Annotated in this window: 110 protein-coding genes and 1 other annotated feature (1 of these 111 cut by a window edge); of the genes, 32 read left to right on the top strand and 78 right to left on the bottom strand. The window is 42.8% G+C overall.

All coding sequences use genetic code 11. The features are described 5' to 3' along the window. Positions 1-588: 588 nt before the first annotated feature. The 19 genes from ACOMA8_RS08045 to ACOMA8_RS07955 all read right to left on the bottom strand — a co-directional run bounded on the left by ACOMA8_RS08045 (position 589) and on the right by ACOMA8_RS07955 (position 13,941). The gene (locus tag ACOMA8_RS08045) at positions 589-927 is read right to left on the bottom strand and encodes a hypothetical protein (protein ID WP_421369901.1); all 339 of its coding nucleotides are present in this window, start codon (positions 925-927) and stop codon (positions 589-591) included. 37 nt (positions 928-964) lie between these two features. Next, entirely contained in the window at positions 965-1,291 is a 327-nt protein-coding gene (locus ACOMA8_RS08040) for a hypothetical protein (protein WP_421369899.1), read from the bottom strand. 44 nt (positions 1,292-1,335) lie between these two features. After that, positions 1,336-1,764 (bottom strand): hypothetical protein, encoded by a 429-nt coding sequence (locus ACOMA8_RS08035; RefSeq protein ID WP_421369898.1) that lies wholly within the window; start codon positions 1,762-1,764, stop codon positions 1,336-1,338. Positions 1,765-1,800: 36 nt separating this feature from the next. Beyond that, a complete protein-coding gene (locus ACOMA8_RS08030) occupies positions 1,801-2,109 on the bottom strand; it encodes a hypothetical protein (protein ID WP_421369896.1) in 309 nt (102 codons plus the stop codon). Positions 2,110-2,213: 104 nt separating this feature from the next. Continuing rightward, a complete protein-coding gene (locus ACOMA8_RS08025; RefSeq protein ID WP_421369894.1) occupies positions 2,214-2,414 on the bottom strand; it encodes a hypothetical protein in 201 nt (66 codons plus the stop codon). Continuing rightward, on the bottom strand, positions 2,407-2,859 hold the full coding sequence (locus tag ACOMA8_RS08020) for a hypothetical protein (RefSeq protein WP_421369893.1): 453 nt from the start codon (positions 2,857-2,859) through the stop codon (positions 2,407-2,409). Before ACOMA8_RS08020 ends, ACOMA8_RS08025 begins: the two co-directional genes overlap by 8 nt. A 288-nt stretch (positions 2,860-3,147) precedes the next feature. Then, on the bottom strand, positions 3,148-3,549 hold the full coding sequence (locus tag ACOMA8_RS08015; protein WP_421369891.1) for a hypothetical protein: 402 nt from the start codon (positions 3,547-3,549) through the stop codon (positions 3,148-3,150). A 13-nt stretch (positions 3,550-3,562) separates the two neighbouring features. Next, positions 3,563-4,522 carry an amidase domain-containing protein gene (locus tag ACOMA8_RS08010; protein WP_421369889.1) on the bottom strand — a complete coding sequence of 320 codons (960 nt, stop codon included), beginning with the start codon at positions 4,520-4,522 and terminating at the stop codon, positions 3,563-3,565. 580 nt (positions 4,523-5,102) lie between these two features. Then, complete coding sequence (locus ACOMA8_RS08005; RefSeq protein ID WP_421369887.1) at positions 5,103-5,372, bottom strand: DUF7006 family protein; 270 nt, start codon at positions 5,370-5,372, stop codon at positions 5,103-5,105. Between the two features lie 267 nt (positions 5,373-5,639). Then, positions 5,640-5,810 carry a hypothetical protein gene (locus tag ACOMA8_RS08000; protein ID WP_421369885.1) on the bottom strand — a complete coding sequence of 57 codons (171 nt, stop codon included), beginning with the start codon at positions 5,808-5,810 and terminating at the stop codon, positions 5,640-5,642. Positions 5,811-6,422: 612 nt separating this feature from the next. Continuing rightward, the gene (trpA, locus tag ACOMA8_RS07995; RefSeq protein WP_421369883.1) at positions 6,423-7,196 is read right to left on the bottom strand and encodes a tryptophan synthase subunit alpha; all 774 of its coding nucleotides are present in this window, start codon (positions 7,194-7,196) and stop codon (positions 6,423-6,425) included. After that, positions 7,193-8,383 (bottom strand): tryptophan synthase subunit beta, encoded by a 1,191-nt coding sequence (gene trpB / locus ACOMA8_RS07990; protein WP_421369881.1) that lies wholly within the window; start codon positions 8,381-8,383, stop codon positions 7,193-7,195. Before trpB ends, trpA begins: the two co-directional genes overlap by 4 nt. Before the next feature lie 2 nt (positions 8,384-8,385). Then, positions 8,386-8,976, bottom strand: a complete 591-nt coding sequence (locus tag ACOMA8_RS07985; RefSeq protein WP_421369879.1) for a phosphoribosylanthranilate isomerase — start codon at positions 8,974-8,976, stop codon at positions 8,386-8,388. After that, entirely contained in the window at positions 8,969-9,730 is a 762-nt protein-coding gene (gene trpC / locus ACOMA8_RS07980) for an indole-3-glycerol phosphate synthase TrpC (RefSeq protein ID WP_421369877.1), read from the bottom strand. The genes ACOMA8_RS07985 and trpC overlap by 8 nt, the downstream gene beginning before the upstream one ends. Further along, on the bottom strand, positions 9,731-10,738 hold the full coding sequence (gene trpD / locus ACOMA8_RS07975) for an anthranilate phosphoribosyltransferase (protein ID WP_421369875.1): 1,008 nt from the start codon (positions 10,736-10,738) through the stop codon (positions 9,731-9,733). Then, the gene (locus ACOMA8_RS07970) at positions 10,735-11,301 is read right to left on the bottom strand and encodes an anthranilate synthase component II (protein ID WP_421369873.1); all 567 of its coding nucleotides are present in this window, start codon (positions 11,299-11,301) and stop codon (positions 10,735-10,737) included. The genes trpD and ACOMA8_RS07970 overlap by 4 nt, the downstream gene beginning before the upstream one ends. Beyond that, on the bottom strand, positions 11,298-12,659 hold the full coding sequence (trpE, locus tag ACOMA8_RS07965; RefSeq protein ID WP_421369871.1) for an anthranilate synthase component I: 1,362 nt from the start codon (positions 12,657-12,659) through the stop codon (positions 11,298-11,300). Before trpE ends, ACOMA8_RS07970 begins: the two co-directional genes overlap by 4 nt. 91 nt (positions 12,660-12,750) lie before the next feature. Beyond that, positions 12,751-13,002 (bottom strand) — a binding site (T-box leader). A gap of 392 nt (positions 13,003-13,394) precedes the next feature. Then, on the bottom strand, positions 13,395-13,604 hold the full coding sequence (locus ACOMA8_RS07960) for a hypothetical protein (RefSeq protein WP_421369869.1): 210 nt from the start codon (positions 13,602-13,604) through the stop codon (positions 13,395-13,397). After that, positions 13,582-13,941, bottom strand: coding sequence for a DUF5301 domain-containing protein (locus ACOMA8_RS07955; RefSeq protein ID WP_421369867.1), 360 nt, complete (start codon positions 13,939-13,941; stop codon positions 13,582-13,584). The genes ACOMA8_RS07960 and ACOMA8_RS07955 overlap by 23 nt, the downstream gene beginning before the upstream one ends. Before the next feature lie 183 nt (positions 13,942-14,124). On the opposite strand from ACOMA8_RS07955, the gene ACOMA8_RS07950 reads away from it, so the two are divergent. Further along, a complete protein-coding gene (locus tag ACOMA8_RS07950; protein WP_161898956.1) occupies positions 14,125-14,337 on the top strand; it encodes a helix-turn-helix transcriptional regulator in 213 nt (70 codons plus the stop codon). Further along, on the top strand, positions 14,330-14,734 hold the full coding sequence (locus tag ACOMA8_RS07945; RefSeq protein ID WP_421369865.1) for a hypothetical protein: 405 nt from the start codon (positions 14,330-14,332) through the stop codon (positions 14,732-14,734). Before ACOMA8_RS07950 ends, ACOMA8_RS07945 begins: the two co-directional genes overlap by 8 nt. 408 nt (positions 14,735-15,142) lie before the next feature. Here ACOMA8_RS07945 and ACOMA8_RS07940 read toward each other — a convergent pair whose 3' ends face one another. The 7 genes from ACOMA8_RS07940 to ACOMA8_RS07910 all read right to left on the bottom strand — a co-directional run bounded on the left by ACOMA8_RS07940 (position 15,143) and on the right by ACOMA8_RS07910 (position 22,105). Continuing rightward, positions 15,143-15,616 (bottom strand): hypothetical protein, encoded by a 474-nt coding sequence (locus ACOMA8_RS07940; protein ID WP_421369863.1) that lies wholly within the window; start codon positions 15,614-15,616, stop codon positions 15,143-15,145. Positions 15,617-15,712: 96 nt separating this feature from the next. After that, on the bottom strand, positions 15,713-16,384 hold the full coding sequence (locus tag ACOMA8_RS07935) for a Type 1 glutamine amidotransferase-like domain-containing protein (protein WP_421369861.1): 672 nt from the start codon (positions 16,382-16,384) through the stop codon (positions 15,713-15,715). Between the two features lie 266 nt (positions 16,385-16,650). Beyond that, the gene (locus ACOMA8_RS07930; protein WP_421369859.1) at positions 16,651-17,097 is read right to left on the bottom strand and encodes a DUF3139 domain-containing protein; all 447 of its coding nucleotides are present in this window, start codon (positions 17,095-17,097) and stop codon (positions 16,651-16,653) included. Between the two features lie 667 nt (positions 17,098-17,764). Further along, a complete protein-coding gene (locus tag ACOMA8_RS07925) occupies positions 17,765-18,400 on the bottom strand; it encodes a YesL family protein (RefSeq protein ID WP_421369857.1) in 636 nt (211 codons plus the stop codon). Positions 18,401-18,598: 198 nt separating this feature from the next. Beyond that, positions 18,599-20,185 carry a type 2 periplasmic-binding domain-containing protein gene (locus ACOMA8_RS07920; RefSeq protein WP_161898832.1) on the bottom strand — a complete coding sequence of 529 codons (1,587 nt, stop codon included), beginning with the start codon at positions 20,183-20,185 and terminating at the stop codon, positions 18,599-18,601. Between the two features lie 36 nt (positions 20,186-20,221). Next, positions 20,222-21,088 carry a carbohydrate ABC transporter permease gene (locus ACOMA8_RS07915; protein WP_421369919.1) on the bottom strand — a complete coding sequence of 289 codons (867 nt, stop codon included), beginning with the start codon at positions 21,086-21,088 and terminating at the stop codon, positions 20,222-20,224. Between the two features lie 69 nt (positions 21,089-21,157). Continuing rightward, a complete protein-coding gene (locus ACOMA8_RS07910) occupies positions 21,158-22,105 on the bottom strand; it encodes an ABC transporter permease (RefSeq protein ID WP_421369855.1) in 948 nt (315 codons plus the stop codon). Between the two features lie 270 nt (positions 22,106-22,375). On the opposite strand from ACOMA8_RS07910, the gene ACOMA8_RS07905 reads away from it, so the two are divergent. After that, positions 22,376-24,061 carry a sensor histidine kinase gene (locus ACOMA8_RS07905; RefSeq protein ID WP_421369853.1) on the top strand — a complete coding sequence of 562 codons (1,686 nt, stop codon included), beginning with the start codon at positions 22,376-22,378 and terminating at the stop codon, positions 24,059-24,061. Between the two features lie 49 nt (positions 24,062-24,110). Beyond that, on the top strand, positions 24,111-25,697 hold the full coding sequence (locus ACOMA8_RS07900) for a response regulator transcription factor (protein WP_161898829.1): 1,587 nt from the start codon (positions 24,111-24,113) through the stop codon (positions 25,695-25,697). 198 nt (positions 25,698-25,895) lie between these two features. Here ACOMA8_RS07900 and ACOMA8_RS07895 read toward each other — a convergent pair whose 3' ends face one another. The 5 genes from ACOMA8_RS07895 to ACOMA8_RS07875 form a co-directional block, all read right to left on the bottom strand. Then, a complete protein-coding gene (locus ACOMA8_RS07895) occupies positions 25,896-28,079 on the bottom strand; it encodes a glycosyl hydrolase family 65 domain-containing protein (protein ID WP_421369850.1) in 2,184 nt (727 codons plus the stop codon). 128 nt (positions 28,080-28,207) lie between these two features. Then, on the bottom strand, positions 28,208-30,496 hold the full coding sequence (locus tag ACOMA8_RS07890; protein ID WP_421369848.1) for a glycoside hydrolase family 65 protein: 2,289 nt from the start codon (positions 30,494-30,496) through the stop codon (positions 28,208-28,210). 323 nt (positions 30,497-30,819) lie between these two features. Continuing rightward, positions 30,820-31,770 (bottom strand): sigma factor regulator N-terminal domain-containing protein, encoded by a 951-nt coding sequence (locus tag ACOMA8_RS07885; RefSeq protein ID WP_421369846.1) that lies wholly within the window; start codon positions 31,768-31,770, stop codon positions 30,820-30,822. Positions 31,771-31,776: 6 nt separating this feature from the next. Next, the gene (locus ACOMA8_RS07880) at positions 31,777-32,247 is read right to left on the bottom strand and encodes an RNA polymerase sigma factor (protein ID WP_421369844.1); all 471 of its coding nucleotides are present in this window, start codon (positions 32,245-32,247) and stop codon (positions 31,777-31,779) included. A gap of 219 nt (positions 32,248-32,466) precedes the next feature. Beyond that, positions 32,467-33,084, bottom strand: a complete 618-nt coding sequence (locus tag ACOMA8_RS07875; RefSeq protein ID WP_161898824.1) for a lysophospholipid acyltransferase family protein — start codon at positions 33,082-33,084, stop codon at positions 32,467-32,469. Positions 33,085-33,476: 392 nt separating this feature from the next. Between ACOMA8_RS07875 and ACOMA8_RS07870 the strand changes: the two genes are divergently transcribed. Beyond that, a complete protein-coding gene (locus tag ACOMA8_RS07870) occupies positions 33,477-34,223 on the top strand; it encodes a tRNA1(Val) (adenine(37)-N6)-methyltransferase (RefSeq protein ID WP_421369842.1) in 747 nt (248 codons plus the stop codon). Beyond that, positions 34,210-34,527: a GIY-YIG nuclease family protein gene (locus tag ACOMA8_RS07865; protein WP_421369918.1), complete on the top strand. Its 318-nt coding sequence runs from the start codon at positions 34,210-34,212 to the stop codon at positions 34,525-34,527. Before ACOMA8_RS07870 ends, ACOMA8_RS07865 begins: the two co-directional genes overlap by 14 nt. A gap of 79 nt (positions 34,528-34,606) precedes the next feature. Here ACOMA8_RS07865 and ACOMA8_RS07860 read toward each other — a convergent pair whose 3' ends face one another. The 8 genes from ACOMA8_RS07860 to ACOMA8_RS07825 all read right to left on the bottom strand — a co-directional run bounded on the left by ACOMA8_RS07860 (position 34,607) and on the right by ACOMA8_RS07825 (position 43,252). Further along, entirely contained in the window at positions 34,607-35,359 is a 753-nt protein-coding gene (locus ACOMA8_RS07860) for a hypothetical protein (protein ID WP_421369840.1), read from the bottom strand. Next, the gene (locus tag ACOMA8_RS07855) at positions 35,356-37,473 is read right to left on the bottom strand and encodes a hydantoinase/oxoprolinase family protein (RefSeq protein WP_161898821.1); all 2,118 of its coding nucleotides are present in this window, start codon (positions 37,471-37,473) and stop codon (positions 35,356-35,358) included. Before ACOMA8_RS07855 ends, ACOMA8_RS07860 begins: the two co-directional genes overlap by 4 nt. 14 nt (positions 37,474-37,487) lie before the next feature. After that, entirely contained in the window at positions 37,488-38,771 is a 1,284-nt protein-coding gene (locus ACOMA8_RS07850; protein ID WP_161898820.1) for a citrate transporter, read from the bottom strand. Positions 38,772-39,270: 499 nt separating this feature from the next. After that, positions 39,271-39,819, bottom strand: coding sequence for a 6-phospho-3-hexuloisomerase (gene hxlB / locus ACOMA8_RS07845; RefSeq protein WP_421369837.1), 549 nt, complete (start codon positions 39,817-39,819; stop codon positions 39,271-39,273). Next, on the bottom strand, positions 39,816-40,436 hold the full coding sequence (locus tag ACOMA8_RS07840; protein WP_421369835.1) for an orotidine 5'-phosphate decarboxylase / HUMPS family protein: 621 nt from the start codon (positions 40,434-40,436) through the stop codon (positions 39,816-39,818). Before ACOMA8_RS07840 ends, hxlB begins: the two co-directional genes overlap by 4 nt. Further along, on the bottom strand, positions 40,437-41,402 hold the full coding sequence (locus ACOMA8_RS07835; protein ID WP_421369833.1) for a sugar kinase: 966 nt from the start codon (positions 41,400-41,402) through the stop codon (positions 40,437-40,439). It abuts the gene before it with no gap. Between the two features lie 47 nt (positions 41,403-41,449). Next, on the bottom strand, positions 41,450-42,193 hold the full coding sequence (locus ACOMA8_RS07830) for a sugar phosphate isomerase/epimerase family protein (protein ID WP_421369831.1): 744 nt from the start codon (positions 42,191-42,193) through the stop codon (positions 41,450-41,452). Positions 42,194-42,271: 78 nt separating this feature from the next. After that, positions 42,272-43,252: a LacI family DNA-binding transcriptional regulator gene (locus ACOMA8_RS07825; protein ID WP_161898816.1), complete on the bottom strand. Its 981-nt coding sequence runs from the start codon at positions 43,250-43,252 to the stop codon at positions 42,272-42,274. A 273-nt stretch (positions 43,253-43,525) separates the two neighbouring features. Between ACOMA8_RS07825 and ACOMA8_RS07820 the strand changes: the two genes are divergently transcribed. Beyond that, the gene (locus ACOMA8_RS07820) at positions 43,526-46,000 is read left to right on the top strand and encodes a serine hydrolase (protein ID WP_421369828.1); all 2,475 of its coding nucleotides are present in this window, start codon (positions 43,526-43,528) and stop codon (positions 45,998-46,000) included. Between the two features lie 172 nt (positions 46,001-46,172). On the opposite strand, the gene crcB is transcribed toward ACOMA8_RS07820, so the two are convergent. The 4 genes from crcB to ACOMA8_RS07800 all read right to left on the bottom strand — a co-directional run bounded on the left by crcB (position 46,173) and on the right by ACOMA8_RS07800 (position 49,786). Continuing rightward, positions 46,173-46,526 carry a fluoride efflux transporter CrcB gene (gene crcB, locus ACOMA8_RS07815; protein ID WP_161898814.1) on the bottom strand — a complete coding sequence of 118 codons (354 nt, stop codon included), beginning with the start codon at positions 46,524-46,526 and terminating at the stop codon, positions 46,173-46,175. Beyond that, positions 46,526-46,909: a fluoride efflux transporter FluC gene (locus ACOMA8_RS07810; RefSeq protein ID WP_421369826.1), complete on the bottom strand. Its 384-nt coding sequence runs from the start codon at positions 46,907-46,909 to the stop codon at positions 46,526-46,528. Before ACOMA8_RS07810 ends, crcB begins: the two co-directional genes overlap by 1 nt. A 69-nt stretch (positions 46,910-46,978) precedes the next feature. Next, entirely contained in the window at positions 46,979-49,069 is a 2,091-nt protein-coding gene (locus ACOMA8_RS07805) for a DNA topoisomerase 3 (RefSeq protein ID WP_421369824.1), read from the bottom strand. A 336-nt stretch (positions 49,070-49,405) separates the two neighbouring features. After that, positions 49,406-49,786 carry a DUF1033 family protein gene (locus ACOMA8_RS07800; protein ID WP_161898811.1) on the bottom strand — a complete coding sequence of 127 codons (381 nt, stop codon included), beginning with the start codon at positions 49,784-49,786 and terminating at the stop codon, positions 49,406-49,408. 422 nt (positions 49,787-50,208) lie between these two features. On the opposite strand from ACOMA8_RS07800, the gene ACOMA8_RS07795 reads away from it, so the two are divergent. Further along, positions 50,209-51,465 (top strand): multidrug efflux MFS transporter, encoded by a 1,257-nt coding sequence (locus tag ACOMA8_RS07795; RefSeq protein ID WP_421369916.1) that lies wholly within the window; start codon positions 50,209-50,211, stop codon positions 51,463-51,465. Between the two features lie 475 nt (positions 51,466-51,940). On the opposite strand, the gene ACOMA8_RS07790 is transcribed toward ACOMA8_RS07795, so the two are convergent. From ACOMA8_RS07790 to mnmA, 3 genes are all read right to left on the bottom strand, one after another. Next, on the bottom strand, positions 51,941-52,294 hold the full coding sequence (locus tag ACOMA8_RS07790) for a DUF2500 domain-containing protein (RefSeq protein ID WP_421369821.1): 354 nt from the start codon (positions 52,292-52,294) through the stop codon (positions 51,941-51,943). Between the two features lie 241 nt (positions 52,295-52,535). Next, a complete protein-coding gene (locus ACOMA8_RS07785) occupies positions 52,536-52,829 on the bottom strand; it encodes a hypothetical protein (protein ID WP_161898808.1) in 294 nt (97 codons plus the stop codon). A 219-nt stretch (positions 52,830-53,048) separates the two neighbouring features. Next, positions 53,049-54,170, bottom strand: a complete 1,122-nt coding sequence (gene mnmA / locus ACOMA8_RS07780; RefSeq protein WP_161898807.1) for a tRNA 2-thiouridine(34) synthase MnmA — start codon at positions 54,168-54,170, stop codon at positions 53,049-53,051. A gap of 445 nt (positions 54,171-54,615) precedes the next feature. Between mnmA and serC the strand changes: the two genes are divergently transcribed. The 4 genes from serC to ACOMA8_RS07760 all read left to right on the top strand — a co-directional run bounded on the left by serC (position 54,616) and on the right by ACOMA8_RS07760 (position 59,075). Beyond that, positions 54,616-55,701 carry a 3-phosphoserine/phosphohydroxythreonine transaminase gene (gene serC / locus ACOMA8_RS07775; protein ID WP_421369819.1) on the top strand — a complete coding sequence of 362 codons (1,086 nt, stop codon included), beginning with the start codon at positions 54,616-54,618 and terminating at the stop codon, positions 55,699-55,701. A 1-nt stretch (position 55,702) separates the two neighbouring features. Continuing rightward, positions 55,703-56,887 (top strand): 3-phosphoglycerate dehydrogenase family protein, encoded by a 1,185-nt coding sequence (locus tag ACOMA8_RS07770; RefSeq protein ID WP_161898805.1) that lies wholly within the window; start codon positions 55,703-55,705, stop codon positions 56,885-56,887. Continuing rightward, positions 56,887-58,113, top strand: a complete 1,227-nt coding sequence (locus tag ACOMA8_RS07765; protein ID WP_421369817.1) for a DUF1015 domain-containing protein — start codon at positions 56,887-56,889, stop codon at positions 58,111-58,113. Before ACOMA8_RS07770 ends, ACOMA8_RS07765 begins: the two co-directional genes overlap by 1 nt. Positions 58,114-58,373: 260 nt before the next feature. Beyond that, a complete protein-coding gene (locus ACOMA8_RS07760; RefSeq protein WP_421369815.1) occupies positions 58,374-59,075 on the top strand; it encodes a hypothetical protein in 702 nt (233 codons plus the stop codon). A 251-nt stretch (positions 59,076-59,326) separates the two neighbouring features. On the opposite strand, the gene ACOMA8_RS07755 is transcribed toward ACOMA8_RS07760, so the two are convergent. After that, a complete protein-coding gene (locus tag ACOMA8_RS07755) occupies positions 59,327-60,091 on the bottom strand; it encodes a helix-turn-helix transcriptional regulator (RefSeq protein ID WP_421369813.1) in 765 nt (254 codons plus the stop codon). 215 nt (positions 60,092-60,306) lie between these two features. On the opposite strand from ACOMA8_RS07755, the gene arfA reads away from it, so the two are divergent. Beyond that, positions 60,307-61,806 (top strand): arabinosylfuranosidase ArfA, encoded by a 1,500-nt coding sequence (gene arfA / locus ACOMA8_RS07750; protein ID WP_421369811.1) that lies wholly within the window; start codon positions 60,307-60,309, stop codon positions 61,804-61,806. Between the two features lie 286 nt (positions 61,807-62,092). Here the strand turns inward: arfA and ACOMA8_RS07745 are convergent, their stop codons facing one another. The 9 genes from ACOMA8_RS07745 to yjbM form a co-directional block, all read right to left on the bottom strand. Further along, a complete protein-coding gene (locus tag ACOMA8_RS07745) occupies positions 62,093-62,311 on the bottom strand; it encodes a tyrosine-type recombinase/integrase (protein ID WP_421369809.1) in 219 nt (72 codons plus the stop codon). A gap of 74 nt (positions 62,312-62,385) precedes the next feature. Further along, positions 62,386-64,614, bottom strand: a complete 2,229-nt coding sequence (locus ACOMA8_RS07740) for a MucBP domain-containing protein (protein ID WP_421369807.1) — start codon at positions 64,612-64,614, stop codon at positions 62,386-62,388. Beyond that, entirely contained in the window at positions 64,595-66,346 is a 1,752-nt protein-coding gene (locus tag ACOMA8_RS07735; protein WP_421369805.1) for a MucBP domain-containing protein, read from the bottom strand. Before ACOMA8_RS07735 ends, ACOMA8_RS07740 begins: the two co-directional genes overlap by 20 nt. A gap of 300 nt (positions 66,347-66,646) precedes the next feature. Beyond that, positions 66,647-67,261 (bottom strand): recombinase family protein, encoded by a 615-nt coding sequence (locus tag ACOMA8_RS07730; protein WP_421369803.1) that lies wholly within the window; start codon positions 67,259-67,261, stop codon positions 66,647-66,649. Between the two features lie 62 nt (positions 67,262-67,323). After that, positions 67,324-67,707 carry a hypothetical protein gene (locus ACOMA8_RS07725; RefSeq protein ID WP_421369801.1) on the bottom strand — a complete coding sequence of 128 codons (384 nt, stop codon included), beginning with the start codon at positions 67,705-67,707 and terminating at the stop codon, positions 67,324-67,326. 558 nt (positions 67,708-68,265) lie between these two features. Continuing rightward, on the bottom strand, positions 68,266-69,636 hold the full coding sequence (mgtE, locus tag ACOMA8_RS07720; RefSeq protein ID WP_161898971.1) for a magnesium transporter: 1,371 nt from the start codon (positions 69,634-69,636) through the stop codon (positions 68,266-68,268). A 92-nt stretch (positions 69,637-69,728) separates the two neighbouring features. Continuing rightward, a complete protein-coding gene (locus ACOMA8_RS07715) occupies positions 69,729-70,634 on the bottom strand; it encodes an RluA family pseudouridine synthase (RefSeq protein ID WP_421369798.1) in 906 nt (301 codons plus the stop codon). Further along, positions 70,624-71,430 carry an NAD kinase gene (locus ACOMA8_RS07710; RefSeq protein ID WP_337248034.1) on the bottom strand — a complete coding sequence of 269 codons (807 nt, stop codon included), beginning with the start codon at positions 71,428-71,430 and terminating at the stop codon, positions 70,624-70,626. Before ACOMA8_RS07710 ends, ACOMA8_RS07715 begins: the two co-directional genes overlap by 11 nt. Before the next feature lie 39 nt (positions 71,431-71,469). Then, entirely contained in the window at positions 71,470-72,156 is a 687-nt protein-coding gene (gene yjbM / locus ACOMA8_RS07705) for a GTP diphosphokinase (RefSeq protein ID WP_421369796.1), read from the bottom strand. A gap of 368 nt (positions 72,157-72,524) precedes the next feature. Between yjbM and ACOMA8_RS07700 the strand changes: the two genes are divergently transcribed. Both ACOMA8_RS07700 and ACOMA8_RS07695 read left to right on the top strand, forming a co-directional pair. Further along, positions 72,525-73,100, top strand: a complete 576-nt coding sequence (locus ACOMA8_RS07700) for a CYTH domain-containing protein (RefSeq protein ID WP_421369794.1) — start codon at positions 72,525-72,527, stop codon at positions 73,098-73,100. Between the two features lie 98 nt (positions 73,101-73,198). Beyond that, complete coding sequence (locus tag ACOMA8_RS07695; protein WP_161898976.1) at positions 73,199-73,858, top strand: DsbA family protein; 660 nt, start codon at positions 73,199-73,201, stop codon at positions 73,856-73,858. 216 nt (positions 73,859-74,074) lie between these two features. On the opposite strand, the gene ACOMA8_RS07690 is transcribed toward ACOMA8_RS07695, so the two are convergent. From ACOMA8_RS07690 to ACOMA8_RS07675, 4 genes are all read right to left on the bottom strand, one after another. Next, positions 74,075-75,385, bottom strand: a complete 1,311-nt coding sequence (locus ACOMA8_RS07690; RefSeq protein WP_421369792.1) for a glycosyltransferase family 2 protein — start codon at positions 75,383-75,385, stop codon at positions 74,075-74,077. Continuing rightward, entirely contained in the window at positions 75,382-75,915 is a 534-nt protein-coding gene (locus ACOMA8_RS07685; RefSeq protein ID WP_421369790.1) for a hypothetical protein, read from the bottom strand. The genes ACOMA8_RS07690 and ACOMA8_RS07685 overlap by 4 nt, the downstream gene beginning before the upstream one ends. Positions 75,916-76,124: 209 nt before the next feature. Next, positions 76,125-77,060, bottom strand: coding sequence for a helix-turn-helix domain-containing protein (locus ACOMA8_RS07680; RefSeq protein WP_421369788.1), 936 nt, complete (start codon positions 77,058-77,060; stop codon positions 76,125-76,127). A 121-nt stretch (positions 77,061-77,181) separates the two neighbouring features. Continuing rightward, positions 77,182-79,131 (bottom strand): right-handed parallel beta-helix repeat-containing protein, encoded by a 1,950-nt coding sequence (locus ACOMA8_RS07675; RefSeq protein WP_421369786.1) that lies wholly within the window; start codon positions 79,129-79,131, stop codon positions 77,182-77,184. A 119-nt stretch (positions 79,132-79,250) separates the two neighbouring features. On the opposite strand from ACOMA8_RS07675, the gene ACOMA8_RS07670 reads away from it, so the two are divergent. From ACOMA8_RS07670 to ACOMA8_RS07660, 3 genes are all read left to right on the top strand, one after another. Next, entirely contained in the window at positions 79,251-80,009 is a 759-nt protein-coding gene (locus ACOMA8_RS07670) for an AraC family transcriptional regulator (RefSeq protein ID WP_161898981.1), read from the top strand. A gap of 227 nt (positions 80,010-80,236) precedes the next feature. Then, entirely contained in the window at positions 80,237-80,785 is a 549-nt protein-coding gene (locus ACOMA8_RS07665; RefSeq protein WP_161898982.1) for a sigma-70 family RNA polymerase sigma factor, read from the top strand. After that, positions 80,775-81,521 (top strand): hypothetical protein, encoded by a 747-nt coding sequence (locus ACOMA8_RS07660; protein ID WP_421369783.1) that lies wholly within the window; start codon positions 80,775-80,777, stop codon positions 81,519-81,521. The genes ACOMA8_RS07665 and ACOMA8_RS07660 overlap by 11 nt, the downstream gene beginning before the upstream one ends. A gap of 78 nt (positions 81,522-81,599) precedes the next feature. Here the strand turns inward: ACOMA8_RS07660 and ACOMA8_RS07655 are convergent, their stop codons facing one another. The 5 genes from ACOMA8_RS07655 to ACOMA8_RS07635 form a co-directional block, all read right to left on the bottom strand. Next, positions 81,600-82,211: a metallophosphoesterase gene (locus tag ACOMA8_RS07655; protein WP_161898984.1), complete on the bottom strand. Its 612-nt coding sequence runs from the start codon at positions 82,209-82,211 to the stop codon at positions 81,600-81,602. Positions 82,212-82,394: 183 nt separating this feature from the next. Continuing rightward, the gene (locus ACOMA8_RS07650) at positions 82,395-82,739 is read right to left on the bottom strand and encodes a DUF1831 domain-containing protein (protein WP_421369781.1); all 345 of its coding nucleotides are present in this window, start codon (positions 82,737-82,739) and stop codon (positions 82,395-82,397) included. A 126-nt stretch (positions 82,740-82,865) separates the two neighbouring features. Then, entirely contained in the window at positions 82,866-84,005 is a 1,140-nt protein-coding gene (locus ACOMA8_RS07645) for a cysteine desulfurase family protein (RefSeq protein ID WP_421369779.1), read from the bottom strand. Between the two features lie 279 nt (positions 84,006-84,284). Further along, the gene (locus ACOMA8_RS07640) at positions 84,285-85,256 is read right to left on the bottom strand and encodes a ribose-phosphate diphosphokinase (protein WP_161898987.1); all 972 of its coding nucleotides are present in this window, start codon (positions 85,254-85,256) and stop codon (positions 84,285-84,287) included. 83 nt (positions 85,257-85,339) lie between these two features. Continuing rightward, positions 85,340-85,891: a C39 family peptidase gene (locus tag ACOMA8_RS07635; RefSeq protein WP_421369777.1), complete on the bottom strand. Its 552-nt coding sequence runs from the start codon at positions 85,889-85,891 to the stop codon at positions 85,340-85,342. Between the two features lie 291 nt (positions 85,892-86,182). On the opposite strand from ACOMA8_RS07635, the gene ACOMA8_RS07630 reads away from it, so the two are divergent. From ACOMA8_RS07630 to ACOMA8_RS07600, 7 genes are all read left to right on the top strand, one after another. Continuing rightward, positions 86,183-86,890, top strand: coding sequence for a LytR/AlgR family response regulator transcription factor (locus ACOMA8_RS07630; RefSeq protein ID WP_421369775.1), 708 nt, complete (start codon positions 86,183-86,185; stop codon positions 86,888-86,890). Further along, positions 86,883-88,052 (top strand): GHKL domain-containing protein, encoded by a 1,170-nt coding sequence (locus ACOMA8_RS07625; protein ID WP_421369773.1) that lies wholly within the window; start codon positions 86,883-86,885, stop codon positions 88,050-88,052. The genes ACOMA8_RS07630 and ACOMA8_RS07625 overlap by 8 nt, the downstream gene beginning before the upstream one ends. Positions 88,053-88,127: 75 nt before the next feature. Next, entirely contained in the window at positions 88,128-88,985 is an 858-nt protein-coding gene (locus tag ACOMA8_RS07620; protein ID WP_421369771.1) for a hypothetical protein, read from the top strand. Positions 88,986-89,296: 311 nt separating this feature from the next. Then, the gene (locus tag ACOMA8_RS07615; protein WP_421369769.1) at positions 89,297-91,156 is read left to right on the top strand and encodes an ABC transporter ATP-binding protein; all 1,860 of its coding nucleotides are present in this window, start codon (positions 89,297-89,299) and stop codon (positions 91,154-91,156) included. Further along, positions 91,137-93,011, top strand: coding sequence for an ABC transporter ATP-binding protein (locus tag ACOMA8_RS07610; RefSeq protein ID WP_421369767.1), 1,875 nt, complete (start codon positions 91,137-91,139; stop codon positions 93,009-93,011). The genes ACOMA8_RS07615 and ACOMA8_RS07610 overlap by 20 nt, the downstream gene beginning before the upstream one ends. A 330-nt stretch (positions 93,012-93,341) precedes the next feature. Then, entirely contained in the window at positions 93,342-95,246 is a 1,905-nt protein-coding gene (locus ACOMA8_RS07605) for a M13 family metallopeptidase (protein WP_421369765.1), read from the top strand. Positions 95,247-95,286: 40 nt separating this feature from the next. Then, positions 95,287-95,652, top strand: coding sequence for a VOC family protein (locus ACOMA8_RS07600; protein WP_421369763.1), 366 nt, complete (start codon positions 95,287-95,289; stop codon positions 95,650-95,652). A 218-nt stretch (positions 95,653-95,870) separates the two neighbouring features. On the opposite strand, the gene ACOMA8_RS07595 is transcribed toward ACOMA8_RS07600, so the two are convergent. From ACOMA8_RS07595 to ACOMA8_RS07580, 4 genes are all read right to left on the bottom strand, one after another. Next, positions 95,871-96,416 (bottom strand): cysteine hydrolase family protein, encoded by a 546-nt coding sequence (locus ACOMA8_RS07595; protein ID WP_421369761.1) that lies wholly within the window; start codon positions 96,414-96,416, stop codon positions 95,871-95,873. Between the two features lie 533 nt (positions 96,417-96,949). Next, on the bottom strand, positions 96,950-97,645 hold the full coding sequence (locus ACOMA8_RS07590) for a 5'-methylthioadenosine/adenosylhomocysteine nucleosidase (RefSeq protein WP_421369759.1): 696 nt from the start codon (positions 97,643-97,645) through the stop codon (positions 96,950-96,952). 98 nt (positions 97,646-97,743) lie between these two features. Next, the gene (macP, locus tag ACOMA8_RS07585) at positions 97,744-98,124 is read right to left on the bottom strand and encodes a cell wall synthase accessory phosphoprotein MacP (RefSeq protein WP_161898997.1); all 381 of its coding nucleotides are present in this window, start codon (positions 98,122-98,124) and stop codon (positions 97,744-97,746) included. After that, on the bottom strand, positions 98,117-98,698 hold the full coding sequence (locus ACOMA8_RS07580; RefSeq protein WP_421369757.1) for an NUDIX hydrolase: 582 nt from the start codon (positions 98,696-98,698) through the stop codon (positions 98,117-98,119). The genes macP and ACOMA8_RS07580 overlap by 8 nt, the downstream gene beginning before the upstream one ends. A gap of 339 nt (positions 98,699-99,037) precedes the next feature. On the opposite strand from ACOMA8_RS07580, the gene ACOMA8_RS07575 reads away from it, so the two are divergent. After that, complete coding sequence (locus ACOMA8_RS07575) at positions 99,038-99,715, top strand: 5-bromo-4-chloroindolyl phosphate hydrolysis family protein (RefSeq protein ID WP_161898999.1); 678 nt, start codon at positions 99,038-99,040, stop codon at positions 99,713-99,715. A gap of 133 nt (positions 99,716-99,848) precedes the next feature. Beyond that, entirely contained in the window at positions 99,849-101,060 is a 1,212-nt protein-coding gene (locus ACOMA8_RS07570) for a toxic anion resistance protein (RefSeq protein ID WP_161899000.1), read from the top strand. Between the two features lie 163 nt (positions 101,061-101,223). On the opposite strand, the gene ACOMA8_RS07565 is transcribed toward ACOMA8_RS07570, so the two are convergent. After that, entirely contained in the window at positions 101,224-101,706 is a 483-nt protein-coding gene (locus ACOMA8_RS07565; RefSeq protein ID WP_421369754.1) for a DUF2798 domain-containing protein, read from the bottom strand. Between the two features lie 365 nt (positions 101,707-102,071). Here ACOMA8_RS07565 and ACOMA8_RS07560 point away from each other — a divergent pair, with 365 nt between their 5' ends. Beyond that, complete coding sequence (locus ACOMA8_RS07560; protein ID WP_421369752.1) at positions 102,072-102,857, top strand: ABC transporter ATP-binding protein; 786 nt, start codon at positions 102,072-102,074, stop codon at positions 102,855-102,857. 249 nt (positions 102,858-103,106) lie between these two features. Continuing rightward, a complete protein-coding gene (locus tag ACOMA8_RS07555) occupies positions 103,107-103,703 on the top strand; it encodes a helix-turn-helix transcriptional regulator (protein ID WP_421369750.1) in 597 nt (198 codons plus the stop codon). A gap of 59 nt (positions 103,704-103,762) precedes the next feature. Here ACOMA8_RS07555 and ACOMA8_RS07550 read toward each other — a convergent pair whose 3' ends face one another. Continuing rightward, the gene (locus ACOMA8_RS07550; RefSeq protein ID WP_161899003.1) at positions 103,763-105,139 is read right to left on the bottom strand and encodes an amino acid permease; all 1,377 of its coding nucleotides are present in this window, start codon (positions 105,137-105,139) and stop codon (positions 103,763-103,765) included. A 50-nt stretch (positions 105,140-105,189) separates the two neighbouring features. Continuing rightward, positions 105,190-106,062, bottom strand: coding sequence for a GRP family sugar transporter (locus ACOMA8_RS07545; protein ID WP_421369748.1), 873 nt, complete (start codon positions 106,060-106,062; stop codon positions 105,190-105,192). Between the two features lie 611 nt (positions 106,063-106,673). Between ACOMA8_RS07545 and ACOMA8_RS07540 the strand changes: the two genes are divergently transcribed. Further along, positions 106,674-107,231: a histidine phosphatase family protein gene (locus tag ACOMA8_RS07540; protein ID WP_161899005.1), complete on the top strand. Its 558-nt coding sequence runs from the start codon at positions 106,674-106,676 to the stop codon at positions 107,229-107,231. Positions 107,232-107,561: 330 nt separating this feature from the next. On the opposite strand, the gene sapS is transcribed toward ACOMA8_RS07540, so the two are convergent. Next, positions 107,562-108,587, bottom strand: a complete 1,026-nt coding sequence (sapS, locus tag ACOMA8_RS07535; RefSeq protein ID WP_161899006.1) for a two-component system sensor histidine kinase SapS — start codon at positions 108,585-108,587, stop codon at positions 107,562-107,564. Positions 108,588-108,612: 25 nt separating this feature from the next. Next, positions 108,613-109,287: a two-component system response regulator SapR gene (gene sapR, locus ACOMA8_RS07530; RefSeq protein WP_161899007.1), complete on the bottom strand. Its 675-nt coding sequence runs from the start codon at positions 109,285-109,287 to the stop codon at positions 108,613-108,615. Between the two features lie 466 nt (positions 109,288-109,753). Here sapR and ACOMA8_RS07525 point away from each other — a divergent pair, with 466 nt between their 5' ends. Next, the gene (locus tag ACOMA8_RS07525; RefSeq protein ID WP_161899008.1) at positions 109,754-110,275 is read left to right on the top strand and encodes a MarR family winged helix-turn-helix transcriptional regulator; all 522 of its coding nucleotides are present in this window, start codon (positions 109,754-109,756) and stop codon (positions 110,273-110,275) included. Between the two features lie 3 nt (positions 110,276-110,278). Further along, positions 110,279-110,641 (top strand): rhodanese-like domain-containing protein, encoded by a 363-nt coding sequence (locus ACOMA8_RS07520; RefSeq protein WP_421369744.1) that lies wholly within the window; start codon positions 110,279-110,281, stop codon positions 110,639-110,641. Positions 110,642-111,017: 376 nt separating this feature from the next. On the opposite strand, the gene ACOMA8_RS07515 is transcribed toward ACOMA8_RS07520, so the two are convergent. The 4 genes from ACOMA8_RS07515 to ACOMA8_RS07500 form a co-directional block, all read right to left on the bottom strand. After that, the gene (locus ACOMA8_RS07515) at positions 111,018-111,239 is read right to left on the bottom strand and encodes a hypothetical protein (protein WP_161899013.1); all 222 of its coding nucleotides are present in this window, start codon (positions 111,237-111,239) and stop codon (positions 111,018-111,020) included. Positions 111,240-111,389: 150 nt separating this feature from the next. Beyond that, positions 111,390-113,039: a phosphoenolpyruvate carboxykinase (ATP) gene (locus tag ACOMA8_RS07510; protein ID WP_421369743.1), complete on the bottom strand. Its 1,650-nt coding sequence runs from the start codon at positions 113,037-113,039 to the stop codon at positions 111,390-111,392. 108 nt (positions 113,040-113,147) lie between these two features. Then, the gene (locus ACOMA8_RS07505) at positions 113,148-113,678 is read right to left on the bottom strand and encodes a methylated-DNA--[protein]-cysteine S-methyltransferase (protein WP_421369741.1); all 531 of its coding nucleotides are present in this window, start codon (positions 113,676-113,678) and stop codon (positions 113,148-113,150) included. Positions 113,679-113,908: 230 nt separating this feature from the next. After that, on the bottom strand, positions 113,909-115,343 hold the 3' portion of the coding sequence (locus tag ACOMA8_RS07500) for a PH domain-containing protein (RefSeq protein WP_421369739.1). It continues 125 nt past the right edge of the window; 1,435 of the gene's 1,560 nt are visible here — the last part of the coding sequence; its start codon lies off the right edge, out of view; the stop codon is at positions 113,909-113,911.

The following is a 115,343-nucleotide window of genomic DNA, read 5'->3' as shown; positions in this document are numbered from 1 at the left end:
CTTTGACTTAAATTTCCGAGGCAGAAAATCAAAAAATACATATAGCATGACGTAGATGGTAAGAATTGATAACACTAATCCCCCTAAATCAATATCGAATGAATTAAATAGACTATCTCCTTTCATTGTTTTTCTGACAGTTAAGAATTTGAATGGAAACCCTAGAGTTGTACTTGCTGAAAGAACATTGAAACTAAATTTTTGAAAATACGGAATTAAAACATTTAATATTACAGATATTATTAATATGTTAGAATTAAAATATTTTCGCATAATAATTTCCTTCCCACTTATAATATGTCTCCTCTCACGTTATTTAAGTACATACAACTAAAATCCCCTTATTTCTGTAAACGTTTACATATTTATTATATTGGGGCTTCCGTGATGAGTCAACTCTATTACAACTATTATGTTTATACACATAACAGTTATTTATTTACTCATTTTAGCATTCTATTTTCCATGTTAATGAACAATCTATGACACAGACTTCAATTCTAGAAATTTTCTCATGATTGCCTGTTGAAATTGCCTCTTATTAAAGATAGGCGATTTTCTTTGTTCAATTATTTCTAGTTAATTATATTATCTGCCGTCAGCGTCTATAAAAGTGACTCCTTTTGCAGAACCCTTTAGTACCGGCTCACCAGTTGCAAGGGAGCGAGCAACTGTTGTTTTGGAGCAACCAAAGTGACTTGCGGCTTCTTTCACACTTTCCACCTGTTGAACCGACCCATCAGGATAAGTAATCAAGATAGACCGAGAGCGATCCCACGCTGAGAATTTCCCGCAGATTGCTTCCAATTCAGACACGCACACCTGTACCTGACAGACTTTATACTCCTGTTCTAACCAAGATGTATCATCACCCATGATTGCAAGCATCGTCCTTCGGATTTGTCGCTTTTCCTCTCTCTTATCCAATTGATCACCACCCAATTTTTACGAAGGGTACTAGGCACTAGATAGCTCTAAATATCACATCTTTCGCTAATCCTCTCGTCACCGGTTCCCCTGTTATCAAGCTACGTTCAATAGTATTTTTTGAACAGCCAAATTGCAAAGCAACTTCCGTGATATTCCTTGCTTTTCCAACAAGTCCATCAGGATAGTATATTTTAATCGGTTGCTCTTTCCCATTAATCGGACAGCTAGTGATACGCTCCATTTCTGTGATACACGCACGAATTTGACAAACCTTCTCTTCACTATTTTTCCAGGAATCATCATCACCCATGATTGCTAGCATTTTCTTCCGTATGTGTCTTTTTTGTTGCTTTTCATCCAATAAAAATCACCTCAACTCACAGAGCAATCCTCTTTATATTGTAATCAGCCACGTTGTGCAATTAAAACTGGCTGATCTCCAATCATCTGCCATCGACGCAACATGAACGTCCCACGTTTCCGCTCAAACAGCTGCAACTCATAGCCTTCTCGATTTTTTGGGGCTACATTTCCTTCTAAAAGCGCCATAAATTCCGAAGCAAAGATATGTTCACTTGATTGATATTTTGTCGCCTCTAACAAAGCAACTGGCGTTGAAGTCCGACTATGGTCTTTACCCGTAGAAATCAAGGTTTCTCGATGGATACCATACACCGCTTGATATTCTGGTACATAAACCGACACCCACATCATCGGTTGGGCACGCTCCAGGTGCCCAAGCAAATCTCCCACGCTCCGCATTGGAAAATCTTCTTCAATCACGTTCTCCGGAAGCTGTTCTAGTAGATCAGCTTCACAATAGCATTTCACCATAAATTCTACCTCCAGCTGCTATCCTAACACTCTCGCTTAACCCCACTCTACCGCAGAAAATACGATTTGAAGTTCGTCTGAATCCAGTTCAGATACTTCACCAGAATCCTTATTGATCACCGGAATAAAGTCGCTCGCCCAAGCACGAATGTCAGCTGAAAATTCATCCGCAATAATTTTCGGGACAGTTTTAAGCAGGTTGATATCATTTGTAAAAACAAAATGATTGTCGGTCGATTCTATGCTCAAAAAACCGTGAAGGCTGTTTGCTGGATCTAAAATTAGCACAGTATGGTCTTTTACTAAATAGTCTGGCAAAAAGGTGCTTTCATTCGATTTATTCACTCTTGTACACCTCTTAAATTCCAATTAAAATCCCCGGGCATGAGAAACCTTCCGGTACAATTCGACCGCAGGCAAATTCAGCTCCGCTTCAATCGGATTCACAATCATAGCTCCGCTTCAATCGGATTCACAATCATAGCTCCGTGGTCCTCTTCCAACTCATTCATCAGCTGCAAGTATCGTAAATTCTTCTCGCCCTGTCCCATGTCACCGCTGGCCTGAATATCCTCAAATACACTCGCAATCGTTTCTAGCGTCCGGATACCTGTATACCCCTGCTTCGGTTGATCCTCAAATTTAACCATGCTTTTTTTCCACCTTTCGAATTTGTTTTTTATTTTTCAAAACTTCTTTATCTATAACAGACTCAAACACGCTGGCGGGATAATAGCCATGTTTTTCAATCATAATATTTTCAATGACAAGCTTTGCCGAAGTGACTGCCTTCAGGTTCTCGCAATCCAGGTCATCTGCTTGGCTAATGTGGCCATAAACTTTTTTCCTCAACTCACGATAGACGCCTCGCGCCAGCTTCAGCCGAGACAGCAATTCTACATAGGTCATCTGCAATAATTCTTTTGTCGTCGTGTATTGGAAAAAGAACGGATCTGTTTCGACGGTCGGTTCTCGATACAATCCAGACCTGGACTCAATCAGTTGGTTCTCAAAAAAATCCAGCTCACAATTGGCACAGTGATACTGGCCCCCTTCTAGCTTCAAAACCTTTTTATTACAATATCGACAAATCATCACAAATCCCCCCGTTTTCACAAATAGTATGTCATGCTAAATAAACAATGCTGCTCTTCTTTTTCTGCTACAACTTATAAAGTTTGCATATATTAATCTCTCCTTTTTAAGAAAATTGACGAAACTCCTTGTCTCGGTACCTACCCAGATTTTCTTTGTTTCTCTGAACGGCCGTATTTTGCACTACAAAGATGTTTTTAAACCAAAATTGGAGGATACCTATTGATATCCTCCAACATGATTTGAATTTTAGGCTTTGAAATTTCTACTAACTGCATATGAAAATCATTAGTTCTTGAAACCTGCATAAATAATTTTCCATGTTTTTGGGCCCTCTAACACCCAATAATAATTATCATATTTTGTGTAAGAATCTAAAGCTCCTTGAACTTTCCCAGTCTTTATTGTTGAGTTCAAGAAAATTATGTTCTCTTTATTTTGATAAGAAATATCTAACATGGGTAAATAATTTACAACTAACTGGTTCGACTCTTTTTCATCGTACTCAATTGATAGTAGTCCCCCACTATCCAAATATTGGCTATATGAATTGACCACTTCATTGATAGCAGAACCAATCTCCTCTTTTGAGTATTTTTCAGAATTACCTATTTTCTCCGTTAGTTGTGAAGAGCACCCAGTGATTCCAAAGGTGACCAAAAATGTAAATGCCAATCGCGACAATTTCATACTATCACTCCAATCAGCCAGGTTTAATTACATATACATCATTCTCTTTAAAACTTATTCCGATTTTATCCCAGTTATCGTTCTTTCTATCAGAAGAGTGTTGACTTACATAAAGTACATTTCCCGTTTTACCTGTAACAATCGCACTATGCCAAGATCGCCCCGTCTTTTTCAAAACATAACTCAAAATATCACCCTTAACAGCTTTCTTGGACGCCCCACCATTGGTTGTGTGCTTTGTAACACTTTTCGCATTCATCTGCCAATATAGTCGAAATGTGTTGGCATTAATCCAAGCAACAGATGCCTTTGCCCCTGTACTTGTTTGAGAATAAGACCAGTCATAATTTGTTGGATATCCGGTTTTCCCATCTTTTGCACCGCCCGCTCTCAAAACTTGCGATGCAAAGTTGGTACAATCCCCGCCAGACCCTGAAAAGCTTACATAACTTTTATTATAGTTCTTTGCATATTTTAGTGCATAATTTACTGCCTTTACTCTATCATAGGTAAATGATCTCGAAGCAGCTCTAGCCATAGGTTGACTTGTTGCTTCTTCCTCCATAGTCCTGACTTCATCTCGAATATCATTTAAAGTCCAACTAGACACGGTTGTAATATCCTGTTGTTTACCATTTATACTTGGAAGTGATTCTCTATAAATATATTCAGCGGCATACGCTAGTATATTATCATATTGATCTACAGTCTTTAAGTTTTCATCATTTTCAGACAACAGTTGATTCAACAAGTATGATGACAATTCCTCTGACCCTACAAAATAATCTCTACCCGTGCTGTGCAAGTAACCTAACAATCGATTCTCAATTTCTCCAATGGTCATGTTCATCGTATTGTCATTTTCTCCAGTAGAGGGCGCCTTTTCAGATGCATTACTGTCAGTAACTGTTATAGAAAATAGAGCAAGAAATAGAACAACGATAGATACACAATATTTAAATATTTTTTTCATAAAATTACTTCTCTCAACTAATCCATCTACAAAGCGATTCTTGGATGTCATCAGATAACTGATACAACTCAATATATCCCAATTTTTTCAAGCTATTTCCCCCTCTCTATGCCGAGCAAACACCTAACAGAAAACACATTTATCTATCTTTGTGAAATGTTTTTCTATGATTTAGCATACCCTCGCCACACTTTTAAAACCGCTTACATTTATGTAATATCAGTCATAGCGATTTTTTGAATCTTATGTCAATTTGTAACGTGATTTGCTTTCCAAACAGCAAGTTTCCATAAAAATTATTCAAACACTGTACTTTTACTCCTAAAACTAAAAATCCATCGTGTATAGTTAGACTACTAACATCTAAACCCTCGGGGAGTCCAAAGTATCTTTCGTGTTCGGGTGATGGTGCTAGTCGAGAAATTTTGGTCGCACCAAAAACTGTTTCATAATAATGCAACGTTTCCTTGGTATTTTTAAATGTGAGACATGGGTACAGTTTTGATTGCATAGTCGGCCTCTCTCAGATAATTGCATTAGCAATTTTTATATGAAGTTCAAACTGTTTTCCTGAAATTTATCATTCTATCTGACATCGTAGAGAATACTTCCCATCTAAAAGAAAAATATAACGAAATGATTCTTCATGAAATATAAAAGCATCATGATTAATTGTAGTTATCATTTCTTTTGAATTACGAAAAGTATAATCTCCGTAAGTATAATCAGAATGGGAAAGCAATTCTCGAAACTTTGAATCAATCATCAAAATCTTTGAATAGATTTCGTTAAAATTCTCTATATTTAGTCTTTGAATCATTTGTATAGATTCGATTTTCATTTGTTTCACAAAAAAATCTATTCCTGTTGATTTTTCAACCCCGAATGACTTAATAGAACACCTTGCTTTGGAAAATTATTCCAAATAAAATCTGTCACTGGTTTATCTAGTGTATAAATCAGAGAGCAGTTTTTAAATAAGCTTGTCGATTCTCTATCTAGAACTTCATAAAAAATATGCTTGATAATCTTTGGAAATGCAGCCTCGAACATGTTCTAAAGAAAAATGTTCAATTTCCTCTAATTCTAATGAGATATAGAAAAATAATATTTCGAGTTATATATCAATTTTGTTTAACTCTGAAACGACTTGTCTAAAATCCATAGGGTTAATTACCTGCAATTCATCAAACGTATAAATTTTCAAAAACATACAAGTTTTAGTATATTTAGGTAACAAAATTTTTGATGCTTTTTCCACCGTGAAATCCCAATAATATTCTGTCAAATATTCTCCCTCCTTTATATATCATCTTATTTTTATAACTTTCAATCCAACGAGTGTTAACGCATGACTACAGTCACAAGAGTAGCCCCACTATCATTCAATAGTCTACTGTCCTCTCTTAAATTTATGTATAATATCGATTCCAATCTTTATTATAAATATGACTACTATCCAAAGAAATGTTGCTGTGAAGCAATAACACTAAGCAAAGTTGAAGTAAAACAAAAATTCCCTGAATTCCGTACAAGATAGACATCACTTTCTCCATTCGATTTTTTTGAAGCCGATTTGTTCACAAGAAAAGCTTTGTAACGACGATTCCAATTTCAAGAGATTAAAAAACGTAACTCAGCAGTTATTGTGAAGTCTGATGATATGATCCACAAACTTTTAATTTCAAACGTATTCTACACCTTAAAAAGCGAGTAAAGACTTCAGACTTCAAAAAATCTTCTATCCAGAGAATTACTGACGTCATTACTCGCTTATATTCGGTTATTTCTTTGCAGGACTAACCGATTTATCTTTAGTTTTAGAGTGCAATAAAGTATATCGAATATTTAATATTATGGGATTTAAACATCATTTTTTTGGTTTCGATATTTGGATTTATTATTCTATTTTAGAAAACAATTCCATTAACATCCGACCAGTTTTCTCAACTCCGGATTGATTTAGGGAGTCAACAATATGACTGCCGATCACTACGCCGTCGCACAGTTGATTGAATTGCTGAACATGTTCTGCACTAGAAATTCCAAATCCGGCTAAAACGGCTATATCGGCTTTTTGACAGATTTTTTTCAGATGATGTTCCAGCTTATCCTGATAGTTAGCATCTGTACCGGTAATACCATTAATCGTCACTGCATAGACAAAACCTTCTGCTTCAGTTAATAATTCGGTTACTCGCTCCTCTGAACTGGTTAACGTGACCAGTTGAATCAAGGCAATATCAGCCTGGTCCAGTGTTGGCTTGATTAATTGTCGATGTTCAAAGGGTAAATCAGGAATGATTACGCCTTTTACCTGGGTATTTGCCAAATCCTTTGATAGCTGAGACAAGCCATAAGTAAAGAAGGAATTAGTATACCCCATTAGTATCAATGGTACAGGAGATTGGAATTCTTGCAATTTCTGTATAATTTTTTTGAAAGTTGTGCCTAACTTTCGAGATTTGATTCCTGCCGCTTGAATTATCGGACCGTCTGCCACTGGATCAGAAAAGGGAATTCCGACTTCAATCGCATCCGCGCCATTAGCGGCCAACATTTGGATTTCACTTTCTAGTTTATCTAGCCCGTTTGCACCAGCCATGATATAAGGAACAAACAAGCTGTGAGCTACTTTCTTATTTTGGAGATAAACGGTTAATGTTTTTTTCATTCTTCCCCCTCCATTCTTTCTTTAACCTGCATTACATCTTTGTCTCCTCGACCAGATAGACAAACAAGGATTCCAGATTCTGGTGGCATATCACCAGCGATCTTAATAACTTCTGCAATCGCATGAGCACTTTCTAAAGCAGGTATGATTCCCTCTAGTTGTGTCAATAGATGAAACGCAGCTAGCGCTTCCTCGTCATCTACTACTGCGTAATTTGCTCGTCCAGTACTATATAGATAGGAGTGCTCCGGCCCTACCCCAGGATAATCTAGTCCCGCAGAGATCGAGTAAGCTTCAGTTACCTGCCCATCCTCATCTTGCATTAAATGCATGCGTGCTCCATGTAACACACCCATATTTCCTTCATTGATAGGTGCTGCGTGTTCTCCCGTATCTAGTCCCTTTCCAGCAGCCTCTACTCCTAAAAGTGGCACGGAATCATCCAGAAATGGGAAGAAAAGCCCCATTGAATTACTACCTCCGCCCACGCAAGCAACCGCTAAATCAGGTAACTTTCCTTCCGCAGCCAAGTATTGTTGCCGTGCTTCTTTGCCAATCACACTCTGAAAGTCTCGAACAATTTCCGGAAAAGGGTGAGGGCCCAAAACTGAGCCCATGACGTAATGAGTATCCTCCACATGTGCTACCCAGTATCGTAGAGCTTCATTTACAGCATCTTTTAAGGTACCCGATCCACTGGTAACACTGACTACTTTGGTACCTAATAGCTCCATCCGAAAAACATTTAATTCTTGGCGTTTAACATCAACGGCCCCCATAAAAACGATACATTCCATTCCAAGCAAAGCCGCTGCTGTTGCCGCAGCTACCCCATGCTGTCCTGCTCCCGTTTCAGCAACTACTTTATTTTTACCCATTTTTTTTGCTAACAAAACTTGTCCTAAAGCGTTGTTAATTTTGTGGGCCCCTGTATGGTTCAAATCCTCCCGCTTAAGATAGATCTTTGCTCCTCCTAAGTGTTTCGTCAGTCGCTCAGCGTAATATAAAGGTGTTTCTCGTCCTACATATTGCTTCAAGTAGTAAGTCAATTCCTTTTGAAAATCCTCATCGTCTTTTGCTACTTGATAGGTTTCATTCAATTCCCTTACAGCATACATCAATGTTTCTGGAACAAACTGTCCCCCGAATTCTCCAAAAAAACCTGCTGCATTCGGTTGATTATACATAGTTATCTCCCCTTTACTCTTTCAATAAATGCTTTTATTTTTTCCAAATCCTTGATACCATTTGTTTCGACACCGCTAGAAACATCTACAGCAATCGGTTGAAAATGGTCTATTACGGAGGCTACATTGTTCACCTGTAACCCTCCTGCAACCATTAGCTGCTTTTGAGGAAGTGTCGACACATCCAAAGCTTGCCAGTCAAAAGTCTTTCCATTGCCCCCTGCGAAATCCTGGGATGGCGCATCTAATAATAAGTAATCCGCACCAAATGGTAGAGTCCCATCTGATGTTTCGCCATTTTGTGCAGCAATTAATGGTACGGGTAACCTACCTGCAGGAATGACTTGATGAATTTGGACCAAATCTAATTTGGCAATGTCTATCGTTTCTTTCACTTCTTCAATTTTAGGAGAGACGAATACTCCAACCTTTTTCACACGTTTTGGTACATTGATAGTCATGGCTGCTACTGCTTCAGGTGTCACTTGACGTTTACTTTTAGCAAATACAAAACCTAGAAAATCCGCGCCCATGTCACAAGCAGCCTCAACGGTAAATTGGTCCATCAAACCACAAATTTTTACTTTAACCACAGCGAGACACCTGTAATTCTTTCATTTTTTCTGCCACATCTTCACTACGCATCAAAGTCTCTCCTACTAATATTCCTTGATATCTCGCAGTTACCTGGTGAACATCTGTTTTTGATTTAAAACCAGATTCACTAATGTAAATACGATCTGACAATTGTGGTGATAGCAAAGCACTAGTTTCAATCGAGACATCGAAAGTCATCAAATTTCGATTATTTACACCAATCAAATAAGCACCTAACTTTTCTGCTCGTCGCAGTTCTTCTAGATTATGAACCTCTACTAATACTTCTAATTCAAGCACTACAGCTTTTTCAAATAAATGATAGAGTTGTTTTTCAGTTAGAGCAGCTACAATCAATAGCACAATACTGGCTCCTGCGTTTTTCGCGCGAAGCAGCTGTTTTTCCGAAATAATAAAATCCTTGCACAATATGGGCAGACTTACAGTCTTTGCAATCAACCTTAAATCTTGAATATTCCCTTTAAAAAAAACTGGATCTGTCAGTACTGAAATAGCAGCTGCACCAGCTTTTTCATAAGTCTTTGCTTGTTTTATGATGTCCACTTCTTGATTGATAATTCCTTTTGATGGTGAGGCACGTTTGATTTCTGCAATTACTTGCATCTGTTGAGTAGACTTTTGCATTTTCGAGTAGAGATTCGGTCGCCTTGTAACTGGCAGCCTTTCTTCCAAGGGCATTACAGCTACTTCTTTTTGTTTTTCCTGCAAAATACGAGCTAAGAAATCCATTTACGCTACCTCCTGTTGCCGCAATAGCTGATTTAATTTGTCCATTGCTGAACCGTAGGCAATTACCTGTCGTGCTTTATCAATGCCCTCATTGATGCAAGAGACTGCTCCTTTGGTATAGAAACCTAACCCAGCATTTAACAAAACTGTATCTAGATATGGTGATGGTTCATTGTTTAAAACTGACAGTAAAATCTGTGCATTTTTCTGGGCGTCTCCTCCAACAATCGCTTCTAAAGGATAATAAGGCAGCCCGATCTCTTCTGGACCGAAGCTATGTTCTGTCACGCCATTATCAAACAATGCATAGTGAGTTTCACCAGAAAGATTGGCTTCATCCATTCCATGAGCTCCGTGAACGACAATTGCTCGCTTACGACCGATCCGTCCTAGCGTTTCAGCTGTTTCTCTTAATAAATGGCCTGCAAAAGTTCCCATTAATTGATTTTCTAACACTATCGGATTGGTTAAAGGTCCTATCAAATTTAAAATGGTCGGTGTTGCCAGCTCCTTACGAACTTTAGAAACATAACGCATACTTGGGTGCATCGCTGGAGCAAACAAGAAAGCAATTCCAACCTCATTTAGGAAATAGCTGATTCTATCAACTGACGAATTCAACTGAACACCCAGCACTTCAAGAACATCTGCACTGCCTGAGCGGGAAGAAATACTGCGATTGCCATGTTTCGCCATGAAAATTCCCCCACCAGCCAAAACAAATGCCGTTGTGGTAGAAATATTGAAGCTGTTACAATAATCACCGCCCGTGCCACAATTATCCATTGTCCCATGAGGAATATTTTGAATTTGAAGTGCAGCCTTTTGTAACACTTGAGCAAATGCAGCCATCTCAACGGCTGTTACTCCTTTTTGTTTTAAGCAGCCGAGAAAAGCCCCAATTTGGCTATCCGATAAATTTCCTGTAAACATCGACTCTGCTACTTGGGTCATTTCCTTTTCTGTGAGATCTTGTCCTGAATATAAGCGTTCCATGATTTCTTTCATTTTCTTTCCTCCAATTCTGCTAAAAAATTATCAATAATCTGTTTCCCACTCTCAGTACCAATCGATTCAGGGTGAAATTGCAAGCCATATAGTGGATAATCTCGATGCTTAACTCCCATAATCACATCACCACACCTACTGGTAACTACTAGATAAGGAGGCAAGCTTTCCGACTGCAACATTAAAGAGTGATAACGCATTACTTTCAATGGATTGGCCAGTCCTACAAAAAGATCTTTTTGATTGTGCCTCATCTCTGAAATCTTTCCGTGAAAGATTTCAGGAGCAGCAACGACTCGTGCACCAAAAACTTCTCCTATTGCTTGATGGCCTAAACAAATACCAAGTAAAGGTTTCGTCTTGTAAAAACAACGAATCAAATCTTCCATTTTACCAGCATCTTGAGGTTTACCCGGTCCCGGTGAAAAAATGATTGCACTGGCTTTTTCTGCCACTGAATGGAGAGTAGGATCATCATTTCGAAGAATGATCACTTGATTGTTTCCTAAATAGTCTCGTAGGTTATAAGTAAAAGAATCATAATTATCAACTAGTAAAATCATTTTCCTACCTCCAACAAGGCTTTGGCTTTTTGAAGTGTTTCATGATATTCATTAGTTGGATTGGAATCGGAAACAATCCCTGCTCCGGCTTGAACATACGCTTTTTGATTTTTTATCAGAACTGTACGGATGCCAATTGCAAAATCTCCTTCGCCGTTACAGGAGACATATCCTACCCCACCGGCATAAACGGAGCGCTTCACTTTTTCAAATTCATAAATACGTTGCATCGCGCGTATTTTAGGTGCACCGCTCACAGTTCCAGCTGGTAGCGTGGCTCGCAAGGCATCCATAATCGTTAAGCTTGATTTCAAACGACCAGTAACTAAACTGACTATGTGCATCACATAGCGATATTTTTCTACCACCATTTTCAGCGGAACCTGAATAGTCCCAACTTGACTAACCTTGCCTATATCATTGCGTCCCAAGTCTATCAACATCATATGTTCCGCCCGTTCTTTAGGATCAGCCAAAAGCTCTTGTGCTAAACGGTCATCTTCTACAGGGTCATCACAACGAGGACGTGTACCAGCAATCGGATTAGTCGTGACCATTCCATCTTTAACGCTTACTAGACTTTCCGGTGAACTACCAATTACTTGATATTCACCAAAGTCCATATAATACATATAAGCAGCGGGGTTCGAACTTCTTAAATGTCGATAATATTCAAAGGGATCAAACAGAAATTCCGCCCTTAAGCGTTGACTTGGCACTACTTGAAATAAATCACCTTCAGTTATTAATTCTTTTGCGCGTTTAACAGTCGTTTCAAATTCCTTTTGTGAAGTATTACTGGCATATTGTAAAGAGAAGCTCTTACTGACAATTGATTCTTTAGGATTTACTCTTTGAAGATCAGCAATCAAAGTATCAATTCGCTGTTTCATATTCACTTCCGAAATCTCCTGATAAATATCCGTATGAACAAAATGTACCAGTTCTGTTTGATGATCATAAATTACAAATAGATCATACAGATAAAAATGCATATCCGGAATCTGTAACTCATCTTCTGGAATAATCCCTATATCTTCATAGCATGCGGCAACATCATAGGCCACATACCCTATAGCCCCTCCTTGAAATGGTAACTTTTCTGCCAATTCTGTTTCTTTAATCACAACTTTTTCTAGTTCAGCTAAAGGATCATCTATGAACTTTTGATAGCTGTGACATGAAAACTGTCCATCTTGATAAATCAATTCATCTACCGGATCAATTCCAACAATGCTGTAACGAGCTTTCTTACCTCGCGAATCACTTTCTAACATGACCTTTTTTGGTCCTTGCAGTCGCAGAAAAATCGCGACAGGTGTTAAGTGATCCCCTTTAATTGTCTTTATGACTCTCATTTCTCTCATCCTTCCTTTTTTATCAGTACAGATGTTGGAAAAGTGAATGAATCCGATAAATAAAAAAAGCCCTCAAGTCAGCTTAGGCTGACTTGAGGGCGAAAGTTATTCACGGTACCACCTCAATTATTTACTTTGTACAAGAAAAGAGTGCACAAAATAAATATCTTTATCAGTCGTCCAACAACAACCTTCCTCTATAACGGGAGTTCCCGAGATTACCTACTATTGTTCAATAATCCAGCCAAAAGTCCATTCACAATTTCTAGCTTATTGACTCGCACCTACCGTCAACTCCCTGAAAAGCGTCGAAAAAGCTACTCCTCTTTTGTATGCTATCTATTCAATTAATTTATTAAGCATGATTCTACATCTGTCACAGATACAAGTCAAGAATTTTCTGAATTTTATTTCTACACTAGATTTTAAGTATTTTAGTCATTTATTTAGTACTACTGTCATAACAACCGATTTTCATAATTGTTCTTGTATCTTTCGGTATTTTTTTCCATAAAATAAAGGTTTCCATCGTTAGACCCTCTATTTATCGCTTTGAGCAATAAAAGATTCAATTGATTCTACTCTTTTTTTGATTAGTAGAAATTTTTACTTCTCCTCGAGAATAGTTATTTCGCAATAGTCATAAAAGTACTCAGAATCAATGGACAAGTTTATCTACTTACTTCCTTGTCTATTTCAATTGGCCAAGTAATCTTATCAAATACACTATGGATTTTATTTTGAACAGTCAAATTGAAAGGACTCTTCTTTGACATTTCTCGCTCTACCAATAAATCCATCTGGATAAACAATCTTAATAGGTCGCTCTTTCCCATTAATCGGACGGCTAGTGATACGCTCCATTTCTGTGATACACGCACGAATTTGACAAACCTTCTCTTCACTATTTTTCCAAGAATCATCATTCCCCATAATTGCTAACATTTTCGTATGGTCGCTCGATATAGACTTTGCCATTTTCTTCGAAGACATATAGCGTGTCCTCACTATCCTTAGTATCGAGAATTTTAAGTGTATAGTATTTATTTACATTTGGCTGATCTGTATTACTTGATGAAAAAGTCTTCTTAGCTTCCCTAATCTTTTTTAAAATGCTTTCAGCGTCTTGCTGTGATAATTTCTTACTTCCCGGTTCAACAACTACCTTTTGAACCTCTTGACTTTTGGCTATCTCTAATTGAGGTCTGCTAAAATAAAAATACGAAGCACCTGCAATTACGACAACAATCACTGAAACAAAGATCCATACTCTTTTTTTCATACTTCAGCCTCTTTAATTTAGATGATTGCCTATCAATAAAAGTATAGGTCATTTACTCTTTACACTTTTCTCGATTGAATCTCTTTTTCTCAAGCTTCCATATTTTCCTCTGATGTCACTAAGAAGATTACCCGAAAAAAGCAAAGATATCTTTACTAATAAATCACTCAAGGAGGTCTTACCATACTAGTAAAAAATAAAATCAGAGAATTCCGAAATTCTGCTGGAATTTCACAAGAAGATCTGGCAATCGCCTTGTCTGTCTCCCGTCAGACAATCTATGCTATTGAGTCTGGAAAGTATAATCCCAGTTTGGAATTATCGCTATTACTGGCTAAGTTTTTTGGTGTGACTATCGAACAGATATTTCAACTGGAGGAGGATGAAAATGAATAAAAGAGATCATTTATCCAAAATCAAACAGCTCATCATTACCATTGCTTCGGTAATTTTTGGTACTACTTTGGGAGGTCTTACTATCGGACGCGGTGGGACGTCACTGTCCGTTTTTCAACCTGGCTGGTGGATTGGGACGATTATTGGGTTGTCACTAGTAGTATGGTTAAAAAAAGATATCACCAAATCCAGATACAAAGATGAACGTTTTCATCAAAAACGCAATACCTTAATTAATATCTGGTGTTGGTGCTCCACAGTTACGGTGACCCTATTACTGGCCTATTTAACCTTTCAGGGAATAGTTACGGTGGAAATTACTCAGGTAGCCCTAGGTCTATGTCTTTTCATTTTCGGCATTGCAGGTATCGAAGTCTACGTTCGCTTTTTCCCTTGATTACTTAGCTACATTTGACAGTACAGATTGCCTACCTTTAAAGAGGCGGCAATCTATGCCTAAGACAGTTAAGAACCCTTAACCATCACTACGATTTTTTTCCATTCTTTGAATCTTTGGAATCCCCATTCACAGATACAATAAACGAAATTAAGATTGAAAGTATTCCAACAATAATAAGCAGTATCGACGGGACAAGAGTGATCCCCAGCATTTTGGAAAATAGATAGAACTGCGCTCCCGTGATTATTGAAATTATTCCTAGCAGTACATATAGAAACATATTGCTTCCTCCCTTCTCCTTAGTTAGATGGTGTGCAATTATTATTTAATAGGTCTGATGTTGTCGGAATAGGTCTTAAATGAAAAATTCCATGATAATCTATGTGGATTCCTACTGAGTATTATCTATTCCAAGTTTAGTTCATTTAGACGCTCTCGATACTCTTTTAAAAATCCCACATGACTTTGATACTCCAAATATCTTATAGACCGTTCTTGAATCTCTTTGTCATCGACGCCTCTCATAACATTTAGTTCTACAAATAATAATGAACTGGTTACTGAGAAATAGGGAAAGTTTTTCGCCAGAAATATGACGATGTATTCCGGCTGTGTTTCTGCACCTTCACCTTTAGGAGCCATGATATTGATATACCCAAATTCTTCGTAAAAATACTTTTCAGTCGCCTTTGTCCTTTCTAAGGCCAAGATCACAAAAGAAATTTCACTCGCTTTTAAACCCGCTGTATTCATGTATGAATTTGCGGCATTGTCCTTTTCATATTCCTCTTGGTGAGTAAAAAGGTCTTCACCTTGTATTTCATGAACCAAAAAATTGGTATAAAGATACTCTTTTAATACTTCATTTTGCTCATTCATATTTTACCCCCACTAATTGTTGCGAGACTTGAAAGATTGGCTCGCGAGCTCCAAGAATCATTATGCATAGAATATACATATAGTGATATATTTTTATTAGTGGTATTGTCTCTTGTATTTTTTTACATTGCCAAGAGTTACAATACTCTTTCCTTCAACGATCACTGCACCATCATTTCCTATGGCATAGACAACATTTTTCTTTTCTTCCAAGCAGCGTTGGATACTTTCCTGCATGATGGTGTCTTCTGTCTCAAAATGGACTTCAACATCAAATTCTGTAATCAAATCTAATCCGTCATGATAACTGTATACTTTGTAGTGTTCATCTTCAGTAATATGGAACTCTTGAATTTGAACCATGGCACCTGCACTAAACCCGATAATCGTTCCCGTGAACTGCTGAATAGTAGTTATGAGTTTTTTTTCTTTTAGGCGGTTGAAAAACTCATCTGGTGCTCCACCGGGTAAAAAGAGAACATCCGCCTCATGAATCTTTGCTTGCAATTGTCTGGAAGTGTCTTCAAAATAATTGCCCCAACTGATATCTTTTTCTGCAACACCATAACTAGTCAATGCTTCCAACATGCCAGCATAATAATAACCATCCGGCCGGCTGTAAGCGCGGTCCCACTCTTCTGAAGAATGAATGTATTCTGCCGCAAAGGAAAAGGCCAAGATGAATACTTTTTTGCCAGCAAGATACGTTTCTAGTCCTTGACTCCACTCTTCTTTTTTAGAAAATAGACTCATTAAAATATTGGTCATTCTACCGCTTCCTTATCTATTCATTTTATGCCAGTTCATTGGTTAGGACTGATTCGTGCACTATCAATTTTTACTGCCATTGGTAAAGCAATATTACTTCTCTGCAATTTTTCAAAACAATTGGCTTTTGAAACACCACCTAAAGTATCCACTTATGATTCATTTCGTTTTCCCGCTTTGTTTATAGGTGCGCTTCCCACTACAATACATGTCACAAGCGATTTGGAGATGCCTCTTTAATAGCAATTGACCCTTTTTGCAGCTCTTCATTTACCTAGAAGTGGGTAGGCAAATTGTGCGTTTATTTTCTGCGAATCGGTCGTTCCGTCTCCTGAAATTACGTACTGAACTGTTACCCGATTGTTTTTCAAATCTAATACGCAGTAATACGCCAACTCGCAATTTTCAGTGGTTAGGCTCTCTTTATTTTGCAGTTTTTCTCCTGACAGAAATACGCCTGCTTTTATAACTTCTTGACGCCACTTTTCGGTATCTTTTTTGGTGGTAATTCTTTTGGAATATTGCTTATATACCCCCGGCTTCTCATCATAGCGAATTTCACTTATTGTTATGATTTGCTCTTCGGGGAGCCCCTGCTCAACTAAATAGTGAGTGATTTTCTCATCTGCCTGATTCTTTTGATAGATTGAATACCCCAAATATCCTAAGGTTAAAACGACAATTAAACCAACAGAGATGCCAAACTTTTTCATATCTTTTCCTCCTATTTCTTGTTTAATAGGCAAGCACTTTTTGGCTATAGAGGATTCTCTATGTAGATTTGGCAATGCAACTGGACTGAAACTACTAAATTTTACTGTCTCTAGCATCGAAATTTGTCATCCAGCTATTGGCAGACTAAAGAATTTTTTCGACATACTCAAGCGGGCATTTTTTAAATTTCTTACACCAGACCTTTTCTCGAATTCCAACTTTACACTAACAGTTTAGCATATAGTTTTCTGACTTTTGCTCCACTTAATCACAAATATCAAGCGCGTTCTTTTATTTGACCCTTGTCAGTCTGTATTTAACGCTGCTTTATCGCGGTATTACAATTTTGAAAGCCTTCAAATCAGGTTTAGACAATTCTCCTATAGGCACTAAAAAAGCGTAAGAGTTCCCTCCTAGGCTTTTAAATCAGAATCTATTTATTGTTCCTGAAATTATCATCTTTTTTTTGACATTTCACTAATCATTCATATATTTTTATCAGCTTAATTCCTTTTGAATTATTCGTATGATAGACTAGCAAGTTTATATACATGATCTTTCTTATTTTAATATCTTGAATTGTCATATCAAGTGCAGCATATAAAAAAGCAGCCTGTTACAATAACAGTACTGCTTTTGTGAGAACCTAATTTCGTTTCATCAAATTTATTTTTTGGTAGCTTTTTCAATGCGGTCAAAGACTGTCTTCATGATCACACTGTTTAAAAGGGCAGCTAGTGAAAACCCGAAAAACGTGGCGATATAAATAGCAGTTAGCAACCGCTCCGGCGAACTGACTGCGCCGTAAATAAGCAGCCCATTGAACGCGCTCACGAGTAAAATCTGCGGAAAAAAATTCACCAAAATTGCCAGTGCATTTTTAGCGATTTGTTTGAGGGGGTCCTGGTAACGGCCGATATAGGCAAAGCAGATTGATGACAATGCCAGCAACAAGAAAACAAAAGGCATCAAAACAAACAAGCCTAACAGTCGTAGTCCACCAGTAACTTGTTGTAGCAGCAGGTAATCCAAAAAGAATGTACCACTGAGCACTAAGATGATTCCCCACAAAATGGTGCCTTGCTTCAAGTTCTCCCGAAATAACCGAAAATAATTGACTGTCACGCTATTTTCTTGTCCTCGTAGGATTCGCTGCCAACTTGCTAAAAGACTACTCCAAGCTGCTCCAATCGTCACCAATGGTAGTGCGGTCGCGATAAAGAGCAGATTCAGTAACACCAAATCCGTGATTCGAGCCAGCAGTCGCATCAAAGGTCTCTCCACATTAAAAAGTTTAGTCATAGTGATTTCTTCCTTTCATAGCTATCCTTACCATTTGCTGCATTGCCGGTCATTTCGTAATCGCATCTATTCTGCATTTTTTTCATAGCTCATTTTTTACACACTTTTTAAACTCTGCTTTCTCGAGATATTCCCCGAAATTTTTGCTATGTAAGAAATAGGGTACCCGCAGTTCCCCTATTTCTATCGATACTAACACTAACCTTTGATTGCTTCTTGGTAGCGATCGTAGGCATCGTTTTGAATCTTCATGAAATCATCCAAGCCCATTGCTTTCAATTGTTTGAGATAGTCATCCCAGTCTTTATCAATTCCGCCTTCAACAACCCATTTAGAAGCCATTTGGGTCACATAAGAACTGATATCTACGTAAATAGCAGACAACCGATTCAACTCGTCAGGTGAGTAGTTGACATTTGGAAAAGCAGGCAATGCATACTGATTGATTTCAGCATCCAGCTTCAATTTCAAGCCATCACCTTGTGTATCATCGATTTCAACTTTGTCATTGAATCCATCTTCAACATATTTTGGTCCAAAATCTCGCAACGAATTGATCCACGCCCAAGAGTCAGCAGATTCTTCCCCCTGTGGAGGCAAAACTTTGTATTTGTCACCGTCTTTTTCAGTGCCTACACCGAAAGATCCATAGTAAGTTTGGATACTTGCATCGTCTGTGTACAGAGAATCTGCCCATTTCAGTAATGCTTCTGGATCTTTACAAGCTGTAGTAACCATCAACTCATTGCGACCATAGTTGTAATGGTCTGGATCTGAAAAGACATACCGTTCCCCATCAGGACCTTTTAATGGTTTTAAAGCCACGTATTCATCTGCATGCAGACCAAATGTTGCATCAGCTGTCCATCCAACAGAAACACCTACAAGAGACACATTTTTATCCATCCGTTTCGCATCAGACATGGACTGGTCTTGTGTATAGAGTTCTGGATCAATCAGTCCCTTAGCATATGCGTCATGCATCCAGGCAATCCCTTCTTTGTAACTTTCTTCTGTGCGTAGGTAGACCGGCTTGCCATCTTTCAGAGACATTTCATAGGTTTGGTCTTGTCCACGACGATTGTCAAAGGGCAGAATGAAACTAAATGTTGGGTCAGCATTTCCTGCCCCGTAAGGAATCTCATCGTTTGCATCACCGTTTCCATTGGCATCTTGTTCTTTGAAGGCCGTCAATACTTTGATAAAGTCTTCATAGGTGTCTGGCATTTCCAACCCGAGATTATCCAGCCACTTTTGATTGATAAACAATTGATTATCAATCAGCGGACGCATTGGCAATTTTTTAGGTAGACTGTAAATGTGTCCATCTGGTGAGGTAATCAACGCTTTTAGTTTAGGTTCTTTTTCCATCGCTGCTTTCAGATTTGGCATGCTTGATTCGATGTAATCCTCTAAGGGAATAAACATCGCCTGGTTTTGAGCGATTTCGGCATCATTCAGCGTAATGGAGCCTAAAAAGGCATCAGGCAGATCTCCACCGGCCAGTAAGACAGATTTTTTGTCAGCCCAATCGGCATTTAAGTAGACATCCCAATTAATTTTAACCCCAGCATCTTTGGCGCTGTCTGCCAAAAAGCCTTTCTGAAAGTCATCTCCCCAATCGGCCCAACGAACAGTAGCCACTTTAAAGCTCGCTTCCCCGCCGGAACCGCTGCTCTTTGTATCACTATCTTTGGCTGCATCGTCTCCTGAACCACTGCTACACCCAGCCAACAGTGCCAAGACCGCTGCAGCTGTCAAAAAAGCGCCCATTTTTCTCTTCATTCTTTCTTCCTCCTAGATAATTAATTATATAATGGATTATTCTTTGATCGCACCGATCATGACCCCTTGATTGAAGTATTTCTGCAAGAAAGGATAGAGCATCATGATAGGAGCGGTTGAAACCACAATGGCGGCGTATTTCATCATATCGGCAGTCGCTCTGAGTTCCGAAGCCAGACTACCGGTAGCCTGACTTTGCAGCGTTTGATTGGTAATCAGCAAACGCCGTAAAATCAATTGCAATGGCTGCAAATTTTCATCTGTCAAATAGATCAATGCATTAAACCAAGAATTCCAAATTCCTACCGCCGTCCACAAACCAATAACTGCTAAGATAGCTTTTGATAAAGGAATTACAATACTGAGAAAGTAGCGGAAAGTGCTACAACCATCGATTTGTGCAGCCTCCCATAAGCCTTCAGGAATGCTGTTACCAAAAAAGGTCCTGGCAACGATGATATTGTAGCTGGAGACTGCAAAAGGAATCACCATCACCCAAAAATTATTCAGCAGTCCAACTTGTTTGACCGTCAAATAAATTGGGATTAAGCCCCCGCTGACAAACATTGGGATCACATAAAAGATAGAAAGGTATTTTTTCCCATAGAGGTCGCTTCGTGATAAGGCGTAGCCAGCAGGAATGTTAACAATCAGTGCGAAAACTGTACCTACCATCGTATAAAGGATTGTGTTCAAGTAGCTCCGCCAGATCAATGATTGCTGAAACAGCGCCTTGTACCCATCCAGCTTCCATTCATTCGGCCAAAACCAGACATTTCCGTTAGCCACATCTGCTGGGTCACTGAAAGAAGCGATGATGACAAACCATAAAGGATAGACAATCAATAAAATTAATAAGATGGAACTGCCATAAATGATGACGTCAAAGATTCGTTCCTTCATTGGCTTTTTCCGCCACTTGCTGACAGAAGCTTTCTTGGTTGGTTTCGTCATTTCCATATTCTGCACCCCCTAGAACAAACCGGTTTTGGTCGTCTTGCGGGAGAGCCAGTTGACGAAAACCAAAACGATGACATTGACAACAGTGTTAAACAGACCGATTGCAGTAGAAAGACTGTATTGGAAATTTTGCATTCCGACTTTATACACATAGGTTGAAATAATTTCGCTACCTTGCAGATTTAGAGGGTTTTGTAACAGCAGGACTTTTTCAAATCCGACATTCAAGATACCGCCCGCCCGCAAAATCAACAGAATCATTGCAGTAGGAATAATCAGCGGAATATCGATGTGGCGGATCTTTTGCAGCCGAGTAGCTCCGTCCATCGTTGCCGCCTCATAATACGTAGGATCAATCGCCGACAAAGCCGCCAAATAGATAATGCTGTCCCAGCCGACATGCTGCCAGACATCACTCCAAACATAGACTGATGCAAAACGACTCGGATTAGAGATCAGATTCGGCATATCAATGTTTAGCAATTTCAAAACATTTGCGATTAAACCGTTATTGGGGGATAAAAACAATAAGAGCATCCCACACATCACCATCGTAGAAATAAAATGCGGCAAGTAGGTCGTTACCTGGAAGAATTTCTTGAATTTTTCCAAACGAATCTGATTACAGATCAAGGCTAAGATGATCGGCAGTGGAAATCCCACAGCAATACTGTAAATAGAAATTTTCAAGGTGTTTTTTAAAGTGACTCCGAACTGAAACGAATTGAAATACTGAATAAAGTGCTTTATCCCTACAAAAGGACTCTTCAAAATTCCTAGTGCCGGTGAGTAGTCTTTAAAAGCGATGATCAGCCCTCCCATCGGTACATAGGCAAACACGATGAGCAAAATCAGGGATGGCAGCAATAAGGCATATAATGGTATGCTGCCTTTGATCTTACGCTTATACAAATCTTTGAAGCCCTTTTTTTCAACAGCCGGACGAATCGACTTTTCCATAAACTTTGTCTCCTCCTTATTCCTCTTTTTCAATCAGCAGGCCGTTATTACACTAGCCAGTCCGCCGACTCCCTTTTACACTTTTGATTATAGCGGGGCAGCATTTTAGGATATAGAACAATCAATAGCCTTCTCAGGCAGAATTCCGTCATGATGTGAATCCGCTTACTATTCATTGTGTACAATTCCGACAACTGACAAAAAGCTGTCGTAAAAGTGCAACCGGCACCAAAGTGAAATACAGTATAATAAGAAGAGAGGTGAAAACGCATGCAGAATATCAAAATCACCAATTCCAGTCATTCCATCGATTATTACGCTAAGATGCTGATTATCTTGCTAATTCCGATTTTGATTATTAACTTTATCTTGAGTTTTTTAAGTATCAGTACAATTCATAAACAAAACATCAACCAACTCTCAAGCTCCGTCCAAATCTATGCTGGGTCTTTGCAAAAAGAGTTGAATGCCGTGGATCACTTCCTATTTTGGAGTGCACTTCATGAGCCTTCCATTGATGAAATTTCAAAAAGTACTAACCACAACGAGTTCGACACTGGCTTGCGCAAGCTTCGCACTCGGGTTACTGATTTTATGTACTCAACCAATGTCGATTGGACCTTTCTGGTATCTACTGCCGATAATCAGCGATTTACCAATGCTTCGGCTATCCATATCGATTACAGTGCCTATCAGCAGCTGGAGAAGTTTTTTTTAGAACCCAAGCGTCAAATCACTACCAGTGGCGCTAGCAATAATTGGGACAAAGTGACTTTTTACAATGAAGAGTATCTCTATCGCAGCGTCAATTACGAAGGAAAAACCATTTATGCAGTGGTAGCAACTGAAAAAATATTAGCTCCCTTAAAGACTATTGAGGTCGGGGATAGAGGAATGGTAACTACTACAAGGCCTGAAAATCCTGGTGTCGGTGCTGCTAATCTTCTTTTCGGCAACCCCATATTGACCTTTCACAAAACCGACACGCAGCTGCCTTTTGACGTTTTTGTAGCGATTGACTATCCATCTGCCTTCAAGAATATGATTCTGTTACAGCTTTTGATGCTACTGCTACCGATTTTGATCGGCGGATTGTCGTTGTTTATGCTCTTTTATATTCAGACACGAGTAATCCGACCAGTGAGACGATTTACCGACCGGCTGATTCGGATCTCCAATGAAGAACCCGTCCTTTTAATCGACGAAGGAATCGCTGAACTGGACAATGCCAATGATCAAATTACCGGCATGGTACGAGAGATGCAAAATCTTAGAATCAATGTTTACGAATCTGAGCTGGAACAAAAACGGATGGAACTGAATTATTTACGAACACAGATTCAGCCGCATTTTTATTTAAATATCCTCTCGACCATTCACAGCATGGTCCAAACAGAGAACTACCATGAAATCGAGGAGCTCACTCTCTCCACCTCTAAATATCTGCGGTACCTCTTTCAATCCAATCAAGATTTTGTTCCCTTAGCCGATGAACTGAGCCATATCGAAGACTATTTGACAGTACAAAAACTACGCTATGGTGACAGCTTGAAAACCTATCTACGCTTAGATAAAAATCTGTTGCAAGCTGCTATTCCACCACTAATTTTGCAAACCTTTATCGAAAATGCCGTCAAACATTCCTATACCGTCGATGAAAACTTAGTCATCGACATTGACGTTGGATTTGCCAATCAGGCAAAGTCCCATTACGCTGTCACCATCAAGGACAATGGCTACGGTTTTCCGCCAGAAGTTCTAGAAAAGCTTACTCAGCGTAAATCGCTAGTCACCCCAGAGGGAAAACACGTTGGCTTGACAAATGCCGGGGAACGTTTGGATTTATTGTATGGTTCCAAATACAAGCTGTCTTTCAAAAATCAAAAAGGACATGGCACTTGGATACAGCTAGTCATTCCTTTTAAGGATCTTTCCGAACCTTCAGCTGACGCTTAACCAGCCGCTCGTTCCAGCATTTTACATCACTCAGGAGGAGAAATAGGAAATGAATATTTTGTTAGTGGACGATGACCGGTATATCATCAAAGCCTTACAAGAAAAAATCCATTGGGCAGACCTCGGAATTCAGCAGGTCTTCAGCGCCTTTAACATGCAACAAGCACAAGCTGTACTTAAAGATCAGCGAATTGACTTGCTGATTAGTGATATTGAAATGCCCCGTGGCAGCGGTTTGGAGCTGCTTTCCTGGATTCGGCAAGAAAAGTATGATGTTCAGGCGATTTTTTTGACCAATTATGCCGATTTCAATTATGCACAAAAAGCCATCGAGTTGGAGAGTTTTGAGTATTATCTGAAACCTATTGAATACGACAAACTGGAATTGATCATTAAAAAGGCTGTCCGTAAAATTCTAGATAAAAAGCAGACCACGATCTTGAATCCGAATGACCGCTATCTGTTGGAACGGACTTTCTGGTATGATCACCTGCGAAAGCCGCAGCGGACAGCAGAACAACAAGCCTCCTTTATTGATGATATCCAAAAGATGAGTATTCGGTTGGAACCTGATCAACGCTTATTACCACTAATTATCAGTTTGAAAGTAGCATTTTCTGAACTCTCTGCCAGCGAAATCACTTGGAGCGAACTACTAAAAACAGCAGTAGATGATTTATTGCAGATGGAGTTCCCTTACCGCTTAGCCGCACTCTTCAAGTTAGACAACTGCGCTGAAAAATATTTTCTGCTGTTGAAAATTCCTCAGAGTCAAAGTGCAGATTTACCGGGAAAGCTCAAGTTCTTTCGGGAGCGATTGGCTGAAATTACCCAACATGATATCCAGATTGTAGCCGGAGAAACAGCTATCTTGGAGACTATCTTGCCTCAGACCAAACTTCTGTATAGCTTTCTGGAAAAAACGGTTGGTCACGCGCAAAGTCTATATCTACTTCGAGGCAGTTTGCCGGAGCTGCCAAGCTATCACGAGATACCGATAGAAACTGCCAATCTCTTACTGAGCGCAGATTCTTGCCAAATTCGCAGTGAGCTGGCAGATCAAATCAAAACCTTTGAGTTCCAAGGATTGGTAGCCGCAGGTGTCCTAAAAAGTCTGCGCTTGGATATCACTCAGAAAACTGGAATCTTCTTAGATTCAAAAGGAATTTTAGCCCATAAGCTTTTCCAAAATCCCCAGCACGACTATCGTTTACAGCGTTGTTACAATTCGTTAGAGGCTTTTCTAGAGTACTTGACTTATTATTTTGATACCGCTCGCGACTACATTCGTTTAACCGAATCCAAACAATCGATTGCCAATATTTTAATCACTTATATTGACAAGCATTTTACCGAGGATTTGAACCGTAAAGCATTGGCAGAGATTGTCTATTTAAGCGAAGACCACTTGGCACGCGTCTTCAAAAAAGAGACGGGTCAGACCCTGGTAAGCTATATCACCGAAAAACGATTAGGCTTAGCCAAGAGTCTGTTACTACACTCCGACGAACCTATCTATCAGATTGCTAGTGCAGTAGGCTATGACAACTATTCCTATTTCACTAAAATTTTCAAAAAAGAAGTTGGCATTACACCGGTAGAATACCGCAACAGCCCCCAAGAAACAGTCGGCTAGTGTCGTGTCTGGCGTAGTTCATAAGCTGAGGATAGCAAGCGCATGAAGTTTTTCCAGCCTGATGCCGAGCTGCAGGTTTTTGGGGCAATGAACTAAAAAAAGACGAACAACGGCCAATTTGATGTGCTGTTGTTCGTCTTTTTTGGTTTTGTAGTACATTTTCAAAAGAGCTAAACCTGACTTATCTTTGCTTTTTGATTAGATAATTGTCATCTGACTGCCCTCGTGGCTACAGTTAATCTGGTAAGTTTGCCCTTGATAGCAAATCTTAAAACTTACTTGTCGCCATTTTTGCGGCAGTCGTGGTTGTGATTGAATCCCGTTTTTGGTGATCTTCAGCCCACAAAAACCTAGAACTGCTACCATCCAAGCCCCACCGTTGGCTGCTGGATGCGTCCCACCAATATATAAGTCACCAGCGAAGCTTTTGCTTTCACCGGTTAGATCTACCTCTGCTGTCTTCATGAAATAGTCGTAAGCCCACTCCTCTTTTCCAATCAAGCAAGCTGTTAACCCATAGATACACGCACTCAAGGATGACCCGTGCTCAGTTCGAGGCTCGTAATATTGCCAATTTTTGGTCAGCTCCTCTTGTGTGTACTCATTGCTGAATAAGTACTGGAGCATAATTACATCTGCTTGTTTAATGACTTGCGTATCGCTGGCCACTCCATAAGCCCCGCCCCAGTATTCTTTAGGGTCTAGCAAGCGCTGTTTCAGAATTTTTGGAAGAGTATCCTCCAGTTTGAAATAGCCATCGAACTGCTCAATCAGTCCAGTAGAAGCAGCCGGTTTGGGTACAAATATCTTCGGTGCCATGATTTTTAATGCGGCTAGATCCTCTGAAAAAGTTAGTTTCTCCAAAAGCTCTGTCACTACTTCTGGGTGACGACTCCTCAGCTCTTCGGTCAACTGAAGTGCGGTTGTCATCGTAAACTGTGCGATCTTAGAGGTGTAAGCATTGTTGTACACCCGCTCATGATACTCATCTGGACCGAGAACATCGATCAATTCATAATGGTCCTTTTCCGGCTTGTAATATAAGTAAGACAAATAGAAACGGGCAGCCTCCAATGCTAATTCCAAACCACCTGCAAGTAGTAGTTGATCATCACCTGTATATTGAAAATACTGTTTTAGGGCATAGACAATATCGCCAGAAATATGGATCTGCTTGTCTTTAAAATAAGTCCTCTGTGGGCGTTTAGTAAAAACATCTACCACATTGTAATCACTAGTAGCATCAAAGCCGCCTTCTTGAGATTCCCAAGCAAAAAATGCACCGCGATAGCCGTATGAAGCGGCTTTTTTTCGTGCTTCAGTCAGACTGTCAATCCGATATTGTAACAGATTTCGGACCAGTTCTGAATCATGATGCAAAAAGAACGGCATCATGAACATCTCTGTATCCCAGAAGACAGCACCTTTATAGGTCTGTCCGGAAAGACCGCGGGCAGGAATGGATAGTCCGCTGCAATGATGAGGAGCGATAATTTGTAGCTGGTACAGGCTATACCTCAAGGCAAAATCTGCCGCCTCATCACCGGCAATTTCTACATCTGTCAGTGCCCAACGTGCTTGCCAAACTTTTTTGTGGGCTTCCCAAGCTTGTTGAATATCTTTTGCTGTCGCTGTTACCAAACTTTCTCGGCATGCTCTTTGTGGATTCTGTTGCTCACCGCAATGGTAGATCTTAATCAATTTACTGATTTTGACCGTCTCACCTGCGTCCAGTTTGAATGACAAATGTCGTAATAAGTGTTTTTGATCGACAGTGAAATATTCTTCATGCGGCGTCTCGCTAAAAACTTTTTCCCCAACAGAAACCTGTTGGCCGCTTTCTTGAGTCGCAGCTGTCAGCTGTAAAATCTGACCAGATTCCATCTGATAGTCCTGCAAGTGGGGACCATTGATATCCCAAATGTCTCCGTCAATTCCGGTAACAATCTCCAAGGTCGTCTTTTCTGTAACGGTTACTTGGTAATCCAGCAATAAAGTGTGGACTTCTGCCGCTGAAGCTGTTCGTTTGGCTTCAATCGTAATGTGGTTGTTTTTAACAGCAAACTCTGAACGTCGCTGGTGGATAGCTGTATATAGATCCAGACTTTGGCTGTGGGCTACTGGCACCTGCGTTTTGACGCTCACCAGTTGTTGAGCTACACGAATGAACGTAAAGAAAGGATTCGGCGCATTGACTGGTTCACGCCACTTATCTGGAACCTGATCGTATAAACCAGCAAGATTGATTGCAGCTAATTCCTCTTTGGTGTATTCTTCCAAAGTTCCTCGGACACCCAAATATCCGTTTGCTACCAAAAATTTGTTACCAAAATGCACCGCAGCTTCCGGCTGAAAGCCATCTTCCGTCAAAATATGTTGCATCTTCTGCTCCTTTCTATCAAGTCCATTATTGCTCTTTGATAATGGACTTGCTTTTTGAGACTAGGATTTTCTCTTCTTAACTGTGAATTGTTGATTTTGGCCATCAAATTCAAGCCTCACGCCTTTTCTTATCCCCAGTTGAAGGTATTGCTCCCCTCTTTTAAAAGAACCTCTTTGCCCTGCAGAAGGATTGATAGCTCAGCTTTGTCCATCATATCGATACGATAGTCAGCCTTTGTGACGGCTATGAAAAGATGGGCCCCTTTATAATGAAGATGGAAAGAATAACTGTCCCAATCTTGTGGGATCGTCGGCGCGATTACTAACTTGTCAGCGTCACTACGGACACCACCAAACCCATAAATGATATTCATCCAAGCACCGGCAATCGACGTTGTATGCAACCCTTCTCTTGTATTGCGATTGTAATTATCAAGATCCATCCGAGTAGCGAATTCAAAAAATGAATTGGCCTCTGACTCTTTTCCAAGCTCAGCTGCTAAAATCGAATGAATTGCCGGAGACAATGAGGACTCATGAATCGTTTTTGGCTCATAAAAATCATAATTGACTCGTTTAACTTCAGTCGTGAAATGCTGATTAAGCAGGAACAAAAACATTAGAACATCTGGCTGCTTGATCATATCGTTTCGATAGATTCGATCATATGACCAGTGATGATACAAAGGAAAATCGGTAATTGGAATCTTGTGGATATCCACATGCGGCAATTGGAAAAAGCCTTCGTGTTGTTCAAAGAGTCCCGTTTCAGTTTGAATGATCTTCATGTGATCGGAACAACGACGCCATTGTGCTAATTCTTCTTCAGTCACTGCCGTCTTAGCTAGGATGGCTTCATAGTCTCTTGGGCTATTTTGCTGCACTTCTTTCAGCAAAGCCAGTGCGTAGTCAATACTGAACTTGGCCATCAGATTGGTGTAAGTATTATGATTGACCATCATCTGAAATTCGTCTGGACCCATGACAGACCACAACCCAAAGTACTCGCCGTTTTGATCCCAATCCCCTCGACTCACCATAAATCTGCTGATTTCTAAAAGCATTTCTAAGCCGTGACGATAGAGAAATGCACGATCATCGGCAAATTTACTATAGTGCCAAATAGCAAAAGCCACCCCAGAACTTGGCTGGAATTGCAAAGAAGCATGTTGCCACAAATCGCTGGATTCATTTCCATTTAATGTGGCAATAGGATAACAGGCCCCTTGGCAGTCAAGTTCTTTGGCACGGTTACGGGCCTGATCCAGTGTGTGATAACGAAACTCCAAAAGATTTTTAGCGGCTTCCAGGTTTGAAAACAGGTAATAAGGCAGGCAGCAGGTCTCCGTATCCCAAAAAGCATGTCCACTGTAGGCTTCACCGGTCAATCCTTTAGCACCGATATTGTTACGAGGATCTTGTCCATGATAGGTTTGATTCAATTGAAAAATACAAAAGCGAATGCCCTGCTGCTGTGCCTCGTCTCCCACGATTTCAATATCTTCATTTTGCCAAACCCGCTTCCAATAGGCTCGTTGGGAAGTTTGAGCTGTTTCCCAAGTCAACTTGAAATTTTCTTCTACCGTATCAAGTCCACTAACCCAATCCTTCTGACCCTTGCCACTTTTTTCAGCAATATTCACTGCGTGTCTTCGTACAAGAAATTCTTGCTGCGGTTCCAAAGAAACCGTGAGCTGTTTTCCGACAAAATATTCTTCATCGATATCAGCTACTTGATCCGGTACTTGCGAGTAATCCAGCGTGAAGGCTGACAACAGCGTCTGTTTGGTAGTGTTGGTCTCCCCCAAAATTGCGCCACCTTGAGGCAGGACTTTCTTTTCTAAAATCTGCCAATACCGATAATCTTCTCCGAAATGTTTGGTTTTAAAGTCTGCTCCCAATTTCATTTCCAGTGTGACTGGCTCGTTAAGAGGGGTAACAGTGATTTCTTGGAACATATTTTCTACTTTTTCCATATGCAAAAAACGACGAAAAGATAATTTTACCGCTTTGCCACTAGACAACGTCACCACATAATTCTTAGTCAGAATGCCACTGCGCAAATCCAATTCACGACTAAAGTCTGTGATGTGACTTTGACCGATTGTTACTGCTTCGCCATCTAGTCGGATTCTGGTGTACAACCAATCGACAGTATTTACCATAAAATGAATTCGCTGCACAATCCCCTTGTATTGAACTCGATTTAAATGTCGACCATTTTCGTAAATTCCATTAAAATAGCTGCCCAACAAGCTAGCATCTGTCGTTCCTTCCTCATGATAGCCACGAACACCGGCATATTCATTGCCTAAAGAAAAAATTGATTCCGCAACCTCATTATAGGCCGAATCCAAGCCCCTCTCTTTTATTACCCAAGGGTTGACTTCAAAATATCGATCAGCGATTTTCCCCATCCTTGCCACACTCCTTTGTTTTTCTTCAGTTTACGAATAGTAACACCGCCAGACAATTCTTTAAAAAGCAGATGTCGGGAATGGCAATTCAAAAGTCGGGATTGTCGATGCACCCTGTACTTTTCCGTGATTTCAAACAAAGGTATTTAACTGAAGCAAAACTCAACACTTTAGCTGCAGCTCTTTCGAAAAATTTATTCTAGAGATAAAATCCCTTGCAAGTAAAGTACATTCAACAGTATAAAAAAACGACTCAAACAGTCCTCGTTTGAGCCGATATTTGTAATCTATCGTTTTTTTTACTCCAGAAAAGCGGCAGCGATTCATTGTTTGGCTGACTGAATATATGGGAGTCTCTGAACCGTAGCACCGATGGAAGACGCGTGTATCCATGGGGCGTTGCTGATTTGCGCAAAATTTTCGGTATTGCCAGTCAAGATAACCCCCGCAAACTTTGTAGCAGCAAGTGTCTTGTACTCCTTTGTCACAGTTGGTAGCATACGCAATAATGGTGAGCGCTTTGTTCCTTCATTTTCCTTTAGGTTGCCATACTTATTGGCGACACGAAGAAATTCATCGTATTGTTCGTTGGTCAGGGTTCCCTCAGTGTCTTCTGCTTGGATACCAAAGTAGCCCTGTTCATCGCTTAGATTCGGATCATCTTTACCAGCGACCCCTAACCAGTACCAATTAATCATCAAATTATCAGGGATCAATGACAATATTTCTTGGTACGTATAGTCTCTATCGAAGGTAACCGCTAGCTCACCGACATACCCCGTCATCGTTGATAATTCTTTAATTTGCTGCTCTGGCTCTTTATTGTTCCCTGTTAATTTTCTATTGTAAAAATGAGCAATTTTTTGATAACTTTCCTCATCCATATCGAATTTACTAGTTTGATTGTAAATCATATCTGATCTATCGCCACCAAAGTCCGCTCCCAACCATGAATATTTAGAAGAAATATTGCTCCACTTCACATAATAGCCATTGATATTCTTATAGCTGTCATGTATCACTGTCCCTCCAAAAAGTGAGTCTTTTGAAAATGACCACCCCTTGGTTTGGACATTAGGTGAATTGATTTGAATTTCCATACCGACTTTCTCAATCAATTGTTGCCGATGTTGCCCACTCAAATACTCGATTCCAAAGATTCCGCCACAAAAAATAATTACTGCACAAATTATTGAAATCAGTATTGTAGTTATCGTTCTTTTTCGTTTTGTCTTACGGGCCAATTTTTCAAATTCTACATCCAACTTTTCCATCTATCCTTACTCCTCTTCAATAAATTGTTTTAACTTGCCTCGAATTCGAAATAACCGAGTTTTCACCGCACTCTCGCTAATTTCCAGTATTACAGAAATCTGACGGACACTAAGCTCCTGCTCATAGCGCATCAAAATGAGTAGACTTTCTTCTAATTCCAGCTTTCCTAGAGCAGTGATGAGACCGCTATCAGGAAGTATTATGTCACTCCATTGTGACTTAGAAATAATTTCTGGAATTAATTCAAGGTAGCGCTTCTTCCGCTTATAAAGATTGTAGTATCTGGTTATCGCAACTCGATACATCCACGCACGTAATTTATCTGGCGACAAAACAAGTTCTGTTTCCAATAATTTAACAAAGGCTTCCTGAGAGGTATCTTGAGCATCCTCTTTGCTGGCACCAGCTTTAATCAGATATGCGATGAGCTCTTTTGCAATTGTAATCAACTGCTGTTCATATTGCCCAATATCCATCTTTCTCCCCCTTCCACCTATATAACAATTAACTTTCCCATTGGTTACATCTCTTTCAAATTTTTCCAAACCCCCGTTTATTAGAAACAAAAAAAGAAAATGGAAAACGCAGGAAAACTAGCAACTTAAAAAAGATCGCTTTGAAAAAAAGTAAAAATGGCCTAGAAAAAATCCCCTAGCAACACTGAGCCAGAGGATTTTCCATTGTTCTAATTATCCTTACTTCACTTCATACTTAAAACTTGGGTCGACTTCTTTATCCAGCTGGTCGAAGCTTGCCTGGATACGACGTTCGACTTCGGCCATGCCTTCTTTGTCCATCTTCTTGATGTCTGAGATGTCGATAGGCTCGCCGAAACGCATTTTTACTTTGCGGCGTTTCAAAAGATCCTTGAAAGTCAGCGGCCCTTGATACACGCTGGGGACGATTCGGACTTTAGCCATTTTAGCGATTAGTGCCATACCGCCTTTCAGATCAGTGGAATGACGCGTGCCACTAGGAAACATGATTAAACTAAGATCGGAATTTTTCAATAACTTAATTGGCGTCTTCACTGCGCTAGGTCCCGGATTATTACGATCGACGGGAAATGCATTGGCATGGACTAAGATAAATCGCAAAATGGGATTTTTGAAAAGTTCTTCTTTAGCCATGAAAGCAAATTTTTTCGGCCGTGCACCGACTGCCATATACAAGGGGTCCCACCAGGTGCGGTGTGGCGCTACCAGAATATAGTTCTCCTCTTGGGGCAGTGCTTCCCGATTTTGAAAATCAGCCCGTCCGTTGACCACAAATAAAACGACTCGTGCCACAACGCGAATAAACGAATAAAACATACTATCAACCTTTCCTGAGGCTTTTCTTACAATTGATTTATTGGTAGAGAATTGCTAGAAACACCGTGAAAATTAAACCATTATCGTGACTTTCATAAAAGACCACCTGTCAGATGCGAGTTCATAAAGGCCTTCTCATCTTGATTGAATGAAAAGACGCGTCAATTGTCACTGGTGTTTTCAGACACACTCTAGTATGCAAAACTTTTGCGAGAGTGACAAGTCTCTTTTTGCAGTTTGCCAAAACCGCCGGACATAGTATAATACAATTTATTGCAAAGCAGGTGACGAACGCTTGATGCCCTGCTTTTTAGCATTTTAAATTTTGTTAAAGAGCGTGGCCGCAAACTGGCTGCTGCTTTCTACTTAAACTACAGAAACGAGGCCTTTTGATGGACTTACATACTGGTGAACGCATTGATCAGCTGTATGCCGAAGATATTCGCATCATTCAAAGCAGCGAAGTCTTTTCCTTTTCGTTGGATGCAGTGCTCCTGGCCAATTTCCCCAAAATTCCCAAACGAGGCAAAATCGTCGACTTGTGTGCGGGTAACGGTGCGGTGGGTCTGTTCGTTGCAAAAAAAACACTCGCGCAAATCGAAATGGTGGAACTGCAGCCGCGGCTCGCCGACATGGCTCAGCGGAGTGTCGCACTGAACGGATTGGAAGAACAGATTACAGTCCATCAGTTGGATTTAAAAGACAGTTTGTCGGTGATTTCCGCTGATTCAGTAGATCTGTTGCTGTGTAATCCTCCCTATTTCAAAAATCTGCCAACAAACGATAAAAATCCCAATCCCCACCTGGCGATTGCCCGCCACGAGATCCACGCTGATCTCCACGATGTCCTGCGGGTCTCCGCCAAAATGCTCAAGATGAACGGCCGCTTTGCGATGGTTCACCGACCAGAGCGTTTTTTAGAAATCATGCAACTGATGCCAGACTATCGGATTGCTCCTAAGCGTGTGCGTTTTGTCTATCCAAAAGCCGACAAGGACGCCAATATTTTGTTGGTCGAAGGAATCAAGGATGGTAAGACAGACGGCTTTAAAGTCGCACCGCCGCTGATTACTTATGGCACAGATGGCGAATACACCCAAGAAATCAAGGAGATGCTATTTGGAAATGGCCGCAACTGAGCATTATTTTTACGTTCTTCATTGTCGGGATGGCAGCTATTATGGCGGCTACACCACGGATCTCACCAGACGGCTGGCAGAACACAACGCCGGCATCGGGGCCAAGTATACCCATCCTCAAAGTCGCCGGCCCCTGACTATGATCCATGCGGAAGTTTTCAAAACTCGCAGCGAAGCCACCAAAGCCGAAGCCGCCTTCAAAAAACTGCCTCGCCCGGTAAAAGACCGCTACCTGAGAGAAAATCACGCTCTGAATGTTGTGGATTCAGCGACTAATAAGCGAGTAAATGCAAGCAAGAAATGAACATTAGCAAAAAAGGATCCCTGCCGTGTGATATGCAGGGATCCTTTTTAGGCTGAATATTTTTTAAGCTGGCTCTTTGCTAATTTTGCGGCGAAGCGCTATCAAGCTGGGTCAGTTTCAAAAGCATTTCACTGAGGCGACCAGGATAAAAGGGCCAGCCAGTCAGTCTTTGGGCAAAAGCCATCGCAGAAATTTCCCGCAAGATAGGAAGTTCTGTCTGATGAGTATACGGTCCCAGCTTCCACAGCTTCAGTCGATATTCCTGCAGTGGAACTGCCTTTTGCGTTTCATCCAGATAATGAAATAGTTCATGGGCGATTACAACTGAGCGCCATGAATCGTAGCGCAAAAGAGGCATTTTGGCAGCTGCGAGCTGTGCATCATAGCGGGCAAAATAGCGATTGATGAAAATTTCATTGGGTGTCTCAAAATATCCGATGGTGGTAAATTCCGGGGCAATCGGATATTCAGCTTCAGTCACCAAGGCTCCTAAGCGGATAGCTAAAGCGGCCGTGTCCAGTAATGGCTGCCACTTTTGATTGTTGCCACTTGTTGATGCTTGTGGTTCACGACTAATTTCAAGGTCGGCAGCTGACAGCTCTTCAGTATCTGTTTGTGGTGCCAAATCCTGGGTGGTTTCAATTTCAAGTGAGTGGTCCTGCAAAAGTTTTTCTGCCAGCTTCACGCCGATTTTCAAAGCTGCGGTTGTCAGTTCGGCTCTTTTAGCTGCCGCAATCTTCTTTCCGAAGCGGTCACCAGCTAGTTGTGCCAAGGCATCTTGATATGGATCAGCGGCCAGCGCCTCATGCAGAGCTGCTTTCACGTTTATCATAGGTTATTCCGAGCGCCTACGACGATCACTTCTTCTTTGCCTCCGTGTTGCATCAGTTCCGTATCCATCACCATATGCAGCTGAGACAGTTCCAGCATCCCCGTGTAGTCGATAACTTTAGCACCAATACATAGATAGATATCCGGAGCCAGTTTGATATCGCTCTTGTAGACAGCCAGATCTTCCCAGTAATTGTCAACGATGTTGCGAATTCCGCCGACAGTCGCTTTTTTCGCCTCGGCATCCCCTCGTTGAACTTTGATAAAGCCTTTTTTGTCGATGATTCGCATCTCTTGCTTGTCATTTTTCATTGTGCCAAAGCAGAAGAAGTAGTCATTTTCCTCAATGAGATATACTTTTTCTTCAGCCACCTGCATGGATTTTGCCACTAGTTTCAAAGCTTCGGCTTCATCTACTTTGGCAGCCAGATCCGTTGTTCTCACTTCAGTAGAACCAGTAGCGATTGCCCGTACTTTATTGGTTTGAGCATCAATCTCCATTTGGACTTCGATGGTTTCTGGAGACGCGCCAGATTTAGTTGCCGATTGAATGGCTTCGTTGCGAATATCTTCTAAATCTTGTGGTGCCGGGTTCGGGATGACCCGTTCCACGACATCACGAACCATGGCTAAGGCAACGCCGATGGAAGAGATGACTTCTGCGTGTTTGGCGATATCATAGCCTAGACCCATGCGTTTGGCTGTGTATGGCAACAGTGCTGTCGCTCCACCACCGCCGCCGACTAGTGAAATCTGGCTGCGCTCCACCTTGTGCTTGTCTGCCAAAAAGTTGATGACTTTGATGACGACATCTGAGGCCTTGTCCATGATCTGCGTGGCCGCAGCTTCGATACTAACTCCCAGTTCTGCTGCCAAAGCTCCGATAGCTTTTCTACAACTTTCCGGATAACCATAGGAGTAGTCGCCTTCTTTCACCAGCCCCAGTGCATTGGCTGCGCAGGTTACTGTGATGGCGTAACGTTTGCCATTGGCGCTTTCGATAGCAATGTAATCATTTGGATCATTTTCTAACGGTTGAATGCGCACGACTTTTGGATCAACGATGTCTTCCGGTTTTGCAAAAGCCACATAAGGCAGTTTTGCGATATGGGCTGAACGTGGGCCCACCGCCACAACGGCACTCTTGTCAGCTCGAACCATACTACCACCAGCTACCCCGGAAACGTGAACATCCAATGAGCTGATCAACGTCTTGTGCCCGCCGACAACGGAATAATCAATCATCGGGCGGCCATTTTTGATGACACCAATATCGGTACTGGTACCACCAACTTCAAAGAACACCGCATTAGATGCTTTCAAATACATCAATGCTCCGACTGTGGAGGCTGCTGGGCCGGAAAGCATGGTCAAAACCGGCCGTTTGCGCATTTCATTAATGTCCATTACCCCGCCGTCGCCTCGCATGATCATCAGCGGTACTTTGATCCCCGCTTGGCGAACAGAATCTTCGGTACTGTCAGCTGTTTCAAACATTTTCGGCAAAATTGATGCGTTAATCACCGCTGTTCGAGTACGTTTGGACAAGCCATACATTTTACTAATATCAGAAGCTTGAGAAACTTCCAAGCCCATTTCTTTACCCACGGCTGCCAGTTCCTGTTCTTCCAGATTGTCATCCACGCCGAAAGCCTCAGAAGCTACGATTACTTCTGCGCCAGCTCCCACTAACTCTTCAATGGTACGTTTGGCCGTGTCTCGGTCAAATTTTTTCAGTGGAATGTAGCGGTTATGGGTTTTGATACGACGTTTACCGGTCTCATCCAAAACAATGTCGTCGATTTTCGCTTGGCGCTTTGCCATAAAACTGTTGCCCATTCCCACGACACCAGTCACCGCCACATCTCCTTCTAAGAGTGCGTTGGTCGCTTGTGTCGTACTGTGAGCGATAAAAGTCACCTCTTCAGGGGCGATGCCGTTATCTTTCAAACATTTTTCAAATGCTTGGACAACCCCGGCAGAAACCCCCAGTTCATCGTCATGAGTGGTCTTCACAGAACCAATCCCCACGATTTCAAATGTATCATTGTCAATTGCCACAGCCTTCGTATGGGTACCCCCAACGTCAATGCCGACACGGATTGCTCGTTTCATATATTATCCACTCCTTAACCAAACATGAAGTAACAGATCATCACATTAACTGCACCAGCTACCCAGCCCCACGGTACACCGGTCAACATAAACTCTTTGGCGCTCACCTTGGTGTAATTTAGCGCCCACAAGTTCCAAGATTGCGTCGGACAGGTAGACAGGTTCATCGCGATGGTTGGGATGTAAATCAGCGGGAACAACAGACTGACAGGAAAGACCCCCATTGCCTGCAAGATTCCGATGGTAGCACTGCCGGCCCCAAAGACTGTCAGTGGCCCACGGAACAAGCCCAGTGGAATCAAGATTGCAAAGGCCAGACAAAGAACCAATGAATTGGTTGGCACAATATCGCCAAGAACAGCTTGGAAGAAAGGTGCTGCCACGCCAGATGCTTTATTAAACATCGGCAAAATAAACAGGAAGCCTAACAAGGACGCAACGTCCACGACTCCTTCATAAAATGTGCGAGTAATTAAGCGTGTGCCTTCTTTGTAGTTAGGCAATTTACCGGTAACAGCCAGCGCATACAATGATGCCACGATAAAGGCTGGAATTGGCTGCCAGTTAAAGCCAATCGCCAAGAGAACGGGAATCACCGGTGTCAACAAAGCGTAGATAGGAATGTCCTTTTTACGTTCGATCGTTGCAGCCGTCGCCGCCCAGTTGAAAGATTTTTTCTTACGCAATCCGAAAACCAACATCAAAATAATCATCAACGTTTGCACACCAAGCGCAGCAAAGCCGAATTTCAAATAGTTCATGTCGTATTGGTATTCCGGAAAGATCCCCTGCATTTGTTTAAACAATACGATATTGACGTACATCCCTGAGCCGACACTCATAAGATAGCTAGTCACTGCCAGCTTTTTCGGTACCCCAAGGGACATGAGGATTGGCAATACAATGATCCCGATGGCAACGACGGCACCGGCACCGAATGTCGAGGTGAAGATCAGTGTAGTAACTAACGATAGCAAAATTGTCGTAAATAGCGGATTTTCACCACTGAGCTCCACTGTTTTTTTAATGAGACTGGAAGCAATCTCCGTTTCAATCAAGATCCGGCCGAACCAAGAACCAAAAATAACAATTACTGCAGTGGCTCCCCAACTTTCAGGTCCCCCTTGGAAAATATTCACCATAGCCTCGTCCCAGGTAAGGCGGCCTCCTAAGATACTAAAGCCGGCCCAGACGATAGCCATAACAAAGAAGCCCACCATCAGGTTGCCCCCCTTGGCAGCAAAGCGGATTAACAGGAAATACGTGATCAATAAAATGATACCAATTGCAAAATCCATAAATGTTTCCTCCTTCTTTTTCTATTTTCTCGGTGATGTTGCCGGTGATTCGGATTGTCTGGTTTCAAAGAAGTATACTTTGAAAACTTGAAGTCTTGTTTTGACGTTTAGGTTGATTAGACGCCTAGCCTCGAAAATTCTATTTTCTCGGTGATGTTGCCGGTGATTCGGATTGTCTGTTTCAAAGAGGTGCGCTTTGAAAACTCGGTGTCTTGTTTTGGCGTTTAGGTTGATTAGACGCTTGGCCTCGAAAATTCTATTTTCTCGGTGATGTTGCCGGTGATTCGGATTGTCTGGTTTCAAAGAAGTATACTTTGAAAACTTGAAGTCTTGTTTTGGCGTTTAGGTTGATTAGACGCCTAGCCTCGAAAATTCTATTTTCTCGGTGATGTTACTGGTAATTCGGATTGTCTGGTTTCAAAGAAGTATACTTTGAAAACTTGAAGTCTTATTTTGACGTTTAGGTTGATTAGATGCTGGGTTTTAAAGAGTGATAAGGTTATTCCATATTGCTGTGTTGAGCTTTGGCACTTTCATTGGAAATATTCAGCTTTTGGCTGAGGTCCAAAGTGACGTAATCCAATACGAAGTGCAAGCTCTGATCAAACAGCGAGCTCAATAGTTGGATTGATGCCACGCCACTTCCAGTTTTCGTGGCCCCGGGAATGATCACTTTATGGGGTGTCAGCTGTGCCAGTGGTGAATCTGTCGAACTCGTGACAGCTACGACAGTCACACCCTGGTCCACGGCTTTTTGTGCCAGCTGCAGGACTTGTCCCGTCTTGCCGGAGCCGGAAATAGCCACCAGAATATCTTCCGACGCAATCGCAGGGGTAATGGTTTCCCCAATCACATAGACTTTTCGACCAATATGCATCAGGCGCATCGCAAAACCTTTTCCCTGCAAACCACTGCGGCCTTCACCTAAAAGAAAAACTCGTTTGTCTTGCTGTAACAACTGGACAAAAGCCGCCAGTTGTGGCTCTTCTACTTGATCGATTACTTGGTGAACCTCGGCTAAAATGGTATCCATCATTTGATTTTTCATTTTGCTGCCTCCATAAATGTCTTCAGTGCCAGTGCTGGCTCTTTCGCACCGGTAATTGCCGAACCGATGATGGCAACTTCCAAGCCGGCTGCTTTTAAAGCTGGGATATCAGCCAACTTCAGTCCTCCTGCCAATGCAACTCGTCGAATTTCCGGAAACTTTTCTTTAAAGGCAGCAATCTGACCAGCAACGTCAGTCACCCGACCAGCATCTTTGGCAAAATGCATTCCGTAAATGGCATTGGGATAGCTGTCAGCGATAGCAGCGATTCGCTTATCAGAGCATTCCAGCAGATCAATCAGCATTTCCCGTTGGAATTCTTGCGTCACTTGATAGCAAATGTCTAGCGTTGCTTTGGCAGAAGCGCCCATCACAGTCAAAATATCAGCTCCAGCCTCAAAATAGCGGCGGAATTCATATTCCCCTTCATCGATGGTTTTGATGTCTGCCAATAGTTTGCCCGCTCGCTGCAAATCTCTGGTCTCTGTGACAGATGCCAGTCCAAAATCTTTGGATAAGGAAGTGCCCAGCTCGATAATGTCAGCTGCTTGCAGTTGCTCTACCAGTTCAATGGCCGCTTCTAGTGGCACTCGGTCGATAGCTGCTTGGATCTTCATTTACTCTTTGCCCCCTTCATGGTCGGCGATAAATGACGCCAGTTGTGCCGGTGTCGGTAAGTTTTCATTGTCGGAAATATGGCTGACTTGGATTGCACCAATGGCATTGGCACGAGTCAGGATCTCTGGCCAACTCAAATTTTCCAAGAGCCCGGTGATGACGCCGACTGCAAATCCGTCACCGGCGCCGACTGTATCGACGACTTCTGCTAATTTGAAGCCGGCGACAGTTTCTTCCAACTCCCCGGTAGCCGTTTTGACTTTGACATAAGCCCCTGCTGGTCCCAATTTGATGATTACACCGCGAGAACCTTGTGCCAGATAGAAATCAGCAACTTCTTCTTTTGTTTCATGGCCAGTCAGTAGTTGTCCTTCGCTGATTCCCGGCAGCACATAATCCGCAAGCGCTACCATTTGATTGATGCGCTGAATCATGGTTTCTTCATTCGGCCAAAGGGTTGGTCGTAGATTTGGATCAAAGGTGATCAGGGTACCCGCATTGCGAGCAGCTGTCATCAACTGTTTCACATAAGTATAAGTATTTTCGTTCAATGCCATGAAGATGCCGGTGACGTGCAACAAGTCCACGTCAGTGAAGTCAATTTCTTCGATTTCCGTATCACCTAAATGTGAAGCGGCTGAACCTTTACGGAAATAGACGACTTCTGGATCGTTTTGGCTATCTTTATTCTTCAATTGGAAACCTGTCCCGTAACTTTCATGTGTGAAAACTTTGTCTGTAGCGATTCCTTCATTGGCGATAAATTCTTTGATATATGCTCCAAATGGGTCGTTGCCTACTTGAGTAATGTAAGTCATGTCATGATTTAGTCGTTTGACGCCAATGGAAACATTGATTTCAGCTCCAGCGATGAACCGGTCAAAACTTGCAACGTCTTTTAACGCACCTTCTGTCTGTGCAATGAACATGATCATCGGTTCACCGATTGTGACTACTTTTGCCATTTGTTTTCCCCACTTTCTTTATTTTCAAAAATTGTCAGTCGCTTGTATCACTTGTTTTCTGACAATGCATTTCGAGTTTTGGCTACTTCTCCGGCGATTTCTGTAAATGCCATCGGGTACTCCAGGATCACTGGCACTTTTGCCAACAGGTAATCTCGCCAGGCAACGCTGCCATCATCCAAGAGTGTCGTCTGGCGGTTACTAGCGACATTCTTCAAATGTAAGACAGTTGTTTGCTGCTGCAATTTGGTAAATGCCTGCTGCAAATCTTCGCCCATCACCAGCCAGTTCCCCACATCAAACGTGTAACCAACAGGCAACGAGGCGGCTGTGACAGCTGCCAGTGCCTCAGTAACTGGTTGTAGTCGGCCGTTTGCTTCGGTCTGGTCATTTTCAATAGTGAGTTGCAGTTGGTAGTTACTTAACAGATTGGTGAGCTCTTGCGGATGAACAGCTTTAATTCCTGCTACTTCACCAATATTGACTTTGACTGAAACGGCACCGAACGCAGCGGCTTCTGCTAACCAGTTTTCCAACAATGGATTTAGTCCCGTTGCGGTAAACAGGCTTTGTGGTACCGAATAAAAGAGCTGCCAATTCTTTTGTGTACCGGTTTCTAAAAGTTCCAAAAAAAATGCTTTTCGTGCAAATTCATCTTGTGGAAGCAATTCTTGGCGAATCTCCACACCATCGATCACCGGTCCAGCTTGTGCCAGCCGTTTCACAAATGTTGCCTGATCCAGTCCTTCTTCCCCTAACATGACAATCGTATTGATCATAATTGGTTGCATTCTTTCACTCCATTCTGATTGTTAACTACCCTGGCTGCGCCGAGGACCTGCCCCGGCAACAGTTGTGAATTTAATGTACTACAAGGAATCACCTTGAAAAATATTGGCAGCAATTTCCAAACGGCCGTTGAAATCTCCACCAGCAATTTTTTGCAGCAATAACTCCAATGCTTGTCGACCAATTCCGGTTGGGTCTTGGTGGATGCTAGTGATAGTAGGCGTCAAAAGCTCTGCCCAAAACCAATCATCAAACCCTGCCAGTCCCAAATCTTCCGGATAGCCAAGACCACCTTTTTTGCAAACAGTTACCAGTGATTGTAGCGCATTTCCGTTAGCTGCGAAAAATGCTGTTGGTCCGTCAATCTCGGCTGTAATTTTCTCAGGGGTTAAGCCGCGGCCACCTTCTGCTTCAATCAGTGTAAAGCCCAGACCGTTTTCCAGTGCGGTGAGCTTCATAGCATCATGACGATCAAGACGTACGCTGATTCCCTGCAATGGTTCACTAACATGGACAATCTTTTTGTACCCTGCCGCTACAATCAGCTGACCCATCCGCCGAGTAGCAACAAAATTATCTGTCAACACACTGGGATGAGAGACCTGTTCCAGATAACGGTCAATCAGAACTATCGGTACCGTAAAATTCTTTAAGCTTTCGTAAGGCGCATCTACGCGATCCACCGGCTGCAAAATAATACCGGCAATGTCTTGACCTGCCAATTCTTTTAGGGCGTGATTTTCTTTTTCCAACGAATTGTCAGTACTCATCATCACCAACTGGTATTCGGTATCTGCCAATGCATCTTGCACCGCTTTGATCAGATACATGGAATAAAGATTACCAATATCAGCTACAATTAAGCCAATCAAATATTTTTGCTTGGATTTCAATGAGCGAGCTTGTTTGCTGGGAATGTAATCCAGCTCTTTTATGACAGCCTGAATCTTTTCTTTGGTTTCTTCTGACATATATTGATATTTACCGTTAAGAAAGCGAGAGATGGTGGTTTTGGAGACCCCCGCTGCCTTGGCGACATCTTGGATGGTCACATGGTTCATTTGGGAACCTCCTTTATCCAGTCTATTTTTTAGAAACCGGTTAACTTCACACTTATAGTAAACGCTTTCAGTCTGTGTGTCAATAAAAAACAAGATTTTTTTGAGCAAATTAGCAAAACTCAGCAAATAACGTGCCCTTTTTTAGATACCGATTTCCACACTGCTCCTTTCATTTGAAACAAGACGAAAACTCCCGCTCGATGCTATAATCAAATTAATAGGCTCTTTTCTTGCAAAAAAGAAAGTAGTCGGCAATTTTTAAGGAGGATAAAAATGAAAAAAGTTGGTTTACTTACTTTAGGACTGTTGGTCAGCATGTCCTTTTCCCCTGTGGTTCAGGCGGAAACTTTCTCCAGCACCACTACATCCACCAGCAGTGGTCAAACAATCAACGTTGAAAACGAGGAGTCGTCTTCTGATACATTGACCAATGACAGCAGCAATCCCCCTGCTGTCTCGTCTACCAATAGCAGCTCTGATAACGAGACAGGCTCGGTAAGTACCACTCAAGACAGCAGCACCGCTAATTCAGGGGAAACTCCTCCTTCTGGCACCCAGGATATTGGGGAGAAAAAGCCGACAAGTGACACTGAGACGCAAGACCTGCCAGAGGTTGATTGGATCGAAGCGGCAGGTTATTTCACTGTAAATGATCCTGAGGCACTCTTTAATGATCCGCAAACAACACAGCCCGCCACCGGAATCACTGCGGGTCAAACATTACAAATCCTTCGTAGCAGTGAAGCCGTTGACGGCCATCTATTGGAATTGACAACAAATACCGGCCAACTGATTTATGGCAAAGATACGGCTGGCACATTTGCTGCTGATGCTTTCGGCACCCCAACACTACTTTCTGGTTATCTTGTCATCAGCGATGCTCAAGCAGTCATCTGGCAAGACGCCGGCGGAACCAAGGTTCGCCCTGCAACCGACTTTTTAAAAAGCACATTGACAATCACAGCTCAAGCCAGACATTTCAACGGTACTACCTTTTATCAAGTCAGCAGCGGAGGCAAAGTCATTGGCTGGTTGCCTCAGTCTGCTGCCACCTTGACGGACGCGCAAGGAACTTATCGCAGCCACGGTCGCTACCTATATCTGAAAAATAGTCAAACTGTGATCTGGAAAGATTTTACTTTCAAAAATAAGCACAATACTACCGACTTTTTGAATCGGGTCTTGCTAGCTAAAGGAATCTATTATCACGCCAATGGGAAAAATTACCTCAGCGTCTATGAAAAGCGCAACGGCAAAGATACTTGGGTGGGCTATGTCGAAGAAGCCACCGTCACTTATACTGCCGGCCCACAGGGAAATTATCAGAACAACGGCCGCTATGCTACGATTAAAAGTACCAATTATACCATCTGGGGCAGCTTTAACTGGACTAAAAAGAATACCTCCAAATCAGTAATGGGACAAACGTTTCGGGCAAAAGGCCAATACAAGCATTTCAACGGCAGCACGTATTTAAGTCTCTACGATAATAAAAATAACTGGGTTGGCTACATCAACGCTACCGGAGTCACCCTCACCAGCGGGGCACAAGGTAGTTGGCAGCAGCTGAACAAATACGTCACAGTTACAAGCAAAAATTACACCTTGTGGAGCAGCTTTTCTTGGAACGCCAAACAAAAAAGTAGTACTCTCGCTACTAAAACCTATTTAGCAAAAGGACAATACCGCCATTTTAACGGTTCCACCTATTACAGTCTTTATGACAATAAAAACAAGTGGCAAGGTTATCTAAACGTCAGTGGAGCCAAAGTGGCTAACGGTCAACAAGGAATTTGGCAGAAAAGCGGCCAACAGGTGATTCTCACCAAACAAAACTGGAGTCTGTGGCAAAACTTCTCTTGGAAGAAAAAAGCAAGCAGCTCCTCTTACCGCAGTAAATTGTTCACTGCTCAGGGCTACTACCGTCACTTCAACGGCTCGAAGTATCTTTCTTTATATGATGAAAAAGGCAAGTGGTACGGCTATATCAACGCCGATGCCACCAAAACTGCAACTTCTACCAAAAGCAAACTGAGTAAAGTCCAAACCATGCTGAACAAGAAATACAAAGCAGGCAACGTGGGTATCTATGTCATGAGTCTTACTGATGGGCAAACCGCCCAGATCAATGGCAATCAAAGTTTCATGGCCGCCAGCACTGGTAAACTCCCGGTCTTGTATTACACGCAAAAACTAATCAATGAGAAAAAGCTGGATCCTAAAAAGCTCTATACCTATACAGACAAAATCAATACCATGTCACTTTCTTATATGAGAGGCGGCGCCGGCATTCTGCAAGGGAAGCCTTTTGGCGGAAAGTACAGCTTGGATACGATTATGAACTGGACCTGTAAGTATTCCGACAATCAAGGGGCTAATTTTCTTGGCTATTACGGAGCCAATCAATATGATCAAAAGATGAAAAATGAGATCAGTCGCGTTGTCGGGCGCAAGTGGGACCGATTCCGCTATGTTTCCGCCAAAGAAAATGCTCTGCTTCTAAAAGAGATGTATCACAACGGCGGCAAAGTCCTTGATTATTTATCCAACACCACTTACGACAGCCAGCGACTGCCAAAATATCTCCCAGTCAGAGTCGCCCACAAAATTGGTGATCTCTACGGCTATGCCCATGACTGTGGAATTGTCTACACCAAACAGCCCTACATTATCTGCGTCATGACTAATAATTCTAGTTACGAAACGATTTCCAAAATCTCTAAAGACGTCTACGATATCATGAAATAGACACTGAAAAATTCGATCTCCTCATAGACAGCACAAAAAACAGCAGGCGGTGACAATCCTCCAGTCTCCTCTAAAGCGACACTACCAAAGGGGAACCCAAAAAGCCAAGATCCTTCCATTAAAACAGTGGAAGGATCTTGGCTTTTATTATCAACAATTTCTGAAAAACGCCTCAGCTCAATAAACTGCCGAGAAAAACCCCTACAAAACTCAATAGCAATCCGCCGCCATAGGAAATAGCAAAATACGTATAAAACAATGGCCGATCATTTCTGTATAGAGTAAACAGTTCAAAATTGAAGGTAGAAAAGGTGGTGTAGCCTCCCATCATACCGGTACCCAGAAACAAATACCAGGACTGATTGAGATGGAGGCCGGCAAAAATTCCCAACAGCAAAGCGCCGGTCAAATTGATTAGCTGAGTAGCAAATGGGTAAGGATGGGGCCTTTTTTCAAAAAAACGGTTGATCCCATACCGAGTGACAGCCCCCAGCGAGGCACCGAGACCGACTAACAGAAAAGACATCATACCTCCTCACCGCCTTCTTTGGGATGGTAGACAGCTTCTCCCAGGTATGCAAATAGCAGGCCACCTACAATCGACACCAACAGATACACGAATGCGCCGCCGATATTTCCGGCTTGGAAGAGTTGTATCGTATCCAGTGCAAAGGACGAAAACGTGGTCAAGGCGCCGAAAAAACCTGTCCCGACACCTAAAATCAGACGACCATTCATATCTCGGTCTGTCATAATATGCTTCACCAGCCAACTAAACAAAAAGCAGCCCAGCAGATTGACGAGCAATGTCGCTATCGGAAAGCCATTCACTTTGGGAAACAATAAGCTAACCCCATACCGAAGATTTCCGCCTAAAAATGCAAAAAGAGCGACGATCACATAATTCACAACTCTTCCTCCTTTCTATCATTTCATTAAACGTAATCAGCAGGACTAATGATTACGATAGATTATAGCTCAGTCTTTGTTTTCCATTGCGGCCTTCAAAGCTGCCGCTAAAGGACTTTCAACGTTATCTTCTGCTTGCGAATACTGCTTCATCAGCCGTCGTTCCTCATTTTTGGTCATTTTTTTCTTTCGCTCTTGTTTGTCAGGAACCTTTTCGGTGATGCCGCAGAATTTACATTTGAAAAAGGCGCCGTTTTTTCCGTCAATGATTTCCATTTTTTTGTGGCATTGTGGGCAACGATGATTGGATACTTTAGGATCTTTGCGTCGCCGATAACTACACTCACTGTTGCTGCAGATATAGATTTTGCCATCTTTGGTGTTACGTTCTCGCAATTGCGATCCGCACTCTGGACAGATTTTCGTAGTCAGTGAAAAATCTTTGTAGGTTTCTTTTGACGCTTTGATTTCAGCCACCAAACGCTTAGTATCTGCTTCGATGCCTTGTAAGAAGCGCCGAGGATTTTCTTGACCCTTAGCGATGGCTTCCAAGCTGCGTTCCCACTTAGCTGTTAACTCCGGCGAAGCCAATGAAGGATTTACCAGCGACAACAGTTGGCGCCCTTTAGGAGTTACTGCTAAAAAATTACCCCGTCGCTCCATCAATTCAGACTTCAACAGCTTCTCGATGATTTCAGCACGAGTGGCAGGTGTCCCCAGGTTCCACTTTTCCATTTGCGCCAAAAGCGTACCTTCTGTTGCCAGTTTTGGCGCACTCGTGAGCTCTTTGTTGATTTTGAAATCACCTTTGACGCTTTTGATTGCTGACCAGTCTGTTTTAGAAGTACTTTGGCTGGTTTCTTTCGTTTCTGCTTTCCAACCGGCTTGTAAAACTTTTTCTTGTTTGAAGTAGAAGACAGCATCTGCCACCTGCACTTGTGCCTTGGTGGTGGCAGTCACGTATTTTTCTGCGAAGAGTCCCAAAAAACGTTCCACGATCAGATTATACACGCGACTTTCATCAGTGCTCAGTTTTTCATACCGAGGCCGTTCTTCTGTGGGTATCAAAGCGTAGTGATCCGTCACTTTGCTATCATTGAAGACTGCCGTCTGCCGAACCGTCGCGCCTTGAGCCAGATAGTGCTTGGCACGCTCATCGTACCCTGCCAAAGCCTGCAGTCGCTCTTTCATCGTTGCTGCCACATCTTTTGGCAAATACTTGGAATCCGTCCGGGGATAGCTGACGATTTTATGGGTCTCATACAGGCTTTGTACAATCGACAAAGTCTTTTTGGCAGAGTACTGATACAGGCTATTGGCAGTCTGTTGCAGCTCCGTCAAATCATAGGGTAGCGGGGCCGCCACCGCTTTTTCTTTGACCGAGACATCGGTTACCCTACCAATCTTGCCTGCCAGTTCTTTAACAAAACCTTCGGCCTGCTGCCGCTCGGTGAACTGTTGCGGGTTTTTCAACTGCAATCGTCCTGTTTCGTTGCCATGTACTAAGTCGATCGAATAGTAAGTTGTAGGAATGAACTTTTCTGACTTCTCCTGTGCGCTATGCACGAGGTTCAATGTCGGTGTTTGGACCCGGCCGGCATTGAGGTTATCCTCGTATTTTACCGTCAATGCACGGGTCACATTTAGTCCTACCAACCAGTCAGCCTTGCCCCGCGCTACTGCGGATTGGTACAGATTTTCATAATCTTTCGCCGGTTTTAATTGCGCAAAACCCGTTTTAACGGCTTTTTCAGTCTGAGAAGAAATCCACAGACGTTCCAACGGTTTGCTGAATTTCAGCCATTCAAAAATATAACGACCAACAGCTTCCCCTTCACGACCGGAGTCAGTAGCGATTATGCCACCGGTGACATCCTTGCGTTTTGCCAAATTGCCAATCAGCTTCAACTGACGGGAAGTCTTTGGTAGCGGCTTTAAGCCAATCTGTTTGGGGATCATGGGCAGGGTTTCCATCTGCCAGGTACGCCATGCCGGATCGATATCTTCCGGCAGTTTTAAAGTCAGCAGGTGACCATAAGCCCAGGTAATCAAATAGAGATCACTTTCAAAATAATCCCGTCCTTGGGGTTTGGCTCCCAATATTTTGGCATAGTCCTTAGCCACACTGGGTTTTTCAGTCACGATTAGTTTTTTTCCCATGATTCTCTCCTTTATCAAAAGCTGTCGCCAAAAAAATGACTCTCGCCAGCAGCTACAGTGCGTTGTCTTCCTACCATTTTACAATCAAATTCTCTGCGGCGCCACCTCTGTTATCTTCGCCTTTCCCCTTGTAAGTACTTCTTAGAAAACTTGCAGATCGAAGTCGTAAAACACTGCTGTCGGCAACTTCCATCGAAAACTGTTTTTACTAACAGACACAACAAAATCCGGACCCTGGCTGACCCGGCCCGCCTGTTTTAGAACAGAGCAAGCAGTGGTAGAGTAGGATCCGGATAAGGTGACAGTAAATTTTGGGGCCATCTCACTGGCGACACCTCAGACTACAGCCGGATCTTGTCTGATCCGCTGACAGCTTTTGATTTTTTGTTCAGCATGGAGATTTTCAAATAAATCTCGTTCGCTAGTTTCGCTGACAGGTTGGTAATCCTTCAGCAGCGCCAAACCGGTGTATTGTTGGATATAATCGTCGCATTCTTCACACCAGCGCTCATCGTCTTCTTTCCAGAAGGCGCTGAGAAAATTTGCTTTGGCAGAGCTATTGGGAAATTTTTGGGCTAGTCGCTGCCATTCCTGTTTGTAAAAGGCTTTGGCTTTGGCAGCGTCGGCAAATTCCACTTGGCTGCGGATATCACGGCGCCAATCTTCAAAGAACCACCAGGGCTCATTGTCCCCATACATTACAATGACTTGATACATATCATTACTCCCTTTTCCCCTGAAATGATTTCGTGTAGTAAAGCTCTTCGGTTAAGTCACCGACGAATCATGTCCCCACATGTCCTTCGTTTCTTTTGTTCGAAGAGTTCCATACCCAAACTTGATAAGACAATATTAACCGCCTTTTTAAAGCGGGGCAAGGATTCTGTTTGAAAAGCTTAAAGTATTTATATATTTGCAGAAGTAAAAATTTTTTTCTCACATTTTACAGATTGTCACTTCTCAAAATTTCTCAACTTGCTGTTCGATCTTACCTGTACTATGATTATTATTGGTTCAAATTTGTTAACAAAAAACGGTTGTTACGTATTTCTTACGCAAACCACCTCCAAAAATCCGTTAAAAAGAACCACCGTTACTTAATCTTAATTTTTTTAAAAGGAGCGCTTGATTTGCTATCGATACTCATTCAACGTTTGAAAGAAAAACTCAGCCAGCCACGCCCAGTCTGGGAAAAGAATCTAATCGTTTTGTGGTTTGGTACCTTTATGGCGGGGATTGGCTTTAGCCTCGTGATGCCCTTCATGTCCCTTTACATAGATACATTGGGAAATTTTTCCTCCCAGGCTCTGAACTTGTGGAGCGGATTGGCCTTTTCCGCCACATTTCTGGTGACAACGCTAATTTCTCCTTGGTGGGGACGTTTAGCAGATCAAAAAGGCCGCAAATTGATGCTTTTGCGAGCCAGTCTGGGTATGGCAGTCGTGATTTCGCTGATGGGACTGGTCACTAACGTCTACCAGCTGGTGGGTCTGCGGCTTTTACAAGGCGTCTTTTCCGGCTATGTTTCAAATGCCACTGCCCTTGTGGCTACTGGCACTCCTAAAGCCCGCAGTGGCCAAGTCTTGGGTACCTTGGCCACCGGAGCAGTCACCGGTCAACTATTAGGCCCGCTCTTAGGTGGACTCACCGCTACTGCATTTGGCTATCGAACCACCTTTTTCATTACCGGTACCATTCTGTTTATCGTGTTTATTTTGAGCCTGCTTTTTGTTCATGAAGAGTTTACTCCGGTGGAAAAAGAAGCTCTGCAGCCAGCCTCTGCAATTCTAAAAGAATTGAAATATCCCAAGGTGGTGCTGGGAATGTTCATCACCACCATGATTATTCAAGCATCCAATAATTCCATCAGCCCCATCATCAGCCTCTACATTCGCCAGCTCCTAGGTGGTCATGGGAATGTCACCTTAGTCAGCGGTATCATCGCTTCCATCCCCGGTATCGCGACATTAATTGCCGCCCCCCGGATGGGTCGACTGGGAGACCGCATCGGCAGTGAGCGCATATTGGCAGCTGGGTTGATCCTAGCCATTTTTGTCTATCTCCCGATGGCCTTTGTCACCAATGTCTGGCAGCTGGGCGCATTGCGTTTTTTGATTGGCGTTTCCGATGCTTGTCTATTGCCGGCAGTCAATTCACTGATTACCAAATATTCGCCGCATCATGCTGCTGGACGTATCTTCAGCTACAACCAGTCCTTCCAAGCTACCGGCAATGTTTTTGGGCCTATGATCGGCTCGTCTATCTCTAGCTTTTTCGGCTACCGCGGCGTCTTTATCTCTACCTCATTTTTAGTCCTGCTTAACTACTTGCTAGTGAGAAAAAATACTGCTGACATCCGTCGTCATCGCCAAAACAATGAGGATACCAGCAATTAAGCCAAACCGTTGCCAGCTTTGGTAGCTGGCTCTCTTACTTGTCCACCCCTTCAGATGACGGAGCTCACCCAAGGGGCTGTGCCAATAGTTGAGTCACCGTCCTACGAAGCGAACAATACCGAATGTGAGCCCCCAAAAGCCGACAATCTTCCATTAAAAATCATTGGAAGATTGCCGGCTTTTCATTGCTAAAAATGTCAAAGGCTGACTAACCTTGATTTCATCAAGCCAAGTCAGCCTAATTCACTTCTCTTTACACGTATGGTAATGTTCTCGCTTCGGACTAAGACATAAATAAGGTCACAAATTTCCCTTACCCGTATCCTTTTTGTTAATTGCGGTTAAACATACGTTATTTAGCACTTGTAAGTAACTTATATCACATTTCCTTTTGATAACATTCGTGTCTAGCTGTTCCTTTTATTCTGAAGACGAGAAGCATTGCAAAGCGCCGCTAATTATCGGCTGACTCCGCTTAAGCGACTCGTTCGAAGTCTTTGAACCAGCTGCCTTGATAAGTTAAACGGCCACTATCTCCTACCACCAGCTGACTGAAAACCTTACGATTGACATCCAAAGCAATTCGTTTGCCATGCTTATCTTCAAAGATCAGCATATAATCGGTGTAAGAAGTTTCGCCATTCCACCGAGTCGCGGCATTTTTGTCAATTAAAGTGGCCAATACCACTTCTTTTGGTGAAGACACATTTTTGATTAGTCGATAAAGGACTGTTCCAATAATAACCACAAAAAGTAGTACAACCAGTGCCGGGATGACTTTGAACAAAATAGGCATTTCCCCTAATTCAAAAAACGGATCATTAACCACAACAATTCCCCCTAACAAGTGATTTTGACTAGAGTATACCAATAACCTGTACCAACTGCTAGTGCTGTTGGCAAAATAGTATAGGCCGATTTTCAAAGTACCGAAATTTCACACAAAAAAAGAGCAGTGACAACTGAAATTTTCAGCCCCTCTGCTCTTTGTTTTTGCCTCGCATGACAACGGCGTCTAAATATCGCCTCTTTTTACAACTGTTGCCAGCAACCTAGCCGCCCCCAATATCTCAAATTTTTAGTTTGCTATCTTGGCGGCTTTCTCTTACCGTGTCCAAATGTCGGCTACCATAACGGGAGAAATAGGTTTCCAATTCCCATTCCGGCAAGTCCTGCAAATAGACCTCGGCAGCTTTAAGGGCATAACGGCGGCGGTCCATCGCCTCCAACTTCTGAAATTGTTGGGCGCAGCTGTCACTGTGATGTCGCCAGCGTCCCTCCAAAATTTCATAATACGCCTCATGGAACAGCTCCTCATCCAACACCCACAATTCTTCCTTACTAAAAAATTCCTTTAAGCGCATCTGGCCGCCTCCTTTTCTCATTGTTTTCTTCAGTTTAATTTTACCACATTCTAATTGAAATCGCTGTTATTCTCATTTCCAGAAACAGGTTTTTTTTGAAGAAAATCGAAAAAAGTGAAAAAGGCTTGAATTCATTTAGCTTTTCATGACTCCCAAAATAAAAGTTCTACCTTTAAAACACAAAAAAGAAGCCCCTCCAACGAGAGACTCCTGCTTTTGTTAAACATATTGCAATAATTCGGCTTTTTGGTAAGCGTGGTCAATCAACCCGCCGCCGAGACATTCCATACCGTCATAGAAAACGACTGCCTGTCCCGGTGTAACTGCCCGAGCCGGCTCATCGAAAATCACTTCTGCTCGATCACCTTCCAACAAACGTACTGTCACTGGCACATCCTGCTGACGGTAACGGAATTTAGCAGTACAGCGGAATTCTTGCGGCTTATCCTTCTGAGTTGTGAAGTGAATCTGACTGGCATCCAAACGATCAGCATAGAGCGCCGGATTGTGGAAGCCCTGCCCAACATATAAGGTGTTGGTGCTGAGGTCCTTACCGATGACAAACCAAGGTTCTTGCGTAGCTCCGCCGCCACCAATTCCCAAGCCTTGACGCTGACCAATGGTGTAGTACATCAATCCGTCGTGTTGGCCTTTGACTTCACCATCCACAGTAACCATCTGGCCTTTTTTAGCTGGCAGATAATTACTCAAAAATTGTTTGAAGTTTTTTTCACCGATAAAGCAAACACCGGTGGAATCTTTTTTCTTAGCAGTTGCTAAGCCTGCTCTTTCAGCGATTGCCCGGACTTCGGACTTTTCCATGCCCCCCAGAGGAAACAGCGTTTTTTGTAGCTGCTCTTGGGAAAGCTGACTCAAAAAGTAAGTCTGGTCTTTGTTGTTGTCAACACCCCGTAGCATATGGACAGTTCCGTCAGCGTCGCGAGTAACCTGTGCGTAATGACCGGTTGCCACGTAATCCGCGCCCAGCTCCAGCGCGTAGTCCAAAAATGCTTTGAATTTGATTTCTTTATTGCACATAACATCTGGATTTGGCGTCCGACCAGCCCGGTATTCCGCCAGAAAGTACTCAAACACGCGGTCCCAGTATTCTTTCTCGAAATTCACCGAGTAGTAAGGAATCCCGATTTGAGAAGCAACTTTGGCTACGTCTTTGTAGTCCTCCGTCGCGGTACAGACACCATTTTCGTCCGTATCGTCCCAATTTTTCATGAAGATCCCGATGACATCATAGCCTTGTTCTTTCAGGATCAGCGCTGTTACCGACGAGTCCACCCCGCCGCTCATGCCCACAACAACGCGAGTCTTGCTGTTGTCTGTCATGTTTTCACCATCATTTCATTATAGATTCTGAATAAACGATTTGAAGGTCGCGTTCAGTAAGTGACATTATACAACAGAACCGGGATCTTTTCACAGTGAGCTTTCTTAAAATAAGAGAAACTTTGGAAATCAGCGGTTTTCAAAATAAAAGATGATAGTTTTCAGCCTATTTTCGGATTTTTTCAGTCTACTACCACTTTGTCTGAACTCTCTTGTATAAACGTCTTCCTATAGCAATCGTTATGTTTGAATATACAGAAACCAGCTGGTATTTTGGATACAGAAGCATAAAAAATGAAAAAATACCAAGATTTTTCCGAACAATCAGAAAAAAGGTGTATAAATTTTCACAATATTCTTCCAACTCCCAACAACATCTGTTACACTAAGCGATAACTCAATCTTGATTGAGTAGAGAATGAAAATTTGAAAAGGAGCGAATGCAATGACGATTTACAATTTTTCTGCCGGACCTGCTGTGTTACCAAAGCCAGTGTTGGAGAAGGCGCAATCCGAGTTCTTAGATTACCGGGGTAGTGGCATGTCCGTAATGGAGTTGAGTCATCGTTCCTCCTTATTTGACGACATCATCAAGAAAGCTGAAGCCTTACTGCGGGAGCTGATGGGTATTCCCGATAATTACAAGGTCTTATTTTTACAAGGGGGTGCCAGCCTGCAATTTTCAATGGTTCCTTTGAACTTAGCTCAAGGCAAGAAGGCCCTTTATGCAAATACCGGCTCTTGGTCGAAAAAGGCTATCAGCGCGGCTAAAGCTTTGGAAAACGTTGAAGTAGAAGTCATCGCCTCTTCAGAAGCTGATAATTTCACCTATATCCCGACAATCACAGAAGATATGATTGACCAAGAAGCTGCCTACCTCCACATCACCACCAACAACACCATTGTAGGTACTGCCTATCAAAGTATTCCTAAAGCTGGCAAAGTTCCCATCGTAGCTGATATGTCATCAAATATTTTAGCAAATGATTATAAAGTAGAAGATTTCGGTATTATCTACGCGGGGGCCCAGAAAAACATCGGTCCTGCTGGTTTGACGGTAGTCATCATTCGTGATGATCTCATCGGCTTGTGCCCAGTAGCGGAACCAATGTTGGACTATAAAATTCAAGCAGACAATGACAGCTTGTATAACACTCCACCGACATTTGCTATCTACATCGCCAAATTGGTCTTTGAATGGTTACAGGAAAAAGGCGGCGTGCCGGGAATTTTGAAAGAAGATCAGGAAAAAGCCGGTCTACTCTATGAGGCTATCGCCAACTCTGCCCTGTTTAAGAGCCCGGTAAGAGAAGACAGCCGTTCCATCACCAATATTCCTTTTGTGACTGGCGATGCCGAGTTGGACAAAAAGTTCAACGCCGAAGCTTTGGCGGCTGGCTTCCAAAATCTTAAAGGTCATCGCTCGGTTGGTGGCATGCGGGCTAGTCTATACAACGCCTTTCCCAAACAAGGGGTCAGGGATCTGATTGCTTTCATGGAAGCATTTGAAAAAGAAAATGGAGGTGCCTGAGATGTTCGATATTAAAACATTCAATGCCATCGCCCCAGAAGGAATGGCTCGTTTTGACAAGGAAAATTACGCCATCAACGAAAGCGACACACCGGAGGGAATCATTCTCCGCAGCCAAAAACTGCACGATTATGAATTTCCCGAATCTGTGTTAGCTGTTGCTCGGGCCGGCGCGGGCACCAACAATATTCCCGTACCAGCCTGCACAGAAAAAGGCATTGTTGTGTTCAATACGCCCGGTGCCAATGCCAATGCGGTGAAAGAACTGGTAATCGCCTGCCTATTATTATCCGTGCGACCAATCCTGCAAGGTGCCCAATGGGTCCAAACTCTAGCTGGTGCTGATGTTGAAGCGCAAGCGGAAGCTAATAAAGCGCAGTTTGCCGGTCACGAACTGGAAGGCAAAAAACTAGGGGTTATCGGCTTGGGGGCAATTGGTGCGATGGTGGCGAATGATGCTTATCGTTTAGGCATGGAAGTCATGGGCTTTGATCCTTTTGTTTCCGTCGATACGGCTTGGAGCATCTCTCGTCGCGTCCAGCGCGCCAATGATCTCAATGAACTGATGACTACCTGCGACTTTATCACAGTCCATGTGCCCTTAACCGAAAAGACCCAAGGAATGATTGGTACTGCTGAAATCGCCAAGATGAAACCAACTGCAAAACTTTTCAACTTTGCCCGTGGTGGCATCGTGGATGATGCGGCTGTTTTGGCGGCATTGGAAGCCGAAGATTTGGCGGGTTACACGACAGACTTTGCCGATGAAGCACTACTGCACAATGATAAAGTTCTAGTCCTCCCTCACTTGGGGGCTTCAACAGACGAAGCGGAGATCAATTGTGCCAAAATGGCCGCCCGGACTTTAAAACGTTTCTTGGAAACCGGCGTCATCAAACGCTCCGTCAATTTTCCTACTGTTGAAATGGCCTTCAACAGCCCCTATCGTTTAACCATTATCAACAAAAATGTCCCCAACATGCTGGGGCAAATTTCCACAGCTGTCGCCGAAGAAGGGATCAATATCGAGAATATGATCAATCGCGGACGGGATGATTTTGCCTATACGCTGGTGGATATCAACGAAGACGATGCAGATAAAGTCGCAGCTGTTGCAGCTAAGTTGACGAAAAACCCTGAGATTGTTCGTGTGCGGGTTATTAAAAACAAAGAGGGTGGCTGCTGATGGTTGTGGTACGCCCTTTCGAAGGGATTCGTCCCGCCGAAGATTTAGCTGATAAAGTCGCCTGCCTGCCCTACGATGTGTTAAATTCTCAAGAAGCAAAAGCCTTGGCTGCAGACAATCCTTATAGCTTTTTCCATATCGACAAGGCAGAAATCGACCTACCGGAAGAATTGTCACCTTATGATCCGACGGTCTACCAAAAGGCTGCAGCTAATCTACAAGCTTTTCTAGCGCAGGGGTGGCTGAAAAAAGAAACTGCTCCTACCATGTATTTGTACGAGCTGACTATGATGGGCCGCAGCCAGACTGGCCTGGTAGCGACCACTGCTATCGATGATTACGTCTCAGGCAAGATTAAGAAACACGAATTTACTCGCCCGGAAAAAGAAGTCGATCGCATCAATCACATTAAAGCTTGCGATGCCAATACAAGTCCCATCTTTTTGAGCTACCGTACAAATAATGCCCTCCAAGAATTGATGGCCAACTGGCAGACAGAGCACTCACCGGTCTATGATTTCGACAGCTTCCACGATGTGAACCACAAAGTCTGGGTGATTGATGACACTGAGGTAGTCAATGCGCTCACAGACGGCTTTGCAGAAATTTCAGCGCTATATATTGCAGATGGTCACCATCGGACAGAATCGGCAGTCAAAGTCGGTTTGGAAAAACGCGCGGACCAAACCAATAGCCCAGAAAGCGACTATTTTCTTTCTATCATCTTTCCAGATGATCAATTAGCCATTTGGGAATACAACCGAGTGTTACAGGTGCCGCTTCCCTCAGACTTTTTTGATCAGTTAACGACCGCCTTTACAGTGGCCAAATCTGGTGTGAAGAAACCTGCTGCCAAAGGACAAATCCAGATGTATGTCGCTCATGAATGGTACACACTGACCATCAAACCGACAATCCTGCCGGAGGATGTTGTGGGTAGTCTTGATGTCTCTGTGTTGCAAAAACAAGTCTTTGAAAAAATCTTTGGCATTATGGACATTCGTACTGACAAGCGGATTGATTTTGTTGGCGGTATTCGTGGCCCTAAAGAGCTGGAACGCTTAGTAGACGAGGACGATTGGAATCTGGCTTTTTCTATGTACCCCACTCGGATGCAAGATCTTCTGGATGTTGCGGATGCCGGCGAGATTATGCCGCCGAAATCCACGTGGTTTGAGCCCAAACTGCTGAGTGGCCTATTTCTTCACGACTTAGAGACCCGCTGAAAAAACAAGATTTACGCTAAACTCTGTATGACAACACCATACGTGCTTAGTTTACAAGATATCGCCTGTTGCCGAACTTGATTTCGGTGCAGGCGTTTTTTACTGTTCATGTGCATTAGCTTACAACCTTGTTCGGCAGAAAAACAGCGACAGTATGCTATACTGATAGCAAGAAAACAGCACCAGTACGACTGGGCTGAACTCGTCGGCTACTAGCTATATTGCCTATTTTCGACAGAATACAAGGAGTTGGGTTGTTTATGAAAAAAGCTGAGGAAATGTATGCCTACGCCCGCAACCACAAGCTGGGCTTTAATATGACCCCGCTGATTGGTGGCTGGCTGCAGAAGAAACACTTCAAGCTAATCGAAAACGCGTTGGGAAAAGATGAAGAAGCATTGGCGACTTTTATCGCTCGTCATCATCCGGAAGACAAGGAAAATTTCAATCCAGAAACCGGTGAATCCCACGAAGATTTTCATGAACGCGTTCATGATTCCCAAACAGGCAAAGTCCGCTATTTCAGCTGTAAAGGTTTTTCCGCCTATGCTATCACCAATTCTGGTCGGCTGATTTTTGCCCGCTGGGTACCCTTCAACAACGATTACAAGAGTATCCCTTTGAACAATATCAATACCATCAATCCCAATACCCGTATCATTTGGGGCTCCCTGCGAATCGAGAGTTTTCGTGAAGTCTTCAGTATCTTCTGGACCAAACGGGTAGTTTTTGACATCGCCAAACTTTTGGAAGATAGCAAAAGTGACATGCAAGACGGCGTGATGGATGGAATTACTACCGCCAATCGGCACAAGTTATCCACTACTCCACCTGTCAACAGCAGTCAATTGACCACAGAAACCAATTATGAAAAACTCAAAGAACGAAAACAGGCGCTAGAAGCCGGTCTGATCACTCAGGAAGAATACGATGAATACAAAGAGCGCTTTTTGAAAAGCTAGTCAGCGCTTGAACCAATTTTTAACAACAAAAAGACAGGTCACTTCCACTATTTTTAATGGAAGTCACTTGTCTTTTTCGTGTGGTTCACGTTTGGTATTTTTCGCTTCGGGGAGGTTGGCAGGACAAATGTCATGGCTTTTTTTACATAAGCCAAAATATTTTATTCACTTTACTTATTAATGGGTAGTGCTCCTTTAGTAAATCAGCAGCGACATCACATTTAAGCTGCCTTTATCCGAATAGACAAGCCTCAACTACGATATTGCATGGGAGTACAGCCATAGCGTTTTTTAAAGAGACGGTGAAAGTGATTGATATTGGCAAATCCTGCTTGATACGCTGCTTCTTGGATGGTTATGGAGCGATTGGTCATATGATAAACTGCCAATTGCAGCCTTGCTTGAATCAATTCTTCTTTTGGTGTCGTATGGAAATACTCCCGATACAATCGATAAAACTGACTCTTCCCTAGTTGTAATAATTGACACATTTTTTCTGCCGACCAATCTTGTTCACAGTTGGCCAGCATCAAAAGACGTAACGAATGGATTTCGTGGTACAAGGAAGGATCACTGGTTTGTACCTGATAATTGGCCGCACCTCTAGCCGCTAAGAGCAATAATTCCTGCAAATACAAGTGGATTAATGCGCTGCTCTCCGGCAACCGTTGGAGGTATTCCCGATGAATTTTTTGCAATAGCCGATTGAGACTTTCATCTTTGCCTGGATAAAACAATTGGTTCACTGGCAATTTTTCCGGCAAATCCGCAGCAGTCGCACCAGTGAATTCAGCAAAACTATTGAAAAACTCCTTTTCCGCCTGATAGTGTTGAAAAGTCCCTGGCGTATAAAGAATACATGCCCCCCGCTTAGCCTGTTGTGTGCTCCCATCCGCAAAAATAAAGGTCATAGGGGACAACACCAACAAAAACAAGTATTCTCCCAGTCCCTCTGGTCGATAGATTCGGTCGTGGTTAACATTGTGGGTATGATACCCGCAGAAGGTGACTTCCATCTTATTTCCTGCCTTTTTTCATTTTCTCAAGTTTCCCAAGAAGGGGAGATTTTGTCAATCCTCTTTCAGTAAATTACTGTCTAAGCAAAGATGCTATTTTTGATAAAGAAATTTATCGGAGAAAGCATCAATCTTTTGCGACATAAGTTCCTTTTTTCAGGAGCGCACTGCTTTTATACTTTAGATGAAAACAAAGTAAAGGAGCAGTACTTCTTATGAAAAAAGCCTCAATTATGATCGACAAACACTTTATTTTATCCGAAATTGACCAACGAATCTATGGTTCCTTCGTTGAGCACTTGGGTCGCTGTGTTTATGAAGGAATTTACCAACCTGGACATCCGGCAGCAGATGAAAACGGCTTGCGACAAGATGTTGCACAGCTAATTCGTGAGCTGAATGTTCCAATCACTCGCTACCCTGGCGGTAACTTTGTCTCGGGCTACAAATGGGAAGACAGTGTCGGGCCTAAGCAAGAGCGTCCAAATAAAATCGACCTTGCTTGGCGAGTGGTGGAATCCAATCAGTTCGGTTTGAATGAGTTTATGGAGTGGACCAAAACCGTCAACACCCAGCCAATGATGGCCGTCAACTTGGGGACTCGTGGCATCGAAGCCGCAAAAAATATCATCGAATACACCAACTTAAAAAAGGGCAGCTATTACAGCGATCTGCGCCGCCAACACGGAGTTGTCGAACCCCACGATATCAAGCTCTGGTGCCTAGGTAATGAAATGGATGGGCCGTGGCAAGAAGGCCATAAGACAGCACTGGAATATGGGCGCCTTGCTGAAGAGGCCGGTAAAGCCATGCGGATGGTGGATCCCGACATTGAGACCGTGGCTTGCGGTAGCTCCAACTTAGACATGCCCACTTTTGCATTCTGGGAAGATACCGTCTTAAACCAATGTTATGATCAAGTAGATTACATTTCTATGCATCAATATTATGGTAACCACGACGGCAATAGCCAGCAATACCTGGCAAATTCAGACGGGATGGACCAATTCATTCGAGAAGTCATCGCTATCTGCGACGCAGTAAAGGCCAAGCGTCGTGGCAAAAAGAACATCAACATCTCCTTTGACGAGTGGAATGTCTGGTATCACTCCAATGAGCAAGACAAGCAGATTGAGCCTTGGAGCCAACATCCCCATCAGCTAGAAGATGTCTACAATTTTGAAGATGCGCTTTTAGTAGCTAGCATGATGATCACCATGTTGCGCCATGCAGATCGGGTGAAAATCGGCTGTCTAGCACAACTGGTAAACGTGATTGCCCCAATTATGACTTCTGACACTGGCGCCTGGAAACAGACTATTTTTTATCCTTTTGAAATGATCTCCAATCAAGGTCGCGGACATGTTCTGCACACTCAAACCAAAGCACCGACATTTGCAAGCCGTTATGGCGACTCTTCCTACTTGGATGCCGTAGTAATTGAAAATGACAACGAAGACCTGCTGACAATTTTTGCTGTCAACAAAGACCTCACCGATGATCTAGAACTAACTTGTGATTTCCGTCAATACGAAGGCTATCTCTTGGCTAAACACACAATCTTGCACCACGACAATCTAAAAGCCGTCAATACCGAAGGCGCTCCTGCCACTGTCGTACCAACAGCTAGCACCAGTGTTACCTTTGAAAACGGTCATCTTTCCGGTATTCTGGAAAAGCAAAGCTTCCATATGATTCAATTGAAAAAAGGTTGATTTGTCTGTTCTTTCTTGAGGACGATTTATCATTTGAGAGCCTACCATAACTCTTCTACTGATAAACAGCGCAACATTTTCTATATAATTATCAACTCATTTCACACAATTCAAATGTTTCTTTAGCCAGCTGTACCTGATTTTATACCTGATACTTTTTACTATCATAAAATTATGCAGATAAAAAAAGAGGTAGTCGTCTCATTTTATTAATGGGACAACTACCTCTTTATTTCTTTTGAAAGTTCATTAAAACACTCAATTCCACGGTGCGTATAATGGTCAGTCATATTTTTTCCTTTATCGAATGACCAACATAACGACTTAAATTACTTCCATCATACCCGCTTACGGACATTAACGTGATAAATGTATGTCGAAACATGTGCGGGGTAATATTTTTTTCTTTCCAATCCTTGCCACAAATTCTCTTTATTTTGTGGGCAATTGAACCATTCGCCATGCGTTTATCCTTCGCAATATTGTAAAATAGTAAATCCTTCATTTCACCATTTGATACGCCAAAAATAGCATAAAAAGGGGACTGTGCTGTCCCCTTTCTATCGCTTCTTATTAATTTTAATACGCTGTAAATTGTAAACCATATTGGGTAGTGCCATCTGTCATTTCAACCTTTACTACTTTATACGTTGAACCAAACCATTTACCACCTTCTAAGGTCGCTTCCGCTAACCCTTTGGCATCAGCTTCGCCTTCCGTTGCAAATAGTTGGTTGTAATTCCCAATATTACCACTTACTGGCACAACCTCTACCGCTTCGCTTGAAGCAGTAGTTTCATCGGTTGTTTGCTCAGTAGTTTCAACAGTTTCAGTTGTTGGTTGGTCTGCTTGTTCAGAATCAACTGTTGGTTCAGAAGTTGTTTGTTCAGTAGTTGATTCAGAAACTTCAGCAGTTGTAGATTCAGTTGTTTGTTCTAAAACTTCAGTGGAAACTGTTGGTTGGTCTGCTTGCTCAGTAGATTCAACAGTTGGTTCAGTTGTTGGTGTCAATGAACGAGCAGAACTGCTTCTACCACTCGTTCCAGTCATATCATATTCAACCCCAATTAGAACAAAACCCATTTTATACATATTATTTCCAGTAGGCTCAATATGAATTCCTACACCCATTTGAACAACACTTGATGATAACATAAATACATTATGGTCATGTGAATCTTTCCATGCTTGAAGCGCCGCATTTGCCCCAAGTTCCATCAAACGATTCAAATCTCCTCCATTTAAAAGACCAATGTTTTCTCCAGAAGGAATACCAATAAATCCTAGCTCATCCATTGCAGTTCCCCAACTACTTCCATCAGGACGGGTATGGTCATATACTGTAAAAATTTCTACTGCACGAGTTGCTGTAGCCTGCATTGCATAACTGTTTTCTACTGCTACTTCACATCCATTACTTACTCGGTAATCATTGATTGCATTAAACAAGTCTTGTGTAATTTTGGCTTCCGCTTCCGCAATCGTTGGCTCAGATGGTGCCTCATCTTTTGTATAAGTGAAAGTAATGGTTTCATTTTTGGTTACCGTAATTGTTTGGCTGGCTTCCCCATTTAAAGTATAACCTTCAAATGTTTTTGCTTGAGCTGTAAATGATTGACCTTTTTCTACTTCAACAACAGGTTCCGTTTCCAAAGTATTGCCTTCAGCATCTTTATGAACTACCGTTACCGCAATTTTTTGAATGTTTTCTTTCAAGCCATTATAAGCAGTTTGTAAAGAAGTTTTCGCACTATCTACTTGTTGCTGTGTAGCTTTATTATCATTCAATACTGTCAAGGCATTCGCACGAGCTGTTGTAAACGTTGACCATGTGTCATTGGTATAATTTCCTTGCGTCAAGTCTTTTACTTTATTGTAAAGTGTTTGTAGCGCTGTTTTATCAACTATTGGCGCATTTTTGGTGTAATTGAACGTAATAGTTGCATTCCCAACTACTGTAATTGTTTGAGTTGCAGAACCATCTAATGTATACCCGTCAAAGGTTTTCGCATTGAATGTTTGGGAACTGCCCACTTGCGCTTTTACAGTTTCTTCAACAGGGTCTTTCCCTTCATTAAATACATGTTTTACTGTAATTGTTGCTTGTTTGGCTACATATTTGACACTCACTGCTTTGGTTTCACCAAATTTCACCGTAACAGTGGCGTTATCGTCTAAAGCATAATACAGTCCATCATGTACCACAGTTTCCTCGAAAGCAACATCTTCCATCGTACCAATTTGCCCATTGATAGTAGCTTGACCTAAGATAATGTTTCCTGAAACTTGTTGCAATAGAACGGTAACCATATCCTTGTCATAAGTGAAGTCTACTGAATCAACCTCACCATATTTTACTGTTTGGGCTTTATCAGAGGTCTTCCAGCCTAAACCGGCATCATCTACTACTTTGGCATCTGGTGTAATGGTTACACTTGAACCTTCTTCCCCAGTCATTGTTTTGGTCTTAATAACTGCACCATCAGTAGTTTTATAGTTTACAGTAATGGTTTTGGTCTCAGGCGTTACAGGTGCTTCTACCAAGTTTTTAATGGCTTCATTTAAGTTTTGCGCAGCCAAGTCCACATCTTCTTGGGTGGTATCCGCTGATTCGTTTACTTCGTTTGCTTTAGCCAAAGCATCAAGAACATCTTTAAAGGAATCTTCGGTATATTTACCACTATCCAAGTCGTTTGCTTTAGCAATGGCTTCTTGTAAGGCTGTTTTATCCACTACTACTGGTTTGTCTTCCAGAGAATCATAAGCATTTTGTAAAGCAGTTGTTGCATCATCTACTTGTACTGTCATCAGCCAATACCGCTTTAGCACTAGCCAATGCATCTGTAAATGCTTTAACAGAAGCTTCGGTGTAAGGAGTTGTATCCAAATCTTTAACCGCATTTACCAATGTTTCCAACGCATCTTTGTTTACTACATCCACTGCATCTTTTTCATAAGTGAAAGTAATGGTAGTATCTTTTGAAACGGTAATGGTTTGGCTCATGTCCCCTTTAAGCGTATAGCCATCAAATGACTTCGCTTGAGCGGTAAATGTTTTACCGTCTTCGACTTCTACAGCTTGTTCAGTTTCCAATACATCACCATTAGTAGCAACATGTTCAACCGTTACTTTGTAGGTAGTAATAGGTTCCGCATCTTTTACATAGGTGAAAGTAATGGTTTTATTCCCATCAACAGTAATTGTTTGCGTTGCTTCACCCTTAACGGTATAACCCTTAATTGCTTTAGCAGTTGCGGTGAACACCTGCCCTTTTTCAATGTCTTTGGTAATAGCTGGGTCTGCAAGATCATTACCATCTTCATCTACATATTTAACTGTAATATCAAATTTTTCAACGGGTGTAACATTTTTTGTATAAGTGAATGTAATGGTTTTATTCCCGTCAACAGTAATTGTTTGGGTTGCTTCCCCTTCTAAGGTATACCCATCAATTTGTTTGGCAGTTGCCGTATAGCTTTCGCCATCTTCTACTTGAATGGTTTCAGCGTCCACAAGGTCTTTACCATCTTCGTCTACATATTTAATAGTAATATCGAATTTTTCTGTAGGTGTCGGTGCTTCATTTTTAGTATAAATGAACGTAATGGTTTTATTATTATCCGCTTTTACTTCTTGAGTTGCTTCACCTTTAAGAGTGAATCCAGTGAATGATTTTGCGGTTGCTTTAAATGTTTCCCCTTCTTTGACTTTTACATCAGATTCTTTAAGAAGAACATTGCCGTCCTCATCTTTATGAACCACTGTCATCGTAAACTCTTTGGCTTGAGGAGTTTCAGGCTCAGTTGGGTCAGTTGGATCAACTGGCTTAGAAGGGTCAGTTGGTTTTTCTGGAGTGGTTGGGTCAGTTGGCTTATTAGGAGTTTCTGTATTGCCATTACCCTTATTGTCATCTTCTTTACCAGAATCAGTTGCATTACCCTTATCCGAATTATTAGTTGAGTTGCCTTTATTACTATCTTCTGTTACATCACTACCAGAGTTACTTGGTGTAGTATTGTTTACTACATTCCCTTTATCATCTGTTTGAACAGGTGTTTTAGGGGTGTCTGTCGTTTGGTTTGCTACGGGTTTGGAAGAATCCATTTTATCAGAATCTTTTACTACTACATCAGAAACCACATTACCGTCAGCATCTTTAACCGTTACATGATTGCCATCCCAATGAACTACATGTCCTACTGGAATAGTATATTGGTCGCCTTGTTGCAAACCATTCATTTCCATTAATTTAAAGGGTTCAATGTTAATGGCTTTGCCAATTTCCCAATAGGTATCGCCCCATTGGAAAGTTAGGGAAGTCTGTCCCTCACTAATACGAGAAGCAATTTGTTCAGCTGTATTGGCTACCCATACCCCATCTGCTTCGGAAGCATCTACGCTAGTCGTTCCACCAACAATTCCAATTCCCATTAATAGAGTAGCACCTGCGACTACCCATTGTTTTTTCGCTTTGTACATCCGTTTGCGATTAACCGTTTCGCCTTGCCTCATTTGCTTGACTCTGTTCGCTTTACTCATTTTTTCTAAACCTCCAACTTCTTTGCTCAAAATACGCCATTACCAACCTCGGTCAAAAAACACGCATGTTCATTACAGTAGAACATTCGTTGACTGTAATAATCATTTGTTTAAGAGAGCATAGAAATTTAGGCAAAAAAAGAAGCCTATAAAATACTGACCTCAGTATCTACAAGCTTCTTGTTTGTTTATATTTTTTTATATTTTAACTGTAAAAAACAAATGATTAATGTACAAATGGTCCACAAGAAATACACCTTCTATTTTAGCACTAGTGAAATTTAAAGCAAAGTGAAAATACTATCTCCTACGGGAAACATCGCTATTCTTCAATAGTTTGTAGATAAATGAAACAGAAACGCCACATCTGTTAGCGATTTCTTCTACTGTAAGTTGATTTAATTGGTACATCTTGATTATTTTACTCTTTGTACTCTTATCATATTTTTGAGGTCTTCCCAGTTGTACACCTCGTTTCCTGGCATTATCTATCCCAGTTTGCACCCGTGCTCGAATTGATGTAAGTTCCCAACTTGAAACAATCGACAACATCTGTATCATCATCTTCCCTGTTTCAAAATTTGAATCTAACCCCTCACTTATTGAAATTATGTTAATTCCTAAATTGCCTAAGTCTTCTAAAGTGTTTAAAATTAGGCGAGGGTTCCTGCCTAATCGGTCTAATCTATAACATACAATGCTCACATCATATCGGGTTGATAACTCCTTTGCCCTTTCTATTAAGTTATGGAACTCTTTACGGCCGTCATTGCCACCAGACCCCTTTTCAGAATAAACTTCTATACAACCATTTTCTCTTAATAATTTCACCTGCGAATTTAAAGAATCATCTTGGGTCTCATCACTTTTAGAAACTCGAGCATATCCCAATAAAATTTTTTCTTTTTCCTTCAAAAAAAACACCTCCATATATTATCCCAATATTATAATTAGGAGATTTCAATATATGGAGATTTTCACAGTTCTATTTCATTTTGATAATTATCGCTATATGTCTGATTCATTAGTTTAATATCACTGACGATTTCTTCAAATTCATTCTTTCGTTTACTATGTTTTTCAGCTAATTGAACCTTTTTTCTATGTTCAGCATTTAATGCGTTTAAACTACTATTGAAATTAGACACAACTGCTTTATCAGATTTTGATAATTGGAAGTCTTTGGTCTCAATTTGAAAGTCCAAAATTTCCTTAAGATAAGCTTCAGTAATTGAAGCCACATGGGAAAGATTATTCACGTCCAAAATAATGACATTTTTTCCCATTGATTTTTTTATAATTCGTAACCCCTCTGTCGCTTGTCCTCCTTTCCTAATTATTGTTTGCAGTCCTACAACCACTCCATCACGTCTTTCACCATCCGAGACTAACTCTTTATCAAGTTCAGCATCTTCAAAGAGCTAATTCCAAAATTCTGATATGGTAATTGCCATTCCCCATGCTCACCTAATTTTCTTATACCTAAAATATTTTTAGGCCGATATAGAAAGAAGCTACTTCACCTATCCATCAAATTCATGATGAACTAAGGTTTTATAGTCAAAGATTGCCGGATCACTAGAGATAAATAGACTAGTCCGGTACTGGGAAAACAGTCAAATTAACCTTCTCTAAAAAGCGAAGAATATCAAATATGAGCCACAAGAAAAAGACAAACCTCTTCCATAAAAAGCAGTGGAAGGGACTTGTCTTTTACTTGTTATAAAGATCAAGGGCTGACTAATCTTGATTTCATCAAAGAAAGTCAAGGTCACTGATTTTTCTTTAATATGTTCTCGTTTCCTCTACGAACTACAACACAAGGATTGTCGCAACCATTTGCCTGCATACATTTTCTTGCTTAGTTGATGAAACCTTCGCCCTTTTCTCCCCTTCACAAACCTATCAACTCTGCTTATTCAATTCCCCACAAAATGAGACATGAACAGGCTGGCGATGTTGAAATAGATCAATACGGAGGTCAGGTCACTCAGCGTGGTGATAAATGGCCCGCTGGCGACGGCCGGATCAAAACCCAGCCGATCCATCAGCATTGGGATCAAACTGCCGGCCAGATTGGCAACAGTGATGGCGCACATCATGGCCATGCCAATCACAAAACCCAATATCGGATTGCCTTTCCAAATGGAAACAATCGCAAAAATTGTTAATCCGGTGATCGCACCGGTCACAAGTCCTGTTAGCACTTCACTGATCACCGTACGGAAAAAAGAGCTTTCCTTGTCGTCATTGATTGCCAACCGGCGCACCGCAACCGCCAATGACTGCGTGCCTGCATTTCCGGCAGTCCCAGTAATCAAAGAAATGAAGACTGCCAAAATCGAAGCTTCACTCACCAATTCCTCGTAATGGCTGATCAGGCTCGCAGTCGCCATTCCTAAGAACAACAGCGTAATCAGCCAAGGTAAACGCCGGCCGGCTGCTTTGACAGGATTTTCGGAAACTTCTTCTACGTTGACCCCCGCCAAACCGGAATAGTCGCTGGCTGCCTCGTCGTCGATTACGTCAATGATATCATCGACAGTGACAATCCCCAGCAAATGGTCGTCGTAATCTGTGACTGGGAGTGCCAGAAAGTCATAATCACGGAAGGTTTGGGCAACATCTTCTTGGTCATCTCCGACATGGACACTAATGACCCGCTCGCTCATGATGTCTACGATCATTGCATCGTCTTCGTTGACGATCAAATCCCGCAGCGAAATTACCCCTACTAGTCGATTTTCCTGATCCACCACATAAATATAGTAGATAGTCTCAGCAGCAGTGGCCTCACTTTTTAATACATACATCGCCGAGCGCACCGTCTGATTGGCTACGATGGAGACATATTCGGTAGTCATGATGGAACCGGCGGTGTCATCTTCATAATGAAGCAGTTCGCGGATTTCTCGAGCAGACTCGGACGGCATAATGCTCAAGTACTTCGCCATCTGTTTTTTGTCCAATGTATTTAGCAAATCTACCGCGTTATCAGTGTACATTTCTGCCAGCATATCGGCAGCATAACGAGGTCGCATCTCTGACAAATATTCCGTCATGTGTTCATTGTCTTCTTCAATGACGTCGAACATATCCGCCATTTCTTTCGGGGAAAGATAGGCATACATGATGTGGCGGTCTGTTTCGTCGAGAGATTGATAAAATTGCCCTTGCTCATAGATATGCAACTCCAAAAAGATTTCTCGAAATTGCTTCATATCATTGTTTTTAAGGGCTGTTCTCAGCTGTTCGAACTGCTCCTCCAGCGCTTCTTGATTTTCATCCAATCTTTCTCACCACACCTTCATTTATTTCAACGACCGAGGCTACCTTCTTACCAGCAGTCCCTCGGTAAACTGTTTTATGGGTCACAAAACATTCAATTGTTACGCATTTCGGCAATCAACAGCCCCATATCCGCTGGCGGTTCTTGCACAAAGGACAGACGTTCACCAGTAAAAGGATGGTCAAACTCCAACTGATAACAGTGCAAAGCTTGGCGATTGATTCGTCCCAAACTGCCCCCGTACATATCATCACCTAAAAGGGGACAGCCGATACTAGCAAAATGAACTCGGATTTGATGGGTCCGACCTGTATGCAAGCGAATATCCACCAATGCCTCAGCCTGCTCTAAATCCCGCCGTTCCAACCAGTATTCAGTCTGGGCACTTTGGCCGTCGGAAGCCACCTGCCTGCGCATCAATGAGGTCCGCTCCCGCGAAATCGGCTTATCAATCATGGCGTGATCAGCTAACCCACCGACTGCACCTCCCACCAAGGCCTGATACTTTTTGAGAAAACGATGAGCTCGCAATTCTTTGTCCAGTTTTGCATGGGCAAAGCCGTGTTTAGCAAAAACCATCAATCCCGACGTGTCACGATCCAGTCTAGTTACGATATGGATTACTTGGTCTTTATAGCCTTGCTTTTGATAGTAAGCCTTCACTCGATTAGCTAATGTGCCAGTGGGATGATACTGGGCCGGTATCGAAGCAATCCCCGCCGGTTTGTTCACTACCAAGACGTGGGCATCTTCATAAACAATCGCTACCGGTCCTTCTGAAGGCAGCATCGTTTCGTGCTCCCCTTCATCAGGGATAAGGAAGCTTACCTGATCTCCAGCTGTCAACTTATACAACACATTTTGTTCATTGCCGTTCACCAGGATCTGTCCACCCTGGAATTTGACTTTAGCCAGCAGGCCTTTGCTGATGCCCTGCTCTTTTAAAAAGCTCCGCAACAGTTGCGGTTCTGATTTTTCAAAACGATATTCAAATCTCATGACTGTCTCCGATAAAGGCATCTTTCACCCGGTGCCAAAAATGCATGTGTCGATTGGATACAAAGCGAATGCGCTCATCAGCGATTCGATAGTACACTGCATCCATCTGATCCTGTTGGATATCCAGTTGATCCACCGTCACCAAATAATCCCCAGAATGCTGCAGTTTAATTTTCAACCAATCATTGTCAGAGATAACGATGGGTGAACCCAGTGTCCGAAAGACCCGGTTGTTCAACGAAGCAATCTCCGCTAATTGCATGGCATTGATGGAAGGATGCAATACTGCCCCGCCAACGCTTTTATTATAGGCTGTTGAACCTGTGGGAGTGGAAACAGATAAGCCGTCCCCCCGAAAGCGCTCAAACAATTCATCTCTGATATAAACATCGGCAACCATCGTCCGGTTTCCCCGTTTAATGGTCGATTCATTCAATGCCAATAGACGACGTTCCGGCTTGCCATTGGCATAAGAGATTTTGACCTCCAAAAGCGGGTAGCTGATACTTTTGACTTCTTCTTCCCTCAGGCTGTCCACCATATCTGCCAACTCGTAATCCCGCCAGTCGGTATAAAATCCCAGATGTCCGGTATGGACTCCTAGAAAGCGGACCTTACTCAATAATTTGGCATATTGGTGGAAAGCTGACAACAACGTGCCGTCTCCACCAACGGAAATCACCAAATCAGGTGCGGCCTGATCCACTTCAATCTGAGCTTCTGCTAAAAGCTGCTTTAGCCGATGGACCACTTGAAGGGTGAGTTTCTGCCGATTCGCCACGATGGCTACTTTCAATCCCATTTGACTGTCCTTTCTACTGCTACAGACGGTAAATTATCTGCCGCCTTTGTCTTGTTCATCTTCTCTGTCGATAGCCGCTAAGTAATAGCCGTCATCGGACTTGCCTCGCCCATGAGCAAATAAGCGTTGCGCTTCTTGGATTTCTTCGCGAATTTTGGACATCTCTTCGTCCAATTGATACGCCGCTTCGGCTGCCCGTTGCAGACGTTCTTTCATCTCTTCAGGAAAAGCCCCTTGGTACTTGTAGTTTAGCGAATGCTCAATTGTCGCCCAGAAGTTCATGGCTAGCGTCCGAATTTGGATTTCTGCCAAAATCTTCTTTTCGCCGCCGATCAGTTGTACAGGATACTCGATTACCAGATGGTAGGAACGGTATCCGCTAGCCTTCTTGTTTGTGATATAGTCCCGTTCGATTAAAACTTTCATATCTTTACGGTTACGAATGATCTGCACGACCTGATGAATATCTTCCACAAATTGGCACATGATTCGCAGCCCAGCGATATCAGACATCTCCTCGTCCAATCGCTCCATCGGAATGTGGCGAATTTGACTTTTGGTGATGATACTTTCTATCGGCTTGACTCGACCTGTGACAAACTCGATGGGTACATGTTTGTTTTGTTCACGGTACTGTTTGCGAATTCCCCGCAGTTTGACTTTCAGTTCAGAAACCGTCTGCTCATAGGGAGCCAAAAAAAGTTCCCAATCTCGTTCCATATTATCCCTCGATTCATCCAGCACCGGAAATTTCTCGGTGGCAGTCCTGTGCAGGCTGTCTACGCTTTTTTACAATCAAAAAAGTCTTAGTACAACCATGCATCCAACATTGATTTTACCATAACTTCGTCTGACTTACGGCATTTTCTTCTTCGCCTGCAAGACCATAATTTCTTCTCATAATTTTGGCGTCACACTTACTCACCTATCCATTCAAGAACAACAAGGCAAGGTTTTTAAGAGACGTACGAGCCGTCCGTTTGAAAATTATTAAACCGATTCAAAAAACTAATGAGAAGCACCCTTATTCATTGCAATGACCGGCTTTTTGTGCAAAAATGTATAAATATGAGAAAAGAGGTTGAATCATGAGCAAATCACGGGAGATCGAGTTCAAAACTATGCTGACGGAGGCTGAATTTGGACAGGTAAAAGAGGCCTATCACCTGAATGACGAAAACTTCAAAAGCCAAACCAACTGCTACTTTGATACCGTGGATCAGAAACTAAAAAAACTGGGATGGGGCTTGCGAATCCGTTTGTTTGCCGACCGAGGAGAACTGACCCTGAAAGTTCCCGCCAAAGATGTTGGGCTTTGGGAAATCACTGATTCTTTGACCCTCCGACAAGCGACTTTTTTACGTGAACAAGGTCAAATCTTGACAGAAGGCGCCGTAGCCAATCAGCTGCAAAACCACCACATTGCTCCCAAAGACTTGCTGTTGATTGCCGATTTGACGACGATGCGGGCAGAATTTCCTGTCAAAGAGGGATTGTTGGCGCTGGATGAAAACTTCTACGGCCAACTGCATGATTATGAGTTGGAATTGGAAGTTACTGATGCCACAATTGGCACTGAAGCTTTCCACGCTTTGCTCACCCAGTTGGGACTTACCTATCGTCCGGCAGAAAATAAAATCACACGAGCAATTAAAGAAACGTAAAGAAGGGGTACTTTGTTTTCCTTTTCTTATCATTTCTGTTAAGTTACATATAGTTAAAATTCGATTTGGGGAAATCAAGAAAACAGGGGGAGATTTGGGTGATCGAGGTTTACTTATTCGTCAATCCGTTGGGGCCGGTGTGTCTTGAGTCGGAGACGAACTTACTAGACTTCATGACAACCAGCGAAAAAAAGTTCCAATTTCGCGTCATGCCGCTAGTTAATATGCAGACGATCCAAGATATCATGAAACGTCGGGGAATTCCCGCCAATGATATCGAAACCCGCAACAAATTGTTCAACGATACTTACTCAGCAGCACTAGATGTCAAGGCAATTCAGCTGCAAGGAAAAAAGGTAGGCCGTAATTTTATGATGCGGTTGCAAAAAGCAGTTGGCTGTGAAGGCATTCCCTACTGCCGAGCCTTAGTAGAAGAATTGGTAACAGAAGTCGGTGGCGATCTGCCTATGTTCAAAGAAGACCGACCCTCGGTATTCGTCAAGGATATGTTTCAAGTGGATCAAGATATTGCCCGCGAGATGAATATCACACTGCATCCTTCCGCTGTTGTATACAATTATGCCTGCGAGCGGGATTACGGGGTTTTATTGCAAGGACCCGCAGCCATTGATGATTTACCAGAGCTGTGCCGCACAGATGAAGAGAACTATCAGATTTTTCACATTGACGGCTACTTGCAAAAGAAAAATGAACAGCGGGTGCGTCATTATCCAAAGCACCTCAAACTGGTTTACTAACATTCAAAAAGGTAAGGAGAACCGTCTGGGGAAGCGGCTGTCCTTACCTTTTTGCTTTCTTATACTAAATTGGCATAACTCCTGAAAGGTTTGAATCTTATTTTAAGCCACCACCGTCATACACTACCTAAGTTCCCCAGCTTCTTTTTTTTAAAAAAACCGGGCCAAAGAATTTTCTCTGACCCGAGTAATTGCTATCTATCGAAAAGCACTATCTCAATGATCTTCCATTGCTTTTCGTTCGGGAGACTTCCAAGTGCCGGTACCATAGCCTAGAATCGTTTTAATCGCTGGAATAAACGTCGTGGCAATCGTCAGTGCATTAATCATCCAGAACAGCAACAGATAAAAAGGGGCAAACAACAAGTATTTCATCTTGTGGCCACCTTCATCAATAATCAGTGCCGCACCTAACTGCAACAGTCCCGCGAACATCTCATAATTGACGAAGATAAAACTCATGGCCAGCATATGAAAGATTCTTTCATAATTCCCATCTAGTAAAAAACGAGCCATGAGAATGAGATAGAGTACCAAACTAACCCAATAGAATAAACTCCAAATAATACTGAAGGTCTGATCCACAAACATCACAAATTGCTCTAAGTGCTTGATAGGATGCAGTAAAATTTTCGGTATATTGGTCAGCCAAACTTCGGTGCCTCCCTTAGCCCAGCGTTTTCGTTGCCGATATAACATTCGCAGAGTTGATGGCACTGCCATGAAAAACATAATATCTGGTGCAAAGACGGGTGTCCAACCTCTTAACTGTTGATCCCAAGCGATACTGATATCTTCTGTCGCCCGATCTTGACGAAAAAGGCCAGCGTCTAATAGCGCTGTCTTACGATACATCGTGTTGGCTCCACTGTAAGCATACATGGTATTCAAAGTGCCTAACTGGCCGCGTTTGATTACTCCTACAATACTGGAAAACTCTACCGTTTGCGATTTTTCAATAATCCGTGAACGATTTTGGACATCCATGTTGGCAGTAACCGCCGCAATATTGGTGTCTGAATCATACATAAAATAGTTCATGTACTTCCACAGTGCATCGGTCTCTGGAATCGTATCCGCATCATTACTGAGAATGTAATCCCCTTTAGCAAAACCAACACCGATGTTGAAGGCATGGGCCTTGCCTTTATTGGCATCGATACGAATCACTCGTAAGCGAGGATATTCTGCCATCAGTCTTTCCAAAATTTCCGGTGTTCGATCAGTAGAACCATCATCCATCACCAGCACTTCATATTCATGATAGGCAATTTTTTCTAGCAAATAGCGCAGAGTCGCCTCAATCACGATTTCCTCATTGTGCGCCGGAACCATGATTGTTATAAACGGCTCTCGCTCCGGTGCAATCCGTTTGAACCCTTTTTGCTTATCCTTGAACAAAAAACGGTAACACAAGACTTGCACAAACCAACTGAAAGCACCGATGATTGGATAACTAATCAAAATAAAAATCATTATATTGATCATGACGGTCAACACAGGGTTACCAAATTCAAAATAACTCATCTTTCGGCACCTGCTTTCTCATAAGCTTCTTTCAATTCTTTGGTGCTCAGGTTTTTCTCCTCCGGCACTACGTAATAACGAGTATTTTCGCGAAATTGCGAGTTGCCAAAACGCTCAGTCATTAAGTCATCGTAGACGTGCATTCGCCTACGCAACTCATCACTGTCGTAGGCAATTTCTTTTGAACAACGATTTTTGATTTTATAATTGTTATACAATGTCAGCGCAACTGCTCCAATGAGCAACACTGCAAAAGCTACTGCAAAAAATAGATTTAGTTGAGAAACCATCTGTCGCCCTTCTTGATAGTTCCAGACTGGTTTCACTACATTGCGCAACACAGTAGAAGATAAGGTCCAATAAATTGGAATCCCTACTGCCAGCCACCCAATGACTACTGCTATCGTGATATATATTTTGATGAAAAGATGTCCCTTTTCAAAATATCGATCTCGTACAAAGGCCTTTTCAGCTTCCCGGAAGGAGGCTTTATCATCAGTATTATTTTTAGTGACCGCTTCTTTTTTCACAATCTTTGCTCCTCCCTAGGGTTTCACTCAGCCTATACCTCATTATGACGAGCCACTCTAAAAATTGCAAAAATCATGATTTCATTTAAGAAAAAAGCTAAAACTAAAAAAGCAGTTAACCATTTCATACCTTTTTTGCTACCTAGTCATCTCATTGGAAAAGTATTAAGAAACATGAAAAAGCGCAGCTGCCTGCGCTTTTTTGGTGTCTATTCAAGTGTCGGCCCCATGTGAATGTGATGCCAGGTTTGCTCCAAACGGTATTGACCACCGGAATTTTTGATCTGTTTACTTTCTTGATGAAGCTTGCGATATTCCCGTGGCGTTTGTTTGAGAAATTTGCGAAAGGTTCCTGCAAAATGCTGGCGACTGTTGAAGCCACACTGGACAGCAATCTCTACTAGAGGCAGATCACTGTTAGTTAATAAGTAGCAGGACAACTTAATTCGTTCACGATTAATGTATTCGATAATCGTCAGGCCCAACTGCTGTGAAAAGAGCAGATGAAGATAAGATTTATTGATGCCGATGTGCTGTGCGATTGCGGTTACTCGCAGTTCTTCGGCAAGATGCTGGCGAATGTAAGTGAGGGCTTGGTTCAGGTACTGACTTCCTTTTCTGCTGCCGTCATTTTTTAAACAATGGCACAATTCCAACAGTACCCGGTTAAACAACAGTTCCACACTATAATTCATCTCTTCTGACCACCCCTGTCCTGGCGGCTGCGTGGTCAAAAGTTGTAGCAAAGCTTGTAAGCTACTGGTCAAACTACGGCTATCTTTAGCTTTTACTGGGATGCTATTGAGGTTTTGGACCAACTCTTGATAGGAAGCAGAAGTTTCTTTTACCCGGCCAATATTGAAAGTTTTAGTCCCCTCTCCCATTAAAAACTCAAGATTCAAAAGATGGCAAGGCTCCCTCTCTTTAATCAATAATCGATGCGGAACATTTTCATCCAAAAAAACAAATTCGTTGGCTTGCAGTTCAAAAAATTCTCCATCTACTTGAATCTGGCACCGACCTTTAGTTATCAACATGATTTCGCAAGCGGGATGTTGATGCACCGGCATACTGAATTCCTTCAAGCTGATCGCGTAAAAAGCGGTAATTTGTGCTTTGTCACTGGCTGTGGTAAAAAGCGACATAGCTAGCTCCTTTCTGTGAGATTTCGGCAACCACACTAGGTGCCCTTTCGTTGCCACAAATGATTTTTCTCCATTTTACCACCATGTACCTTCCAGCGCGAACTCGCTTTCATTTACTTTTCTAAATGCTCAGGTGCTTTTTAAAATTGTGGTCATTCCAGATTACTACTTCATTTTCTCCTGCCACTAATTGTTGCAGTGGTCCACAGAGATTCTTAAAGGAATTTCCAAGCAAGTCTTTTTCCACCGACAGCGGACTACCGTCAGAGTTTTCAAATTCTGCATCTGTCAATCTAGTACGCATCAGGTTTTCAGTGCCACGCAAAGCTGCCTGTTGCTGTAAAAACTCTGGTGGCAATGCCATCTTCAACGTCACTTTTCCTTCTTCTCGTTTGATGGTCAGTTTCGGCTCAAAAGCGTTTACTATCAGATTGGCAATTTCTTTTTCGAAGGGGACTGCTCCTTGAAGATACACATTGTCACGAATATAGACAGGTTCTTTGACCTCTTGAAATTTCTCCACATCCACCGGCCCATAAGATTGGACCTCTGAGATAAAATCAGCCAAAGAAGTATGGTGTCCATTATAATGACCAGTTCCAACAGTTGCCGTAGCCGCATCGCCAATAAAAATATTGTTGTACCAGCGATCATCTCCGCCGTACACAACTGCATAACCTTTAACCTTCGTACTGTGCTTCAAGTGATAAGGTGTTGCGCGGTCTCGCACATCTGACCAATCAATATTACCGGCAATCAGATTATTGACGTACGCCCCTCCTTGAGAAAAATTTCGTAGTGCATAGAGAGAAGCAAAAATATTATTGTCCACCAGATATGGCCCATGACTGACCTCCACAAAAAAATCTAGTCCATTGTCGTAGTAGAGATTGCGACTGATGCGCGTCCCTTGTGTTTGCCAATCCAGCCAAGTGCCACAAGAACAATCGTGGATGTGATTGTTAGAGACTTCTACATCAATGGCAGCATGTAGTTTGATACCGGCAATCTCCCAGCCCCGAAATTCTCGTTTCATGGAAATGTCGTGGATATGGTTGTCATAGATTTTGGAAAAGACACAACCTAAATGACCAACAATTCCGTTTTGTCCGCAATCGTAAATATGGTTGCGGCGAATAATATGGCTACCAATCCGTTCTTTGCTCCATCCTTGATCTTCTGCAGTGAAAACTGACTCAAGTTGATAGGTGTATCCTGGCTTGTCTTTGCGATAACTGTAATAGTTATCGCCAGATTCCGAAATCTTGCCCAGACTGATGGCTGAACATTTAGCGTCATGGAGCAAATTATCTTCAATAATCCATCCTCGACTCCATCGCGGTCCGATCATTCCCGGTTGATCTCCTGTAGGCGGTGCCCATTTACTAGCGCTATGACAAATTTCAAATCCTCGTACGGTAATGTAATTCAATCCGCTAATTTCAGGATAAAAGCAAGCTGGTCTGACGTTGATTTCCACCAGTGCTTGTTCGGGATTGAGCTCTTGAAAATTGGCATAGATTGTCGTCGTTTCTTCATTTACCTCTGCAAACCAAGTATAGCGCAGTCGTTCCGGATAGCGTTCTGCCACTTCGACAAAGACAAAAAACTCTTCCACTCTTTCTCGTAAAACCGGTGTCATTACTCCTGCTAAATTCGCCGCCTCGTACATAGCTTGACCATTCAGATAAACTTCTCCCAAGTGGGCAGTTCGTGTTGTTTCTGTCATCCAATCTCCCCAAACCGTTTCCTTGAAAGGATTGAAGCTTCCAAAGAAGTCATTGTGGATTACTTTTTTGTAAACAGAACCAGCTACCAGATCCCAGTCGGTTACCTGCTCAGACCCCTTGATTACAACTTTCTCACCAACTGCCGCCTGATAAATGATTGGTCTAAATTCGCTCAAGCCTGCTTGTCGCGGACGTACCCACTCCCGATATTCGCCAGTGTGGACGGTTACTATGTCACCAGCTTGTGCGATTTCAGCGGCTTGTTGGATAGTTAAGAAGGGTTTTTCTAAGGTACCGGGAAAATTTACGTCGCCATTTTTCGCTACGTGATATTCTGTCATCTCTTTGCTCCTTCAGGTTTTGATTAGATTTACAGGTATATTGTAGGAAGAAAACGCTATAATAAAAAGGGTAGAATTCGTCATTGATTGGACATATTTCGTCTAAGGAGGTACCACTGATGCACTTTTTTCAAAACTACGGTATGGAACCCGGCATCTTGTTTCATCAGCTTCATTTAATGGGGGAAAGTTTTCCTTCTCACTATCATCGCGCCTATGAGCTCTTGCTGGTTCAACAAGGAACGCTCCTACTCACAGTAGACGGTGTCGAGGAAGAATTGCTCGCTGGTGACGGTGCGTTTATTTTTGGCAATCAGATTCACAGCTTTCATGCACAGCCGGAAACCCATTTGGAAGTGCTGATTATCGCACCAGAACTGATTCCAGATTTTCATCAGCTGTATCAAGAAAAACTTCCTATCACCAATCGACTCCCTCAAGCGGCAGCTGCCCTTTCTATCCAAGAACATATGACAGTCTTTCAAATAAAAGCCTGTGTCTATGATTGCTGCGCTCGCTTGCTAAATGATACTGAGTTTCGCGAACTTCGAAACTCTAAAAGCAGTGAACTGCTATTACAGATGCTGCGCTGGATCATGAGCCACTATCAAAAAACTGTCACTTTAGATCAACTGGCCAGCCAACTCAATTACGATTATAAATATCTATCGAAACTCTTTATTCGTGGGACTGGTATGGGCTTCAACGAATACGTAAACCATTTGCGAATTATCAAAGCTCGTGAACTACTCCAAAATACGGAGTTATCCATCCAGGAAATCGCTCATCTATGCGGCTACGAGGCAGTCCGTACTTTTAATCGCAACTATAAAAAAATCACTCAACGCGCTCCTTCTGAAGAACGAAGGGCCCATTGAGAACCCTTCTAGTAAAACGCTCTTCTACCACTCCTCTATTAGCCCTTCTATTATTTAGAAAAGCTGAAAATATTTTTTGTTACCGGATAGATTTCACTCATGCTCTGCGTATAATAAGCGAATTCAGGAAATACCGTACGGAAAATATAGTTTTGCATCTAAATCCACAAAAAAGTCTAAACACAGGTTGCCACATATCAAAAAATGTCAAAAAAGGAGGCGGTCACATGGAAGAGGAACTTATCGCCAAGCTACAAGCACGAAACTTTGATGGTTTAGCACAGCTCATCAGCCTATATGGCGATCCCATCCTTCGCACCGTCCGCAGTATTTTGAAAGAAAGCCATGAACGTTCAGAGTGGGAGGCCACGGAAAATGAGATTTTCTATGCCATCTGGGAAAAGATCGGTGATTTTGATCCTCTCAAAGCCTCTTTTGCCACTTGGCTCTTGATGATTGCCAGAAGTAAAGCCATCGATCAAAAACGACGCTTAGCCAAGGTCTATCAACAGACTCAAATTGATGAAACGTCGGAAAATTCTTTGACAACAGAGGATGCCAATCCATTGGCTGAAGAAGAGTTTATGCTCTTGGTGGATACTCTTTCAGAAGAGGACCAGCAAATTTTTCTATTCTATTATTTTTATCAGGAAACGCCACGGCAGATTGCAGAGCTGCTTCAGTTGGAACCGGCTGTGATTTACAACCGCCTGTCCCGTGGCCGTCGCCGATTGAAGCAGATTTTGACTGAAGGGAGTGAGCAGCATGGGATTTAAAGATGTTCTGTTAAATGAAAACAAACGCTTGGCAGCGATAGATGATATTAGCGGTATTGACACAGAAGCCCTTTACCAACGTAGTAAATACTATATCTTAATGAAAGAAATCGAAAGTCTGATGACGCCTCAGTTGACCCCGGGAGAAACGATCCAAGGCTATTTACCTTTAACTGTCGCTGATAACACTGGGTCTATGAATACTGGTTACAATGCACAGACCTACGTTACTACTGAAAAAGCACGCTGGTACGTAGACCAGTTCAAAGATACTCGCGGCAACCGGGTCATGATTTTTACTGAAACCCGGATCATCTTTCTGGTGATTGTGGAACTTTTCGAGGAAAATCGCTATTACAGCTATGCTTACGACTCGATCCATTCTATCTTCACTAAAAAGCACACGCGGCGCTATTTTGATGAACACATGAAACGGCAACGCCACGTCTGGTATCTGCTGGACTTTCAAGCTGACAACCATGTATTTGATGAGACCTTGACCCAAAAAGACTACGAAACATTGAAAGAAATCTGGCAGCGGATCCCTGCTATGGCTCGCATTCCAGAAAGCAACCGGGTGTATCGCCGCAACTTATTCGATCGTATCACCAGTAATGGGAAACTAGCGTTCAATGTCGGCTTCTGGCTGTTCAATCTTCCTTTTGCTATCTTCCTCATTTGGGTAATCTGGAATTTGATTCGTTATGCGTTGGGGGCACCGACAACGATGTTTTAACGATCGCTTTCACAAAAAAACGCGCATCCTGCGGCTAGCTTTTTCCACAGGATGGCGCGTTTTTTTTAGTTATTTCATTTACATCCGCAGCTTTGCTAATTCAGCAGCTTTTGCCTCAGCGATAAGTCCAATCTGATTTTCCGAGATGGGGGCACCAAAGGGCTGCGGCTTAGGCAAATATTCCAGCTCCGGGGCATCAACACCGACATTGATATCTTCTTTAATCGGTACGCTGGCGTGGTGGATATGTCCGTGAAGGTTGCGGATATTTTTCGTGATTCCCAATAACATCGGATAGTGGGTCAGATAGTATTGGTGACGATCAAATTTCAAGAGAACTCCCACATCGTGAAAAAAGAATTTTGGCTCTCCTGGTATCGCCCCTCCAGGATCATTGGCTGCCAAATACTTGAAAAAGGCCCGATTGTCATGATTGCCTTTGATAAAATGAATCTGTCCTTGCAAACTAGATAATAATGCCAAAATTTCTGGATAACCTTTGTCGTAATCCGGATGCATCGCAATGTCCCCTAAGTGATAAACCACGTCCCGTTCTTTGACTACACGATTCCAATTGGTAACCATGATTTGGTTCATTTCCGCTACATTTTTAAAGGGCCGCGGTGCAAAATCATTGTTTCCCAGCAGGTCCTCATGAAAAAAATGGGTATCCGAAGTGAAAAATTTCATCAGAAGACCTCCTCTTCTTAGCCTCGCAACTCAGTAAGCGGCTCCTGCAATACAGTTAGAAAGAGCCACCAGTCAGCCACACCTACGATTGCCGACAACTTCACTTTAAGTATAGTGGAGGTCTGTCTTAGAAACAAACAAAAACGCCCCGGGAAACAGGTTCCCGAAGCGTCTACTCTCTGATTAATCCACTTTGACGAACAGACCGCGACTGATAAAGCCGTCCATCAGGAAGTAAAATTTTTCCTGCAACATTTTATGACTGTCATCTTTGAAAATATTTACTGCTTTCAAGCCATTTGCAGTAGTCACCGACATTTTCACTGTCTTGATATCCTTGTCTACGGTGATTTTCAACTTGAATCCTTCTTTGCTTTGAGGGGTCGCCTCTAAGGGCCGGATCAATTGGAAATTGCCGCCATTGGTCTCAGTAAACCCGTTATCTCGCAATGTATAACGCTTCGCTTCCGGCGCCAGCTTGTAAGCTATCGGGCTGCCGAGAACTGTTGCTTTTTCTTCAAATGCCATTTCTTTCACCTCGTCGATTATTGCTGTGGAAAAAGCCGGCCTTCTTGCTTGCCGCACCCCCCCAGAGCGCTTTCTTATCTTCAATTATATAAGTTGGCTGCGGCTTTTGCCAGTCCCTCAAGGAGATTATTGCGCGCTTTTGACCAATTCTGTCAGCTCTTTTGCAAACAGGGTCACATCTTCTCGGGTATTGCCGTAGCCGAAGCTGATTCGAATGGATTCTTTGGTAGCTGAGCTCTTGTGACCATACATTGCTTCCAATACGTGAGAAGGCTCAATATTGCCGGCGGTACAAGCAGATCCTGTGGAAATCGCCAGCCCCTTTAAATCCAGTTTCAGTAAAAGCAAGTCATTGGTGACACCAGGAAAACGTAGGTTCAAAACTTGCGGCAATTTTTGCTGGGGATCACCATTTAACTGCCACTTCACACCAGCTTCAGCTAAGTGATCGGTGACAATTTTACCAAAGCTCCGATATTTTTCCCGTTCCCTTTCCTGTTGCTCTGGTGTTAACAGACTGATTGCCTTAGCCATACCGCAGATGGAAGCCAAATTTTCTGTGCCGGCGCGGCGTTTTTCTTCCTGTTCTCCCCCATGAAGGTAAGCTGGCAGAGGAGTTTGATCACTTTTGTATAAAAAACCGACTCCCTTGGGACCGTTGAACTTGTGGGCAGACGTACTCAGCAGATCAATTCCCAGCTCTTTCGGGCGAATCATCACTTTACCATATGCTTGGACAGCATCAGTATGAAAAATTGCCGGATGATCCTGTAAGATTTCAGCAATTTCAGCGATTGGCAGCAGATTTCCGGTTTCATTATTGGCGTACATAATTGAGACCAACGTTGTATCCGGGCGCAACGCTGCCTCTAAATCCGTCACATGCAGCTGTCCTTTTTCATCAACTGGCAGATAGGTAACTTCAAACCCTTGTGTTTCCAGATAGTGCATGGTCTCCAAAACCGCCGGATGCTCAATCGCGGTGGTAATCAAGTGACGGCCTTGTTCTTGGCGGGATTCTGCGACTCCAATAATTGCGGTATTGTCGCTTTCCGTTCCTCCGGAGGTAAAGACAATCTCATGGGCTTTGACTCCTAGAGAACTGGCAATCGTATCTCTTGCCAACTCCAATTCCATTGCTGCTTGTCGTCCATAGCCATGAATGCTGGAAGGGTTCCCGTAGACCTCTGTCAAGATTCGCTGCATTTCAGCAATCACTTCCGGGCGTAGCGGCGTCGTAGCTGCATGGTCAAAATAGCCTTTCATTTTTTAGTCCCCTTTTATCTTTTAAGCCGTCTATTCAGGCCAGTCGCCTCTGAAACGAACAGCTTTTCGTCAAGTTTTGCGTAGTTTTACTCCCTGTCATTCTAGCACAGTGGAAAAGCCATTGGCAAAGGATGTGGGGCAGCCCCGATTGTCCCCATAAAACAAACCGCCGCCAATTCTGGCAAAAAATCCAGCCGCCCCTTATCAAAAGCAATCCCGCTTAGGTCAGCACAAAAAAGCTGTGGTTCTCATCAAAGGAGGACCACAGCTTTTCTAATTTTATTGAAAATCTTTTTCTTCTAGTTTAAATAATGGGCTCATAGGTTTGTTCTCATGAATTACTTTCACTGCTTGTCCCATCAATTCGCCGCAGCTGATGTAAATCATATTTTCCGGATGGCGATCATCCGTAGTAAAACAAGAATCTGTCACACATAAAGAGGTAATCTGGGAGTTTTCAATCAGCTCTTTGGCCGGTGGTGACAATAAGGCATGGGAGGCACAAGCGTAAACCTCTTTAGCGCCGGCGTCTTTTAAGAATTGCGCCGCTTTAACCATCGTATTGCCGGTATTCAAAATATCATCTACCATGATGCAGGTCTTGCCCGCGACATCCCCGATGACATAGCCGCCGTTAGGATCGCTCTCTTCTTGATCGACAATTGCCAAAGTTGTATTCAGATATTCACCAAGGCTACGGGCGCGCTGGACACCGGAGTTTTTCGGTGAAACAACTACATAATCGTCGCCAGTCATGTTCAGATCCCGATAATACTTTGCAAACAGTGGCATCGTAAACAGATTGTCTACTGGAATATCAAAGAATCCTTGGACTTGGACTGCGTGTAAATCAAGGGTTAAAACGCGTGTCGCACCAGCTTCTTGCAGCATATTCGCAATCAACTTAGCTGTGATTGGCTCATGAGGCTTAGCTGTCCGGTCTTGGCGGGCATAGGCATAATAGGGTAAGACCACATTGATCGTCTTGGCGCTCGCCCGTTTCATGGCATCGATCATGATGAGAAGTTCCATGTAATAATCATTGACCGGTTGATTGGTGGCCTGTACTAGATATACGTGTACCCCCCGGACTGTTTCCTCGATACTGATGGAGATTTCTCCGTCACTGAAATGCTTAATCGAGCAAGCCCCCAGTTTTGTTCCGAACGTAGCAGCAATCTTTTCAGCCAGCGGCAGGTTTCCGTTCAAGCTGAAGATTTTCAGCGGCTTTTCTTCGTAATTAACGCCCATCTTGTCAATCGTCCTCCCAAGTTTTCGTGGATTTTCTTTATTCTAACATAAATTCGGTGAGATTTCTGCCGGGACTTTCGGCTTTAGGACAAGGAAACGGTCCCATTGACCCACTCAGCAGGAATCACTTTTCGATAGTTGCCCCAGTTGTCGTGAACCTTAAAATAGCGTTTGCCGTCAGCAGTCTCCATAAATCCATAGGCTGTGACCCAATGATTGCCGTATGTAGAGCCTTTTGCTTTCATCAGCCCCAAGATTACCGGTTTTCCCTGCTGGATTCGTTTCACTCCCCGATACCAGCCGCCAGCCATCGTAGCCCGGGCGCGATACGACAGATGAAAATAAGTAAAGAACTTTGACAATCCATGGGCTACTTGAAAAGCCAGTGTCGGCAATTCATGAGGCTGAATCAAAATCCGCAGAAAAGCTGCCAACGTTTCACCGTCACGGCTGTCCGGGCTGCGCAATGTCTTTGGTACAATCTCCGGGTCGATATGATCTTGATAATAAGCTAATAATACAGAAGCCGCATTGGTACCACAGAGATAACCACTATGGGTAATCCAATTTTTATAGGGCGCAAAAGCTGTTTCGTCAATCCCAATCCAGCGGTCTTGCGGGTAACTTGCCGTCATAAGGCATTCCTCCTGTCAGGTCATGTGAACGTCTCTCAAAGCTACTTTGTCATTATAACGAAAATTTGGCGAAACCAAAAATAATCATGATTGGAAGTTTACAAGGTACACTCGCTGTGACGGTTCGACAGGAACTCATCACTGAAAAGTCCCTTGAAAAAAGGCGTCATCTCAAATAAATGAGCCAATCAACAAACCGTATTTATACTGAAATGATTCTCAAAAACAGCAATCTGAACTGTAAAAATTTGTGATATACTCAACTCAACTATCTTAAGCAGGAGTCTTCTTATGAAAATTGCGATTTTGGAAGATCAAACACAGCACTTGAATCACCTCACCACACTTTTGACAGAGGCTGCCCATCTACGCCAGCAATCCCTTGTCTTAGAAACCTTTGACAGCGGCGAAAGTTTCCTCTTTGCAGTGCCGGATGCGAATTTTCAACTGGCATTTCTGGATATCCAACTGGCAGGGGCGTTAGACGGCATGGCGGTTGCAAAAAAACTGCGGGCACAGGGCAATCCCCTCCCCTTAGCTTTTGTCAGCAATTATGACGATTATGTTTTTGACGGTTACGATGTGGGCGCAGTGGCTTATATCATGAAGCCGGTGACATTGGAAAAAATCCTGCAAGTCCTGGACAAAATCGAAGCCCAACAGTCGCCACCGGTGCTTTTGATCAATGTTGAACGGGAAACCTTGAAGATTCCTCAGTTTGACATTCTCTTTTTGCAGGTCGCCGGGCACACCCTTTTTTTACAGACACAGGAAAAGCGCTATATTCTGACTGCCAATCTTAACCAATTTGAAGAAGAACTGACTGCTGATTTTTTAAAGATCAACCGGGGAACAATCATTAACCTCAGTCAGGTGGCAGCCTTCAACGGCAGTGACGTCACTCTTTCCAACGGAGTTAAACTTCCTGTTAGCCGGACACGCAAAAAATTGCTGAAAGAAATGCTTTTGAAGCATTATCGAGGTCTAGCCAATGACTGACTGGTTGTTATTAATACTGGCACTAGCCCTTTACGATATACTACTGCGGGGACGGCGCGGCTTGTGGCTAGTTGGACTAGCCCTTTTGCAGCTCGCCTTCTCTTGGCTGTTCCCGATTCCTTCAGCAGCCTTTATGCCTTGGCTCGTCTGGGGAGTTTTGCTAGTGTATTTTTTCCAACGATTCAAAGACATGCGGCTACCGGTAGTTTATTGCCTCTTACAGCTGATTATCGGCTGCCTTTCGTGGCTGACCAGCGCCTCTTCACCACTATTTTCTAAATTATTTGATTCTCCTTGGGCGTTGTATCTCTTTTTTATCGGCTATTTTATTTTAACCGCGGGACGTCAGTTACATCTGCGGGGGCGATTCCTTTGTGGCCTGCTACTGGCTTGTCTGACAGTACTCTATGCCCAGAGTACGCCGTCTATGAGTTGGCTTCCGTTAATTGCTGCCTTTTTGTGCTGTTGTTTGTGTTTGGAGCTAGTCCGTTATCTTTTTGCTGAAACGGATCTGGTTTTTGCCCGTTCATTAGATCAAATCATGGCCAATTACGTGCAAGAGATCGACCAACTTTACGAAAATGTCCGCGGTTGGCGCCACGATTATCACAACCACTTGCAGAGTTTAAAAACAACGGTCGCCGAAGATCGCAAAACAGAAACACTGGCTTATTTGGAAGATTTAGAAAAACACCTAGAAGTAATTGAACAGATTGTCAAATCCGGCAATACGATGATGGACGCAGTGGTGAATTCAAAGCTGACTATCGCCCAACAACAGGATATTCCCATCAATGCCAAAGTTTTTGTCGGCACCCAGCCTCTGATCAACGACGTGGATATGGTAGTCATCTTAGGTAATATTTTAGACAATGCCATCGAAGCCAATCTAGAGATTTCTGATCCTCGACAACGGCTGCTGCGGGTATACATTTCTATTTTGAAGCAACAGCTGTACATCGTAGTTACCAATGCCCGCCCTGAAAATCAAGAAATCAGACCCGACTACGCCAGTACCAAAAATGACAAACGTGGGCTGGGAATTCGCCGCATCAATGCCCTTGTAGACAAGTATGACGGCCTTTTGAACCGCCAATACGAAGACGGATTCTTCGTCACAGAAATTCTTCTGCCTCTGACGACGATTACGGAAAATAACTGACTATGATGTTTTCTTTTTAAAGATGAAGTCACAAAATCTTCTGACTTATTCCCCTATTAAAAAGGAGGCCTACTTATGATTGATGCGTTTAATCCACTTTGTTTGAAAATTGAAAAACATATTGGAGAATCTCCTGATAAGCTTCTGCAATTATGGCAAGACCTATATATGACTAACTATCCTGAACTCTTTATAAAATTGACCACTGACTATACTGATAATGACATGGATTGGCAGGAGTATGGGCAAAGAGAGGTATTTCCTGTTTTTAAACAAAACTTTTCTAAAATGCAGATTGCTCACACCAATCTGCTCAACTCTTTATCCATCCTCCACCAGCGTGCAGAGAGTCTCTTTAAACTCTCCTTACCACTTGAATACGTAATTTACAGCGGCTTACTAAACAGTGCAGGTTGGGCAGATAATTATAACGATTCGCCAGCTATTCTTTTCGGAGTCGATAAGATTGCGCAATTGAATTGGCATTCTAAAACCGATATCGAAACCCTTGTCGCACATGAAATTACCCATTGCATCCATTTTTATTTACGTAGTTCGCACCAATTGACCGCTGACGAGCCTAAGAATCCTTATGAATCAGGCTTATGGCGTTTATACACCGAAGGATTTGCTCAGTATGGGCAATCAATGATCCTCTCTGAACAAGTCGAAACTCGAGGTACTGATTGGCTAGACTGTTGCCGCGATAACTTTTCTCAACTCAAACAGCTCTACCGGATAGCTTTAACAGATTCAAAATTCAGTGTCCAGAATTTTTACGGTGATTGGTATGAAGTGCTCGGCATTTCAGATGCCGGTTATTATCTAGGACAGCGTTTGATCGAGGAATCAGTCAAGCAGGACTCCCTTTACAATATAGCGCTCTGGCCTCCTGAAACGCTTCGGATAAAAATCGAGGAATTTCTAGCTTAATTTAGCTGGCTCAAAAAAACTGAACAAGAATGTAAAGCGGCAGCCGATAATTAATTATTCGCTACCGCTTTTTCATTTCATATAAGTTGCGTACAAGAGTACTTGGTATCTACTAATCAAGATTTTTTCCTCAACGTCTAGTTTGTTTTGATTTTGTTCAAGATCCCCTTTCGCAACAATAATCAACCCTACTCCACGACTTTCGCTAAATGCCCTTCACGCAGAAAAAAAGACCTTTCAGGAACGAAATCCTATCACTTGCCAGCTTTTCGCTATGATAAACTCAGACTAAGAGAAATGAGGGAAGTAAAATGGAAACAACGGCGAAAACGGAACAAAGCCCTGTTGGAATGACGAAAAAAACATATAGTTTCCGACAGAATTTTCTTTGGTATTTCAGTTATGTAAAATTGTGGGAACCGAAACTCTTCAGCGTGATGCTCATTGGGGTTCTTTTCCAAACGGTTGGTAACCTGTTAAGTGTTTTGATGCCGGCTGTAATTATTGATTATCTGGTTATTGGCAAGCCTTTGGGACAACTGCTACTGCTGATTACCGGAATGGTAGCTGGCACTAGCTTGTGTAATTACATCAGTACGGGAGTCATGAACCGCAACTTTACTCGCAGAATCGCAGTCCGGCTTCGTTTCCAAGAACCATTGGCAGAAGATATCCTATTCATGCCCTACGATTATGTTATTCAAAAAAAAGTACGGGAACGTTATCAGACTGCGATGATCAGCGCGTTAAATAATAACAACAAAGCCGGAGAAGCTTTTTATCTCCACACGATGGAGATCATCCGCACATTGCTGAGTTTACTTTTATTCGGTGTAACGATTTCTTTTTTCTCCCCGCTGGTCTTTTTGTTGGTACTCTTCATGGGGGCACTCAATTATTTCGTATTAAATCATGTCAAAACCAAACGGGAGCAGTTGCGACAAAAATACGGCGACGTTGGCCAGCAAAAAGAATATGTCTCTCGTAATGCCTACCAAGTAGAAAATGGCAAAGATTTGCGTCTGTACCACATGTCCACCTGGTTTGAACAAATCATCGATACTTATAAAACACAGGAAACAAAATTGAACACTCAAGGTACACGATTTGACCTTATTACCGGCAGCACCCAGACCGTGACTTTCTTTATCCAGAACATTTTCAGCATTCTTTATCTAATTTGGGGTATCACCAACCGTTTGTTTTCACTTCCTCAGTTCACGCTTTATCTAGGGATTGTAAATCAGTTTGCTACCTTGATACAAAACCTCAATCAGGAAATCTATGATCTGCAAAATGCTTCCAGTGAACTCAATGACCTGCGCTACTGGATGGATTTTTCTAAAAGTGCTCGCAGCCAAGAAGATACCCGGCCATTGCCGGATTTAACACAAGGAGTGACTTTTTCTTTTGAGCATGTCAGCTACCGCTATCCCGATGCCGCAAATGACAGCCTCACCGATTTGAATCTAACCATTGCAGCCGGCGAAAAATTAGCGCTGGTGGGTAGTAATGGTGCTGGTAAAACAACACTAGTGAAGCTCATTTCTGGCATCTTACAGCCTACCAAGGGGCGGATTTTGTTGAATGGCGTCGACATCCAAAACATTGACAAAAAGACCTATTACGCGCTGATTGCACCTGTCTTTCAAGAAGCGTTGGTTTACGCTATGACAGTTGGTGAAAATATTGCTGTTGCCCACGACCTTGATGAGGCCCGGGTTTGGCAAGCACTAAAAAAAGCTGGACTGGCAGACAAGATCCGTGCCTTACCTCAAGGATTGGCAACTCAGCTGACTCGTGAGGTACATCTTGACGGTGTTGAACTGTCGGGAGGAGAAACTCAGAAATTGATGTTAGCTCGAGCATTATATAAACAAGCAGAATTCTTAATTTTAGATGAACCCACCGCAGCTTTAGATGCCTTAGCAGAAAACGAAATGTATCAGGGCTTTGCAACACTGGTTCACCAGAAGACGGCCCTCTTTATCTCCCATCGGCTGGCCTCCACTCGTTTTTGCGACCGGATCATCTTTTTAGAAAAGGGCCGCATAGTCGAGACTGGCACTCACAATGAACTGATGCAACAGCAGGGGCCTTATGCTGCTATGTATGCGATTCAAAGCCAATACTACAAGGAGGATGCTAACAATGAACGATTTGCTGTCTAAATACAAAAACGTATTCCAACTTATCCATACACAGCGCCCGGGACTATTACTCTATGCTTTTTTCTTCTCGCTGATGAATGTGGCTCTTCCTTATTTAATTCTTTTGATGACCACGGTTGCTTTGAATGGTCTTTTAGCAGGCAATACCTTTTTGCAGCTGACTTTCAAAATACTGCTTTTAGGCGGTATCACCTTGATCTGCCAAATTGCTCAGAAGTTCTTTGAAAAAAAGCGGGACGACGCCTATGACGAGTTCAATCTTAATTTGGAAAAAGCCACTACCCTAAAGCTGCTTACCATCAGTTATTTTCAATTACAAGATCCGCAAATGCGGGCAGCTTATCAAAAAGCCAAAGAAGGCACCAACTACAGCGGCGGCTTTAATCAATTTATCCGCAGCGTACTAGAAGATCTATTAAATGCGGTTATCGCGTTGATTGTCGGCGTCGGCGCAGTCACTGCACTGCTTTCGGCAAAAGGGCATCAAGCGTTACCTCAACCTTGGGAGTTTTTCGTCAACGATTGGGGATTTGTACTGGTAATCTTCTTCTGTGTGGTTACTCCGATCTTTTGCAATTTGATTTTGGCCAAGAAGAAAAATGAGTTGGAAAAGGGGATGTTTGACTTTTTTACATTTGTTAATCGCCAGTCTAATTATATCTTCAACGTTATCTTCGATTATCAAAATGGACCGGCATTGCGTATGTATAACGGGAACCAGCTGATGTTTCATGAGATGGTCAAGCAAAATGATCTTTTCTTGAAACGCAGTTTGAAAGAAGACCACAAACGCTCCAATCTAACAGACGGCGGCAGTGCATTGATTAGTTTATTGCTGATTCCCATTTTTCTATTGGTGGCTATGAAAGGTTATGTAGGAGCCATCGCCATCGGTTCGATTTTCCTATACACCGGGTATTTCACTCAGTTGGTAGCCACGTTGAACACAGCCTTTATGGCACTGCCAAAGGGCAACATGCTATTAGGATTTTTGGATTTCTACTTTGACTTTCTCGCATTGGATCCACAGGAAAATGGTTCGCTACCGGTGGAAAAACGCAATGACAATGAATACGAAATTGAGTTTCATCACGTCAGCTTCAAATACCCCGGTTCAGAAGAATACGTGCTCAAGGACTTGAATTTGAAGCTGACTATCGGGCAGCGCACGGCAATCGTAGGCAGAAACGGCTCCGGTAAGACCACCTTTATCAAACTGTTGTGTCGCCTGTATCCGGTGACCCAAGGACGGATTACGTTAAACGGCATCGAAATCGACAAATACGATTTGAAGGAATATCAAGATATCTTAGCTGTCGTTTTTCAAGATTTCAAACTCTTCGCTTTCAGCGTGGCAGAAAATGTAGCGGCCAATCGTCATTTTGATACCAAACGAGTAACAGATGCCTTGTATATTGCCGGTGTCAAAGAGCGGGTGGCAACGATGCCTGCGGGAATTGACAGCATCCTCTACAAAGACTTGAATGACCAAGGAGTGGAAATTTCCGGTGGCGAAGCCCAGAAGATTGCTATCGCTCGTGCTTGGTACAAGGATGCTCCTTTTGTGATTTTAGACGAGCCCACCAGTGCACTGGATCCTTTTTCCGAGTATGAAATCTATCGCCGCTTTGACGATTTGGTACAAGACAAGACCTCTATCTACATCTCGCACCGGATGTCTTCTGCTCGTTTCAGTGACCGAATTGTAGTCTTTGACGGCGGACGGGTCCAACAAGATGCCAATCATGAAACCCTTATACAGCAGCCTGGTCTGTATCAAGAGCTCTTTAACGCTCAAGCACAGTATTATGTAGAAGATTTAACTGACGAACAGCTGGCGACACTGTTTTCTTAAATCAAAAGCTTTCTCGCAATGGCTGTTGCAGCTGTTCGGGAGAGCTTTTTATTCTATAGGAGGGCTGCATTTATCAGTGACGCTCAACAAATATTCTCAGATGAGTCCGCAGATCTCAGCGCTATTTTCACCGACAATTAAAAAAAGGCAGCTCTACTCTCAACAATAATCACTGGCACCATTGCAGCGTAGCAAAATCTTTGTAGAATCCCAGCGGCTGTTAGATAATGAAGAAGACAATAACCGTCGCCCAAAGACACAGGCAGATGTAGCAACTATCTATGCACTCTGCTCTACCTTGTTTTTCGGTGACAGAAAGAGGCACAGCAGATGACAGAATTGTTGAAGCAGGATTTTTATGACTATGTAAATGGAGACTGGCTCAAAATGGCTGAGATTCCGGCAGACAAGCCAGCGACAGGTGGTTTCCAAGATTTAGTCGACGATATCGACAAATTATTGATGGCAGAATTCGATCATTTCGCCCAACATCCCGAAGCAATCCCGGCTGGTCGTATGGAAGATGCTATCGCTTATTACCGATTGGCAAATGATTATGAAATGAGAGACAAGTTGGGCGTTGCGCCTGTCAAACCTTTGTTAGCAAAAGTTGCCGCGCTTAACACCATCGACGATTTGAATGGTCAATTGGCCGGCTGGGTTCTAGAAGGGCTACCGCTTCCTTTTAGTGTGGATGTGGATCAGGACATGAAAAACAGCAAGTTCAACACGTTTTTCGCCGGCCCCGCAGGAACTATTCTGCCGGACAAAACCTATTATAAAGCAGATCATCCCCAAGGTCCTCAGCTGTTGGAAGTCTTTGCTGATATGACACAGCAGGTTTTAGTCAAAATGGACTATTCTACTGACGAGGCGGCTCAAATCGTTGCCGATGCACTGGCTTTTGATGCCTTAATCGTACCTCACGTTCGCAGTTCCGAAGAAAATGCGGATTACAGCAAAAACTACAATCCCCGCAGCTTTGGTGAATTCACTGCCTACTCCAGTCACTTCACACTTGGGAAAATGACAGAAGAATTGGTTGGGACCCAGCCGCAAAAAATTATCGTCACTGAACCGGAATACTTTAAATCACTGGATCAAATTGCCAATCCGGAAAACTTTCAGCTGATGAAAAACTGGATGCTGATCCAAGTCGCCTTGTCCTTTACCGGTTATCTCAGCGAAGAGTTGCGCCAGCTGGGGGGGACTTACAGTCGACACATTTCCGGCGTGACGGAAGCCAAGCCTCAGAAAAAAGCGGCCTTCTATTTGGCAAATGGACGTTTCAGTCAAGTTGTAGGTGTCTACTATGGCCACAAATATTTCGGTGAAAAGGCCAAAGCCGATGTCGAACACATGGTAAAAACGATGCTGGGTATCTATCAAGAGCGCCTGGAAAACAATACATGGCTGTCCTACGAGACGCGACAAAAAGCAATTGTCAAACTGAATACACTAGGAATTCATGTCGGTTATCCAGAAACAATCCCCGCTTATTACGATAGATTCCGCACAAAAACCAAAGAAGCCGGTGGCACACTGGTAGAAAATGCAGTGGCCTTTGCTCGAATCGTCCGCGAAGACAACTTCAGCAAATACGGACAGGAAAAAGATCGCAACGAATGGGAAATGAGCGCTGCTACCGTCAATGCTTACTACCATCCCTTCTTGAATGTCATCGTCTTTCCCGCTGCTATTTTGCAAGCACCTTTTTACAGCTTGGAGCAATCTGCTAGTGCCAACTACGGCGGAATTGGTGCAGTCATCGCTCATGAGATTTCTCATGCCTTTGACAATAACGGCGCCAAATTTGACGAGTTCGGCAATATGAACAATTGGTGGACTGCCCACGACCTGGAACGGTTTGATGAGCTGTCAAAAGCGATGATTGCTGAATTTGACGGCATCGAATTCGCCGGTGGTAAAGTGAACGGCACCTTGACAGTTTCAGAAAATATCGCCGATGCCGGTGGACTGAGCTGTGCCTTGGAAGCAGCAAAAAAAGAGGCGGATGTTTCACTGGAAGACTTCTTCACCAATTGGGCCAAAATCTGGCGCACCAAAGCTCGTGAACAATATCAACAGCTGCTGCTCTCTGTTGATGTTCACGCACCAGCCAAATTACGGGCCAACGTCCAGGTCAAAAACATCGACGACTTTTACACCACCTTTGGAATTGAAGCAGGAGACGGCATGTATTTGGCACCGGAAAAACGGGTACACATCTGGTAATAAAACTAAAACCAGTGACACAGAAGCGGAGAAATTGCGAATGATCAATCATTTAGACTTGAAAGTTACCGACCTGAATGCAAGCAGTCGGTTTTATGAGAAAGTATTGGCTCCACTAGGCTACGTAGTAAAAATGCACTCCCCAACCGTCATTAGTTTTTCTGATGGCCGTTCTTCTGACCCAATGGGAGACTTGTATTTGAGCCAAGGTATTCCGAATCCTTTTCATTTTGCCTTTCAAGCTGAAACCAAAGAAATGGTGCAAGCTTTTTATGAGGTTGGTTTACAAAGTGGTGGCACAGATAACGGGGCACCCGGCTATCGTGACTACCATCCTTTCTACTATGCCGCCTTTTTGATTGATCCAGACGGTTATCGTATCGAAGCAGTCACCCACACACTCTAAGAGCCAAATTCAAACCTAAACTGTTACAACAAGATCCTAAGCGAGATAAGTACTAAAGCGCTGATTCAATCAATACTTCAAAAGAAAATTTCAAGAGAATCAAAAAAGACCGTGTGGGCCTAAAACTCACCCCACATGGTCTTTTAAATTTGCCTCAGTTTACCGGGTTTACTTCTCCAGCGAGCTGCTGCCTAATTTTTATCCAAAAAGTCTTTCAATCACAAAATTTCTGCCCCCAACGTGCCTGCAAAATGTCCCAAAGCCCATTCGTGTCCCACCGGATCAAAGCTGGCTACTGCATCTTTGTAGACATGGATTTTGTACCCCAGGTTATAGGCATCGACAGCCGTGTGCAGGACACAAATATCGGTACAAACGCCAGTCAGATAAAGATCAGTAATGCCTCGCTCCCGCAAGCGGATGTCTAAATCCGTACCGCTAAACGCTGAGTAATGGCGCTTGTCAAACCAATAGACATTTTCTTGTGTGCTATGGGCTGCATACAAATCAGCCAAGCTGCCAAAAAGCTGCCGTCCGTCAGTTCCGATGACATTATGCGGGGGAAACAGTTTATTTTCCGGGTGAAAACGGTCAGTCGGATCGTGCGCATCAATGGCAAAAACGACAAATTCCCCGGCGTCGATAAATTCTTTTGTGACAGCAACTAGTTTTTCTTCGATGGCCTGACCAGCTGCTCCTGTCGTTAGCTTACCGTCATCAGCCACGAAGTCATTGGTATAGTCGATGGAGATTAGTGCTTTCATTGAATCATCCTCCTGAAGTCTGCCGTCCAACGCAAGCTGTTAGTGGCTTATTTTACTCAGTATAACAAGATTCACAGCGGATTTCGACTCTTCTTACTTCTTACTCTGACAAAGAAGTCAACAACCTTACAAATCTGTTCGCCGGGTTGCGACTTTAGTCTGATGAATCTCTTTGCCACTCCGTTAGAATAAAGACAACAAGAAAACAACCGGAAAATACAGCTCAGCTGACCTTGGAAACAGACAAACAGGAACCTGTCCAAAGCCGGCCGACTGCCACGGTAGACAAGGAGAAAAGGAAAATGGATAATTGGTTTAATCACGTTGGAAATGTCTTCTTTGATGCATTTTGTCCCATGATGTCCGCTTCTTTTGCGGTCTTGGCAGATTTCGTCAGCCACTTGTTCTAGCCATTATTTTACTTATCATACGAAGAAAAGCGCCGGATCAACAGATTCGGCGCTTTTTTTGGCATATTTACATGAGGTGTCACCTAACAGCCAGATGGAAAATTTGCTTTTGCCAATTGGACGCTATACTAGGTTTCTTACGAATTGCAAGACCATTTCTGCTGAGCGCTTGCCAGCTTCGTCGATAAATTCATCAAAGGTCATGGCAGCGTCGTGATCTGCCGTATCGCTGATAGCTCGAACCACCAGAAAAGGAATTTCAAACAAATAGGCTGTCTGGGCTACTGCTGCGCCCTCCATCTCATTGGCTAAGGCATCGGGAAAATGGCGCTTTATCTCAGCAGCTTTTTGAGGATCATTGACAAAGGTATCGCCGGTGACGATTAAACCTTTACGAACATGATGCTCCGTAGCTTCTGCCGCTTTTGTCATTTCCGCTATCAAATACTTGCTGGCATCAAAATACAGAGGCATTCCTGCTGGCAGCTGTCCGAATTTGTAGCCAAAGCCTGTGACATCCACATCAAAATAGGCTAGCTTTTCGGAAACCACGATATCCCCTACTTGCAGTCCTTCACCAATCCCACCGGCAGATCCCGTGTTGATTACCATATTGACCCCATAACGCTGGATCAGCAAGCTGGTGATGGTGCTGGCAGCTACTTTGCCAATCCCAGAACGCACTAAAATCACTTCATGGCGACCGATTCCGCCAGAAACAAACAATGCTCCCGCCCGCTCCCAAGAGACTGGATTTTCGATTTGTTCTTTCAAAATTTTGATTTCTTGATCCATCGCACCAATGATTCCGATTTTCATGATCTCATAACCTCCAATTAAGTTGTCGCAAACAGCATTAGCCTTACCTACCGCTCATCGATATAACCTGGCATCCGTTGCTTCCGCTATTTAGCTATTTATAAGAAGAACGTTGCCAACATGACGACTACAATCAATAGTGAGACGATGATGATTGCTCCTACTAAAAAGCCATTCAATTCTCGAGATTTTTGGTTTTCAACAGTACGAGATTTCTTCAACGGTTTGTTTTTCTTCTTTTCTTTTCGATAAAAATTATTGATCTTCTTTTCTTCTCTGTGAAATTCTTTTTGAGTCTCTTTGTCGGTGATTGCCTGTGTCGGGACTGCCTGACGACGGGAGATATGGAACGTCTTTCCTTGTTTTTCTTCCTGACGTACGGAGCGGTTCGGCTCGGGGCGGAACTTTTCTTTTGATCCATCCTCTTGCTCGCGACGTTCCCGCAGTGTCTGACGAGTAATCAGCGGCTTTTTACTCATAGCCGCCACTTCCTTTAGCTGCTTCTTGCAGTTCCCAATATTGGATGGCATACAATGACTTGGCGTCACAGATGGTACCTTCAACAATCGCAGCTTTTGCTTCCTCCAGAGTCAGTTCATAGACTTCAAGGACCTCATCGTCATCCATGGCCCGCGGGTTTTCAACTTTCTCCATATCATGGGCACGATAGACATGGAGCATCTCATTAGCAAAGCCTGGCGAAAGGTACATAGAAGCTAAGTGTTCCATTCGCTGCGGCCGATAACCAGTTTCTTCTTCTAATTCCCGGGCACCGGTAATTTCCGGATGACTGCCTTCTCCTGGATCAATCTTGCCAGCAGGAATCTCCAAAATGACTTTTTCCAGTGGTTTACGAAACTGACGGACAAACAACATTTTGTTTTTCGGTGTGATAGCGACGATTCCAACACCACCAGGATGAAAGACTAATTCTCTTTTGGCAGTCCCACCATTTGGTAAAGACACATCGTCCAATACGACATCGATGATTTTGCCATGGAAGATCTCTTTTCGGCTGATGGTTTTTTCTTCAAAATTTTCAAAAGAAAGCATTGCACTCCCACTTTCGTTTTCGTTATTCTATCTGTAGCAGACAGTTTTTGCCGGCTGCATTTTCTGCGTAAAAAATACCCTTTCATACTTGCAGAAAAACAGATGCTTTTCCTGTAAGTATACACGTTTTTACCGGCCTCTGCCGTTAATTTTAACATAAGAAACCTTATGTTTTTCCTAAATTGAAAAAATCAACCCTTAGTCTGATTTTTTTTGTTATGGCTGCGTGATAGAATGATTTTGTAGTCAACAAGGGTTGTAAATATCCAGCTTCGCCAATATATGCGGGAAAGTTTTCCGCCTGCTGAAAATACAGCAAACAATCAGGAGGATATCAAAATGAAAAAATTCATCCTATACTCACTCATTGGCATCCCAGTGTTCTTTGTCTTGCTGGTGATTCTTTCCGGTTCTACCGACGTGCTGCCTTTTATTTTGGTGATTGCCGGCATTGTCTTGGTCTGGTTGGGATTGAAGGGGTCTGCACCCAAAAAAGTTTTTGCTCAAAAACCCATACCAGTTATGAGTAAAGAAAAGGAAACTCATTACCTTGAGGCTGGCATGACCCAAAGCGAGATTGAATTTTTCCGAGACACGATGAGCCAGACGAAAGATCAAATCCAGAAGCTCCAAAACAATATCAATAAAAATGCTAAATTGAAAGCCATTGATTTGCGTCATGACACATTGCGGGCTTCTAAAGCACTGTTTAAAGAATTGGTGAAAGATCCGCAAAAACTTCATTGTGCCAATCACTTCCTCTACACGCACCTGCCAAATATGGTCGATTTAACAGACAAGTTCATCGAAATCAACGACCATGAGATTAAGAGTCGAGAAACTTATGAAAAGATCGAAGAAAGTTCTCAGATTATCGACCAGATGGCTTCCTTAATTGCACAGGATTATCAACAGTTCGTTGCTGATGATTTTGAGGACATGGATATTGAGCTTTCGATTGCCAAACAGAGTTTAAAACGGGATAATGTAAATAGTACAACGGTGGAAAAAATCTAGCCAACCGGCTAGATTTTTTTCGAATCAGCTTATTTCCGAGGCGCAGGTACACGCCTCTTTTGCAAGAAGAATAGATGACTACAGTCTCAGCTGTCTTCGTCTGATTAGAGATTAGACTATTGGAGGAATGAAAATGACGGAAAACAACAACTTGCCGCAACAGCCGGTACAAAATGTCGATTCTACTTTGGAGGATCTGTTAAACAGTCCCTTCACTACCCCGGTGGGTTCCTTGACCGAAACTCAGAAAACGGAAATCAACGCTTTACAAGAACAACAAAAAGCGGACCGTCTGGTAGATAAATTGCCACCGGAACGACAAGCCCAAGCCAAAGAACTGGCGGATAAAATCGACGCGACGGATCAACAAGGAGTTATCACTTACGGTGCCGTTGCGCAACAAAAGCTTGGTGAGTTCTCACAATCCATGCTTAACCACGTCCAAGCTAATGATATTGGCCCAGTAGGAGATAGCTTGACTGAGCTGATGTATCGTCTAAACGAAGCGAATCCTGATGATTTGCGAGCTGGCGAAGGCAATCTTTTCAAGCGTATGTTTGGCAAAGTCAAACAGTCCATTTACGAAATCACAGCCAAATACCAAAAAATCGGGGCTCAAATTGACAAGATTGCTGTTAAGTTAGACAAGGAAAAAGACGGGCTGTTAAAAGACAACTTGATGCTGGAACAGCTCTATCATAAAAACAAAGATTATTTTGATGCCTTGAATATCTACATCGCAGCCGGTGAATTGAAAGCCGAAGAATTAAAAACAGTCACCATTCCTGAAGCGATGGCCAAAGCTCAAGCTTCCGGCGATCAGATGGATGTCCAAATCGTCAATGACTACAATCAATTTCTAGACCGCTTGGACAAGCGTACCCACGACCTGCGCTTAGCTCGTCAGATTACCATTCAACAAGCACCACAGATTCGCCTGATTCAAAATACCAACCAAGCTTTAGCCGAAAAGATCCAGGCTTCTATCAACACAGCGATTCCTTTGTGGAAAAATCAGGTTGTTATCGCACTGACTCTTTTGCGTCAAAAAGATGCGGTTACCGCGCAACGACAAGTCTCCGAAACTACTAATGACTTGCTGAAAAAGAACTCAGAAATGTTGAAAGTTTCCGCCATCGAAACCGCCAAAGAAAACGAGCGGGGGATCGTGGACATCGAAACTTTGCAGAAGACTCAAAACGACTTGGTGGAAACCATCCAAGAAACCTTGCGAATTCAACAAGAAGGCAAAGAAAAACGCCGCGCTGCCGAGATCGAACTGGGCACGATGGAAGAAGACCTCAAAAACAAATTGCTGGAGCTTACTTCCGGCAACGGAAAATAAATCCCATACAAAGACCACTTGCACACACTGTATCCCCAAAAAGTTAGACCAAAATCTAACTTTTTGGGTCACTATACATGCGGCAAGTGGTTTTTTTAGGCTTCTTTTAGGCTTTTTTCGCGCAAAACAACAATCGCTTCAAGGCAAACCCACAGCCGGCTGCTTACGGCAATACCTTTCCCACCGGAAAAACACGCCGAAAGACTTTACGAACAGCAGGCCCCGCAATCAGCAGTTGAAAAGGCAAGGCCATCACTAAATTTTTTGGGATATTGGCAAACCAGATCGGCGGTAATTCCTGCCAGTTATTACCGGCTAGCACCGCTTCCAGCGCGCCGTACAAAGACATGATAATGACCATTGGCAGAACCATGCAGGTAGACACCGCTACAACCTTTTTTAGATTGCTGTGCCAGGGTTTAATCAAGTATTTGAATGCAACAGCTTTAGCCGGACCGGAAACGATGAACCAGTCACAACACATAGCCACCATAAATCCCAACGGAAAACCCAGCCAGGCCTTTTGCAAAACTGATAATGACCACACTTTCTCCTGCAAGGCGATATTGTAAAAACTCATCCATAGAACCATCACTGCACACATCAATACTGTATAAATGATACTTTCTCTTTTGTTATGGGGCATTTTTTCTCCTTTGTTGGAAAAGCTGTCAGATGAAAGCTTGAGGAGTAAAACGAGACTTTTAGGCAATTACGAAACCAATTTTTTGCCCGTTCACGCAAAAAAGCAGCGGTGGCCGGCGAGTAACTCGTTACGACCTCCACTGCTGTGTACATCTTCACTGCGTTTTCCAGATATTCTTTTCTCATTCACCTTAGCAGATTTTTGGCAGCTTCGTAAGTTTTTTTTAGAAAAATTTCACAGTCAGTCAGCTCCACCAATTGTCTGAATATTTTGTCAACTCTGCTCCCGTTTTCTGAGGAAGTCTGCTACTATTTAGTTAAAGACTAGGTAAAGATGCTATCACTATTTAACAGGAGGAATTCATTATGACGGTGCTATCATTTGAAAAAATCTCATTAACAAGAGGCGGCCACCCGCTCCTCAAAGAAATCGACTGGCACATCACTAAGGGAGAAGACTGGGGAATTCTCGGTCTAAACGGTGCCGGCAAAACATTGATGCTACAGATGATTGCCGGCAATTTATGGCCGACATCCGGCCGGCTCACGGTCTTGGGTGAAGTCTTCGGACAAGCAAATATCCCTGACCTGACCAAGCGCATCGGTTGGGTCTCCAATGTCTTACAAAATAAATTGTATCAGCAGGATACAGCAGAACTGATCGTCCTCTCCGGTAAGTTTGCTTCTATCGGTATCTGGCGTACTTACGAACCGGAAGAATTAGCCGCCGCCAAGGAACTGTTGGTCTCATTAGGAGCGGAAAATCTGTTGGGAAAACCTTATCAAGTCTTATCCCAAGGAGAAAAGCAACTCGTCTTAATCGCCCGGGCTTTAATGGGCTACCCGGAGCTCTTGATTTTAGACGAGCCTTGTAACGGCCTAGATCTATTTGCCCGAGAAGACCTGCTGCAACGAATCCGAAAAATCAAAGAACAGCCTGTCGCCCCTACTGTTTTATTTGTCACTCACCACACCGAAGAGATTCTTCCTTTTGTCAGTCACGTCCTGATGCTCAAAAATGGCGAAATTTTTCGGCAAGGAACAAGAGAACAGCTGATGACACCAGAATGCTTGTCTGCCTTTTATGAACAACCAATTAAAATTGCCCCTTACAGTGACGAACGTTTTATCGTTTATCCTGGAGACCTATAAGCACTTTAGCTATCTGTTTCCTACAGCAGGCAAAGTTCAAAGTAGTCGCAAATACTACAATTGTTTGCTTCTTCACCGAAAAACCAGAAATGCTTACTTGTAGCTGTCGCTTTACCCCACATCTGCAAGCGGGCAAGCCTGGTTTGACAAGGATGCAAGCAACAATTGCCCCCGTTTTTAGGTATTGCAACAATTGACTGCTTGTTTCTTCAGTAGAACTTTGCTATTTTTGAAAACAGGAGGTGCATTATGTTAGCAGAAGTTATCAGGAAACGTCGCGTCGATCTCGGGCTAACTCAGCAGGACATTGCTACTGAGTTAAACGTCACTCGACAAGCGGTCTCCAGTTGGGAAAACAATAAAACCTATCCTGACATTCCGACATTGATCGCATTGTCAGAGTATTATGGGCTCTCTTTGGATCAGATGCTAAAAGAAGATACAGCTTATATAGAAAAAATGAAAACCGATGCAAAAGATCTGCAATACCTCAAGAAAAAACTATATGTGGGTCTGCTGCCTTTTTTGATCATGCTGAGTTTACTCCTTTTATTGCAACTAACCGCATCCGATCAGAAAACACAACTTTGGCAACTGCTCTTTTTATTTACCAGAATTGGTATCTTGAGCTATTGTCTTTGGGTGGGTTGGACATTGAGACAGTTGGGTCGTTTGAATCAACGCACATTGCTGGGTTTAGCCTTACTGATTGTTGGCCTGTTGCTGCGCTTTTTAGAACCAATTTTCCTGCTGCCCTACAGTGGCATCCTTTGTTGGAGTTTACAGCTTCTTGCCTTGCTGTTCATATGCACCGGGGCTTCAAGAAAACAACACAGCATTCAATAAAAAACACCTGCAAAAGCGACGTCTCTTTTTAGAAAGAGGGCCGCTTTTGCAGGTGTTTTTTATTTTTTATTCAGTTCACTATTGCGGTAGCCGTAAAAGACGTAAATCAAGGTGCCGATGACTACTGTAATGCCAAAGACCAGCCAGGTTATCGGCTTCAGGCGAGTCATTAAAAAGATACAACTGACTACTGATAAGATTGGCAAAAGGGGCACCAATGGCACTTTGAATTCCCCTTTTTTTGGAGGGCCCATTTGCTTACGGAGCTTCAGCAAGCCTAGTCCCATCAGCGCCAAGTAAGATAGTGCCACGATATTGGTTAGTTCCGCTAAGATCTGTAGCGGAAAAGCTGCCGCAAAAAACAAGGCGAAGGCACCGGCTACCCAAGTTGCTTTTTTGGGGGTCCGATGTTTTGGATCAATCTCTTGCATAAATTTCGGCAAAAGTCCGTCTTTACTGATCGCGTAAAGTAACCGCGCTAGAGAATACATCATGGAGATGGTCACCGTCAACAGCGTTAAAATCGCTCCAATGGCGATGACTGAGCCAATGAAATTATGTCCGACATAACGCATGGCAAATGCGACCGGATCGCTGATATTTAGCTTGTCGAAGGGCACAATTCCCGACAAAATTAAGGTTACGACAATGTAGAGGATGGTAGCGATAGCGATTGAACCGATGATTCCTCGGGGAACATCTCGCTGCGGATTTTTGACTTCCTCGGCAGCCATGGCTACGGCATCAAAGCCCAAAAAGGCAAAAAATACCAACGCTGCACCATCGAAGACCCCCTTTGCACCAAAAGGCATAAAAGGTTGCCAGTTGCTGGGCTTCACAAAGAAGATTCCCACTAGGATAAACAATGCGATAATCCCAAATTTAACCCAAACCATCGCGTTGTTCAGGCGCAGCGCCTTTTTGGCTTCCTGGGTGACCCAGACAGTCACAAAGATTACCACCAAGCCAGCAATCAAATCAATGTAAGTACCGCGAGCCGGATCATAGCCTGCTGTCAAAGCAGTCGGCAGATGGATACCAATACTATTGAGAAATCCCTGAAGATACCCTGACCAGCCGGAAGCTACGGAAGAAACAGCCAGCATGAATTCACACAACAAAAACCAGCCGGCATACCAAGCCACGACTTCCCCGAAGACTACATATAAATAGGAATAAGGGCCTCCCAATATCGGCACCCGCGAAGCAAATTCAGCAAAGCACAGTCCTGACAATACCACCACAAAGGCGGCCACCACAAAAGAAAGCGACAACGCCGGTCCGGCATAAACAGCGGTGGCCTGACCAGTGATTACAAAAATCCCCGTCCCAATAATCGCACCGATCCCCAACATAATCAGATCTTTCAGGGTCAGCGTCCGCTTCATTCCCCCGCGCTCTTCAACATCAAACGTTTTTTTACGAAACAGATCCATATTCTTCCCCTTACTCACCAGCAGCTTTTATACTGCCATTCTTTTAATAATTATATACTCTTCATATATCCTAAAAGAATACCACCGCCGATGACAAAAAGGCAACCTAAAACAACATAAACCAGTTCTTTTTTCGTCTTGCGTTCCCCTAATAAGAAGATGCCTCCCAAAGTGGAAATAATGATCCCCATCTGTGACAAAGAGAAGCTGACTGCCAATCCTAATGATTGAATTCCCATCAGCATGCAGACATTTCCCAGTCCCCACAATAAACCAGTTGCGTTATTTTTTAAAACGTAGCGGTCATAGCGAATATCCCCTAGAGTAAACAAGAACGCCCCAGCTACCATTCCCACACTTTGAGGCAAGATGACCGCTGCTGGATCCAAGTCAGCCCAAGTCAAAATAATCGTGTAGGCGCCATAGCCCAGCGTAGAGATCAGCAGTGCCCGAAATCCTTTGCCGAAATCAAACATTTTTTGTCCCGCCGGCAATAACTTTTCCCGATCAGGATCTTGGCGTGACGTATAATAAGAACCAATCATCAAGAGAGCCAAAGCAAGTCCTCCCAACAAAAAATCGCCGCTTTTACGCCACTCACCGAACAATACAGCACCGGCGATTGTATTCAAAATCAACTGCATTCCAGTTGATACCGGCAGTGCCACTGAGATGCCCATGTGATGCATCCCCTGAAACTGGCCTTTTTGCCCAATACTCCAAAAAACACCCGACAAAAAGCCAAAAAGAACTGTGGCTAACGTCATCGTCGGCTGCAATACAAAAAATACCACGATAGAAAAGAAAAACGCCCCAATGGTCATACCCAGCGTCTGTTGGTTCGGTGAGCCGCCCATCTTGCCGCTAACCAGCGCCGTGCTGCCCCAAGCAAACATTGGGACTAAAGCTATCAATAATTCCACAACAAAACTCTCCTTTTATTACGATCCTAATCGTTTTAATCACTGTGCAGCAAAAACGGCACTTCGCTAGTCTACCAGTGAAACCGTCTTCCTCTCAAGAAAAACTTTCAACTTCTTTCAGAAACATCAAAAACTTTTCATGTAAATGAAGGGCTGTCCTATTTGGAGGAAGCTTACGTGTGTCTTAGCACCCCGTATTGGCTAAATAGATAAAAAAAGACTTCTGCGTCCCTCGAAAGCTTTCTTTAGCTAGTTGTAAGTCCCATTTTCTCGATGACTATGTACCTTTGCCATGTGCTATTAGCTGTTAGGTGCATGTCATTTTGGTCTAAGTTCTATTCGATAGGTAAGGATAGCGTTATCACTTGTCCATGATATACTATTTGTACGCGTGGATATTCGAGTGAATCGAAGTAAGGTAGTTCTAGAGCTTGAAACTAGCCCAGCTCACGGTGTGAATTGATAGGGTTAGAATTTTTTGAATTGCAACTTGTGACCACCAAGATATATCCGGAATAAGATGATTTTCCGAAAGCAGCAGATAGATTCACTAAAAATCCCGAGCAAGTATTAAAGAAGTATTATGGTTACAATTGGAGGAGAAAAATGTTATGAAAAGTGTCTATTTTGTTCGTCACTCAATAAGAGACTTTACTAATCGTGAAGAGCGACTAGCTCCATTAACCAGTGAGGGGCTTATGTTAGCAAGACGTCTACAACCATTTTTTGCGGATAAAAAAATTTCGAATATCTATAGTAGTCCTTATCTCAGAGCCGTACAGACCATAGAACCCACTGCAGAATGGTTAGGGAAAACGGTCATTATCGAAGATGATCTCAGAGAAAGAGCTGTTGGTAAATGGTGCGACAATTTTTCAGAGTTTTCTACTAATCAGTGGAATGACTTTAATTTTAAACTAGCTAATGGCGAGTCTTTAAATGAGGTACAACAACGCATTCTGCCGATTTACAATGAAATCATCAAAAAAAATGAAGCGAACATTATTATCAGTGGACATGGCACAGCATTATCTGCTCTATTTAATGAACTATTAGACGGTAAATTTGGTTTAGCAGAATTTAACAAAATGAAGATGCCTGATATTTATTGTGCAGAATATAAATTTGATTCTCTTACAAAATTCGAACATATTGAGAGGCCATTCTGACAGCTGAAATATCAAGAAAGGAATCAAAATAGGTATAGCTTATTTTGCGAGTGTTATAAGTAATCTCGGATCACTTTAAGATTTGTTGAATTGGACTCTTCTTGAGCACTTTGTAAGAACACAACTTTCTTAACTTATAATTACTCACATACAGACTATCAGCAGTCGAAAGCTTCTGTCGGATGAACATTCTAAAATGCTTAAAAAATATGATTCAGCAATAAAAAAACAGGTCATATCTGACCTGTTTTTTATTGACTGTTGATATCGAAATACATTTCTGCATCCCTCGAAAGCTTTGCAGAAGTCTGATATTCCATAAAATAAGATTTACTTTTTATCTTGGTAATAAGCCAGGTACGGAAAATACAGCTGCATTTGGGTACCTACACCCGTAGCTGATTTAGCGGTCAACTGTAGCCCTAGTTGGTGGGCCAAGTTGCGAGCTAGATACAAGCCTAACCCGGTGGAATGCATCTCAGAATAGCGTCCATTCTGACCGGTAAAGCCCTTGTCGAAGATTCTTCGCAAGTCTTCTGCAGGAATTCCGATTCCAGTATCAGCGATAGTCAGGGCCACTCCTTTGACTTTCTTTTCGATAGTGATAGTGACCTTGCCATTTTCCGGCGTATACTTGATGGCATTACTCAGCAATTGTTGCAAAATAAACCCCAGCCACTTGCCATCAGTAAGGACATTTTGATCTTCTCCCACTACTTCATACCGAATATTTCGCTGGATGAAATAATTGGCATTGCTGCGAATAATTGGCAAAATCACTTCTTTCAGCGATGTGTCGCGAATCAGATAATCCTTGGAGAAGTTGTCCAAACGCGAATAATACAATACCTGCTCCACATAGCCATCAATCTTCCCCAATTCATTTTCTAGCATCATGTACTTGTCATCGGGAATATCAAATTCCATCGAGCGCAGTAGCAGTTGAGAAGCCGCTAACGGTACTTTGATCTCGTGAACCCAGGAATCGATGTAATCTTTTTGTTCCTCTTGTCCTGCCACGATTTCTTGCATCATGCTTTGATGCTCGCGAATAACTTGGTTGATAAACGTCTGTTGCAGTTCTTCTTCGTCGCTGCGAGCACCAGTGAGGTAATTTTGCATCGCGCTCTGATCGGCTTTCAGCTCCAACTTCTGCCACCAGATGCGCTTAGAAAAATAATTGTACACCAACATGATGACTAATAGGACGCCTTCCATCAAAGCCAGATAACCGACTGTTCCCCAATCCAGCCCAATCCCAGGAGATAGCCACAGCACAAAAGCGGTCAGTAGAACAAATACTACCCAACCCACCAGCACCAGTTTTCGATCTTTCAGATAGCGCCAAAAGGACATCTTTACCCCCGCCTTTTATTTTCATTCAGGGAACAATGTAGCCTTGTCCCACCTTCGTTTCGATATACCCCGTCAGACCCGCCTGCTCGATTTTGCGCCGCAGCCGATTGATATTAACGGTTAGTGTGTTGTCATCTACGAAACGTTCATCATCCCACAACGCCCGCAAGAGTTTTTCCCGCGACAAGATTTTGCCACGATTTTTCAAAAGGATATACAACAAACGATACTCATTTTTCGACAAATCAATGATTTCACCATTGACTTCGGCTGTGCTATTGTCCACATTTAAGGTCAGGCCGTTGTGATTCAGAGTTTCGGTTGTACCACTGGAGTAGTTGTACGAACGTCGCAATAGGGCGTTAATTTTAGCAATCAGCACATCGATTTCAAAAGGCTTGGTGACAAAATCATCTGCCCCCATATTCATAGCCATAATCATGTCCATATTGGTGTTGCGGCTTGAGATGAAGATAATCGGCACCTGTGACACTTCTCGAATTTTTTGACACCAGTAATAGCCGTCAAATACCGGCAAATTGATGTCCAAAAGTACCAACTGTGGCTCTTGCTCCTGAAAATCGTCAAAAACCTGATTGAAATCGGTAGTCCCAAAAACTTCAAACTGCCATTTCTTCAATTCCTCCATGATTAATTGGCGGATGACCCCCTCGTCTTCCACCACCATGATTTTTGCCATTGCCGCTTCCTCCTTCATTTTCTTTACAGCTGCAATCCTTGCAACTGACTCTCTGCTCTAATTTAACGGACATTTCCTAAAAAAACATCCTGCTTTGGTCTGATTCTTCCCCTGCATAAGGTACACTTTCTAAATCACCAGCACCAATTGCTTTGACCATTCTCAAAAAAACATGTCCTCATCACTGTGAATGACTCATCTATGACGGCTACGCTCCTTTTCCTCCGAAAATAGCTGCGAAAGCCTCAGTCTCACCACACTAAGAGTACCAAAAAAAACCGCTCCCGCCAAACAACGAAGATCAGCAAAAAAAGCTTCCATTGGTTCTCCTCTTGCAGTTGAAGACAACATTGCCGAAAGTAAAAAGAGTGCCACTACAAGTTCATGATAGTTGACTTCTTCGTCGCAACATGGGATACTGCACAAGTAGTTAGCCGGCTAACCATAAACAGAAAAGAGTTTGCCTATGGAAAAATTTACTTTTGTTGACCGCCCCAGCAATCAGCGAATCCAAGTAATGAATGACGTTTCAGAGATGGATTCAACAATATCAGAATTATTTATTGATTTTCAGTGGACCTACCGCAATATGCAAAAGGTCTACGATAGCGTGCTAGATAAAAATGATCTGAGTGAATCGAGATTTATTATCCTGATGTTTTTGAAGAATGCACCTAATTATGAATTGTTGCCCTCGGTTATTTCTGAAAAATTAGGCGCCACCCGTGCTACCGTCAGCAAGTTATTAACTGCCATGACCCACAAAGGCTGGATCATCAAAAACAGCTCACCCTCTGACAAGCGATCGGTGCCTGTACAGCTAACCGACGCAGGTATGGCCGTCTTGGAAGCTTTTTTACCAAAGAATTTCCAAACGGTTCATCTTTTACTTGGTGATTTGACTGCTGAGGAGAGAGCGCAATTTTCCTATCTACTCGGAAAAATCAAACAAAGTACCGAAAAATATACCTTAGAAATGGAGCAATAAAGCATGCAAACTAAAAAAATTGAACTACTTGAAACCTATCTGAGCTTATACATCGATCACTTCACTGTCTTGGAAAATCTTGAAAAGACCGATTCCCCTTATGTAGTTTTGGATGTTCGAAATGCCCCGGCGCAAGTTAAAAAAGATCAGATAAAAAATGCTGTTGCTATGCCTGCAAAAGATTTGGCCAACCACTTAGCTGAATTAGACAAAAGCAAAACTTATGTCGTCTATGATTGGACTGGCGGCACAACCTTAGGCAAGACAGCGTTACTGATTTTATTATCAAACGATTTTGAAGCTTACGAACTAGCCGGTGCCCTCGAAGGCTGGAAAGGCATGAACTTGCCAATTGAAACTCTGTAAAACTAAAAAAATCACCACGTATCTATATGAAGAGGTTATGATGCTCCTCCAGTCATCAGCCTCTAAAGCAAACAGTATCAAAAGCCAAGCAGCTTCCACAGTCTTTTATTGGAAGTTACTTGGCTTTTACTTGTTAAAAACTTTAAATGTAAGATTAGATCCAACAATATTTTCCACCTTCTTTCCTCCACAGAATAAAATCCCTCCTATATTCAATAATAAGAATCGGCCTGTACCTCAGCTTCAGTCTAGCCTCAGTGTAGTCACAAAAATTCTTTCCAATTTTCAGAAGTGGACATATTGCTATTTGCAAAGTCTGAAAAAGCAAAAACTGCACGCGACGATAAACGTCGGGTGCAGTCTGTTTCATCTGAAATCAAAAGTGATCGATCTGGTTTTGCTGCTGGATTCCTACAGCCGGCGCTTCTTCGATGACTTTTTCCAAGATGGTTTCCTTCTCTTTAGAAGTGTCTTCGTGTCCGGGCTCGTCGTCCAAGTTCAGCTCTTTTTCCATTTCGTCGAGTTTTTCGAAGGTGTCCTCTTTCTTCGCTTCTTCGGCCAACTCTTCCAATTTCTTCTTGTCTTGTTCGTCTGCCATGCTAAAGAACCTCCTTTATTGCCATTGTTGAGACTTCCTGTTCGCATCATTTAGAGGATACGAATCCCAACAGCTTGACTATGATAAGGGTATCATGTTTGTTCGGATAAAGCGAAAGATTTGCTAATATCCGACGATTTTTTTGTAGAGTCAGGCCAGTTCGTTAATGACCTTCTGCATCAATTCCGCAGCTTCGTCTGGTAATGTATTGTATCCGTCATTTTCCGTTTTTTGTGCCAAGATAAAGTCCAAACGACTTTGCATCCGCGTCCGCAGTGCCGCAACGTACTTAGCATCATCAAAATCCACCTCAAAGCCCTCTATTGCAAGATAACTCATGCCCTCCATTGATCCAAAAGGTACGAATTTCGCTTGGCTTTCCACGATTTTTTCAATAGAACCTAACGTATCGGCTGGTTTGACTTTTTTACCTTTGTAAAAACCGGTATTCAGGATGTAGCAGGCGGTGTGATTTTTTTCAAATAGGTCTTTGAAATCAGCGAAATCTTGTCCCAACGGATAAACCCGGAACGGATTAGCATAAGGTTCAATGACCAATTTATCCATATCCACATTGCCCACGACATTTTCAGCAGTGGTCCGTTTCGTTGCCAAGGTTAAGCCGAAGACTGCTGCTAACACGGGATCATCAATTTTCACCACCGGCGGCAGGCTATCGTCTTTCATAATCCAAAAGATGGCATCAATGGCCGAACGCAGATGATCCACCCGATTTGGTGTCACATAACGAGATTTTACAGTCCGACCATTGCCGTTACGGATATCCTGGGTGACGATGACTTTTTTGCCGCTGTCATCCAAAGTAACCCCCACATTTTGACAAGTGATGAAATAGTCCACTGCCGGATCATCCAGCGGGTAATCCTGGGTTTTATCAAAATAAGCTGGTTCCAGCGCAGTTGTAGAGCCGTCTGCTTTGTTGATAACAAAGGCATCATCATGAAGCACTTTGACTTCGTATTTATCCCCGTGCTTAGCCAGTGTAATGGTTGACTTACCGGAACCGGAAAGACCAAATGCCGCCATGGTAAACTTCTTGTCTGGCAATTGGTATTGCTTCATCCCCCCGTGGCAGGCCACATAGCCGTTGCGATGTGCAGTTGCCCAGGCCAGTGTCAGCGTCGCTTTCTTCAACTCGCCAAAGTAATTTAACCCCAGTACTGCTGCCACATTGTGTTCGGGATCAAATAGCGCTAAGCCGTGGGGATAATCTGGGTGTCTCCAATCGGGATCAGCATAGAGGTAAATATCATTTTCCGGATAAGCTTTAGAATCTTGGTATTCAAACAACCACTCATTGGTAGCAATCTGGAAATTTAACAAATAAGAATAGAAATTCGTCTCATAATTCACTGGCAGCAACAAGTGTGCCTTTACCATAAAGTCTTTATCCAATCCTACAACAACTTCGCCGCAATAAAATTTCTTGTGGGTACTTTGATGCAGGGCGTCACGTAAGACACCTTCATAAAGCGCCTTGTCAATACCCGGTTGACCAACCACACGACGGGCAGCAGCAGTCCGACCGGTCACTTTACCATCATTGAATACGATGACTTTCGCGTCATCGGGAAGTCCTAAATCCGCGGTATGGATCACCGGCATATCTGTAATCACAGCTCCCGGTGCTGCTTTAGCCAATTCGTAAGCCTGAGCCAGATCAACGATTGCCTCGACATTGTTGCCATAAAAAGCAGACTCAACCAGGGTTTTAAAACTGGAAAAAAGCTTGTTTTCTGGAGTAATATCTCCATGGGAATACCTGCCGACAGTTGCCATATAATGATTCCTCCAATCGATTATTAAATGTACAGCGTTTACAATCTAACAATATCATTATAATACAACTGCGGTTTTATGTCCTATGATTTTAGTCCTTTGATTTGATTATCTGAATTCCGATATCCCTTCTCTAATCAATAACGAACGTTTAACTGAAAGTCCGCTGCGAAACCCTGTCAACCGACCATTTTTCCCAATGACTCGATGGCAAGGAACTACCACTAAAAGCGGGTTGCGCCCCACCGCATTCGCCACTGCACGGATGGCTTGTGGATGGTTGATTTGCTCAGCCAACTCGCTGTAAGTCGTCAAAGTACCATAGGGCTGCTGCTTCAGTGCGTGCCAAACCTCTTGTTGAAATGCCGTCCCGACAAAGTGCAGCGGTAGCTCAAACTCTCGCAATGTTCCCTGATCATATGCCAATAGCTGCTTTTCTGCTTCCGACAGCCGTTCACTGATCAACTTTTCTTCAGTAGCTTCTGGCTCTTTTTGAATCTCGTATCCTTTAAAAAAACGCTGCAACTCACCTTCGCTAGGTGTACTGATATAAGCGACACCCGTTTTTGTAGCCCCTACTTGTACCGTTAAATCCAGATTGGGCAAATAAACACTGCGATAAACCAATACTTTTTCCATGTGGCATCCCCCTCATAGTTTGGCTTTATTATATACGATGAACCTCAGTTTATAAAAAAATCCGCCAGAATCTTATAGTAGCCTTCCCACAGCCTGTTTTCCCGAAACCTGCTTAAGATAGGCTGATTTAACAGATAGCATTTTTCTAAAAAAGGACCGAAAGCACTCGCAATAACAAGTAACTTCCGGTCGTTTTTTTGATAGCGAATAGCTGGCCAGCAGAAAGAAAACTAGCCGATAGAGGACTTTTGCTTGAAAAACTGTTTAATATCTGTCACCGCGGGGTAATCGATAAATTGCAGACTTAAACTCAAGTCCGTCGTTCCCTCTTTAACATCTATCACGACATGGCCAATTTGCTTTTTATAAAGCCAGATACTGCTCTTTTCTGTGAAAGCTTGAATCTTTGGCCGCTCGACAAAGGTCAGTGTCTTAGTGATAAAGGCAAAATTCTGGAAACAGATACGATGGGCAGATTGGATTTGATAGCCTTGAAAGCGGCAATCGAGGGCTCTTCCTAGCAGCACCAATAAAATCAACAGTGTCCAGATTCCCCCGGCAATTGGATGAATTAGAAAGCCTGCGATACTGCCGATGCTTCCTATCAAAAGAAGCCAACGCCAGAAATACCACAGCTTGCCTCGGGAGACAAACCGAATTTGCGGTTCATCAAAATCCCATTCCGGAAGTAAAAAGTCCAAAACCCTATACAGTTCTCGATCACTGACAATGGGCAAAAAGTACAGGTCTTTGCTGCCAGACTCCCCTTCTTTTTCCTGTCCCCCGGCTAAGATCAACTCGACCGAGGAAAGCCGCAAAATTCGCCGCAGCAATTGCTGTTTGATCCGAATTCCTTGTAGTTTTTCCAGAGGGATCTTTTGCACACGTCTTTCCAAAAGGCCGCTTTCGATAGTCAAGGTGTTGCCGTTGCGGCTAACTTTGAAATTGTAATACTGCATGAAATTTTTCACTAGCGAGATTACGATAATCACTAGCAATACCACTAGCGTTAAAGCCAAAGCTATGATCCAGCCCGCTTGTATAAGGTTCACCGAGGCGTCTGCGGCTTTGTCCAACCATTCTTCAGGAATAAACTCCTGCACAAAAGCCAGCAGGGCAAAAGCTGCCGCTAGTACGCTGATATCTGTGATACCAAACAAAAAAATCTGCTGATTGGTAATGGTGTAAATGTATTCCGGTGCTTTAGAAGGATTTCCTATTGATTTTAGCGGCAGCTCACTTGTTGAAGAACTTGTCTCAGCAGACAATCCGACTGTCAGCTCCTCCTCTCTGGAATCTTCCAAATCATTTATTGTCTCCGTAAGTGGCTCTAAGCAAGTGTCTGTCGCCGTTAATTGTTCCCTTCTGCGGAAATTTTCGATTAGCTGCAAGACTTCTTCAGAAACTGCCGGCAACGAGGCCTCCGCTTTTTCTGATGAGCCACCCGCCGTTTCAATTAGAACTTGAGTCACTTGAAACGGCTGAAAAAAGAACCACTGCCGTTGCTTGATGGTCTGTATTCGTTCGTAGGGGATGTCGGTTTCCGACTTACGAAAAATTCCTTTGTAAATCACTACCTTTTCCGGCGAAATCTCATAGTACTCGAAAAAATAGCGGACTAGCGCAAAGCCCAGCAGAATCAACAACAGTCCGCCACACGCGCCC

The sequence above is a fragment of the Enterococcus infantis genome, assembly GCF_049166715.1.
Classification (GTDB): Bacteria; Bacillota; Bacilli; order Lactobacillales; family Enterococcaceae; genus Enterococcus_C; species Enterococcus_C leclercqii.
This window is presented reverse-complemented; position numbering and strand designations above follow the sequence as displayed.

Excerpts from the sequence above, each read along its gene's own strand:
- ACOMA8_RS07645 (WP_421369779.1), bottom strand. The coding sequence starts at position 84,005 with ATGAAAGGCTATTTTGACCATGCAGCTACGACGCCGCTACGCCCGGAA.
- ACOMA8_RS07945 (WP_421369865.1), top strand. The coding sequence starts at position 14,330 with ATGAATAAAAGAGATCATTTATCCAAAATCAAACAGCTCATCATTACC.
- ACOMA8_RS07830 (WP_421369831.1), bottom strand. The coding sequence starts at position 42,193 with ATGCAACCAATTATGATCAATACGATTGTCATGTTAGGGGAAGAAGGA.
- serC (WP_421369819.1), top strand. The coding sequence starts at position 54,616 with ATGACGATTTACAATTTTTCTGCCGGACCTGCTGTGTTACCAAAGCCA.
- ACOMA8_RS07570 (WP_161899000.1), top strand. The coding sequence starts at position 99,849 with ATGACGGAAAACAACAACTTGCCGCAACAGCCGGTACAAAATGTCGAT.
- ACOMA8_RS07765 (WP_421369817.1), top strand. The coding sequence starts at position 56,887 with ATGGTTGTGGTACGCCCTTTCGAAGGGATTCGTCCCGCCGAAGATTTA.
- sapR (WP_161899007.1), bottom strand. The coding sequence starts at position 109,287 with ATGGCAAAAATCATGGTGGTGGAAGACGAGGGGGTCATCCGCCAATTA.
- ACOMA8_RS07885 (WP_421369846.1), bottom strand. The coding sequence starts at position 31,770 with ATGGAAAAGTTGGATGTAGAATTTGAAAAATTGGCCCGTAAGACAAAA.
- ACOMA8_RS07525 (WP_161899008.1), top strand. The coding sequence starts at position 109,754 with ATGGAAAAATTTACTTTTGTTGACCGCCCCAGCAATCAGCGAATCCAA.
- ACOMA8_RS07580 (WP_421369757.1), bottom strand. The coding sequence starts at position 98,698 with ATGCTTTCTTTTGAAAATTTTGAAGAAAAAACCATCAGCCGAAAAGAG.
- ACOMA8_RS07640 (WP_161898987.1), bottom strand. The coding sequence starts at position 85,256 with ATGGGCGTTAATTACGAAGAAAAGCCGCTGAAAATCTTCAGCTTGAAC.
- ACOMA8_RS07690 (WP_421369792.1), bottom strand. The coding sequence starts at position 75,385 with ATGAGTTATTTTGAATTTGGTAACCCTGTGTTGACCGTCATGATCAAT.
- ACOMA8_RS07700 (WP_421369794.1), top strand. The coding sequence starts at position 72,525 with ATGAGCAAATCACGGGAGATCGAGTTCAAAACTATGCTGACGGAGGCT.
- ACOMA8_RS07510 (WP_421369743.1), bottom strand. The coding sequence starts at position 113,039 with ATGGCAACTGTCGGCAGGTATTCCCATGGAGATATTACTCCAGAAAAC.
- ACOMA8_RS07615 (WP_421369769.1), top strand. The coding sequence starts at position 89,297 with ATGGAAACAACGGCGAAAACGGAACAAAGCCCTGTTGGAATGACGAAA.
- ACOMA8_RS07745 (WP_421369809.1), bottom strand. The coding sequence starts at position 62,311 with ATGAAGGATTTACTATTTTACAATATTGCGAAGGATAAACGCATGGCG.
- ACOMA8_RS07680 (WP_421369788.1), bottom strand. The coding sequence starts at position 77,060 with ATGTCGCTTTTTACCACAGCCAGTGACAAAGCACAAATTACCGCTTTT.
- ACOMA8_RS07540 (WP_161899005.1), top strand. The coding sequence starts at position 106,674 with ATGAAAAGTGTCTATTTTGTTCGTCACTCAATAAGAGACTTTACTAAT.
- arfA (WP_421369811.1), top strand. The coding sequence starts at position 60,307 with ATGAAAAAAGCCTCAATTATGATCGACAAACACTTTATTTTATCCGAA.
- ACOMA8_RS07940 (WP_421369863.1), bottom strand. The coding sequence starts at position 15,616 with ATGAATGAGCAAAATGAAGTATTAAAAGAGTATCTTTATACCAATTTT.
- ACOMA8_RS07875 (WP_161898824.1), bottom strand. The coding sequence starts at position 33,084 with ATGTTTTATTCGTTTATTCGCGTTGTGGCACGAGTCGTTTTATTTGTG.
- ACOMA8_RS07625 (WP_421369773.1), top strand. The coding sequence starts at position 86,883 with ATGACTGACTGGTTGTTATTAATACTGGCACTAGCCCTTTACGATATA.
- ACOMA8_RS07805 (WP_421369824.1), bottom strand. The coding sequence starts at position 49,069 with ATGGGAAAAAAACTAATCGTGACTGAAAAACCCAGTGTGGCTAAGGAC.
- ACOMA8_RS07675 (WP_421369786.1), bottom strand. The coding sequence starts at position 79,131 with ATGACAGAATATCACGTAGCGAAAAATGGCGACGTAAATTTTCCCGGT.
- ACOMA8_RS07930 (WP_421369859.1), bottom strand. The coding sequence starts at position 17,097 with ATGAAAAAGTTTGGCATCTCTGTTGGTTTAATTGTCGTTTTAACCTTA.
- ACOMA8_RS07555 (WP_421369750.1), top strand. The coding sequence starts at position 103,107 with ATGTTAGCAGAAGTTATCAGGAAACGTCGCGTCGATCTCGGGCTAACT.
- ACOMA8_RS07955 (WP_421369867.1), bottom strand. The coding sequence starts at position 13,941 with ATGAAAAAAAGAGTATGGATCTTTGTTTCAGTGATTGTTGTCGTAATT.
- ACOMA8_RS07870 (WP_421369842.1), top strand. The coding sequence starts at position 33,477 with ATGGACTTACATACTGGTGAACGCATTGATCAGCTGTATGCCGAAGAT.
- ACOMA8_RS07505 (WP_421369741.1), bottom strand. The coding sequence starts at position 113,678 with ATGGAAAAAGTATTGGTTTATCGCAGTGTTTATTTGCCCAATCTGGAT.
- ACOMA8_RS07910 (WP_421369855.1), bottom strand. The coding sequence starts at position 22,105 with ATGGAAAAGTCGATTCGTCCGGCTGTTGAAAAAAAGGGCTTCAAAGAT.
- ACOMA8_RS07880 (WP_421369844.1), bottom strand. The coding sequence starts at position 32,247 with ATGGATATTGGGCAATATGAACAGCAGTTGATTACAATTGCAAAAGAG.
- yjbM (WP_421369796.1), bottom strand. The coding sequence starts at position 72,156 with ATGGAACGAGATTGGGAACTTTTTTTGGCTCCCTATGAGCAGACGGTT.
- ACOMA8_RS07670 (WP_161898981.1), top strand. The coding sequence starts at position 79,251 with ATGCACTTTTTTCAAAACTACGGTATGGAACCCGGCATCTTGTTTCAT.
- ACOMA8_RS07595 (WP_421369761.1), bottom strand. The coding sequence starts at position 96,416 with ATGAAAGCACTAATCTCCATCGACTATACCAATGACTTCGTGGCTGAT.
- ACOMA8_RS07800 (WP_161898811.1), bottom strand. The coding sequence starts at position 49,786 with ATGTATCAAGTCATTGTAATGTATGGGGACAATGAGCCCTGGTGGTTC.
- ACOMA8_RS07785 (WP_161898808.1), bottom strand. The coding sequence starts at position 52,829 with ATGCGCTTAAAGGAATTTTTTAGTAAGGAAGAATTGTGGGTGTTGGAT.
- ACOMA8_RS07920 (WP_161898832.1), bottom strand. The coding sequence starts at position 20,185 with ATGAAGAGAAAAATGGGCGCTTTTTTGACAGCTGCAGCGGTCTTGGCA.
- ACOMA8_RS07840 (WP_421369835.1), bottom strand. The coding sequence starts at position 40,436 with ATGAAGATCCAAGCAGCTATCGACCGAGTGCCACTAGAAGCGGCCATT.
- trpC (WP_421369877.1), bottom strand. The coding sequence starts at position 9,730 with ATGGATTTCTTAGCTCGTATTTTGCAGGAAAAACAAAAAGAAGTAGCT.
- ACOMA8_RS07770 (WP_161898805.1), top strand. The coding sequence starts at position 55,703 with ATGTTCGATATTAAAACATTCAATGCCATCGCCCCAGAAGGAATGGCT.
- ACOMA8_RS07820 (WP_421369828.1), top strand. The coding sequence starts at position 43,526 with ATGAAAAAAGTTGGTTTACTTACTTTAGGACTGTTGGTCAGCATGTCC.
- ACOMA8_RS07600 (WP_421369763.1), top strand. The coding sequence starts at position 95,287 with ATGATCAATCATTTAGACTTGAAAGTTACCGACCTGAATGCAAGCAGT.
- hxlB (WP_421369837.1), bottom strand. The coding sequence starts at position 39,819 with ATGAAAAATCAAATGATGGATACCATTTTAGCCGAGGTTCACCAAGTA.
- ACOMA8_RS08015 (WP_421369891.1), bottom strand. The coding sequence starts at position 3,549 with ATGAAATTGTCGCGATTGGCATTTACATTTTTGGTCACCTTTGGAATC.
- ACOMA8_RS07960 (WP_421369869.1), bottom strand. The coding sequence starts at position 13,604 with ATGTTAGCAATTATGGGGAATGATGATTCTTGGAAAAATAGTGAAGAG.
- trpD (WP_421369875.1), bottom strand. The coding sequence starts at position 10,738 with ATGAAAGAAATCATGGAACGCTTATATTCAGGACAAGATCTCACAGAA.
- ACOMA8_RS07620 (WP_421369771.1), top strand. The coding sequence starts at position 88,128 with ATGATTGATGCGTTTAATCCACTTTGTTTGAAAATTGAAAAACATATT.
- ACOMA8_RS07610 (WP_421369767.1), top strand. The coding sequence starts at position 91,137 with ATGAACGATTTGCTGTCTAAATACAAAAACGTATTCCAACTTATCCAT.
- ACOMA8_RS07970 (WP_421369873.1), bottom strand. The coding sequence starts at position 11,301 with ATGATTTTACTAGTTGATAATTATGATTCTTTTACTTATAACCTACGA.
- trpA (WP_421369883.1), bottom strand. The coding sequence starts at position 7,196 with ATGAAAAAAACATTAACCGTTTATCTCCAAAATAAGAAAGTAGCTCAC.
- trpE (WP_421369871.1), bottom strand. The coding sequence starts at position 12,659 with ATGAGAGTCATAAAGACAATTAAAGGGGATCACTTAACACCTGTCGCG.
- ACOMA8_RS07665 (WP_161898982.1), top strand. The coding sequence starts at position 80,237 with ATGGAAGAGGAACTTATCGCCAAGCTACAAGCACGAAACTTTGATGGT.
- ACOMA8_RS07855 (WP_161898821.1), bottom strand. The coding sequence starts at position 37,473 with ATGAAACGAGCAATCCGTGTCGGCATTGACGTTGGGGGTACCCATACG.
- ACOMA8_RS07565 (WP_421369754.1), bottom strand. The coding sequence starts at position 101,706 with ATGCCCCATAACAAAAGAGAAAGTATCATTTATACAGTATTGATGTGT.
- ACOMA8_RS07660 (WP_421369783.1), top strand. The coding sequence starts at position 80,775 with ATGGGATTTAAAGATGTTCTGTTAAATGAAAACAAACGCTTGGCAGCG.
- ACOMA8_RS07835 (WP_421369833.1), bottom strand. The coding sequence starts at position 41,402 with ATGGCAAAAGTAGTCACAATCGGTGAACCGATGATCATGTTCATTGCA.
- ACOMA8_RS07650 (WP_421369781.1), bottom strand. The coding sequence starts at position 82,739 with ATGGCATTTGAAGAAAAAGCAACAGTTCTCGGCAGCCCGATAGCTTAC.
- ACOMA8_RS07925 (WP_421369857.1), bottom strand. The coding sequence starts at position 18,400 with ATGACTAAACTTTTTAATGTGGAGAGACCTTTGATGCGACTGCTGGCT.
- ACOMA8_RS07865 (WP_421369918.1), top strand. The coding sequence starts at position 34,210 with ATGGCCGCAACTGAGCATTATTTTTACGTTCTTCATTGTCGGGATGGC.
- ACOMA8_RS07605 (WP_421369765.1), top strand. The coding sequence starts at position 93,342 with ATGACAGAATTGTTGAAGCAGGATTTTTATGACTATGTAAATGGAGAC.
- mnmA (WP_161898807.1), bottom strand. The coding sequence starts at position 54,170 with ATGACAGACAACAGCAAGACTCGCGTTGTTGTGGGCATGAGCGGCGGG.
- ACOMA8_RS07850 (WP_161898820.1), bottom strand. The coding sequence starts at position 38,771 with ATGGATTTTGCAATTGGTATCATTTTATTGATCACGTATTTCCTGTTA.
- ACOMA8_RS07890 (WP_421369848.1), bottom strand. The coding sequence starts at position 30,496 with ATGGGGAAAATCGCTGATCGATATTTTGAAGTCAACCCTTGGGTAATA.
- sapS (WP_161899006.1), bottom strand. The coding sequence starts at position 108,587 with ATGTCCTTTTGGCGCTATCTGAAAGATCGAAAACTGGTGCTGGTGGGT.
- ACOMA8_RS07575 (WP_161898999.1), top strand. The coding sequence starts at position 99,038 with ATGAAAAAATTCATCCTATACTCACTCATTGGCATCCCAGTGTTCTTT.
- crcB (WP_161898814.1), bottom strand. The coding sequence starts at position 46,526 with ATGTCTTTTCTGTTAGTCGGTCTCGGTGCCTCGCTGGGGGCTGTCACT.
- ACOMA8_RS07895 (WP_421369850.1), bottom strand. The coding sequence starts at position 28,079 with ATGCAACATATTTTGACGGAAGATGGCTTTCAGCCGGAAGCTGCGGTG.
- ACOMA8_RS07915 (WP_421369919.1), bottom strand. The coding sequence starts at position 21,088 with ATGAAGGAACGAATCTTTGACGTCATCATTTATGGCAGTTCCATCTTA.
- ACOMA8_RS07905 (WP_421369853.1), top strand. The coding sequence starts at position 22,376 with ATGCAGAATATCAAAATCACCAATTCCAGTCATTCCATCGATTATTAC.
- ACOMA8_RS07760 (WP_421369815.1), top strand. The coding sequence starts at position 58,374 with ATGAAAAAAGCTGAGGAAATGTATGCCTACGCCCGCAACCACAAGCTG.
- ACOMA8_RS07520 (WP_421369744.1), top strand. The coding sequence starts at position 110,279 with ATGCAAACTAAAAAAATTGAACTACTTGAAACCTATCTGAGCTTATAC.
- ACOMA8_RS08010 (WP_421369889.1), bottom strand. The coding sequence starts at position 4,522 with ATGAAAAAAATATTTAAATATTGTGTATCTATCGTTGTTCTATTTCTT.
- ACOMA8_RS07935 (WP_421369861.1), bottom strand. The coding sequence starts at position 16,384 with ATGACCAATATTTTAATGAGTCTATTTTCTAAAAAAGAAGAGTGGAGT.
- ACOMA8_RS08020 (WP_421369893.1), bottom strand. The coding sequence starts at position 2,859 with ATGATTTGTCGATATTGTAATAAAAAGGTTTTGAAGCTAGAAGGGGGC.
- ACOMA8_RS07515 (WP_161899013.1), bottom strand. The coding sequence starts at position 111,239 with ATGGCAGACGAACAAGACAAGAAGAAATTGGAAGAGTTGGCCGAAGAA.
- ACOMA8_RS07860 (WP_421369840.1), bottom strand. The coding sequence starts at position 35,359 with ATGATAAACGTGAAAGCAGCTCTGCATGAGGCGCTGGCCGCTGATCCA.
- ACOMA8_RS07550 (WP_161899003.1), bottom strand. The coding sequence starts at position 105,139 with ATGGATCTGTTTCGTAAAAAAACGTTTGATGTTGAAGAGCGCGGGGGA.
- macP (WP_161898997.1), bottom strand. The coding sequence starts at position 98,124 with ATGAGTAAAAAGCCGCTGATTACTCGTCAGACACTGCGGGAACGTCGC.
- ACOMA8_RS07740 (WP_421369807.1), bottom strand. The coding sequence starts at position 64,614 with ATGACAGTACAAGTAGATGATGCAACAACTGCTTTACAAAATGCTTAT.
- ACOMA8_RS07715 (WP_421369798.1), bottom strand. The coding sequence starts at position 70,634 with ATGAGATTTGAATATCGTTTTGAAAAATCAGAACCGCAACTGTTGCGG.
- ACOMA8_RS07825 (WP_161898816.1), bottom strand. The coding sequence starts at position 43,252 with ATGAACCATGTGACCATCCAAGATGTCGCCAAGGCAGCGGGGGTCTCC.
- ACOMA8_RS07630 (WP_421369775.1), top strand. The coding sequence starts at position 86,183 with ATGAAAATTGCGATTTTGGAAGATCAAACACAGCACTTGAATCACCTC.
- ACOMA8_RS07655 (WP_161898984.1), bottom strand. The coding sequence starts at position 82,211 with ATGAAATTTTTCACTTCGGATACCCATTTTTTTCATGAGGACCTGCTG.
- ACOMA8_RS07590 (WP_421369759.1), bottom strand. The coding sequence starts at position 97,645 with ATGAAAATCGGAATCATTGGTGCGATGGATCAAGAAATCAAAATTTTG.
- ACOMA8_RS08025 (WP_421369894.1), bottom strand. The coding sequence starts at position 2,414 with ATGGTTAAATTTGAGGATCAACCGAAGCAGGGGTATACAGGTATCCGG.
- trpB (WP_421369881.1), bottom strand. The coding sequence starts at position 8,383 with ATGTATAATCAACCGAATGCAGCAGGTTTTTTTGGAGAATTCGGGGGA.
- ACOMA8_RS07735 (WP_421369805.1), bottom strand. The coding sequence starts at position 66,346 with ATGAGTAAAGCGAACAGAGTCAAGCAAATGAGGCAAGGCGAAACGGTT.
- ACOMA8_RS07635 (WP_421369777.1), bottom strand. The coding sequence starts at position 85,891 with ATGACGGCAAGTTACCCGCAAGACCGCTGGATTGGGATTGACGAAACA.
- ACOMA8_RS07560 (WP_421369752.1), top strand. The coding sequence starts at position 102,072 with ATGACGGTGCTATCATTTGAAAAAATCTCATTAACAAGAGGCGGCCAC.
- ACOMA8_RS07755 (WP_421369813.1), bottom strand. The coding sequence starts at position 60,091 with ATGGAAGTCACCTTCTGCGGGTATCATACCCACAATGTTAACCACGAC.
- ACOMA8_RS08035 (WP_421369898.1), bottom strand. The coding sequence starts at position 1,764 with ATGGTGAAATGCTATTGTGAAGCTGATCTACTAGAACAGCTTCCGGAG.
- ACOMA8_RS07900 (WP_161898829.1), top strand. The coding sequence starts at position 24,111 with ATGAATATTTTGTTAGTGGACGATGACCGGTATATCATCAAAGCCTTA.